The organism is Blautia massiliensis (ex Liu et al. 2021) (genome assembly GCF_052064225.1).
GTDB lineage: Bacteria > Bacillota > Clostridia > Lachnospirales > Lachnospiraceae > Blautia_A > Blautia_A fusiformis.
Window position 1 is genome coordinate 1 of sequence record NZ_JBQHWA010000011.1, and the last position, 105,319, is coordinate 105,319.

90 protein-coding genes, 2 pseudogenes and 1 other annotated feature are annotated in these 105,319 nt (G+C 45.4%); of the genes and pseudogenes, 12 read left to right on the forward strand and 80 right to left on the reverse strand.

Annotation, left to right across the window (positions count from 1 at the left end; genetic code table 11):
- Nucleotides 1-178: 178 nt before the first annotated feature.
- The 22 genes and pseudogenes from ACTNDQ_RS05950 to ACTNDQ_RS06055 form a co-directional block, all read right to left on the reverse strand.
- Complete coding sequence (locus ACTNDQ_RS05950; RefSeq protein WP_441064131.1) at nt 179-1,165, reverse strand: helix-turn-helix transcriptional regulator; 987 nt, start codon at nt 1,163-1,165, stop codon at nt 179-181.
- Nucleotides 1,166-1,340: 175 nt separating this feature from the next.
- Nucleotides 1,341-2,504: an RNA-guided endonuclease InsQ/TnpB family protein gene (locus ACTNDQ_RS05955; protein ID WP_441064133.1), complete on the reverse strand. Its 1,164-nt coding sequence runs from the start codon at nt 2,502-2,504 to the stop codon at nt 1,341-1,343.
- Nucleotides 2,452-3,042: pseudogene (locus ACTNDQ_RS05960) on the reverse strand (IS607 family transposase); the annotation flags it as partial. The pseudogene ACTNDQ_RS05960 and the gene ACTNDQ_RS05955, both read right to left, overlap by 53 nt.
- Nucleotides 3,043-3,103: 61 nt before the next feature.
- Nucleotides 3,104-3,358, reverse strand: a complete 255-nt coding sequence (locus ACTNDQ_RS05965; RefSeq protein ID WP_059086214.1) for a hypothetical protein — start codon at nt 3,356-3,358, stop codon at nt 3,104-3,106.
- Nucleotides 3,359-3,599: 241 nt separating this feature from the next.
- The gene (locus tag ACTNDQ_RS05970; protein WP_288787276.1) at nt 3,600-8,249 is read right to left on the reverse strand and encodes a leucine-rich repeat protein; all 4,650 of its coding nucleotides are present in this window, start codon (nt 8,247-8,249) and stop codon (nt 3,600-3,602) included.
- Nucleotides 8,250-8,530: 281 nt separating this feature from the next.
- Nucleotides 8,531-9,223, reverse strand: a complete 693-nt coding sequence (locus ACTNDQ_RS05975; RefSeq protein WP_288787278.1) for an LrgB family protein — start codon at nt 9,221-9,223, stop codon at nt 8,531-8,533.
- Nucleotides 9,220-9,582 (reverse strand): CidA/LrgA family protein, encoded by a 363-nt coding sequence (locus tag ACTNDQ_RS05980; RefSeq protein ID WP_015525571.1) that lies wholly within the window; start codon nt 9,580-9,582, stop codon nt 9,220-9,222. The genes ACTNDQ_RS05975 and ACTNDQ_RS05980 overlap by 4 nt, the downstream gene beginning before the upstream one ends.
- 272 nt (nt 9,583-9,854) lie before the next feature.
- Nucleotides 9,855-10,322: a metallophosphoesterase family protein gene (locus ACTNDQ_RS05985; protein WP_022427149.1), complete on the reverse strand. Its 468-nt coding sequence runs from the start codon at nt 10,320-10,322 to the stop codon at nt 9,855-9,857.
- A 189-nt stretch (nt 10,323-10,511) separates the two neighbouring features.
- Nucleotides 10,512-11,699: pseudogene (locus ACTNDQ_RS05990) on the reverse strand (endonuclease Q family protein); the annotation flags it as partial.
- 189 nt (nt 11,700-11,888) lie between these two features.
- On the reverse strand, nt 11,889-13,229 hold the full coding sequence (locus ACTNDQ_RS05995; RefSeq protein ID WP_320810681.1) for an MBL fold metallo-hydrolase: 1,341 nt from the start codon (nt 13,227-13,229) through the stop codon (nt 11,889-11,891).
- Between the two features lie 84 nt (nt 13,230-13,313).
- Nucleotides 13,314-13,808 carry a GNAT family N-acetyltransferase gene (locus ACTNDQ_RS06000; protein ID WP_320810682.1) on the reverse strand — a complete coding sequence of 165 codons (495 nt, stop codon included), beginning with the start codon at nt 13,806-13,808 and terminating at the stop codon, nt 13,314-13,316.
- 158 nt (nt 13,809-13,966) lie between these two features.
- Nucleotides 13,967-14,731, reverse strand: coding sequence for an ABC transporter ATP-binding protein (locus ACTNDQ_RS06005; protein WP_118368487.1), 765 nt, complete (start codon nt 14,729-14,731; stop codon nt 13,967-13,969).
- Nucleotides 14,731-15,534 (reverse strand): ABC transporter ATP-binding protein, encoded by an 804-nt coding sequence (locus ACTNDQ_RS06010; protein WP_195656185.1) that lies wholly within the window; start codon nt 15,532-15,534, stop codon nt 14,731-14,733. Before ACTNDQ_RS06010 ends, ACTNDQ_RS06005 begins: the two co-directional genes overlap by 1 nt.
- 1 nt (nt 15,535) lies before the next feature.
- Entirely contained in the window at nt 15,536-17,092 is a 1,557-nt protein-coding gene (locus ACTNDQ_RS06015; RefSeq protein WP_441064139.1) for an ABC transporter substrate-binding protein, read from the reverse strand.
- 46 nt (nt 17,093-17,138) lie between these two features.
- Nucleotides 17,139-18,008, reverse strand: a complete 870-nt coding sequence (gene nikC / locus ACTNDQ_RS06020) for a nickel transporter permease (protein ID WP_320810685.1) — start codon at nt 18,006-18,008, stop codon at nt 17,139-17,141.
- Nucleotides 18,005-18,949, reverse strand: a complete 945-nt coding sequence (gene nikB / locus ACTNDQ_RS06025; RefSeq protein ID WP_178016229.1) for a nickel ABC transporter permease — start codon at nt 18,947-18,949, stop codon at nt 18,005-18,007. Before nikB ends, nikC begins: the two co-directional genes overlap by 4 nt.
- Nucleotides 18,950-19,081: 132 nt before the next feature.
- Nucleotides 19,082-21,031, reverse strand: coding sequence for a dipeptide ABC transporter ATP-binding protein (locus tag ACTNDQ_RS06030; protein ID WP_441064142.1), 1,950 nt, complete (start codon nt 21,029-21,031; stop codon nt 19,082-19,084).
- Between the two features lie 25 nt (nt 21,032-21,056).
- Nucleotides 21,057-22,643, reverse strand: a complete 1,587-nt coding sequence (locus tag ACTNDQ_RS06035; RefSeq protein ID WP_441064143.1) for an ABC transporter substrate-binding protein — start codon at nt 22,641-22,643, stop codon at nt 21,057-21,059.
- A gap of 94 nt (nt 22,644-22,737) precedes the next feature.
- On the reverse strand, nt 22,738-23,655 hold the full coding sequence (locus ACTNDQ_RS06040; protein ID WP_441064145.1) for an ABC transporter permease: 918 nt from the start codon (nt 23,653-23,655) through the stop codon (nt 22,738-22,740).
- Nucleotides 23,649-24,641, reverse strand: a complete 993-nt coding sequence (locus ACTNDQ_RS06045; protein ID WP_320810550.1) for an ABC transporter permease — start codon at nt 24,639-24,641, stop codon at nt 23,649-23,651. The genes ACTNDQ_RS06040 and ACTNDQ_RS06045 overlap by 7 nt, the downstream gene beginning before the upstream one ends.
- 416 nt (nt 24,642-25,057) lie before the next feature.
- Nucleotides 25,058-25,975 (reverse strand): LysR family transcriptional regulator, encoded by a 918-nt coding sequence (locus ACTNDQ_RS06050; protein ID WP_441064148.1) that lies wholly within the window; start codon nt 25,973-25,975, stop codon nt 25,058-25,060.
- A 4-nt stretch (nt 25,976-25,979) separates the two neighbouring features.
- Nucleotides 25,980-28,421 (reverse strand): methyltransferase domain-containing protein, encoded by a 2,442-nt coding sequence (locus ACTNDQ_RS06055; protein ID WP_441064150.1) that lies wholly within the window; start codon nt 28,419-28,421, stop codon nt 25,980-25,982.
- 256 nt (nt 28,422-28,677) lie between these two features.
- Between ACTNDQ_RS06055 and ACTNDQ_RS06060 the strand changes: the two genes are divergently transcribed.
- Both ACTNDQ_RS06060 and ACTNDQ_RS06065 read left to right on the forward strand, forming a co-directional pair.
- Nucleotides 28,678-29,313 (forward strand): endonuclease III domain-containing protein, encoded by a 636-nt coding sequence (locus tag ACTNDQ_RS06060; protein WP_022427162.1) that lies wholly within the window; start codon nt 28,678-28,680, stop codon nt 29,311-29,313.
- Between the two features lie 47 nt (nt 29,314-29,360).
- On the forward strand, nt 29,361-29,894 hold the full coding sequence (locus ACTNDQ_RS06065) for a DUF3877 family protein (protein ID WP_092071731.1): 534 nt from the start codon (nt 29,361-29,363) through the stop codon (nt 29,892-29,894).
- A 143-nt stretch (nt 29,895-30,037) separates the two neighbouring features.
- Here the strand turns inward: ACTNDQ_RS06065 and ACTNDQ_RS06070 are convergent, their stop codons facing one another.
- The 5 genes from ACTNDQ_RS06070 to ACTNDQ_RS06090 all read right to left on the reverse strand — a co-directional run bounded on the left by ACTNDQ_RS06070 (nt 30,038) and on the right by ACTNDQ_RS06090 (nt 35,199).
- Nucleotides 30,038-31,849, reverse strand: a complete 1,812-nt coding sequence (locus tag ACTNDQ_RS06070; RefSeq protein ID WP_278795445.1) for a DUF6320 domain-containing protein — start codon at nt 31,847-31,849, stop codon at nt 30,038-30,040.
- Entirely contained in the window at nt 31,815-33,047 is a 1,233-nt protein-coding gene (locus ACTNDQ_RS06075) for an alpha/beta hydrolase (RefSeq protein ID WP_330383016.1), read from the reverse strand. Before ACTNDQ_RS06075 ends, ACTNDQ_RS06070 begins: the two co-directional genes overlap by 35 nt.
- A gap of 76 nt (nt 33,048-33,123) precedes the next feature.
- Complete coding sequence (locus tag ACTNDQ_RS06080) at nt 33,124-33,930, reverse strand: DNA-3-methyladenine glycosylase family protein (protein WP_279198793.1); 807 nt, start codon at nt 33,928-33,930, stop codon at nt 33,124-33,126.
- Entirely contained in the window at nt 33,927-34,463 is a 537-nt protein-coding gene (locus tag ACTNDQ_RS06085) for a cupin domain-containing protein (protein WP_278795444.1), read from the reverse strand. The genes ACTNDQ_RS06080 and ACTNDQ_RS06085 overlap by 4 nt, the downstream gene beginning before the upstream one ends.
- 292 nt (nt 34,464-34,755) lie before the next feature.
- A complete protein-coding gene (locus ACTNDQ_RS06090; RefSeq protein WP_441064154.1) occupies nt 34,756-35,199 on the reverse strand; it encodes an HD domain-containing protein in 444 nt (147 codons plus the stop codon).
- 304 nt (nt 35,200-35,503) lie between these two features.
- Here ACTNDQ_RS06090 and ACTNDQ_RS06095 point away from each other — a divergent pair, with 304 nt between their 5' ends.
- Nucleotides 35,504-35,782 carry a type II toxin-antitoxin system HicB family antitoxin gene (locus tag ACTNDQ_RS06095; protein ID WP_441064156.1) on the forward strand — a complete coding sequence of 93 codons (279 nt, stop codon included), beginning with the start codon at nt 35,504-35,506 and terminating at the stop codon, nt 35,780-35,782.
- 141 nt (nt 35,783-35,923) lie between these two features.
- Here ACTNDQ_RS06095 and ACTNDQ_RS06100 read toward each other — a convergent pair whose 3' ends face one another.
- The 14 genes from ACTNDQ_RS06100 to ACTNDQ_RS06165 form a co-directional block, all read right to left on the reverse strand.
- Nucleotides 35,924-36,364: a MarR family winged helix-turn-helix transcriptional regulator gene (locus tag ACTNDQ_RS06100; RefSeq protein ID WP_022427168.1), complete on the reverse strand. Its 441-nt coding sequence runs from the start codon at nt 36,362-36,364 to the stop codon at nt 35,924-35,926.
- Between the two features lie 135 nt (nt 36,365-36,499).
- Nucleotides 36,500-38,254 carry an acetyl-CoA carboxylase carboxyltransferase subunit alpha gene (locus ACTNDQ_RS06105; protein WP_441064159.1) on the reverse strand — a complete coding sequence of 585 codons (1,755 nt, stop codon included), beginning with the start codon at nt 38,252-38,254 and terminating at the stop codon, nt 36,500-36,502.
- Nucleotides 38,244-39,608 (reverse strand): acetyl-CoA carboxylase biotin carboxylase subunit, encoded by a 1,365-nt coding sequence (locus ACTNDQ_RS06110; RefSeq protein ID WP_441064161.1) that lies wholly within the window; start codon nt 39,606-39,608, stop codon nt 38,244-38,246. Before ACTNDQ_RS06110 ends, ACTNDQ_RS06105 begins: the two co-directional genes overlap by 11 nt.
- A 9-nt stretch (nt 39,609-39,617) precedes the next feature.
- Entirely contained in the window at nt 39,618-40,046 is a 429-nt protein-coding gene (gene fabZ, locus ACTNDQ_RS06115) for a 3-hydroxyacyl-ACP dehydratase FabZ (protein WP_015525544.1), read from the reverse strand.
- 57 nt (nt 40,047-40,103) lie between these two features.
- A complete protein-coding gene (gene accB / locus ACTNDQ_RS06120; protein ID WP_288787293.1) occupies nt 40,104-40,685 on the reverse strand; it encodes an acetyl-CoA carboxylase biotin carboxyl carrier protein in 582 nt (193 codons plus the stop codon).
- 4 nt (nt 40,686-40,689) lie between these two features.
- Nucleotides 40,690-41,931: a beta-ketoacyl-ACP synthase II gene (fabF, locus tag ACTNDQ_RS06125; protein ID WP_015525541.1), complete on the reverse strand. Its 1,242-nt coding sequence runs from the start codon at nt 41,929-41,931 to the stop codon at nt 40,690-40,692.
- Between the two features lie 32 nt (nt 41,932-41,963).
- Nucleotides 41,964-42,704 (reverse strand): 3-oxoacyl-[acyl-carrier-protein] reductase, encoded by a 741-nt coding sequence (fabG, locus tag ACTNDQ_RS06130; protein WP_015525540.1) that lies wholly within the window; start codon nt 42,702-42,704, stop codon nt 41,964-41,966.
- Between the two features lie 115 nt (nt 42,705-42,819).
- Nucleotides 42,820-43,740, reverse strand: a complete 921-nt coding sequence (gene fabD, locus ACTNDQ_RS06135; protein WP_092071748.1) for an ACP S-malonyltransferase — start codon at nt 43,738-43,740, stop codon at nt 42,820-42,822.
- Nucleotides 43,741-43,743: 3 nt separating this feature from the next.
- Nucleotides 43,744-44,688, reverse strand: coding sequence for an enoyl-[acyl-carrier-protein] reductase FabK (fabK, locus tag ACTNDQ_RS06140; RefSeq protein ID WP_015525538.1), 945 nt, complete (start codon nt 44,686-44,688; stop codon nt 43,744-43,746).
- Between the two features lie 121 nt (nt 44,689-44,809).
- Entirely contained in the window at nt 44,810-45,775 is a 966-nt protein-coding gene (locus ACTNDQ_RS06145; protein ID WP_015525537.1) for a beta-ketoacyl-ACP synthase III, read from the reverse strand.
- Nucleotides 45,776-46,052: 277 nt separating this feature from the next.
- Nucleotides 46,053-46,325, reverse strand: a complete 273-nt coding sequence (locus ACTNDQ_RS06150; RefSeq protein WP_278795438.1) for a DUF1294 domain-containing protein — start codon at nt 46,323-46,325, stop codon at nt 46,053-46,055.
- 56 nt (nt 46,326-46,381) lie between these two features.
- Nucleotides 46,382-46,948: a class I SAM-dependent methyltransferase gene (locus ACTNDQ_RS06155; RefSeq protein WP_015525535.1), complete on the reverse strand. Its 567-nt coding sequence runs from the start codon at nt 46,946-46,948 to the stop codon at nt 46,382-46,384.
- Between the two features lie 23 nt (nt 46,949-46,971).
- On the reverse strand, nt 46,972-47,463 hold the full coding sequence (locus ACTNDQ_RS06160; protein WP_173758492.1) for a GNAT family N-acetyltransferase: 492 nt from the start codon (nt 47,461-47,463) through the stop codon (nt 46,972-46,974).
- 14 nt (nt 47,464-47,477) lie between these two features.
- Nucleotides 47,478-48,116 carry a Crp/Fnr family transcriptional regulator gene (locus tag ACTNDQ_RS06165; protein WP_022427177.1) on the reverse strand — a complete coding sequence of 213 codons (639 nt, stop codon included), beginning with the start codon at nt 48,114-48,116 and terminating at the stop codon, nt 47,478-47,480.
- A 291-nt stretch (nt 48,117-48,407) separates the two neighbouring features.
- On the opposite strand from ACTNDQ_RS06165, the gene ACTNDQ_RS06170 reads away from it, so the two are divergent.
- Nucleotides 48,408-50,201 carry a flavin reductase gene (locus ACTNDQ_RS06170; RefSeq protein WP_288787301.1) on the forward strand — a complete coding sequence of 598 codons (1,794 nt, stop codon included), beginning with the start codon at nt 48,408-48,410 and terminating at the stop codon, nt 50,199-50,201.
- Nucleotides 50,202-50,423: 222 nt separating this feature from the next.
- Here the strand turns inward: ACTNDQ_RS06170 and ACTNDQ_RS06175 are convergent, their stop codons facing one another.
- Complete coding sequence (locus tag ACTNDQ_RS06175; protein ID WP_320810540.1) at nt 50,424-51,554, reverse strand: glycerate kinase family protein; 1,131 nt, start codon at nt 51,552-51,554, stop codon at nt 50,424-50,426.
- Nucleotides 51,555-51,864: 310 nt separating this feature from the next.
- Between ACTNDQ_RS06175 and ACTNDQ_RS06180 the strand changes: the two genes are divergently transcribed.
- On the forward strand, nt 51,865-53,100 hold the full coding sequence (locus tag ACTNDQ_RS06180) for a CdaR family transcriptional regulator (RefSeq protein ID WP_441064167.1): 1,236 nt from the start codon (nt 51,865-51,867) through the stop codon (nt 53,098-53,100).
- 13 nt (nt 53,101-53,113) lie between these two features.
- On the opposite strand, the gene ACTNDQ_RS06185 is transcribed toward ACTNDQ_RS06180, so the two are convergent.
- Complete coding sequence (locus ACTNDQ_RS06185) at nt 53,114-53,386, reverse strand: acylphosphatase (protein ID WP_114001527.1); 273 nt, start codon at nt 53,384-53,386, stop codon at nt 53,114-53,116.
- Between the two features lie 249 nt (nt 53,387-53,635).
- Here ACTNDQ_RS06185 and ACTNDQ_RS06190 point away from each other — a divergent pair, with 249 nt between their 5' ends.
- A complete protein-coding gene (locus ACTNDQ_RS06190) occupies nt 53,636-54,154 on the forward strand; it encodes a nitroreductase family protein (RefSeq protein WP_441064169.1) in 519 nt (172 codons plus the stop codon).
- Nucleotides 54,155-54,336: 182 nt separating this feature from the next.
- On the opposite strand, the gene ACTNDQ_RS06195 is transcribed toward ACTNDQ_RS06190, so the two are convergent.
- Nucleotides 54,337-55,248, reverse strand: a complete 912-nt coding sequence (locus tag ACTNDQ_RS06195; RefSeq protein ID WP_015525527.1) for a LysR family transcriptional regulator — start codon at nt 55,246-55,248, stop codon at nt 54,337-54,339.
- Nucleotides 55,249-55,325: 77 nt separating this feature from the next.
- Nucleotides 55,326-56,279 carry an SH3 domain-containing protein gene (locus tag ACTNDQ_RS06200; protein ID WP_279201177.1) on the reverse strand — a complete coding sequence of 318 codons (954 nt, stop codon included), beginning with the start codon at nt 56,277-56,279 and terminating at the stop codon, nt 55,326-55,328.
- 365 nt (nt 56,280-56,644) lie between these two features.
- Here ACTNDQ_RS06200 and ACTNDQ_RS06205 point away from each other — a divergent pair, with 365 nt between their 5' ends.
- Complete coding sequence (locus ACTNDQ_RS06205; RefSeq protein ID WP_441064172.1) at nt 56,645-57,736, forward strand: DnaJ C-terminal domain-containing protein; 1,092 nt, start codon at nt 56,645-56,647, stop codon at nt 57,734-57,736.
- A 91-nt stretch (nt 57,737-57,827) separates the two neighbouring features.
- Here ACTNDQ_RS06205 and ACTNDQ_RS06210 read toward each other — a convergent pair whose 3' ends face one another.
- From ACTNDQ_RS06210 to ACTNDQ_RS06220, 3 genes are all read right to left on the reverse strand, one after another.
- Nucleotides 57,828-58,919 carry a PTS transporter subunit IIC gene (locus ACTNDQ_RS06210; RefSeq protein WP_015525523.1) on the reverse strand — a complete coding sequence of 364 codons (1,092 nt, stop codon included), beginning with the start codon at nt 58,917-58,919 and terminating at the stop codon, nt 57,828-57,830.
- A gap of 48 nt (nt 58,920-58,967) precedes the next feature.
- Nucleotides 58,968-60,092, reverse strand: a complete 1,125-nt coding sequence (locus ACTNDQ_RS06215; protein WP_320810538.1) for an aldo/keto reductase — start codon at nt 60,090-60,092, stop codon at nt 58,968-58,970.
- Between the two features lie 268 nt (nt 60,093-60,360).
- Nucleotides 60,361-60,996, reverse strand: a complete 636-nt coding sequence (locus tag ACTNDQ_RS06220) for a YczE/YyaS/YitT family protein (protein WP_278795431.1) — start codon at nt 60,994-60,996, stop codon at nt 60,361-60,363.
- A 53-nt stretch (nt 60,997-61,049) separates the two neighbouring features.
- Here ACTNDQ_RS06220 and ACTNDQ_RS06225 point away from each other — a divergent pair, with 53 nt between their 5' ends.
- On the forward strand, nt 61,050-61,919 hold the full coding sequence (locus ACTNDQ_RS06225; RefSeq protein ID WP_278795430.1) for an AraC family transcriptional regulator: 870 nt from the start codon (nt 61,050-61,052) through the stop codon (nt 61,917-61,919).
- Nucleotides 61,920-61,934: 15 nt separating this feature from the next.
- On the opposite strand, the gene ACTNDQ_RS06230 is transcribed toward ACTNDQ_RS06225, so the two are convergent.
- The gene (locus ACTNDQ_RS06230; RefSeq protein ID WP_441064176.1) at nt 61,935-63,566 is read right to left on the reverse strand and encodes a glycoside hydrolase family 36 protein; all 1,632 of its coding nucleotides are present in this window, start codon (nt 63,564-63,566) and stop codon (nt 61,935-61,937) included.
- Between the two features lie 515 nt (nt 63,567-64,081).
- Here ACTNDQ_RS06230 and ACTNDQ_RS06235 point away from each other — a divergent pair.
- Together ACTNDQ_RS06235 and ACTNDQ_RS06240 are read left to right on the forward strand one after the other, a co-directional pair.
- On the forward strand, nt 64,082-64,534 hold the full coding sequence (locus ACTNDQ_RS06235; protein ID WP_015525518.1) for an Hsp20/alpha crystallin family protein: 453 nt from the start codon (nt 64,082-64,084) through the stop codon (nt 64,532-64,534).
- 370 nt (nt 64,535-64,904) lie between these two features.
- Nucleotides 64,905-65,549 carry an orotate phosphoribosyltransferase gene (locus tag ACTNDQ_RS06240; RefSeq protein WP_278795428.1) on the forward strand — a complete coding sequence of 215 codons (645 nt, stop codon included), beginning with the start codon at nt 64,905-64,907 and terminating at the stop codon, nt 65,547-65,549.
- Nucleotides 65,550-65,626: 77 nt separating this feature from the next.
- Here the strand turns inward: ACTNDQ_RS06240 and ACTNDQ_RS06245 are convergent, their stop codons facing one another.
- Entirely contained in the window at nt 65,627-66,628 is a 1,002-nt protein-coding gene (locus ACTNDQ_RS06245) for a hypothetical protein (RefSeq protein ID WP_441064178.1), read from the reverse strand.
- A 525-nt stretch (nt 66,629-67,153) separates the two neighbouring features.
- Between ACTNDQ_RS06245 and ACTNDQ_RS06250 the strand changes: the two genes are divergently transcribed.
- Nucleotides 67,154-68,368 (forward strand): DUF4317 domain-containing protein, encoded by a 1,215-nt coding sequence (locus ACTNDQ_RS06250; RefSeq protein WP_059086232.1) that lies wholly within the window; start codon nt 67,154-67,156, stop codon nt 68,366-68,368.
- 10 nt (nt 68,369-68,378) lie between these two features.
- Nucleotides 68,379-69,176 carry an HAD family hydrolase gene (locus ACTNDQ_RS06255; protein WP_279200624.1) on the forward strand — a complete coding sequence of 266 codons (798 nt, stop codon included), beginning with the start codon at nt 68,379-68,381 and terminating at the stop codon, nt 69,174-69,176.
- A gap of 106 nt (nt 69,177-69,282) precedes the next feature.
- Here the strand turns inward: ACTNDQ_RS06255 and ACTNDQ_RS06260 are convergent, their stop codons facing one another.
- The 30 genes from ACTNDQ_RS06260 to ACTNDQ_RS06405 all read right to left on the reverse strand — a co-directional run.
- Nucleotides 69,283-70,542, reverse strand: a complete 1,260-nt coding sequence (locus tag ACTNDQ_RS06260) for an FKBP-type peptidylprolyl isomerase (RefSeq protein ID WP_441064181.1) — start codon at nt 70,540-70,542, stop codon at nt 69,283-69,285.
- A gap of 213 nt (nt 70,543-70,755) precedes the next feature.
- A complete protein-coding gene (mfd, locus tag ACTNDQ_RS06265) occupies nt 70,756-74,082 on the reverse strand; it encodes a transcription-repair coupling factor (protein ID WP_278795423.1) in 3,327 nt (1,108 codons plus the stop codon).
- Between the two features lie 7 nt (nt 74,083-74,089).
- Nucleotides 74,090-74,668 (reverse strand): aminoacyl-tRNA hydrolase, encoded by a 579-nt coding sequence (pth, locus tag ACTNDQ_RS06270; protein WP_015525511.1) that lies wholly within the window; start codon nt 74,666-74,668, stop codon nt 74,090-74,092.
- Nucleotides 74,669-74,747: 79 nt separating this feature from the next.
- Entirely contained in the window at nt 74,748-75,698 is a 951-nt protein-coding gene (locus ACTNDQ_RS06275; RefSeq protein WP_021651300.1) for a TIGR03943 family putative permease subunit, read from the reverse strand.
- 122 nt (nt 75,699-75,820) lie between these two features.
- A complete protein-coding gene (locus ACTNDQ_RS06280; RefSeq protein ID WP_441064184.1) occupies nt 75,821-77,017 on the reverse strand; it encodes a CobW family GTP-binding protein in 1,197 nt (398 codons plus the stop codon).
- Nucleotides 77,018-77,229: 212 nt separating this feature from the next.
- On the reverse strand, nt 77,230-77,463 hold the full coding sequence (locus ACTNDQ_RS06285) for a polya polymerase (protein WP_118169595.1): 234 nt from the start codon (nt 77,461-77,463) through the stop codon (nt 77,230-77,232).
- Between the two features lie 136 nt (nt 77,464-77,599).
- The gene (locus ACTNDQ_RS06290; RefSeq protein WP_441064186.1) at nt 77,600-78,712 is read right to left on the reverse strand and encodes a DUF3878 family protein; all 1,113 of its coding nucleotides are present in this window, start codon (nt 78,710-78,712) and stop codon (nt 77,600-77,602) included.
- Nucleotides 78,696-79,628 (reverse strand): GTP-binding protein, encoded by a 933-nt coding sequence (locus ACTNDQ_RS06295; RefSeq protein ID WP_278795419.1) that lies wholly within the window; start codon nt 79,626-79,628, stop codon nt 78,696-78,698. The genes ACTNDQ_RS06290 and ACTNDQ_RS06295 overlap by 17 nt, the downstream gene beginning before the upstream one ends.
- Nucleotides 79,629-79,853: 225 nt before the next feature.
- Nucleotides 79,854-82,205, reverse strand: coding sequence for a TRAP transporter large permease subunit (locus tag ACTNDQ_RS06300; protein WP_441064189.1), 2,352 nt, complete (start codon nt 82,203-82,205; stop codon nt 79,854-79,856).
- Nucleotides 82,206-82,709, reverse strand: a complete 504-nt coding sequence (locus ACTNDQ_RS06305) for a TRAP transporter small permease (protein WP_015525504.1) — start codon at nt 82,707-82,709, stop codon at nt 82,206-82,208.
- 85 nt (nt 82,710-82,794) lie between these two features.
- Nucleotides 82,795-83,041, reverse strand: a binding site (T-box leader).
- Between the two features lie 85 nt (nt 83,042-83,126).
- Nucleotides 83,127-84,524 carry an alanine/glycine:cation symporter family protein gene (locus ACTNDQ_RS06310; RefSeq protein WP_441064191.1) on the reverse strand — a complete coding sequence of 466 codons (1,398 nt, stop codon included), beginning with the start codon at nt 84,522-84,524 and terminating at the stop codon, nt 83,127-83,129.
- Between the two features lie 201 nt (nt 84,525-84,725).
- Entirely contained in the window at nt 84,726-85,754 is a 1,029-nt protein-coding gene (locus tag ACTNDQ_RS06315) for an alpha/beta hydrolase (protein WP_279200612.1), read from the reverse strand.
- A 212-nt stretch (nt 85,755-85,966) separates the two neighbouring features.
- Entirely contained in the window at nt 85,967-86,503 is a 537-nt protein-coding gene (locus ACTNDQ_RS06320) for a nitroreductase family protein (protein ID WP_015525501.1), read from the reverse strand.
- A 233-nt stretch (nt 86,504-86,736) separates the two neighbouring features.
- Nucleotides 86,737-87,669: a DMT family transporter gene (locus ACTNDQ_RS06325; protein ID WP_021652647.1), complete on the reverse strand. Its 933-nt coding sequence runs from the start codon at nt 87,667-87,669 to the stop codon at nt 86,737-86,739.
- Between the two features lie 4 nt (nt 87,670-87,673).
- Nucleotides 87,674-88,765 (reverse strand): hypothetical protein, encoded by a 1,092-nt coding sequence (locus tag ACTNDQ_RS06330; protein WP_227574098.1) that lies wholly within the window; start codon nt 88,763-88,765, stop codon nt 87,674-87,676.
- Nucleotides 88,746-89,480 carry a class I SAM-dependent methyltransferase gene (locus ACTNDQ_RS06335; RefSeq protein ID WP_441064195.1) on the reverse strand — a complete coding sequence of 245 codons (735 nt, stop codon included), beginning with the start codon at nt 89,478-89,480 and terminating at the stop codon, nt 88,746-88,748. Before ACTNDQ_RS06335 ends, ACTNDQ_RS06330 begins: the two co-directional genes overlap by 20 nt.
- 168 nt (nt 89,481-89,648) lie before the next feature.
- Nucleotides 89,649-90,326, reverse strand: a complete 678-nt coding sequence (locus tag ACTNDQ_RS06340; protein ID WP_178817922.1) for a hypothetical protein — start codon at nt 90,324-90,326, stop codon at nt 89,649-89,651.
- Complete coding sequence (locus ACTNDQ_RS06345) at nt 90,323-90,766, reverse strand: hypothetical protein (protein WP_173741111.1); 444 nt, start codon at nt 90,764-90,766, stop codon at nt 90,323-90,325. Before ACTNDQ_RS06345 ends, ACTNDQ_RS06340 begins: the two co-directional genes overlap by 4 nt.
- Nucleotides 90,767-90,770: 4 nt before the next feature.
- Nucleotides 90,771-91,193 carry a MarR family winged helix-turn-helix transcriptional regulator gene (locus ACTNDQ_RS06350; RefSeq protein ID WP_015525496.1) on the reverse strand — a complete coding sequence of 141 codons (423 nt, stop codon included), beginning with the start codon at nt 91,191-91,193 and terminating at the stop codon, nt 90,771-90,773.
- A 170-nt stretch (nt 91,194-91,363) separates the two neighbouring features.
- Entirely contained in the window at nt 91,364-93,337 is a 1,974-nt protein-coding gene (locus tag ACTNDQ_RS06355) for a bifunctional metallophosphatase/5'-nucleotidase (protein WP_320810532.1), read from the reverse strand.
- Between the two features lie 37 nt (nt 93,338-93,374).
- On the reverse strand, nt 93,375-93,788 hold the full coding sequence (locus tag ACTNDQ_RS06360; RefSeq protein WP_278795410.1) for an EamA family transporter: 414 nt from the start codon (nt 93,786-93,788) through the stop codon (nt 93,375-93,377).
- Nucleotides 93,789-93,845: 57 nt separating this feature from the next.
- On the reverse strand, nt 93,846-95,060 hold the full coding sequence (locus ACTNDQ_RS06365) for an AI-2E family transporter (protein ID WP_441064198.1): 1,215 nt from the start codon (nt 95,058-95,060) through the stop codon (nt 93,846-93,848).
- A 2-nt stretch (nt 95,061-95,062) separates the two neighbouring features.
- Entirely contained in the window at nt 95,063-97,681 is a 2,619-nt protein-coding gene (locus ACTNDQ_RS06370) for a cation-translocating P-type ATPase (RefSeq protein ID WP_278795408.1), read from the reverse strand.
- Nucleotides 97,682-98,054: 373 nt separating this feature from the next.
- Nucleotides 98,055-99,590: an APC family permease gene (locus ACTNDQ_RS06375; protein WP_118368510.1), complete on the reverse strand. Its 1,536-nt coding sequence runs from the start codon at nt 99,588-99,590 to the stop codon at nt 98,055-98,057.
- A gap of 27 nt (nt 99,591-99,617) precedes the next feature.
- Nucleotides 99,618-99,953 carry a P-II family nitrogen regulator gene (locus tag ACTNDQ_RS06380; RefSeq protein WP_015525489.1) on the reverse strand — a complete coding sequence of 112 codons (336 nt, stop codon included), beginning with the start codon at nt 99,951-99,953 and terminating at the stop codon, nt 99,618-99,620.
- Between the two features lie 113 nt (nt 99,954-100,066).
- A complete protein-coding gene (locus ACTNDQ_RS06385; protein WP_279200598.1) occupies nt 100,067-101,194 on the reverse strand; it encodes an iron-containing alcohol dehydrogenase family protein in 1,128 nt (375 codons plus the stop codon).
- A gap of 18 nt (nt 101,195-101,212) precedes the next feature.
- The gene (locus ACTNDQ_RS06390; protein WP_015525486.1) at nt 101,213-102,550 is read right to left on the reverse strand and encodes an aminotransferase class III-fold pyridoxal phosphate-dependent enzyme; all 1,338 of its coding nucleotides are present in this window, start codon (nt 102,548-102,550) and stop codon (nt 101,213-101,215) included.
- Between the two features lie 241 nt (nt 102,551-102,791).
- A complete protein-coding gene (locus ACTNDQ_RS06395) occupies nt 102,792-103,985 on the reverse strand; it encodes a PucR family transcriptional regulator (protein WP_441064202.1) in 1,194 nt (397 codons plus the stop codon).
- A gap of 44 nt (nt 103,986-104,029) precedes the next feature.
- Entirely contained in the window at nt 104,030-104,740 is a 711-nt protein-coding gene (locus tag ACTNDQ_RS06400; protein WP_270609706.1) for a sulfite exporter TauE/SafE family protein, read from the reverse strand.
- A gap of 208 nt (nt 104,741-104,948) precedes the next feature.
- On the reverse strand, nt 104,949-105,319 hold a 371-nt coding region (locus ACTNDQ_RS06405), incomplete at its 5' end, for a NifB/NifX family molybdenum-iron cluster-binding protein (protein ID WP_441064204.1).

Below are 105,319 nucleotides of genomic sequence, written 5' to 3' on the forward strand. Positions count from 1 at the left end.
ACCAAAGGATTGTATTTATGCCTTTTTTATTGGCTGAAATATTGGATTTTCAAGGTTCAGCACACCTTATTGGTGTGGGAAGTTTGAGTTATATATTATTTCTGTTGAAAACCTGCAGACTCAGGAGTGAATTTTCCTGAATCTTTATTATATACAGATTTTCTTTATCATATATTTATCATTTGTAATTAGAAAGACTTTTCTCAAGAAATTCCCGGTACTTATCGCGAACCTCATCCGGTGACGCGATCACCGCATCCGGGCCAAGACTGGCTATCCAGCCAAAGAACTGGTCACTGATATTTACACGAACCAGTGTTTTGAAATGTTCAGGATCCTTCCTGTGTATCATAATATCTCTGCCAAACCGATCCAGCACCACCCCGACCAAGCGGTTATGTGCTTCCAGACATATGGTTACTTCTCTGCCGCCAAACATCCCGAAGGTCCTGGATGTCAGCTCCCCTATATCATAATTCTCAAAAAATTCTCTGCCGCGTCGCACCTCCTTCCCTATACGGATCTGCTGGAGCTTATCTACCTGATACTGCTTAACCCTTCCACACTTCTCGTCGTAAGTGATCAGATAATACTCCTCATTCTGCCATACAAGTCCCCAGGGACTGACCGAATATCGTTCCCCCTCATTCTCCGGACGCAGCTTCTTCTCCACAGTCCATTCACAATATTGAAAAGAAATCTGCCTGTCCTCAGTTAATGCACGCTGGATCATATCAATACTGTAATACACATTCTCGTTTATAGTCCGGATACGGTTCTCTGCAAATCCCTGTCGCCGCAGCTGTCTGGACTCATAAACACTGGCAAGGCTCTCCAGCTTCCTGATCAGCTGTCGGGATTTCCCATTGGTGATACATCTGGAGGACTGTACTGCATCCACCAGAAGTCTCAGCTCCGGAAGCTCAAATTCCCGACTGGCAAGATAAAAACCGGCCGGGTGCTCCCGACGGTTCAGGATATCCATTCCAAAATTCCGCAGGGTTTCAATATCATCATAGACAGTCTTACGCTCTGCACTGATCCCCAGACTATTCAGATAGGCGATCAGCTCCTTCACGGACATCGGATGCTCTTCGTCCGTCTGCTCCAGAAAAATGCGCATCAGATATAAAATTTTAATCTTCTGGTTAAAGACCCTTGGCATCCTCCTACCGTTACTGAAAACTTATAAAAAGTTATAAACTTCTATGTTTCATTCCTACTTCAACGAGTATGCTTTTGATGATATAAATATCTATCTACTCACAAGTTCTTGTACTCTCCATAGGCGTAAATTCCGGATTAACGTACCCGTACATATTTGCACTAACGTTTTAGTGTTAGCTTGCAACTCTTTCTCCATAAGCCTTGAGATTTATAGATGCCTGAAAATCTCTATCAATGACATTTCCACAATCACATTTATAAATTCTGTCAGATAATTTCAAGTCTTTTTTAATGTTTCCACAGCAACTGTAAAGCTTTGATGATGGATAAAACCAATCAGCCACAATAAGCTGAATCCCTTTATCGCTGCACTTGTATTCAAGCTGCTTTCTAAACTCAAAAAAACCCTGATTCTGAACTGCTTTTGATAAATGTCTATTTTTCATCATTCCACTAACATTCAAATCTTCAATACAAATAAATCTTGGTTTTCGACTTACAATTTCAGATGTAGTCTGATTCAAATAGTTCTTACGGATATTTGTTAATCTGTGATTTCGTTTTAATAAAAGTTTTTCCTTTTTGATTACATTATTTGTTTTGCAGTAACTTTCTCCTTTCTTATTTTTCTCGTAAGAGCGAGAGATACTACACTGTAATCTGCGTTTCTGTTTTTCTAGTTTCTTTACTTTCTGACTTTTATTGATATTCTTATACTTAGCTCCATCAGAGCAAATAGCCAGATCTTTGATTCCTAGATCTATACCAATTCCATCATTATTAAGTTTTTCTATGCAATCAGGAAATTCCACACATACGCTGATCCACCAGTTCAACCCATCAAAAGATATTCTCGGATTCATGTATTTAGCATCTGTAGGAATACGACCATGCTCTGCAAGTCTTACCCAATTTAGTTTTTGTTTATTTCTTTTCCTGCTCGAAGAAAATCCTTCAAACTTAACATGAGTATTACTGAATTGTATCTTAATATTATCCTGATAGAACTTCGGCATTGATCTCTTTTTTGACTTGAATCTTGGGAATTTCTGCAAACCTTTGAAAAAGTTCTTATAAGCAGTGCAGGCATCTTTGATTGCCTGTTTGGTTACATTATTTGAAATACTCAATAACCATGCGTATTCATCAGAATGTCTAAGCTTTGTAAATTCTTTTCTGAGTTCTGCATCTGAAATGAATTTTCCGCCTTTTTCATAGTTTTCTATCTCCCTGGCCAAAGCCCAGTTATAAGCAAATCTTGAAGCACCTGCGTACTGAAACATCTTAGTTTTCTGTACATTGTTGGGTATCAACATTGCTTTTATGGCTTTTACCATCTACTTCCTCCTGTATCAGTTCCCGGATAAGTTTCTTAGCTTTATTCGCTCGTTTTCCTTGTAATTTGCAACTGAATACTGTGATCATCTGAACCAGATCTTCAACAAGTTCCTGCTGTTCGGATTTTTCAGTATTATCAATAATCTCAATCTCACAATTATAAAGCGAAGCGGTATATTCTATCAATTCAAAACCAAATCGCAATAGCCGATCTTTATATAAAACAATAACCTTTTCAACCTGATTTTGAGATATTCGCCTAATTAATTCCTGGAGTCCTTTTTTCTTATAATTAATTCCGGAACCGATATCACTTATTATCTCAAATGGCTGTCCTTTTGCCAGAAGATATGTCTTAACATTATCAATCTGTCGTTCCAGATCATCTTTCTGTTTATGGCTGGAAACGCGACAATATCCAATTGTAATGCGATTTTTAGGCTTTACATTTATTACCTGGTTGAGTTGCTCGTCAGAATAATATCTATAGCCGCTTACTGTAGTATGATGCGGATGAAGTTTTCCATTGGCATCCCAATTTCAACATGTACTTATATGATTTTATAATTTATATTTACTGTTAATAACCTCCGTTCCATTACTTGTCTGTCAGTGATGCTACCACTGCAAAATATAATACCATGAATGACAATACAACAGCAACGATATCTGCTCCGCGGAAATCAAAATTAAACAGCATCGCCCCGCCAAGCATGATCTCCATTGTAAGAAGTGCGCCCAGTACCATTGCCATTCCTGAGGAAAGCTTCTGTCTGCCGCAATGTCCGTTCTCAGCTTCCACATATCTTCCTTCTGCCAATACTGCCTTCCTGCTGCTCTCTGTATTCCACATAAGATCCATCCTCCCTGTCCTATGTTCGTCTCACGATTTATCGAACATATTTTCCAAACATATTTTCTGTATGTTTGCATTATAGCTCATTTTTAGTCCAATAAAACGGTACAAATATGGTTTTTCCGAACATTTGTTTATTTTATACAAAAATATGTTCGTCTTTAAGATCCACAAAAAAAGAATGCTGCCTGCCGGTCACTCCGACAAACAGCATTCTTTTTTTATCCACAGCCGCTATTTATTTCAACACACCACTGTCAGCCAGTCCCCACTTACAGGTCAAAATATAATTCTCATAGGTAAGTGAAGAATCAAACCGGGCAAATTTCGCATTCAGGACATACGGATCTGCCATGGTCTTTGCCACATAGCAACCTGTTTTTTTCAGGCAGCTCAGATATATCTGCATCATCAGTTTATAATCGTTCTCCAGCTGTATATTCTCTGTCCCGGCATTCTTTGCCGCGATCAGCTGTGCTCTCAGTCTGTCCACCTGTAACCGAAGCACCATCGCATTATTTAAAGAGAACCATGCCTTATTGTAGTTTTCCAGCGTCGGGCAGTCCATCATAAACGCTACGGCTTTGCAGATCTTATCTGCCACTCCCACAACTTCCGCAAGATTGACGCTGTTTTCCCACATCGGGGCGAGTGCTTTCTTATCAAAGAGCCAGATTGCATTCTTTTCGACCTGGTCTGCCAGGAAGTCCTTCATAAGTATGGACATCGGCTGGTTCATATACTGTTTCAGCTGCACAACACCATTATACAGGCCGCTGTCTGACGGAAGCTGACTGATCACACGATCTACGAGCTTCTGTCCCACTGCCTGGACATTCAGAAATGTCATCAGGAAATCCACTGCATCGATGGCAATATCCGCTCCGTCAAAAACAGACTGCACATGATCCCATCTCTGCACTGTATCCGGTTTTGTCTGTCCCGGTTTCAGCGGAAGCTCCTTATATCCATTCATGTACTGCAGCATCTTCAGGGCTTCTTCCTCTGTCATCCATCCGGTTCCGCCAAGCTCCTTGGCAGCTTTTTTCATGGTATCTCCGTCTTTAAAGATCTTATCACCGCCGGATTTAAACTTTTTCAGCACTTTATACGCTCTCTGAAGCCCATCCTGGATTCCCCCGCTTAGATCCTCATCTATGGAGTACTCGGCAGTATCCACAACCAGCTCCAGTGCCAGGCTTCTGTACACCTTCTCTTCTGTAAATTTCGGGTCTTCCAGAACTGCTTTGATCAGTGCTGCATGCCCCTGCTGCATCTCAGATTTCAGGGCAGCCCACCATTCATCGCTGAAGGTTCCGCTTGTATGTCCGCTCATAATGGAAAAACAGTCATTCTGCAGATCATTCAGGATCTTGCTGTATCCTTCATTTTTCAGATATTCCGGATACTGTCGTAAAAGCATCTCGGTTGTGATATCCGTAACCTCATAGGCTGTATTGCCGCCACCCGCATTACAGATGATCTGTGCGCCTGTAATTTTCTCATTTCCTGCGGCAAATTTAATACCATTCCATCTCACTTTTGCTCCTGAGAAATAAACTTTCTTCAGACTGTTGCAGTTTTTAAATGCGTTGCTCTCCACAGAACTTAAGAATGTAAAGATCATGATCTCACTGATCTTTGTACAGCCTTCAAACGCATTCTTACGGATCGTTGTCAGCGATTTCGGAAGATAGATCTCTCCGGAAAGCCCGCTGCAGCCTTTCATAAGTTCCGCCTCGATCACCTTAAGTCCATCCGGGAACGCAATTGTCTTAAGGGCACTGCAGCCGTAAAAGGCTCCTTCGCCAATGGATGTGATACCTGTACCAAGACGTACTTCCTGCAGGGATTTGCAGTTTTTGAAGGCATTCTTTCCGATAGATTTCATATATTTGTCCGAAATGGAAACCTTCTTCACTTTCGTGCCTGCAAAAGCAGAGTTCCCGATGGCTTTTACATTAAACTTTCTGGAATCCAGCGTGATCGTATCCGGAACCTTTACTGTTGTCGCTGTTCCGATATATTTCAGAAGTGTGATCTTGCCGTCACTTTCCACCTTATAATTCCATTCTGCCGATGCGGAATTTGCCATTCCTTTTACGAAAATATAAAATTTCTTCGAAGCTGCAGGATATATCTTATTCGCACTGGTTTTTGTAGCTACATTCAACGTAAACACGCCATTTCCGCTTGCAGTAAGACGCATATTCTTATCCAGCCATGCGGAAGTCTTTGCGCTGTTTTCCACAGAACAGGAATAAGCCGCATTACCTTTTACAGAAATCTGCAGTGCCTGACTGAAAATCTCCTTACTTAATACATATACACCTTTTGTCTTATCATATTTCAAAAAGCTCTGCTGCTTCAGCTGGATGCTCTGTGCGCCCTGCTGTATCACATTTACTTTTTTAACTGCTGCTTTATAGTGCTTCGTCTCATCAGCCTTGATGGTGATCACAGCAGCTCCCACCCCAGCCAGTTTCAGTTTGTTTTTATCCTTATTCACAACCTGCACAGCCTTGGAATTGCTGTAAAAGTGAAGCTTTGTGCCATCACTGTTCTTTACGGCTGCATTCAGTGTCACGGTTTTTCCCTTCTGGGAAGGTTTGCAGATCATTCCGCCGGCACTGATGGTCTGTGTGGCTTTTGTGATCGTAAATTTTACGGTCTTCTTTGTTTTTCCAAAAAGACCTTTTCCCTTGACCGTGAGCACTGCGGTTCCAGGCTCTTTGTTTTTTGTACAGGAAACTGTATAATGAGTGCCTTTTTTCAGAGTTGTTCCCTGGAATTTCACAGTTACAGCCGGTATCTGTGCCTTTCCATTCCATGTAAAGCTGGTTCTTGACAAAGTCACCGTTGCTTTGCCAAGATCTGCCTTCGTCCAGTGTGCATAAAGCGTCTGGTTCTTTGTCAGCTTAAACACCTTAGACGCAGTTACCTTACTGCCGCCGGATGCCTTGGTGTACCATCCAAGGAAATAATATCCGCCGCGGGTTGGAGTTGGCAGTGTGCCGTATTTGCTGTTGGTCTTTACCTGTTTTGAGGTGGTTTTCAGAGTTGCGTTCTTTGCATTTTTGTTAAACGTGATCTTGTGGCTCTGGCTCTGATATTTTGTGGTTCCATAGTGGAAACGGATACAATGATCACTATGATAATGTGGGACTCTTGGCCAGGAATAACTACAATCATAATCGCCAAATACTTCTGTATCTTTTGAAATCTTCTCCCACTGTGCTTTGGTGCCTTCATAATAAAAATCCACTTTATCTACTGTTCCAGGATAATAAACGCCGTTGATACTTTCTCCATGCACAGCGCAGCTGCCAAATGGTGACAGTGCATATTTTCCTACTTTCTGAAGATTCTTATACACAACAATCTTTGTACAAGATGATGTATTAAATGCCGATTCTCCCAGTTCTTTAAGATTCCTTGGAAGTATCAGTTCCTTGAACCTGACGCTGCTCAAAGCTCGCTCACCTATTTCTGTAATGTTATCGCCAAATTTAACAGATGTCAGTGACGAACATCCAAAAAAAGCTCTGTCCCTGATCGTTTTCAGTGAATTCGGCAATACGATATTATTCAGTGAGTCGCAGTTTTCAAATGCACATACTCCGATTTCTTTCAGATTATTTCCAAATTTTACAGTTTTCAGGTTTTTACAGGAATAAAAAGCTTCCTGTTCAAGAGTTTCCAGTGAATCCGGTAATGTAACAGCTGTCAGCGAGTCACAGTATTCAAATGTCTGATATCCAATCGTCTGCAAACTTTTCGGCAGGGTAACTTCTTTTAGCTCCTTACACACGCCAAAAGCGCTGTCGTCTATACTTTTTATTCCTTCTGGAATAACAACTTTCGTTAATCCGGTATTATAAAACAAGCCATCCGCAATCCCTGTAAGATTTTTGGAAAGCTGTACCGATTTCAACTTTTCGCAGGACGCAAAAGCACGCGTTGCAATAACCTCAACACTGTCCGGAATCTTTATCTCTTTCAGTGATTCGCATTTCCAGAACGCACGTTCCCAGATTTTTTTCAAAGAACTTGGAAGCTGTACACTCTCAAGATTTTTGCATTTCATAAAATTGAAATTTCCAATCTCTGTGATTCCTTCTTTTATGACTACCTTCCGGATCTGATCATCATAAGCGGCCCATGGCTGTAATTCTTTCAGCTCAAGCCCATCGGAATAGCTCCACATATAGCTTGTAGTTTCTCCACTTCCAGATATCGTTAATGTTCCCTGGGAATCCAGCGTCCATTTTGCTGTATCCGTTATATTGGAACCGTCTTTGTTTATTGCAACTCCTGTTCCCCCTATATCATGTGTCGGTCCGCAATTTCCCGAAGCAACGATCCCCGTCGCACTGCTTTCTCCTGCTGAAACCAGTTCCTCCGCTCCGTCCAGCTGATCATCGGATAATTTCTCCTCTTCCAGCTGATCTGGCTCCTCAGCCTCCGGTGACGCAAGTTCTTCCGTTTCCTCAGAAATCTCTTCAGCCCCATCTGCCGCACCATTCTGATCCTGATCCTGTTCTTCTGATGATTCCCCGGATTCCTCTGTCTTATCTTCCGGTTCTTCCAGTCCCGGTTCTTCCGCAGCCGGTTCTTCTGTTACATCCGAAGTAAAATCATCTCCGGCTCCCGTTCCCATGTCTTCTGAACTATTTTCCGAATTGTTGTCGGAAACAGAAATACCACCGGTTCCCTCTTCTGTCTGATCCTGCTCTTCCGGATCTGCAGTTTCATCCACCGCTTCGCTGTCCCACTGCACGTCCGGCTGCTGGCTGAAATCTTCTGCCAGTACCACAGAAGGCACACTGGTGCCAAGCATTGCCGCGGTCAGGAACAGTGACAATGCACTTGTCATCTTTCTTTTCATATGCACTCCTCCATTATTTTATTGTCATGAGTGTTTATATATATATTCTGCAAAACACTTATAACCTTTTAGGTACAGTATACATGTTATCACATTACTACTGCAACTTATTTCTCACCTTTTTCCCATGACAATAAAAAAAAACGTTGCTGTTCACTTCGTTCTCAGTAACACGCTTCGCGGGATATTACCAACGAACAACAAAAAAAGCCTGCCGTAAACGACAGACTTGTAAAATGTAACACTTTGAAAGGGCAATTGAAATCCTATGATATCTGCTTTTACATCATTCCCGCAAACACAGACGCTCCTACAACCGTAAGCAATCCGGCTACGGCAATGGCAAGGCTGCTCATAGCTCCTTCTACCGGTCCAAGCTCCATGGCTTTGGCTGTTCCGATAGCATGGGCAGATGTTCCAAGTCCAAGACCTCTTGCGATCGGCTCCTCGATCTTTGCGATCTTGTAGACAACCTCTGCGATCATATTTCCCAGAACTCCTGTGATGATGATCACGGCAACGGTGATGGTCACGATACCGCCAAGTTCCTCGGAAACACCCATTCCGATGGCGGTTGTGATAGACTTCGGAAGCATAGTGACATATTCCTGATGATCAAAGCCAAACAATTTCGCCATAAGCAGAATGCTGCAAAGCCCGGCCAGCGTTCCGGAAAAGATCCCGGCAGCCACTGCCTTGAGATTTTTTTTCAGCAGATGGATCTGCTCATAAAGGGGCACTGCCAGACAGACTGTTGCCGGGGTCAGCAGATAGCTGATATATTTTCCACCTTCATTGTAATCCTCATAATCAATATGGAAGATCAAAAGAACACCAATAACACAGATGATCGAGATCAAAAGCGGATTAAAGATCGCCATTTTAAACTTCTTTTTCAGGATCAGACCGATCTCATAGGCGATCAGACTTATCATTGCTCCGAAAAATGCGGAGTTTTTTATGAATTCCATCATTTTTCAGTTCCTCTCTTTCCCATACGGATCACTCCCTGTGTTACTTTTCCTGTTACGACCATTACGATCACCGTGCTGATAAACGTCATGATGAGAACCGGTACACAGATCGGTTTCAGAGTACTCCAGGCTGTGATCAGTCCCGCACCAGCCGGCACAAACATCACCGGCATGATCTCAACCAGAAAATCTGCCGCACCTTTGACCTGATCCAGCTTCAGAATACCTGTGAGCAAAGCCACCAGCATAATGATCAATCCATAGACACTGGCCGGTACCGGAAGCGGAAGAAAGGTTTTCAGTAATTCTCCAATGACGGAAATCAACAGGATGATGCTGAACTGCTGCACATGCTTCATGTTGCATCCCTCCTGATTCATGTAAAGCGCATATTCACATTTTGCTTTACTGCATACTCATGAACGCAGCTGCGTTCACAGTCTGCGCTCAAACGAATTTTCCAAAAGTGGTAAGACCACTTTTGTTTTAAACGTTTTTTAATTATACGCTACAAATCCAAAATTACAAGGATTGTATCCAATAAAATACAAAAAATCCTTTTATGCATCAGCGTATTCCAGTAATCTACAGAAACAAATCTGCATAAAAGGATCCATAAACAGGGTTATGATCATTTCCTGGAATTTTCCGCCAAAATGATTTTTTCCACCTGATATTTTCCATCCTCCACAGTCATCACCGCCATGGTAACCTCCCCGCCGAAACGACTTCTTCCACAGCTTCCCGGATTCAGCCACAGTCTGCCATCGATCATCTTCTCAAAATATTTGTGAGTATGCCCGAAGATGACCACCTGTGTGTCCCCCAGTTCCCACGCAACGTCTTTTTTGTTATGGACCATAAAAAATTTCACGCCGCCAATGGTAAAGCTTAGACTGGTGCGGAGATTTTCCGCCCAGTCTTTATCATTATTTCCACGGACCACATAGAGATTCCCCATGGAACGCAGTACATCCAGGATCTCATCTTTATTGACATCTCCGGCATGAAGAATGTATTTGCAGTCTTTTAAGATTTCCAGTACCTCAGGCCGCAGAAGACCGTGAGTGTCTGATATGATGCCGATTTTTTCTTTCATGATCTCTATCCTGCTCCAATCCTTTATCATTATCGCCTTTTACCTTTTGCAGCTCACGCTATGACCGGCAATACTCTTCACAATACATAAATATCTAACAGCTGCTTCTTTTCACACCATTTCAGAAATTTTCTTAATTGGATCAAGCCGATATTCGCACCCCCGCAGAGGACTTACCTGATTCGCTTAAAACAATTCTATTTTTCCATATTCCCCGTCAGATCCCGGTTTCCGCACCACTTCTCCTGCACGGAGTCGCCGGATGCCTTCCGTCAGAACTTCTCCGCCGGCTTTTCGGATATCTTCCGGCGGAACCTCTCTCAATATGGTAAATTCCGCACCCAGTCTTTCAAGCAGCGCCTCGTACTGTCCCTGAACTTTTTTGCTTGCCGTGGAAAATCCCATGCAGGCGGAGATCACCTCAGGTAGCGGCATCAGGCTTTCATAAGGACGGCCGCTTTCCGGCATGGCCGCTGAACTCTCATCACGGTCAGATAACTGCAGGATCCGGTGATCCACACCCATGGTCAGCTTCTTTCCGCAGACCGGGCAGATACCGTTATACATCTCTGCTTCTTTCGGGCTCAGGCACACGCTGCACTTCCGGTGCCCGTCAAAATGATATTTTCCTTCTTCCGGAAAAAATTCAATCGTCCCTTCAAGCCCCTTTCCTTTCTGCACTGCATCCCGCAATCCCTGATAGGAAAGCTCTATATCCAGAAGATCCGCTTCCCTTCCCAGCTTCGACGGTGAATGTGCATCCGAATGGGACACCAGCTGATAGCCATCCAGCGCCGAGATCTGCCAGTTCATCGCCGGATCTGAAGAAAGTCCTGTCTCCAGGGCATGGATGTAAGGTGTCAGTTCTTCAAAGCATTCTTCTATGGTGTCAAATCCGGACTTCGCTCCAAACAGGGAAAAATGTGGGGTCCAGATATGCGCGGGGATATAGATACCCTCCTCACTGACCTCCAGCATTATTTCCAGAAGATCATGGCAGGGCAACCCCAAAATAGGACGTCCGTCTGAATGGATATTTCCGATCTTTTCCAGCCTTGCGGCAAAAGCATCTGCCTCATCGAATCCCGGAAGCAGGATCAGGCTGTGCACCTTCCTGGTTTTTCCTCCTTTTTTATAGATGGAACTGATCTCACCGGACAGTACAAACCTGGGTGCTTTTCCAGGATAGCGTGCCGCCTCCGGCAAAACATATTCCTCTTTCAGCCGGAACAGTCCCTGTTCCGCAGGGATCAGCTTCGCCTTCAACTCCTGCCGCCAGATGGGATGTGTCATATCTCCGGTTCCAAGGAGTGTGATCCCTTTTTTCCGCGCCCAGAGATCAAGCATCTCCGGCGTGCCATCTTTGCTGGTTGCCATGGAATATCTGGAATGTATATGCAGGTCTGCGATCTGTTTCAAAACTTTTCCTCCTGTATCATCTTTTCCTCTGTCCACATGTACATCCTGTCTTTTTAACAAAAACGCAGACAAAGAAATTACCGTCTTCTTTGTCTGCCTGAATGACCGGATCGTATATAACTCACCAGAAATCCATCTGTAACATGATCAGATATCTTTATAATAAGCCGGTGATATCACATCATACTCCCTGCAGGAGCATCCGTTCTCATAGCTGTCACAGCAGTCACAGTTGGAACAATACATATGCGCGTCATTAATATAAAATAAACCGCCGTACTGCATGGAAGTGCGCTGATTCTTGGATTTCTTCTTGCTGTTGTCGTAGTAGGCTCCGTTGGGGATCATCATATTCTCCGGGGAGAAGCTGCTGAAATCAAAGAAATGGGATTCCGTACCATGATGTGGTACCTTGATACACCAGTAATGCTCATGAAGCGGAATCCTCCCATCATAGTTTTCTGCGATCATCCTCATGTACTGTGGCTGTACATCTCCGGTAAACAGAAGATTCAGCTCTCCGTCGCCGGTATTCTGAAATGCCAGACTGATCTTGTGGCGGAACTGACGCAGAAAATGCCCCTGTTTTTCCGCACTTTCCAGAAGTGCCTGAAATTCTCCGGTTGCCTGTAATTCACGGAATTTCTTTTCCAGCTTTTCCGGTTTGAGGCGACGTGCTCTCTCTTTTTCGGCTTCTTCCGGAGCCTCTGCTGTATCCTCAGCTGCTGCGCCTGTATCTTCCATTATAAGCTCCAGCTTCTCCTGCGTATATCCTTCGTTTTCCCCACCAGGTTCTGTCTGTCCTGTCAAAAAGCGCTCGGATTCCTCTGTATCCTCTTCCACCAAAGATGCCTCAGACAGTGGAGCAGATTTCTGCTCTGCTTCCGGCATCTCCTCTGTCATGGACAGAAACAGCTGACGTACCTCCTCCGCAATGTTCACAAGCTCGGTCATTGCGTTTTCATGATTCTCGATCAGGGAATTAAATACGTCCTCCGTTTCCCGGCTGACTTCCCTGAGATCCGGCCAGAGCGCTGTATATTTTCCCTCAAACTCTGATCCTCTGGATAAAAGGTCGATTTTTACCCTTCTGGCGCAAAGAGCTTCTGCAAGGGCAAAAAGGCTGACACGTCTTCCGGGAAGGCTGGCCTTTTTTGTCACATCCGCAAGGAGCAGAAGCGCCAGTGTGTATTTCATTTCCGGACCGGAAAATACATCCGGAAGATAGATCTTTTCAAATTCGTAGGCATCTCTTCGGTAACGCATCATATAAAGCAATCCGGAAACATGGTCCGGATGAAAATGTGTCAGAAGCAGATTTTTTTTGCGGATAGTGGTAAGGTCTGAGATGATCACATCAAAGACCTCTCTCCGTGGCCGCCCTTCGATCTTGCTGTTGGCTGCCCCGAAATCCACAAGCAGGCTGCTTTTTCTGTCACGGATACAGAAGCAATCCCCGAACCCTACATTGTACATTCGTATTCTCATTTATTTTTCCTCTGGTTTCTTATTCAGCTGACCTTCGTTTCTGCAGCTGACTCTTCTTTTTTCTTCTGTTACTGTCTTCATTTCTCAGAACCAGATCTGCATATCATACCAGGTTGCTCCGCCATGACAAGAATCTGCCACACCCAGCTTCTTCAGTCCGTGGCTTTCATAGAATGGGATCATATGCTCCTTGCAGGTAAGGATCAGAGCTTTTTTTCCGCGCTCTTTCGCAAGCTCCTTGAAATATTCCACAAGCTCTCCGGCGATCCCCTGATGACGGTATTCCGGGATCACATTCAGTCCGAATACCGTCTGGATCTCCCCGTCCTTTCTGTGAAGAGTGATATCATGATAAAATTCATCCGGGAGTACTGGTTTATCTGTGGTTCCTCCGTTGATAAAGCCTACGATCTGCTCATCCTTTACTGCTACAACGAAATTCTCCGGGAATGCTCCCATACGTTTCACAACTTCATCATGACTTGCTGCCTCCGCAGGTGGAAAACAGATTGCCTCGATCTCTGCCAGACGATCCGCCTCACCGGGATCTGCCAGTCTGATCTGTAAATTTTCTGCCATTTTTTGTGATCTCCTCTATATTTATTCCGTTTTCATCCGGTTTCGATTCTTTTTTAATTATATCGGGTGAGGGAAAATGCGTCAACGTGTAACCTGCAAAAAAGCCCTCAGTATTCGCACTACTGAAGGCTTCGTTCTTTTGTTTTTATCTGTCATTATCACAGCACCGACCGGATCAGCTGCTCCGTATACTCTGTCTTCGGATGCTCAATGATCTCTTCCGGTGTCCCTTCCTCTTCCACATGTCCGTCATGCATCACGATCACCCGGTCGCAGAACAGCTGGACAAGGGCCAGGTCATGGCAGATAAAAAGAAAGGACAGCTGGTTTTCTTTTTTTAACTTCTGAAGCAGCTCCATGATCTGTTTCTGCACAGTCACATCCAGGGCGCTGGTTGCTTCATCACAGATCAGCACTCTGGGTTCCACAGCCAGGGCTCTGGCAATAGCCGCTCTCTGGCACTCCCCTCCGCTGACCTGATGGGGATACCGATCTGCATATTCCGGAGTCAGTCCGCAGGTAAGCAGAAGCTTTTCCACACGGTTCCTGGTTTCCTTCTTACTTATCCCCATATTCCGGAGACTTTCCCCGATTCCGTCCCCAAGAGTGCATCTGGGGTCAAAGGATTCTGCCGGTGTCTGAAAAATCATCTGCATTTCCCGGTAGATTTCCCGGAGATTTTTTCCCCTTGCATGTGTGATATCCTTTTCCATGAGAAAAATTTCTCCGGCGGTGGGTTCTGTCAGATGTGTGATCATCTTCGCCACAGTGCTTTTTCCTGAGCCGGATTCACCTACGATTCCTAATACTTCCCCCGTTTTCAGAGAAAAGCTTATGTCTTCTACAGCCGTGAAGGATTTTTTACCGGTGGTGAAGCTTTTTTTCAAATGATGCACTTCCAGAATGTTTTTATTTTCTGTCATCATCTGCCTCCATTTCCGGTACCTGTACGTTTCAGACGAGGTACCGAACTCATAAGCTCTTTTGTATAGGGATCCTCCGGAGCTGTCAGAACCTGAGCTGTTTTTCCGTATTCCCTCACCTTTCCGTTTTTCAGTACCAGAACCTTATCTGCCATTTTTTCCACCACACCGATGTTGTGTGTGACAACGATCATGGCTGTTCCGTATTCCTTACGCATCAGCAGCATTTCCTCAACTACCTGTTTCTGTATGGTTACATCCAGGGCACTGGTAGGCTCATCTGCCAGAAGAAGCGACGGATTCTGCAGCATGGAAATACAGATTCCCACACGCTGATTCATACCGCCGGACAATTCAAATGGGTAGCTTTGCAAAACACGTTCCCCATCCTTGAGGCCAATCTTAGCCATCATCCGGACGGCGCGCTCCGCACACTCTTTACGACTGATCCTTTCATGCTCCCGCATACTCTCATAAATCTGATCGCCCACGGTGCGGATGGGACAAAGGGCTGCTCCTGAATCCTGAAAGACCATGGCGATCTCAGGACCCAGAAGTCTGCGTAATTCTTTTTCCGGCATATCCACCACATTTTTTCCCTTGTACCAGATATCCCCTTCTGTCACCATGCCTTCATTTCCCAGAAGTCCCATGATTGCCTTGATGATGGTACTTTTTCCGCTTCCGGATTCGCCTACCACCCCCAGGATCTCCCCTTTATTCAGTTCCAGATCCACATCATGTACAACCGGTTCTCCGTTGTAACAGATCGTCACATGCTCAAGCTTCAACAATGATCCCATCTTATTTCACTTCCAGATCTGCCGTGATCTCGTAATAATCACATGGGTGAGCAGTCAGCCCTGATACATTTGACTTTGACACAAGTCCCATATTCAAATGAGAAACAAAGAAATACGCATCATCATCCAGAATGGTCTGCTGTGCTTCCACAGCAAGCTTTCCTCTCTCATCTGTATCAAAGGTCTCATGCAGCTTCGCTACGATATCATCAAGATCTGAATTGCTGTATTTGCCATAATTTTTGGCAGCATCAGATACAACTGTACTTGTGAAGAAATATTCCGGATCGCCGGTAGGTGCAGTTGTAAGCGAGCTCACATATACATCAAATTCTCCATTCTTTGCATACGTCGCATGGTCTGCTGTATTGTTGACATCGACCTCAATTCCGATGTCCTTTAAAGTGGACTGTGCATATTCTGCAAGCTTAGGCTGTTCCAGACGGGTTAGATAGGTCAGCCATGTGATGGACAGCTTCTTTCCGTCCTTATCTGCATAGCCATCTCCATCCGTATCTGTCCATCCGGATTCTTCCAGAAGCTTTTTCGCCTCTTCCGTATCATAGGACGGTGCCTTTACTGCATCGTTTCCATAGGAAAAGCTGCTTGGGAAGGCTCCCACTGCCGGAACACCTCGTCCCTCCATGATCACACTGCAGAAGCCGTCCTTATCGATTCCCATCTCAATGGCTTTTCTCACATTCTGATCCTGCATCAGTTCAGACTTCATATTAAACTGTCCGAAGAAGCATCGGCTTGTTGCTACAGAGCTGATCTGATAGTCCGGATTTCCGTCAAAAAGCGCATAGTTATCATACTGAAGTCCATAGGTTCCCTGTATATCGCCTGTCTGTAATGCTGCTGTCAGGGCACTTCCGTCTGAGAAGGATTTTACGATAACGTTGTCTACCTTTACATCTCCGCCCCAGTAATCCTCATTTTTTACCAGCTTAATCTCTGTTGGAGATACCTCTGTTGCAACATAAGGGCCTGTTCCTGCCACATTTGCAGAGCCGCCCTCTCCCTGTACGCCATAATCCATATCAATGATAGCACCATACGGATCACCGAGGTAATTGATCAGTGCCGGACATGGTTCGGAAGTATGGATCGTTACTGTCATTCCATCTGCTTCGATCTTATCGATCTTCATATCGTAAGGTGCACGGTCATGGTTTGCGATCAGATCATCCAGGCATTCCTTTACCGCTTCTCCGTCCATGGTCCTTCCGCTGGAAAATTTCACACCGTCACGAAGGGTGATCTTTACTGTATTATCGTCTGTAAATTCATAGTCTGTAGCAAGCCATGGCTCTATCTCCATGTTGTCATTGTACTTAAACAGTGTTTCTCCCACGCCATAACGAAGACAGCTCCATCCGGAATAATTGTCGTGAGGGTTTAATCCTGCATCTCCCATTTCTTCACTGTATCCAGTGGTTCCGTAAACAAAGGTAGTTCCTTCACTCTTTTCTTTGCTTTTTGCTGCTGCCGAAACTCCTGTCATGCTCATGACCATTGCCGCTGCAAGCACTGCTGCCAGAATCTTTTTCTTCATAATCTCCGCTCTCACTTTCTGTGTTATGCTTATTTATAAGTACCTGTTATCCTCTTCTCCTGTTTCGTTCCTTCGGATCCATATAATCACGGATCGTATCTCCCAGAAGATTAAAGATCATTACTGTAACAAAAATCGCCAGTCCCGGCGCAAGTACCATCCACGGTGAAATCTGCAGCATACTTCTTCCATCGTTGATCATACTTCCCCATTCTGCCATTGGAGGCTTTACCCCAAGCCCGAGAAAGGAAAGTCCTGCCAGCTCCATCATCATGGTTCCGATATCAAGAACTGAGGTAACAAGGATGGGGCCTGCGATATTGGGAAGGATATGTTTGAACAGAAGCTTTCCTGTACTGTTTCCGGAAAGCTTCGCCGCCATAAGATATGCGGAGTCCTTCTGAGTCAGAGTAAGCCCTCTGGCAAGTCTTGCAAACTTCGGCCAGCTGATCACTGCCAGGGCAATGATCGCATTCTGGATACCGCCTCCCAGAACACCTGCTACTGCCAGGGCAAATACCAGTCCCGGAAAAGCCAGGAACAGATCGGATATACGCATCAGAACGGTATCGGCTTTGCCACCCTTCCAGCCACAGAAAATACCAATAGCCGTTCCCACCACAGTGATCACCGCAACCAGGAGCAGCGTTGCATAAATACTGGTCGTACTTCCTATGATCACACGGGAAAGCATATCTCTTCCATAACGGTCTGTCCCGAGCAGATGCTCCGGTCCCGGCGGTTTCTGGGCAAGTGCCAGATCCTGGACATAAGGATCATAAGGGCAGAGATATTTTGCAAATGCCGCTACAAACAGAAGCAATGCTGTAAGCACAAGAAAAAAGACAAGCTTTGCTTTTGTATGATTTTTCCGGATCTTCTGCTTCCGGACTGTGATATTATTTTTTCCACTCATGCTCTGTCACCTCCAAGTCGTACTCTCGGATCCAGATAGTGGTAAATAATATCTGTCACCAGATTTACCAGAACATAAATAACCGCCATCCATGCCACATAAGCCTGGATGATCGGATAGTCACGCATGGTGATCGCATCTACCGCCAGTTTTCCGACACCATCCCACATAAAGATATTTTCCACAATGGCAGTTCCTCCCAGAAGATTGCCGATGGACAGAGCCAGCAGTGTGATGATCGTCAGCATGGAAGCCTTCATTACACTCTTCCAGATGATCACACGACTGCGGATCCCTCTTGCCCGGGCTCCGGTCACATAATCCTTATTCAGTTCTTCCAGAACCGTGGCACGCACCTGTCTGGTATATTTTGCAGCCATGGAGATTGCCAGTGTCAGTGTCGGCAGAATAATACTCTGTCCGAGATCTGTATTTGTGACTACCGGTAAAACGCCCAGCCTGATGGACAGAAAATACATCAGGACCATGGCAGCAAAAAAATTCGGCATGGAATTGCCGATAAAGCTTAAAAATCTTATCAGATAGTCTACCCATTTGTTGTGCTTTACTGCTGACAGGATTCCCAACGGGATCGCAAGAACAATCGTAAGAAGGATCGATGACAGAGTCAGCATCATCGTTGCCGGAAGCTTTGAAATAAAGGTTTCATAGACATCTCTGTGAGACACATAGCTCTCTCCCATATCTCCGGTTGCCATTCCCGCAAACCAGGCAGCATATTGTACAAGGAATGGTTTATCAAGGCCATATTCTGCCTTTGCATTATCAATGACCTCCTGGGATACTGCAGAGCCTGCATTTTCATACATATAAGTTACTGCATCTCCGCCGGCAAGACGCATCATGGCAAAAGAAAGAAAGGTGATCCCGATCAGGACCGGGATCAGCTGCAGCAACCGTTTTATTATATATTTTCCCATATTTTCCTCTCCGCACTTTGTTTCTCAGTATTTCGAATAACAAAAGTTTAACAATACGGCTGTTCTGCCGCAACCCCGGCGGGGGGATTTTACATATTCCATTTTGTCATGCACATGTATTCCATTATGTTCTTATATTCTCACACAGTGACATGCGGATAATTCTTTCCAGCCCTCTCCAAGAGACTGTGGCTCTTCATACTCGATCAGCTTTCGTTTTCTCTCTTCCAGCGGATCCGGGATATGGATTGCAGAAAGCAGGGACTGTGTATAAGGATGCTGCGGATTTTCAAAAAGCTCTTTTGTAGGTGCCATTTCTACCAGCTTTCCGTTTTTCATCACACCGGTTGTATCACTTAAAAAACGTACCATGGACAGATCATGGGCAATAAAAAGAAAAGAAAATCTTTTTTCCTGCTGAAGCTTTTTAAAAAGCATGACGATCTGTGCCTGGATAGAAATGTCCAACGATGCGATTGGTTCATCTGCAATGATAAGACGTGGTTCCATGAGAAGGCTTCTTCCTATGGCAACTCTCTGTCTCTGCCCGCCGGAAAGCTCTCCCGGTTTTTTCGACAGAATGCTTTCATCCAGTCCTGTTTCCTTCAGGATTTCCCGAAGCCTGTTCTCCAGCATTTCTCTGTCACGGATCCTGCGGCTGATCTTTACAGGCTCCAGCATGATCTGCCGTATGCTCATTCGGGGATTCAGTGCAGCGCCTGAATCCTGAAAGATCATCTGGATCTCAGTCTGCATTTTCTTCCGCATTCCGAAAGGATCCTTTTTATCCGGCACTCTTTCTCCCTGATAAAGGATCTCCCCGCCTGTAGGCCGGTAGATTCCTGCAAGCGTTCTGGCTGTTGTGGATTTTCCGCAGCCGGTTTCTCCCACCAGTGCCATGATCTCACCTTCCCGGATACGGAAGGAAGCATCATCCACTGCATGGATCGTATAATCGGAACGGATACGGAAATGCTGCTTCAGATTTCTGGCTTCGATCAGTACAGGCGCCTGTTTCTGTTCTGTTTTCTGTAAAAATGACGCTTCCTTTTTATCCGGTTTCTGTTTACGGCCGTTGTTTTCCTGTAATCTGTCCTTCAAAATGGCGGGCTTTTCTATTTTCGGAGCTCTTTCATCCAGAAGCCATGTGGCTGCATAATGCGTATCACTGACTTTAAACATCGGAGGAGTCTGTTCATAATCGATTGCCAGCGCCTGGGGATTTCGAACGGCAAATGCATCTCCCGGCGGAGGATTCAAAAGAGAGGGCGGCATTCCGGGGATCGGATTCAGCTCCCCTTTTTCACCTGCAAATACAGGCAGTGAAGACAGAAGTCCCCAGGTATAAGGATGCCGGGGATCATAATAAACCTCTTCCGCTGTCCCGATCTCAATGATCTTTCCTGCATACATAACTGCAACTCTGTCTGCGATCCTTGCAACAGCTCCCAGATCATGAGATATGAACACAATACTGATCCCTGTTTTTTCTCTCAGCTCAAGAAGCAGATCCAGAATCTTTGCTTCCACGGTTGCATCCAGTGCTGTAGTCGCCTCATCGGCAAATAATATTTCCGGATCACAGGCCAGTGCAATAGCCAGCACACAACGCTGACGCATTCCTCCGGAAAAAAAATGAGGCTGCAGGCCATAGCGCTGTTCTGCATCCGGAATCCCTACCAGCTTCAGCATTTCCACAGCTCTTTTTTTCGCCTCATCCCTGGATACTTTCTGATTTTTGATAATAGCCTCTGTGATCTGTTTGCCAACAGGGATCGTCGGATTCAGCGTCAGCATAGGATCCTGGAACACCATGCTTACCTTACTTCCGCACAGCTTTTCCATTTTTTTTCTTTTATAGGCTGTGATATTCTCTCCGCAGAGACTGATCTCTCCGCTTTTTACATGTGCATTCGGTGGCAGAAGCTTCATCACGCTACGGCACATAACGGTTTTTCCACATCCGGACTCACCTACGATACAAAGTATCTCTCCTTTTTTTACCGTGAGATCAACATTCCGGACGGCCTGTACCTCGCCGTCCGGTGTGTCAAAGCTTACCGAATAGTTTTTTAATTCCAAAACGGTTTCCTGCATGATCTTTTCCTTATTTTGTAATGGTCCAGTCTTCAATATTCCACATAACACCTACGGAATGATGTCCCAGAACACGTGTGGTATCCAGTCCGTCAAGTCCGGAAACGCCTACATAATCTCCCTGAAGATAAGCAACCAGAAGGATTCCAGGTGCCTTGGCATATGCCTTTTCGAATTCACTATATGCTTCTTTTCTGGCTTCCTCAGTCTCACCGTGACGGCCTTCCTCAAGATATTTATCCACATCTGCATTGGAATAATGCATATTGTTTCCACTTGCATCTGTCACAAAATTTACATATGCCATATCTGGATCAAACTGTGTTGAATAGCCTGCAAGGAATCCATTATATCCTGCATCCCAGTCAAATTTTGTCACCAGTTTTACTTCCATCTCCACGCCAGCCTGTTTCAGCATATCTGACATAACATTGGCAATATCCACACGCTCTTCTTCGTAATCACGTACCTGGATGGTAAAGTGGAATTTCTGTCCGTTTCTCTCATAGGTCCCATCATCACCTTTTTTCCATCCCAGCTCTTCCATCTTCTTTGCAAAGGTATCCAGATCATAGGAGTAGATATTGGCTTCCTTATCTGTTCCGAGAGGGTTTCTCTGGATCGGGCTGTATGCCGGCTCTCCCTGTCCTGCAAGAACACCTGCAATAATTGAATCCTTATCCAGCGCATAATTGAGAACGCCGATGGAATCTCCGTTTTCCTTCCAGAAATCTGTGCTCATATCCATGGCAGCTCCACGGTAATCTGCTGTGGTGAACTCCCAGTAATTATATCCGTCCTTATCCTTGAACTGAGAAGCATAGTTGGAATTCAGCCATGCAAGATCCGCCTCGCCGGACTGGAGCATGGTTGCCTTTGTAGTCTCATCCGATACTGTACGGTATACAACGGTTTCAATATTCGGAACCTTTCCGTAATAATCTTCATTTCGTTTCAGTGTGATCATTCCGCCGGTAGCATCCCAGTCTTCAAATTTATAACGGCCTGTTCCCACCGGATTCTGGTTAAAGGATGTAGTATTCACGTCCTCTCCTTCCAGAAGATGCTCAGGAAGGATTCCCATGGTAAAGTAATCCAGCATGGCAGCATCATACTGATCCAGTGTAAAGATCACAGTCTGATCATCCGGTGCCTCAATACCTGTGATGTCTTGGTAATTGCTGGTGATACTGACTCCCAGGGTTTCATCCTCTGTAAGCTCCTTATAGGTGTATACAACATCCTCTGCATTAAAATCTTCTCCATCATGCCACTTAACACCCTCTCGAAGCTTAAAAGTATAGGTATTGGTATCCTTGTCAAAGGTATAGCTCTCTGCAAGATCCTCTACCGGCTTTCCATTGGCATCATATTTCAGCAGTCCTGAAAAAATAAGATCCGGAAGTTCATCATGGTTATTCAGAAGGGGATTGATCGTACTTTCTGACTCACCTGCATATACCAGAGTTTTGTTTTCTTCTGCCGCAGCTACGGTTACCACACTGCCTGCAATTGCTCCTGTACATGCTGCGGTCACTGCTGCCAATGTTATCGCCGCATATTTTCTGCCATGATTGATTCCTGTTCTCTTTTTCATTCTGTTTTCCTCATCTTTCCTTATTTTCAAACCGGTTATCTACACCTTGGAATGTTTTATCACAGTTTGCGTCCAAATATTTTTTCTGACTGCATCAGAGATTGCTGTAATGATTATTTACCTCACTTCTCACAAAGCTTCCCATACTGGTAATGCACATTAAAGTAATAACCAGAAAAACTCCCGGGATCACGATCACCCACCAGGTATTCATGATCAGTGCTTTATTTGCCAGTGAGAGCATACTTCCCCAGGAGACTACATTTGCCGGAAGCCCGAGGCCAAGAAAACTTAATGTAGATTCCATGGTAATACAGCTGCTTATCGAAGAGATCACCACAAACATAATCGCCGAAACAAAATTCGGTATCAGATGGTGATACATCACATATCCAAAACTTCCTCCGCAGAGTCTTGCATACATCACATAATCACTGTTTCTTATCTGCCGCACTTCACTTCTTACAATACGTGCCAGTGCAAACCACCCGGTAATACCGATGATCACAGATATGCTGATCACATCATTGGCCTGAAGGACCGCAGACAGGATCAGGATCAGCAGAAGGGTCGGAATACTTCCGCATATTTCCGTAAACCGCATCAGAACTGAATCCACCTTTGGACCTGCTGTTCCGCTGATGCATCCGTAAGTAACACCGATCACAGTAATGATCGCAGCTCCCAGAAGCCCGATCACCAGAGAAACCCGTCCGCCATACCAGATCAGTGAATAAATATCTCTTCCAAGCGAATCCGTTCCAAAGATAAATTCCTTTCCCGGCGGTGTATTCAGATTCTGGAGATAAAAACCTGAGGGATCATGATTTGCAACAACATTTGCAAATACACAGCCCAAAACGATCAGAAAAAGCAGGAACATGGAAAATACCGGTTTCCCCTTCAGCTTTTCCTGAAATGTTTTTTTCCGTTTTTCAGATTCATGCTGCTTCCACCCGGCACCAACTACCTGAAAAATCTCAGCTTCTGAAAGCTTCCGGTCAGCTACCATACCCTCACCTCTGAATCCTTCATTCTTGGATCGATCTCTTCATTGACAGTCTGTGCAACAAAGCTGCTTAAAAATACGATAAATCCCGTGATCAGCACATCGATCATCAGCAGGTTATAATCATGATATTTTGCAGATTCCACTGCAAGATTTCCAATTCCCGCATAATTGAAAACAGCTTCCACAGTTACAGTCCCACCAGTTACATGGGGTACCGAAACTGCCATGATACTCACGATCGTCGGCATTACATTTCGAAGACAATGCTTCCACAGGATCTTGCTTTTGGAAAGTCCCTTGGATCTGGCAAGAAGTACATAATCCTTCCGCACCTCATCCAGGAATTTGTTACGTATCATATATGCGTAATACCAGAGATGGCTGAAGATCATTACTACCAGCGGAAGGATCATATGCTTCATACGATTGCCGATACTGTCTGCCATTCCCACATCATAGGCACCGCTGCTTGGGAACCATCCAAGATTTACACTGAAGATCAGGATCAGTACCACACCAAGCCAGAAAGCCGGCACATAATAGGCTGCTGTTCCGATCTTGCAGATCAGCCGGTCGATCCACTGATCCTCATGGAGCGTACAGAATATGGCGATCAGAACTGCCAGTATAAAGATCACAATATAAGCAATTCCTCCCAGCACCAGAGTATTTCCGATCAGCGGTTTGATCACATTCATAACCGGCTGCCTGTATTTCAGCGACAATCCGAAATCACCATGGACTACATTGGTAAACCACCTTACATACTGTACCCCGATCCCCTGATCCAGTCCCAGTCTCGTTCTGGCCGCAGCCACTTCCTCGCTGGTCATCATTTCCAGGGAATCTCCGTAAAAGGACTGCAGGGGATCTCCCGGTGCCAGTCTCGCCAGCCAGAACACCACCACAGACAGCAGAAACATAACCACAGCAAGCAGAAGGATCCGCTTCAGGATCCGGATGACGAGTTTATTTTCTTTGTTCATAATTTTCCTTTCCCACTGCCCTTTACAGTTCAGACAGACATTCGCATTCCGCTCTGCTGCATGCTCATGAACACAAATCGTGGAGCGATTTGTGTTCATATTTCAAAAGCAGTTATGGCATCCAAAATCATAACTGCTTTTGAAAGGGTCGTGTTATTATTCGACAAAACATTTGTATGCACAAATAGGAGTGCGCGGAGGTTATGTGCATCACAGTGTTTTTATATTCAGCACGCGGAGTGTGCTGCTGATATTATTTTATCATTTAACAGCTTTCGGACAACCCCGGTACGGGGATATTGGACAGTCGGTTTTAGCATGGATGTGTATTCCATATAAAAAACGGGACTTTTCTGTATCAGGAACCTGTGTCCCGTGCAGAAAAATCCCGTCTGGTCTTTTGCTTTATTCTTTTATCACTTCCCGGAAATCTGAAGTCTTTCCTTCACGAATCCCAGAAAATCCTTTCCCTGTTCACTGAGCTCTTCACCTCTCCGGCAGATGCACCCGTAAACAAGTTTCTGGCCTTCTCCCGGAAATGTATATTTCACGGAAGAATATCCCGGATCACGGCCGGAAAGATCCGCACCACTGATATTACACAACTCTCCGGACCCAAGAAGACGTTCCACGATATAATCACTGTTTGTTACGACTACGGTCTCTGCCTCCACTGCGGAATGACCGTTTTCCTCTACAAGGTTCCGGTAATTATCCGGGGAAAATTCATCGGGAAATCTCTGGATCAGCCTGAGCTGGGGCATATTAAAATCTCCCTCATCTGCTGTATCTGCTTTCCCTTTCCCTGTATAAATATTTACCTCGGTTTCCGTCAGCAGCTCAAATTCCAGGTAATTCCGGGAAAGAAAATACTGGAACGCCGCCAGCTGATTCTGCATCACATAGGCGAATCCCATATCATCCTGTCTGGATTTCACTCTTTTTATGATCTCATGGGTATCTGCTGCGTAAACCTGATAATGAAGATCATCGCACTTATGTGCTTCATAATACATTACGAAGGTATCCGCAAACCAGGAGCTGGGATGGAAGCATACACACAGACTGCTTTTTGCAAGTGGCTGTGCCTGCATTTCCAGTTCATCTATATTTTCCAGGATCCTCTGCACATGGATATATGCACGCTCTCCTTCCGGTGTCAGCTCTATGCCCTTTGCATGACGGACAAACAGCTGGGTACGCATATCGTCTTCCATGGAACGGATCACCTTGCTTACATTTGACTGCGTGGTAAAAAGCAGTTCTGCAGCCTGGCTGAAGGAGCCTGTTTTGGCACAGGCCGCAAAATATTGTATCTGTTTTATATTCAGCATGATCCTACCTCTGTTTCTTCGCAAAGATCAAAAACATCGGGGTCGGATTGTAAAACTCGTCTTTTTCTGTATAAATACGTTTGCTGATACCAAGGTCAAAGGAAAATTCTTCCACACCTATACGGCTCAGCGTTTCCAGATCCCATGCCGGACGCAGAAAAGAACTGATGGGCAGCTGCCGCTTGATATCCTCGCATTCCTGCATCAGCTCATCCTGGATCTGATGATGGGCATGGTTCTCCGGAAGATCCGCAGTGTCCGCAAAGTCTGCTGCTCCGTAGTTTGCATCCAGATTTATCATCACTCCGCCCGGTTTCAGTACGCGGAACCATTCCTGATAAGCATGCTCCGCGTCCGGAAGTGTCCAGGTAAGGTTTCGTGATACGATCACGTCAAATTCCTCATCCGGAAAATCCGGAGCTTCTGCATCCATCACCATAAACCGGCAGTCTGCTTTTTCTTCCTCCGCCAGCTCCTTTGCATGAGTGATCATATCCGGCGTCAGATCGATCCCGGTTACCTGATGGCCTTCCTTTGCAAGAAGAATGGTAAAAAATCCGGTTCCGCAGCCTACATCCAGGATCCGGAGATTCTTTTTCTCAGGCAGATACTTCTTAAGCTCAGCTATCCAGCGGCCTGCAAGTGCACTGTGAAGCTCTGCTCTTCTCTGTTCCAGAAAGCTGTCGCTGCGCCTGGTCCAGTACTGGGCGATCCTTGTTTTCCGCTCGTCTTTTTCTCTTACGATATTTCCGTAGGTGATCACAGGGCCGCCTTCCACAACCTGAAGGCTTGATACCTGATAAAGGATCACACCATCCATGTCTGCACGACAGATTTCCTGTACATTTCCCTCATAATCACGGATCTCTCCAAGATACTCATCCTGATGAACGATATCGCCTGGTTTCTTCACCGGATACCAGAGACCGTTGACACTGGCGCACTGATAACGCACATCATCCATTTTCAGCGGATAGTACGTACTGTGGGAACGGATTTCGTTATAGGCTCCGATGCTGCAGAGGATATTTCTTACATCTCTTCGCATGGAATCCACTTCCTCCCGTTCCCAGGTTCCCATACAGCCGCGTTCCAGAAGGACCGCCGGAATATGGAAAGTACTTGCCGCATAATTGTAGGCGCCGCCTGTACTCACATTTGACTGTACCATATATGGGACATCAACCTGCTCTGCCATTTTCCGGGAAACTTCCACGATCTCCGGCTTTGCCACGCCTGCAAAATATACATACGGAGTCAGCTCCTCATAATCATCACCGCCGTGAAGATCGATATAATAATCTGCCTTCCGGATCAGGGATTCTGTGATGGCCGCTGCCAGTCGTTCCATTTTTGTGCCATCTTTTCTGCCAGGGAAAACACGGTTCAGATTTTTTCCGTCTTCCCAGCTGATGCTGCCTGCACGCTTCTCAAAGTCTTCCCGGTTCAGCACCTTTACCAGAACCAGCTGGCCCTTTACCTTTTCCGGCTTCAGCCGCTTCGACAGCTCGATCAGAGTCTGGATCCCCACATACTCTCCTGCATGAAGACCTGCTGTGACGAGAACGGTTTTTCCAGGATCTTTTCCACGGATGATGGTTGCCGGAAGGACAAATTCTCCATCTCCGAGCTCAAGAAAGCCTTCTGTTTTTTCTCCTGCCGCAACCGGAAGATTCAGGAAATGATCCGGCTTTACACCAGTTACCATAAACATTGGTGTGGACTGATAATTTAATCTCTCCTCCTCACTCCAGACCGTTTTCCATATTTCTGTGTCTGTGCGGATCCCAAGAAGTCCTGCTTCTCTGAGAGTTTTTACATCCCACTGGGGACGACTGATCTTTGACAGCGGTACCTGGAGGGCGATCCGCTCCATGCGCTCAATATCCGTACAGAGATAGTGATCATCCAGGCTGTTGTTTTCCACATTTTTCCGGTCGTTTTCGTAGGCCTTACGCTGCTCTTCCTCATAAAGATAACCGTACCAGTTGGCATCAAAATTCAGAAGTCTTCCTCCTGCCTTCAGTACACGGACCCACTCTCTGTAAGCAACATCAGGATGCTCCAGATTCCAGGTAAGATTTCGGGAAATGACCACGTCAAAGGTATTATCCTCAAAATCCAGCTTCTGTGCATCCATCCTCAAAAAGCGGATATTCCGGCAAAGGTCTCCTGCATTTTCCTTTGCCTTTTCCAGCATTCCTTCCGTATAATCCACTGCATCTACATGATATCCGGCTTCTGCCAGGATCACAGGAAAAAATCCGGGGCCTGTTCCTATATCCAGGATACGGATCTCTTCCTTGGGTTTGTCCGGAAACTGACTGGTCAGCACCTTAAGCCATGCGTTTTTCTGCGTTCCTGCAAGCTCTTTATGATTCACTTCGGAGTACCCTTCTGTACGGGTGCTCCAGTAAGATTCGATTTCATCGAGAAGTTTTTCCACGTTGATTCCTCCGCACTTTTCTATTCACGTGAGGGAGATCAGGTCCCTCACAGGTCACGTTTAATGTACCAAATTGTCAGGGTATTAACAAGCCCCTGGGGGGGATTCCCAAAATTGCTCTGCTGATAAAATTCCCAAATGCCACACACTGCTTCTGTACTCCTGTCCACCTTGTAATTCTCCGAATGCTGTGGTATCATCCTGGCTGTAGTAATTCAGTAATATAACCGAAATTGAAAGGATGGTTCATATACAAATGACAACACAGGAACTGGCCTATGAAGTTATCAGCCGTTTAAAAAAGGAATATCCGGATGCAGACTGTACACTGGATTATGATGATGCCTGGAAGCTTCTTGTAAGTGTCCGTCTGGCAGCTCAGTGCACCGATGCCCGGGTCAATGTAGTTGTTCAGGATCTCTATGCAAAATACCCGGATGTGGCAGCCCTGGCAGCAGCAGAGCCGGAAGCAATCGAAGCCATTGTACGTCCCTGCGGCCTTGGAAAAAGCAAAGCCCGGGACATCAGCGCCTGTATGCGCATTCTCCACGAACAGTATCACGACAAGGTGCCGGAAGACTTTAACGCACTTCTGAAGCTTCCCGGTGTGGGCCGAAAAAGCGCAAACCTGATCATGGGGGACGTATTCGGCAAGCCCGCCATTGTAACAGATACTCACTGTATCCGCCTTTCCAACCGCATCGGCCTTGTCCATGACATGAAGGATCCGAAAAAGGTGGAAATGGCTCTCTGGAAGATCATCCCTCCGGAAGAAGGCAATGATCTCTGCCACCGTCTTGTCAATCATGGAAGAGAAGTCTGTACAGCGCGGACAAAGCCTTACTGTGACCGCTGCTGTCTCAATGATATCTGCGAAAAAAATGGGATCTGAATGTATGCAGTTCAATAAACCTTCAGACCTCGGAAAGGAAAAACATAATGAATTTCAAAAAACTGGAAAATAATCTCCTGGATATGATCCAGGAACAACAGGTAAAGATCGGATACATGAGCGGAGTTACCCGTTTTTATTATCCGCTGCAGTCTCTGAACCGCCTTCTTGGCACAGAGCTTACGGAAGAAGAAATGCAGCATGCAATGGAAAAATTCTCAGATCATGCCTGTGACCGTCTTGGAAAAGTAACGGCTTCTTCCAAAAACGGGCGTTTCTGCATCACCCTGCCGCCTCAGGCCTCGGACTACGTTCACGAAAACCGGAAGCCGAGTGAATTTCTGGTACACTTTATAGGCACGGTTGCACGTCATGGCTGTACTCTGGATGAAGTGATGGACGTTTTTCATGCTTATTCCGAACATGTACACGTGGAAAAAACAACCGGAACCGGATTTGATTATCTTGTATATTTCGAAGACGGGATCCCGGATGACTACCGGTATTGTCTGTCCCTGGAGGGTGAGCATATGATCTATCATAAGTTCACACCGGAGGACTATGAGGACTTCGGATTCTGATCTCCGAACATCGGGCAAGTTTCCCCCACTGCTTATTACTTTTCGCAACCCTGCAGGAGACTCCCTTGATTTGATCAAAAAACCGCCGGTCTGCAGACAGATCTTCAAAAAATCCTCTGCAGATCGACGGTTGTTTTTATTTTCTATGCACGGAATTTCTTCTGCATCTCCCGCACCATATCTTTCCTCTTAAACAGGAACAGCCATATCAGCATCAGGAAACTGACGCATATGCAGATCAGCGACGGATACAGCACCGTTACCACACCGGCAGCCAACAGGATCACAGGGATCACTCCTCCGAAAGCTCCTGCCTCCAGAAGATAGATCATATATTCCGCCACCTCCAGCTTCTGTACCGCAGTGATCACCCACATGGAGCAGATCACAGCAAGCGCAGCCAGAGGAAGCAGATAATCCACAGACCAGCCACGCCAGCCGGTGAACACATCCCAAAGTACTCCTGCAACAGCTGCGATCACCAGCTGCCACATCTCATTCTTCAGAAGATTCCGCCGCTTCACATAAGCCACTGAAACCATCAGCCAGGTGCAGAACGCCCCTGCAGTCACAAACCAGGCCCAGCCTATATGACCATCCAGCAGATAATCGATCAGATTACATACCACAGCCAGCACAATACACAGAAATGTAAAGCTCTCAAAAAGCTTCATCTGCTGTTTCTGCTCCTCTTTTTGTCCCGGAAGATCATTCTCCCGAATTGTACAGGATACCTGCTCATTTTTCAGTCTCTCCACAAAATTCCGCTCAATATTTCCATTGGGGATCTTGGACGTAAAGCTTAAAACCATCTCATCTCCAAAAGAACAGGAACACAGCTGCAGACTGTCCGTGCTTGCAAAAAGTCCGAATCTCTGAATATATTTCCGATATTCCTCCGGCATCCGGATGATCCCCACATTGGAATAGATCGCCGTGATAGACCTCCCTCCGAGAGTCGTCCCGGCAAGAAGGAACGGGGTTTTGATTTCCAGTGGTACCAGACGCAGGATCGGATTTTTCTCCAGGCTTACCAGATCATTCAGCTTTGCTTCGATTACGTCCTTACTCAGTTCCTTTGCAAACTGCTCCTTTACGGATCTCAGAATATCCTCAAAGGCTGTATCAGGCTGAAAATAGCAACTGATCTCGATCCATCCGAAAAAATTTGCCATAGACCGGGACGGAAAATAATTTCTCAAATTTACCGGGATCATCAGACCAATGGGCTTTTTCGCCTGATTCTGAGGCACTTCTTCATGGATTGCCCAGATAAGAGCTGCCGTAAGAAAAACCGTGATCGACACACCGGCCGCTTTTGCACGGGCGTGGATCTCTTTTACCGGAATACAGACTTCCGTGATACTCATATCCTCCTGCCTGAGCTTCTCGCCTTTTAACTGGAAGGCAGGCTTCTTGGACTCTCTTTTTCTTGGCGCATCGGAGGAATAATACTGAGAAAAGCTGTCCTCCTCCATATCCCTGCCCGTAATGTTTTCATCCGGAAAAAGCTCCGGAAGCTCTGCGGATGGGTGCGTCTCCTGAAGATAATTTTTCACCAGCTCCATCAGAAAATGCATGGCTCCCGTTCCATCCGTCAGCGCATGAAATACCTCGAAATTGATCCTGTTCTTATAATAGCTCACCCGAAAAAGAAGCGTTTTTTTGTCCGGAATATAAAGTCCGCTGCAGGGTGCACCTGCTTCTTTCTTTACCACTGCCGGAATATCACGTCTCTCCAGATAAAACCAGAACAGTCCCTTTCTTAAAACTGCACGGAAAAGAGGATATTTTTCCAGTGTCCTCTCCAGGGCTTCCTGCAGGTTTTCTTCTTTTATCTCTTCTTTCAGTTCACAGTAAAAACGAAATACCCTGGTGTCATTCTTTCCTGTCACCGCCGGGAACGCCAGCGCCGCATTGTCAAGTTTTCTCCACTGTGCATATTCGTTCTTCATGATGCTTTCCTTCTTCCTGTTCCTCTGTTTCCAGAAAACGATTTACATATGCAAAGCTCTCCTGCACATGCAGAAATTTGATCCCCAGTGCAAAATACCCGTGAAACGCACCTGCGATCCTGTGCACTTCCACACGATTTCCCGCTTCCTTCAGTTTTTCACCAAATGCCTCACCTTCATCCCGAAGAGGATCGAACTCAGCGGTAAGTATCAGTGTATCCGGCATATTTCGAAAATTCTTCTCCAGGATCGGCGCAAAATAGGGATTCCTCCTGTCTTCCGGACAACTCTCATAGAATTTCAGATAATCTTCCATCTTCTCCGCTGTGAGAAGATAACCGGTTCCATTTGTTTTTACGGATTCAAAAGGAGAGTCTTCCGTATAACAGTTGTTCAGTGCCGGATAAATAAGGATCTGTTTTTTGGGGAAAAAATCTCCGCGGTCTCTGGCCATCATACATACAGCCGCTGCCAGATTTCCGCCTGCACTATCTCCCATAATAGTGATACGATCCGGATCCGTATTCAGAAGAAAACGATTGGTGTAAAAAGTCTTCGCAGCTGCATAACAATCCATCAGTCCCACCGGGAAACGGTATTCCGGTGCCAGCCTGTATTCAACAGACGCCACGATCTGACCGGTAGACTGTGCCATTCTGGCACAAACCCGCTGATAATTCTCTACACTTTCCGTAACCCAGCCACCGCCATGGAAAAACAGGATCACCGGTGGTTTTTTTCCGGAGGCGGCACCGTTTTCCATGTCCTCTTCTGTTGGAAAAAACAGACGGATCGGCACTTTATAGTCTCCGTTATAAACTTCCGCATCCAGTGTCCTGTAAAAGATCCTCATAGGATCCATCTTCTTAAGATCTGCCAGCTTTCTGGAAGCCTCCACTTCGATCCCACCATAGGAAAGAGCATGGAGCACTGTCCGCACGGCACGTGGCATAGCCGTTTCTCTCCCGGTCGGAATGCCCGGAACTATGACTGGGCGGCTTCTTCTGTTTTCTTTTCTTGTATAGATATATTTTGTTTCTGTTTCATATCTTCCAGGAATGCAGACTTGTTTCACGCAGGTACGCCTGTAGGCAATCCTCTTCAGGATCTCATGATCTGTACGGATGATCACTTCCGTTCCCTTATAGCCCCGGATATAATATCTGTTTTCTTTCTTTTTTATACGTGGTTGTCTCAATCGCAGTAAATATTTTCTGATTACTTTTTCCTCCGTGGATTTTTCCTTTATTTTCACCTATGATAGCATCCGCAGTCTATGAGTACAAGTCATAGTAAAAAATATACTGCTGCATGATCCCACGCATTCCTCTGTATCTGCGGTTGGGAAATCCTCTTTTGTAATGCACGTCCATGACCTGACGGATGTGGGTATCTATGGGAAAAGCATCCATATGATGCAGTGCAAACAGGCAGATACATTCAGCTACCTTTTCTCCCACACCACAGAGCTTCATCAGCTCCTTCTTTGCCTGAGGGTAACGCATATCATAGATTTTTTCCAGGGAGATCTGACCGGATGCAATGCTCCTGGCCGTTACTGCGATATATTTTGCCCGGTATCCCAGGCCACATCCTCTTAACTCCTCTTCCGTTGCCTGACTCAGCGCCTCTACAGTCGGAAAAGCGTAGTATTCCACACCTGCAGATGAATTTTTTCGCTCTCCATACTTCCGGCAGATGGTTTCGATACATTTGCGGATACGCTTGATATTGTTCTGCTGAGATATCAGAAACGTAACGATCATTTCCCAGAGATCCTGTCTTAATATCCGTATCCCGTCTCCTGCCTTTATTGCGGCACCCAGATATTTATCCCGTGGATTAGCAGCATTCATGTAAGCTTCATAATCCGTATCCAGATCAAAATAAAGCACCCAGTAACAGATAAATTCCTCCTGAGAGCAGCAGAAATCCACCACTCCGTCTTTCTGATACATTTCCAGATACTGGTCTCCCGCCACCATGGAAAAATGTCCGTCTCCAAGCTTTCTCATCCGGAAGCACTGTCCGGAATCGCATATTTTATCAAGGCTGAAATGTTCCAGCTCTACTGTGATCATGTCTGTTCCTCTCGTAAATATTTTTCCTTATATAATATTCTGTATTCTCTTGGTGTCATCCGGTACCGTTCCCGGAATACCCGGTTAAAAGTCCTCTGACTTTCAAATCCCGGGATCTGCACATACGCCTGTTCCACTGCAAGATTATCATCCTTCTCCTTGCGGTTTGCCCTGAGACACCGTACCGCATTTACAATATCCGGATGCACCTGCTCCTTTTTTATAACCGGGTCTTCCGGACAGCTGTTCTGAATGATATCCGCAAACTGACCAGTCAATACCGGCTTTGCCCAGAGATAGACTGCTTTGTTTTCTCCCGGAGAGAACACCTGATAGTGATGGATCACATCCGGAAAGATCACTGCAAAATCTCCCTCTTCCATATGATAAAGCTCCTGTCCCATACCAAGCTCCAGAGTTCCCTCTGTGATATAGATAAACTCTATGGAGTTATGAAGATGGGGTGAAGCATGGGCTAAGGTCCGCAGATGAATATGGAGATTCTTCTTTTTTTCTTCGTATACTGGAAACATGGATTTTCTCTCCGCAATATTTGACTACTTTTTCTGTGTTTTTGGCACGTAATATTTCCGAGAGTTTATTATAATGCATTTGTAAGTTAAAGAAAAGAGGAGGAAAATAAAATGAAAAAAATCATAGAATTTATCAAATATGCGATCAAATGCTACGTGGAGATCAATGCAAGAAATCCATATTTCCGCTAAGAAGATCCACAATAATATCTGAGGTCACGGATATTTTGTGTGGACCATGCGCATGAAAAAACTGAATAAAGGTCAATAAATGACTTGTGCGAAAATAGTATCACCTGGCATCATGAAGTATCTCCAAAGCCCGTTTATATCTTCCATGCAGCCGTGATATCTGTTCAGCAGACATATTTTCGCAGTCAGAAAGACGTGTTACATCAGAATTGTGGAGCAGATCAGCCTGCTTCACTTTTTTTGCGATCGGATTCTTCCGGAGCTTCCGGATATAATCGAAATAATTCATATTCTTATCTCTTGTAAGACAACGTAAGGCCTCCACAACCTCTTCCGGAAATTCTCCGGCAAGATCCTCAAATGTGATCTCTGTATCTTCTATCACATCGTGCAGAAGTGCCGTACATACACTGAGTTCATCATCCATCTGCTCCGCTACGTGAAATGGATGAAAGATATAAGGTGTCCCGCTTCGATCTATCTGTCCATGATGTGCCTCGTACGCCACCTTCATAGCTTTTTTCGTCAAAGCTGTATAAATCATAGCTGTGCCTCCCGTCAGGTCTTTCGAACTCCCGTTCATACTCTGTATTACACAGTATAGCATCTATATTTCCTACATACAAGGATAAAAAGTTTTATATATCTATCATTTTTACTTATATACGACAATTTTCTGATTATAGCATCCCCAAAACTCTGCTGTTCTTATTTAGATCTTTCATTGGATCATGAACTCGCTTGCCCTCATTCTGAAATTGGTATATACTTACCTTGGTCAGGTAAAACTATCCATATTCGTAGTATTACACGGATCACTTCATTTTAAAAAGAAAGGAATCTTACCTATGAAATTTATATATCCCGCAGTTTTCCGTCCCACAGAGGACAAAAAATACAATGCTTTTTTCCCGGATCTTACCTGCTGTGAAGCCAACGGTGACACGCTGGATGATGCCATCGAAAATGCCAATGCAGCTGCATACGACTGGATCTACACAGAGCTTATGGAATTTGAGGGAAAGCTTCCTCCGGTTTCCGATGAGAGCGATCTGGAGATTCAGGAGGGAGACGTTGTCCGCAATATCTCTGTAAATATCCGCTTCCAGGATGGCTGGGACGAATAAACTCTCGTATCACAAAAACAAAGGCGACATTTAATATCATTTTCAATAAATGTCCGTGTCGAAAATGCCTGTTATGCAAAAAGCATCCGGATCGGTAATTGTCCTTTATTACCGATCCGGATGCTTTTATTATACATTTCTTCATTGTTCGTGATACTGTCTGAAAAATTTACGCAGTCCGTCCAGTGCTTTTACCAGCACTTCTGTCTCATTCTCATTCAGCTCTGCGATCACCGCTTCTGTCATCTGCCTGTGAAACTCCGCATGATGATGATATGCCATACGTCCCTTATTTGTAAGCTGGATAAATACCACACGCCGGTCCTTCTCACTTCGCTCTCTCTTCACATAGCCTTTTTTTACAAGACTGTTCATAGATGTTGTGAGGGAGCCTACGGTGATCTTAAGCTTGGCTGCAATGGAGGACATGTTCCCCCCTCCAAGACCTACAGCCTCGATAATGTGCATATCATTGTTGGAAATATCTTTATATTTATCTGTGATGATGGCTTCCTCCTCCAGTCGGAGGATCTCATTGAACAGATTCACCAGCACGTCATTTATAACTTCCCGATTGTCCACTCTACCCGCTCCTGTTTCTCCGGAGCAAAAAAGCTTCTCCGGTTCTCTGTTTATGAAGCCATCGTAACATAAATATGGCATTTTTTCCACTGGATTTTTACTTTGCGGGCTACAAAATCACTGCACTTATTACTTCTACATTTTCCGGAAACGTTCATAGCGATGTTCCAGAAGCTTCTCCGGCTCTTCTTCGCCATATTTCTCAAGAAAATCCGCAATTCCGTTTTCCAGATAACCTGCGATATCATTTATGTTCTCACGGCTTACAGGCTCTGCTTCCGGAATCACATGCTCGATCATCCCCATCTGGTAAAGGTCTGCAGCTGTGAGCTTCATCACTGCTGCTGCTTCCTTTGCCTTTTTGCTGTCTTTCCAGAGAATGGAGGCAAAGCCCTCCGGGGACAGGATGGAATAAACGGAATGCTCCAGCATCCATACCTCATCTGCCACCGCCAAGGCAAGGGCACCTCCGCTTCCGCCTTCACCGATCACAACGGAAAGCACCGGCACTGTGAGACCTGCCAGTGTATAGAGATTTTTTGCAATGGCTTCACCCTGTCCACGTTCCTCAGCTTCCAGCCCGCAGAATGCGCCTGGTGTATCTACAAGGCAGATCACCGGACGGTGAAATTTCTCTGCCTGCTGCATCAGGCGCAGGGATTTCCAGTACCCCTCCGGAGATACCATTCCGAAATTCCGGGTAATGTTTTCCTTTGTACCCTCTCCTTTTTCCTGTACAAGGACAGTTACCGGCTGTCCGTGGAAAAATGCCACACCACCGATCACTGCCAGATCATCCCCGCAGTGACGGTCTCCGTGAAATTCCATGAAATCGTCAAAAAGCGCTTCGATGTAATCCTTTCCTGTAGGGCGTGTTTTGGCTCTGGCAAGCTGGACATGTTCCCAGGGAGTGAAATCTCCGGATGGGACGAAGTCCGGCCAGATCCTATTATCTTCCTCAACAGTTTTCATCGATTCCTGATTGTCAGACTTGAACTCATTTTTAATGTCCGTATTATCGGGCTGTGCGTTATTCAGGACTTTATCCTGATGTAATCTCAGAATATCCGCCAATACGATCCTCTGCTCCTCACGCTTTACGATCTTGTCCACAAAGCCGTGTTCCAGAAGAAATTCCGCTCTCTGGAAGCCTTTGGGAAGCTTTTGCCCGATGGTCTGTTCGATCACTCTGGGACCTGCAAAACCGATCAGCGCTTTCGGCTCTGCCAGGATAATATCTCCCAGCATAGCAAAGCTTGCCGTCACGCCGCCTGTTGTCGGGTCTGTGAGGACCGGCACATAAAGAAGTCCGGCATCGCTGTGCTTCCGGATGGCCATACTGGTTTTTGCCATCTGCATCAGGGAAACCAGGCCCTCCTGCATTCTGGCACCGCCAGAACAGATATAGAGGATTACCGGCAGCTTCTCCTCTGTGGCACGTTCAAAAGCCCGCGTGATCTTTTCCCCCACGACTTCTCCCATACTGGACATCATGAAACGGCAGTCACAGACACCAAGTGCCACAGGTGTCCCTTTTATAGTACATTTTCCGGTAACTACAGCCTCATCAAGCCCTGTCTTTTCACGAAGCCCCTGAAGCTTTTCTTCGTAGCCTCTGTACTGAAGGGGATTCTGTTCTTCCATGTGAGCATCCCACTCCACAAAGCTCTTTCTATCTGCGATCATTTTGATCCGACGATAAGCGGGTACATGGAAATAATTTCCGCAGTGGGGACAGATGTATTGATTCTGCTTTACCTCGTCTACAAAAACCGCCGCTTTGCAGGCGTTGCATTTACGCATCAGGTTATCCGGCACCTCCGGAATGTTTTCCTGTTCCTCACCCCGGATATCCCTGACTGTTTTTTTGAACATATGCTTAATTCTCATTGATCTTCACTCCCGCAATGATATGGCTGGCAAGAAATCCAGTGTCAAAGTTTCCGGACTGATAATCCTCATCTTTCAGGATTTCGTACTGATAGTCAATATTTGTATCGATTCCGTCAATGATCACCTCACCAAGAGCACTCTGCATTTTTGCAATGGCTTCTTTCCGGTTACCTGCATGAACGATCAGCTTCGCAAGCATGGAATCATAATAAGGCGGGATCTTACAGCCGTTATACACACAGGTATCCACACGGATCCCGTTTCCCCCCGGAAAATGCGCTCCCTGGATAGTTCCCGGCGAAGGGCGGAAATTTTTCTGAGGATTTTCAGCATTGATCCTGCACTCAATGGCGTGTCCCTGGATCCGGACATCCTCCTGAGCGATCTCAAGAGGCATTCCTGAAGCGATCTTCAGCTGCTCCTTTACAAGATCGATACCTGTTGCCCACTCTGTCACCGGATGCTCCACCTGGATCCTTGTATTCATTTCCATAAACCAGAATTTTCCATCCGGTTCCAGAAGAAATTCAATCGTTCCCGCATTTACGTAACCGGCTGCTTTCGCCGCCGTCACCGCCGCATGACCCATTTTTTCTCTTAATTCCGGAGAAACTGCAGCACTTGGAGATTCCTCGATCATCTTCTGATGATTTCTCTGGATGGAGCAGTCACGCTCTCCCAGATGGATCACATTTCCGAAGCTGTCTGCAAGGATCTGAAACTCAATATGTCTCGGATTTACCACGAAATGTTCAATATACATGGTACCGTCGCCAAAAGCGATCTCAGACTCTTTTCTGGCGGTTGCATAGGCTTCCGGAAATTCCTCCGGTGTGTTTGCCACACGCATGCCTTTTCCGCCGCCGCCAAGAGCTGCCTTGATGATCACCGGATAACCGATCCTCTCAGCTTCCTTAAGACCGGTTTCAATATCCTCCACATCCCCTTCGCTGCCCGGAACTACCGGAACACCAGCTGCGATCATGGTGCTTCTTGCAATTTTTTTGTTGCCCAGCATACGAATGACCTTTGATGAAGGACCCACAAATGTGATCCCGCATTTTTCACAGAGCTCCGCAAATCTGGCATTTTCAGAAAGAAAGCCAAATCCCGGATGAATGGCATCCGCACCGGAAACCATGGTTGCACTGATGATCTGTTCCATATTCAGATAGCTCTGTGCAGATGGTCCCGGTCCGATACAGATTGCTTCGTCCGCCAGCTGTGTGTGAAGGCTTTCCTCATCTGCCTCAGAATAAACCGCCACTGTGGCAATTCCCATTTCTCTGCAGGCACGGATAATACGCACCGCGATCTCGCCTCTGTTGGCGATCAGTAACTTTCGAATCATACAATCACCTTACCCGATCATAAATGTAAGCTCAGCCTCTACGGCAACCTCGCCATCCACAGATGCCACTGCAGAACCAATGCCTACAGGACCCTTTCTGCGGATGATCTTTGTTTCAAGACGGAGCTTGTCTCCCGGAGCTACCTTTCTGCGGAATTTACACTTGTTGATACCTCCGAAATAAGCGGTTTTTCCCTTCATGTCCTCCAGGGAAAGAATGGCTACCGCACCCACCTGTGCCAGCGCTTCTACCATCAGAACACCCGGCATTACCGGCTCCTGGGGAAAATGTCCCCGAAAAAAATCCTCGCGGAAGGTCACACATTTATATCCGACAGCAAATTCACCCGGCTCATAATCTTCAATATAGTCCACAAGCAGAAACGGATGTCTGTGTGGAATGATCTCCTCGATCTGTTTTACATCAAGATGCTTCATTCTCTATCCTCCTGAAACAATAATTTTTCTTATTCTCTGATTCTGATCTGAAGGTACTTATCGGATACGGAAAAGCTTCTGACCGTATTCTACCGGCTGTCCGTTCTCCACATAGATCTCTGCGATCTCGCCGCCAAAATCACTTTCGATCTCATTCATCAGCTTCATAGCTTCCACGATTGCAAGAACCTGGCCTTTTTTTACCTTGTCTCCCACCTGAACATAAGGCGGAAGATCCTGGGACGGTGCAGCATAGAAGGTTCCTACCAGCGGAGATGTTACCAGGCTGCCTGTCTGATCTTCCCCGCTCTGTGGTACGGTTTCCGACTGCTCAGTACATTTCACTCCCTGTGCTTCTGCCACAGTTTTTCCTGTCACTGTCACTGCCATTTCATCTGTTGAAGCCGGTACCACAGGATCTTTGCCCGCCACCGGTGCTGTATTCACTGCCCTGCGGACTTTTCCACCGGTCATTCCTACTGCCGGAATGTTTTCCACAGTTTCTCCTATAACCCCCTGGATGATCTGTGGCTTTCCATGCTCCATACTTAAGGTCAGATCTGCTGTCTCATATGTAAAGGCAGTAAGCTCTGATGCAGATACGTGATCAATCAGTTCAAGGATCTGGTTAAATTCCATAGCTTCAGTCCTCCTCATACTTCTTTACAAGCAATGTTCCGTTGTGTCCTCCAAATCCAAGGGAATTGCTCATTGCATAACGAACTTCCTGTTTTGCCGGAGCGCCGATCATATAGTTCAGATCAAGCTCCTCCTCTGTTTCTGTTGTTCCCACTGTCTGATGGATAAATCCGTCCAGAATGGATTTTACGCATACGATAAACTCAACAGCTCCTGCTGCGCCAAGAAGATGACCCACCATGGATTTTGTAGAATTGATCTTTACATCCTTGGCAGCGTCCTTAAACGCAAGCTTGATAGCTCTTGTTTCAAACAGGTCATTGTGATGTGTTCCGGTTCCGTGTGCATTGATATAATCTACCTGCGCCGGTGCAACACCTGCTTCCTTCATGGCATTTTCCATAGCACGTGCGGCGCCGCTTCCGTCCTCGGCCGGAGATGTGATATGGAAAGCATCTGCAGTTGCACCGTATCCCACAACCTCTGCCAGGATATTGGCATTTCTCTTTTTGGCATGCTCAAGCTCTTCCAGAACAACCACACCTGCACCCTCACCCATAACAAAACCGCCTCTGTCTTTATCAAACGGAATGGATGCACGCAGCGGATCCTCACTTGTGCTCAGTGCAGTAAGGCTTGCAAAGCCTGCGATACCGATAGGGCAGACAGCTCCCTCTGTACCACCGGCAAGCATTACATCTGCATCACCATACTGAATGGCACGGAAAGCATCTCCGATACAATGTGTTCCTGTCGCACATGCCGTTACCACGTTGGTGCATTTTCCTTTTGCGCCGGTAGCGATAGAAACATTTCCGGCTGCCATATTTGTGATCATCTTCGGAACAAGAAGCGGATCCACTCTTGAAGGACCTTTTTCCATAAGCTTCTTCTCATTGGTCTCGGTAGCCTGAAGACTTCCCACACCGGAGCCGATGATAACGCCTACCATGTACGGATCTTCCTCTTCCATCTTAAGCCCGGAATTTTCCACTGCTTCCAGTGCAGCTGCTACCGCATACTGGGAAAAAGGCTCCATTCTTCTTGCAGTTCTCGGATCCATGCGATCCTTTGCCACAAAATCTTTAAGCTCTGCTGCCAGTGTTGCCTTGTATCCGGTCGTATCAAAACGGGTGATCGGTCCGATCCCCACCTTTCCTTCTTTTACTCCGTTCCAGAAGCTTTCCACATCATTTCCGATCGGTGTTACTGCTCCAAGTCCTGTTACTACTACTCGTCTTTTCATCAATCTATCCTCCTGACTCCGGGGAGCCTTCTTTACATTGCCATTCCGCCGTCTACGCGAAGTACCTGTCCTGTGATGTAACGTGCACCGTCTGATGCCAGAAATGCAGCTGCCTTTGCCACGTCTTCTGTTGTTCCCATGCTTCCCATGGGGATAGATGCCGCAATATTTTCTTTTACTTTGTCAGAAAGCACGTCCGTCATGTCTGTTTTGATAAATCCCGGTGCAATGGCGTTGACCGTGATCCCTCTGGATGCCAGCTCCTTTGCAGCGGATTTTGTAAGACCGATGATCCCGGCTTTGGATGCCGCATAATTGGCCTGTCCTGCATTTCCACGAAGGCCTACCACCGATGAAAGGCTGATGATCCGGCCGCTTCTCTGCTTCAGCATCATTCTGGACACATGACGGATGCAGTTGAAGGTTCCTTTCAGATTGATGTCAACAACTCTGGAAAAATCCTCTTCGCTCATTTTCATGAGAAGTCCGTCCTTCGTAACTCCGGCATTATTTACCAGGATATCAACACGTCCGTATTTTTCTGCAACAGCTTTGAAAAAAGCTTCACATGCATCAAAATCTGCCACATTGCACTGCAGGATATCTGCCTGGCCGCCGGCTGCCTCGATCTCTGCTTTTGTTTCCCGGGCTTTTTCTTCTGAGCCGTTATAATTGATCACTACAAGGTTTCCTGCTTTTGCAAGCTCCAGGGCGATGGCTTTCCCGATCCCACGTGCACCGCCTGTTACAACTGCGATTTTTTTCTCTGACATATGAATTCCTTTCTTATGTTATGCGGTCATCCGTGATCCGCATTTGTTACCTGGCATTTCTGTCTGCTGCACTATGCCTGCTTTATTTTTGATTCTTTATCTTTTTTTCCAATATTTATACCAGTTCCTGGCAGACCTTCTCTGCATCTTCTACGGTCTGGATGTTATATACTTTTACATTTCTGTCGATCTTTCTCATAAATCCGGCAAGGGTTCTTCCCGGTCCGATCTCAATAAATGTATCTACTCCCTGACGGATCATATTTTCCACACTCTGCTGCCAGCGCACGGAAGAAGAAATCTGTTTTTCCAGAAGTGCTTTTGTTTCCGCCGGATCTTCCACATACTCTGCGGTCACGTTTGTCACATACGGGATTTTAAGTTCATGAAGTGTGACACCCTCCAGAACCTTTCCCAGTTCTTTTCCTGCAGTGGCAAGCATTGCGGAGTGGAACGGTCCGCTGACATTTAACGGGATCACTCTTCTTCCTCCGGCTGCCTTCAGCTTTTCAGAGGCTTCCGCAACTGCCTCCGCAAGGCCTGTGATCACGATCTGGCCGGGACAGTTGTAGTTTGCAATGCTTACATCTGCAATGTCTGCAAGCACTTCCTCGATCTTCTCTGTCTCCATTCCCATAACTGCTGCCATGCTTCCCTTACCTGCCGGAACTGCCTGCTCCATAAGGATTCCCCTTTTTCTCACGGTAGTAACAGCATCCTTCAGCTCCATGCCGCCGGCAGCTTCAATAGCGCAGTACTCGCCAAGGCTTAATCCTGCAGTTACATCCGGATGAAGTCCCATCTCCTCTACCACCTTCTCCATGGCAAGACAGGTAGTGACCAGTGCAGCCTGTGTATATTCAGTCAGGTCAAGCCTGTCATTTTCTTCAAAGCAAAGTGCTTTCATATCCAGATCCAGCCACTCACCGGCAGAGTCGAAAACATCCTTTGCTGTATCGTATTTCTCATAAAAATCTTTTCCCATTCCGGCCTTCTGTGCACCCTGTCCCGGAAAGATGAATGCTGTTTTTCCCATTTATTATTCCTCCACAAGAAAACTGTTTTTCTTTACAGTCTCTTTTGTCTCTCTGATCAGTCTTGCCATCAGCTCCTTACAGGTCGGTACATCCTTTACCATACCTGCGATCTGTCCGGACATAACGCTTCCGGTTTTTACATCGCCGTCAACAACAGCCTTCCTGAGGCCACCAAGTGTCAGCATTTCCAGTTCTTCAAAGGATGCACCTGCAGCTTCTTTCTCCAGATATTCCTTTGTCATAGGGTTTCTTAAGGTACGGACCGGATGACCTGTGGTACGGCCGGTTACTCTTGTGTCGATATCCCTGGCTTTCAGAAGGAATTGTTTGTAATTCTCATGTACGTGACATTCCTCTGTTGCCACAAATCGGGTTCCCATCTGTACGGCTTCTGCACCTAGCATAAAGGCTGCCGCGATCCCACGACCGTCTGCAATTCCACCTGCTGCAATTACCGGGATCTTTACTGCATCCACGACCTGCGGTACCAGCGCCATAGTGGTTGTCTCACCGATATGTCCGCCGGACTCGGTTCCCTCTGCTACCACTGCATCTGCGCCACAGCGCTCCATTCTTCTTGCAAGAGCTACAGATGCAACAACCGGGATCACCTTTACTCCGGCAGCTTTCCATGCTTCCATGTATTTTTCCGGGCTTCCGGCACCGGTTGTTACTACCTTGATCCCTTCTTCTACTACGATCTTCGCAACCTCATCGGCACTTGGACTCATCAGCATGATGTTTACACCAAAAGTCTTATCTGTCAGTTTTTTCGCCTCACGGATCTGCTCACGCACCCACTCTGCCGGTGCATTTGCCGCTGCGATCAGTCCCAGGCCGCCTGCCTCGGATACTGCTGCCGCAATGTGATGATCTGCCACCCAGGCCATACCGCCTTGGATGATGGGATATTCAATACCAAGTAATTCTGTAACTCTTGTTTTCATCTTTTACCTCCGGAAAATTAAATCAAGCGGATAAAAGCATCCGCGGTTTATTTGGATCAAGCGGATAAAAACATCCGCATTCACTACGTAGCCTTATTTTAACAATTCATTAACAGGGGCTTTAATACTCGATCAGGCTTGCTCCATACGTCAGTCCGCCGCCGAAGCCTGCAAGGACCATTCTGTCACCCCGCTGCAGTTTTCCGCTTTTTTTCATCTCATCCAGGAGGATAAGAAGACTTGCGGAAGAAGTATTGCCGTATCTGTCCATATTCATAGGGAACTTGGAAATGTCTTCGCCCAGCCGCCTTGCTGCGGAACGGATGATCCGCTCATTTGCCTGGTGGAGAAGATAATAACTGATATCTTCACAAGAAACCTGCTCTCGGGAAAGAAGCTCCTTCACAGCCTCCGGTACCTTGCTCACGGCAAAGCTGAACACTTCCTTTCCGTTCATCTGTATGTAGGTTTCCTTTGCCTTCGGATCATTTTCATAACGGATCTGATTTCTGCTCTGTAAGGTAAGTGCACCGCCTTTTTTTCCAATGGAATGGGTTACCTGTGCATAGCTTCCCCCCTCTTCTGCTCTCAGCACGACTGCTCCCGCACCATCCCCGAAAAGAATGCAGGTGCCACGATCTGTCCAGTCCGTTAAACCGGACAGTTTTTCCGCTCCGATCACAAGGGCATTCCTATATATTCCCTGGGCCAGGTATGCCTGCGCAGTGTTCAGTGCCAGAAGAGATCCTGTGCAGGCGCCGTTCAGATCAAAGCAGGTAGCCTTTTCCGCTCCGAGCCGCTCCTGCACCCCACATGCCACACAGGGCATGATCTCTGTTGGAGAAATGGTTGCCACAAGGATCAGATCGATTTCTTCTGCCTTCATTTCTGCGTCTTCCAGAGCTTTTAATGCTGCCCCCGCTGCCATCGTCACAGTATCTTCGTCCTCTTTTGCAATATGTCTCTGTACCACACCGGTTCTTTCCCGAATCCACTGATCACTGGTTTCCACCATCTTTGCCAGATCGTTGTTATCCCACACTCTGTCCGGTGCCCACGAACCGGTTCCACATATTTTACCTGTCATATTTTTCTCCATGATATCTGTCTTAAATCAGTCTGTATAAATCTGTACTGCTGTTCTCTGAATTATCTTTTATCTTAAAATATTTTGATTATCAAATTATATCATCATAAAAGTATTTGTCAAGAAGGAATTTTTGAGCATCCTTTTATGAAAAAAATAACAGCTGCCCCAGGCGTGGAGTATTGGTCTCTCCTCTGTCCTGTGACAGCTGTCTTATTTTTTTCAGACAGGTATTGTATTTATGGTTATTGCATTTATAGTTATTGCCTTCATAGTTTTACTTCATCGCCCACTGTACCAGGCACACCACACCAATCTGCACCAGCAGTATCACCGGTACACCAATTGCAAATCTGGCTTTTCGGGTTTTGTGGTGAAAAAATCTCATGCCAAGGATCGCCCCGACGCTGCCACCGATGACAGCACTTAAGATCAAGGTCTTCTCCGGGATCCGCCATTTATTACGACGGGCTTTCTGCTTGTCAGCTCCAAAAAGCACAAAGGCCAGGATATTGACTGCAAGCAGATAATAATATATGTAATCATTCATGATAGCTCCCTCCGGGCTCTGTGTCCTGTATTTCGGACAGTAACCGATTTATGTCTTCATTGCAGTTTGATGATCAGCACCGGTATGGGCGGATCATTAGGCCGGTTTGCATATTCCGACAGGATCACCAGATATTTATGAGGATCCAGCTGACGGATAAACGCAAGCATCTCATCCCGTTCCTGATATCCTGTATCCCCGCCACTGTAAATGCAAAGTGTCATAAGTCCGCCTTTTTTCAGAAGCTTAAGTCCGCTTTCTACCGCTCTTTTGCTGCTGTCTGCTCTGGTCGCCACCGAATGGTCTCCGCCGGGAAGATATCCCAGATTAAAGGTGATGCAGGACACGGTTTCTTCTTCTGCATAAACATCCATATTCTCATGAGACTCCAGAAGAAGCTGATAATTTTCCGGACAGTTATCTCTTTTCAGTCGCTCCTTCGTATGTTCCAGTGCCTGCTTCTGAATGTCAAAAGCCAGAACCCGTCCCCTTTTTCCTGCAAGCTGGCTTAACAGAGCCGTGTCATTGCCATTTCCCATTGTTGCATCGATACAGATGTCTCCCGGCATGACCTGCTGCCGTATAAAATGCTGCATGTATGCAGTGATCTGAAGATTTTTCATTTAAAAATCCTTTCAAAATTCTCTTACAGTTCATGATAATACGGACAGATATCCTCATAATGTCCATCCTTCATACGGAACCCCTTCGGGATCACGCCAAGCTGGGTAAATCCAAGTCTCTCATAAAGATGTCTTGCAGGAACATTGCAGGCCACAACCGCATTAAACTGCAGGACACCAAAACCATGCTCTTTTCCCCGGGTCAGACAGTCGGATACCAGCTTTTCTCCAATGTGAAGTCCTCTGGAATCTCTGCTTACCGCATAGCTGGCGTTACAGATATGACCGCATCTTCCGATATTATTCGGATGAAGAATGTAAAGTCCGTAAACTTTTCCGCTTTCCGCATCTACTGCTGCAGCTGTATAGGTCTGTTCTGCAAAAAAAGCTTTTCCTGTCTCTTCGTTAAGGCATTCTTCCTGTGGAAAAGCCACACCGTCTTCTACAACCTCATTCCATATCCGGATCAGATCCGGAAGATCTTTTTCTTCGTATTTTCTTACTGTAACATTCATGATGATCTTCTCCTCTATTTAAGCAGCTCCACATTCCGTCCGTTTCTTCGGATCACACCTTCATCCGAAAGATTTTTGATCTCCCGCATCATGGCACTACGGTCCACACTTAAGTACTGGGCCAGTGCGGTATAGGACATGGGCAGCTTGAATTTCCCGGCATTTTTTTCCGCAGCCAGAGAATGCAGATAAGCTATCAGCTTCTTTCTGGTGGAGGATCGTGAAAGCATGTATATCCGATCCGTCTGCTGCCTGGAACGGAGGGCTGTCATCTGCAGAAGATTACTGACCATCTGGCTGTGATGATGACAGGCATTTTCACAGCGCTTGATCACATGCTCATAATCAATAAACAGCACCTTCGTCACGGTAGTGGCACATACATAATAATGCTGGGAATCTGACGGAAGCAGAAACGGTTCGCCAAATACACTGTCCCTATTCAGTTCATCGATGACATACTCATTTCCATCCTCGTCGCAGCAGTAGAGAACTGCTCTTCCCTCCTGGATCAGACCGATCTTTTTCATGGAGCTGGAATATTCCATGATGGTTTCTCCATTCTGAAAAACTTTCTCCCGGACTTTAAAGCAGACACGCATTCTTTCCTGTTCTTCGGGCAAAATGTCCGTAAATAAAGTGATATGCTCCATAAATTTTCCTCCCACCGGCAAAATACTCTTCCGCATATCTGTACTTTCCTCTTTGCATACAAGACTATGTAAGAGGACTCTCAAAGCAAATATCCGCATTTTATTTTGCTGCATGTTTCTGATTTTATACCAGCACGAAAAAAATGTAAAGTCTGGAATTTTTTCCTGTTTTGTTGTATTTGCAACAGTTTTTGCCGTCAATTTCTGTTATATTTTTATCAAAGTTAAGAAACAAACAAATCACTGAAGCATATAAATAAATCCACCATAGAAAGAAAAGAGGAATCGCTCATGAAAATCACAGATACCATCAAATATGTAGGCGTTAATGATCATCAGGTTGACCTTTTTGAGGGCCAGTACAAAGTGCCGAACGGCATGTCCTACAACTCCTATGTGATCCTGGACGAAAAAATTGCGGTTATGGATACGGTAGATGCAAATTTTACTCACGAATGGCTTGATAATATCCAGAAAGTTCTGGGTGACCGGAAACCGGATTATCTGATCGTACAGCATATGGAACCGGATCACGCAGCCAACATCGCAAACTTCCTGAAGGCTTATCCGGACACCATCGTTGTTTCCAACAAAAAAGCCTTCGCCATGATGCAGAACTTCTTTGACCTGGATCTGGAAGGTCATCAGATCATCGTAGATAACGGCGGAACCCTTTCCCTTGGAAAACACGATCTGACTTTTGTATTTGCACCGATGGTTCACTGGCCGGAGGTTATGGTCACTTATGACAGCACAGAAAAGGTTCTTTTTTCCGCAGACGGCTTCGGAAAATTCGGTGCCCTGGATGCAGAGGAACCATGGGACGATGAGGCAAGAAGATACTATATCGGCATCGTTGGAAAATATGGTGTGCAGGTGCAGAACCTTCTGAAAGCAGCCGCAGCTCTGGATATCCAGACCATCTGCCCGCTCCACGGACCGGTTCTTACTGAAGATCTTGGACATTATATCAGCCTCTATGATACCTGGTCTTCCTACACACCGGAGGATGACGGAATCGTGATCGCCTACACTTCTGTATACGGTCATACAAAAATGGCCGTTCAGCAGTTGGCCGATAAATTCCGCAGCAAAGGATGTCCAAACGTTGTTGTCTATGATCTTGCAAGAGACGATATGTCCCAGGCACTGAGCGATGCTTTCCGTTACTCCAAGCTGGTTCTCGCAACCACCACATATAATGCAGGCATCTATCCGTTTATGAACGACTTTATTACCCGACTGACAGAGCACAACTTCCAGAACCGCACGGTAGGACTGATTGAAAACGGAACCTGGGCACCGCTGGCAGCGAAGGTTATGAAAGAAATGCTTTCCAAATGCAAAAAGATCAGCTGGCTGAATACCACAGTTAAGATCATGTCTGCAGTAAACGAAGAAAACCGCAGGCAGATGGAAGCTATGGCTGATGAGCTCTGCCAGGAATACATTGCAAAAAGCGATGATCTTGCCAACAAGAATGATATGACTGCTCTGTTCCGCATCGGTTACGGCCTCTATGTGGTAACCTCCAACGATGGCAAAAAGGACAACGGTCTGATCGTCAATACCGTTACACAGCTTACCGACAACCCATATCGCGTGGCTGTCAACATCAACAAGGCAAACTACTCTCACCACGTGATCCAGCAGACCGGTATCATGAACGTAAACTGCCTGTCCACAGATGCTCCGTTCTCTGTTTTTGAGCAGTTCGGCTTCCAGTCCGGCAGAAGCACCGATAAATTTGCCGGACAGAAAGTAAACTACTCTGACAACGGCCTGGTATTCCTGGACAAATATATCAATGCTTTCATGTCCCTGAAGGTAGAAAACTATGTGGATCTCGGCACTCACGGAATGTTCATCTGCAGCGTCACAGAGGCCCGTGTCATGAGCGATCAGGATACCATGACTTACACCTACTACCAGAAACATGTAAAGCCAAAGCCACAGACCGAAGGCAAAAAAGGCTGGGTATGCAAAGTCTGCGGATACATCTATGAAGGCGATGAACTTCCGGAAGATATCATCTGCCCGCTGTGCAAGCATGGCGCTGTGGATTTTGAGCCGATCGAAGGATAAGACTGAAATCCCCATAAATTGATTTAATCCGGTTACAGCTCCCTTATTTTTACAAATTATAAACCACAAAAAAGACAGGCTTCTGAAGTGGCCTGTCTTTTTTGTATTATCATCCAATGTCTTCGCAGCGTCTTTCACCAAATTTATTCTTACAGCAGATCAGACACTCACGCTCTGTATTTCTGCAGGAATCCTGAAATTTACGGATCATATGCCTTTTATTTATTTCATCAGTCTGATAACCTGCTCTGCAGTATCTGCCAGATTCTGCTTGGCATTCTCATTTTTCATGGCCTCCTCCAGAGTTACCACTCCGCGGAGGATCGGGAAAAAGGCATCGATCCCTGCATCGTTGCAGGCTCTTGCGTCACGCTGTACGGCACCTGCAAAGGCGATCACTTTTTTGCCATATTTCTTTGCAAGCTTTGCAACACCTACCGGCGCTTTTCCCATGGCTGTCTGTCCATCCATACGTCCCTCACCTGTGATCACAAGATCCGCGTCTTTGATGTAGTCCTCAAGTTTTGTCTCATCCAACACGATGTTGATCCCGGATTCCAGGACTGCATCGGTAAAGGTCAGGAATGCAAATCCCATTCCGCCGGCAGCACCTGTTCCCGGATACTTTGCATCTGCTTTCGGAAAACGCTCCTTTGCAAGCTCTGCGTAAGCACCCAGCCACTGATCCATGTCCTGGATCATCTCCGGCGTAGCACCCTTCTGCGGTCCGTAGATGGCACTGCATCCAAGCTCTCCGCAAAGAGGATTTGTGACATCACAGGCAACACGGAATTTACATTCTGCAAGCTCCGGGATCACATAGGCAGCTGTGATCTCTGTGATGTCTTTCAGGCCCCTTGCTCCCGGAAGGACCTGCTTTCCGTCTTTATCCAGAAATGCATAGCCAAGTGCCTGAAGCATTCCCACACCACCGTCATTGGTGGCGCTTCCGCCGATACCCACAATAAATCTGCGGCAGCCTTTTTCGATGGCGTCCTTGATCACCTCACCGACACCGCAGGTTGTGGTATAAAGAGGATTTCTTTTTTCGTCCGGCACCTGCGTGATCCCTGCTGCACCAGCCATTTCGATCACTGCGGTCTTTGTGCTTTCGATGATGCCATACTCACAGATCACCGGCTCGCCAAGAGGCCCCGTAACCTTTACGTGCTCTGTTTTTCCGTTCATTCCTGCGACAAGGGCTTCCACGGTTCCCTCTCCACCGTCTGCCAGTGGTCTTACCTGAACTTCTGCGTCCGCATCCACACGATGGATACCTGCAGCAGCTGCAAAGCCTGCCTCCATGGATGTCATACTGCCCTTAAAAGAATCGATCGCTGTTACTACCTTCATTTTATTTTCCTCCTGTATGATTTTTATGTAAAGCTGATATCCGTACTCTCCGTTCCATTCAAGCTTACTTCTGTTTTAATCATAATAAAATTACGCATGGATGTACATATTATGTATACTATATTTTTTCTTTATTTTTGTATTTTATTGTTACAAATAACATATTCAAATTGAATCCATAAAATATATATGATATACTGATCAAAAGAAAGCACCCGGTAAATCCTATATTCTTATTTCGTTTACCTGCATAAATATAAAATCAGGCCTTCCGTAATATAAATACTATCCGTCTTTCCAGGAGAATTCCATGATCACACACATCAGCCACACCCTTGCCCAGCAGATCGTCAACACGATCAAGGACGTCTGCAGCTACGATATCAATTTTATCAACCCATCCGGCACCATTATCGCCAGCACAAACTCTGCCAGGATCGGAACCTGTCATGAGATCGGACGGAAAGCTGCTGTAACTGGTACTACCATCGAGGTGGCTGAATCTGACAATTTTACAGGAACCCGCCAGGGTATCAACATGCCTCTTTACCATGAAGACTGTCTTCTGGCTGTGATCGGCATCACCGGTTCCCCGGAAAAAGTACGCAAGTATGCCTTTCTGGCACAGCGTATCACCAGCCTTCTGATCCGCGAGCAGGAGCTTGGCCAGTACAGCCGGCACCAGGCGGACAAAAAGCAGTTTATCATCAGTTCTCTTCTCCATGGGGAGACCCAGAATCCGGAATATCTTCTGAAATGCCTGAGAGAATTTCAGATTGATCCGGACACGCCCAAACGACTGATATTGATCCATACGTATCCGGCTGCTTCCAGCAGAAATCCTTCCGTAAAGATCGCCCGCAGGATTCCGGAATCCTCAGAAAGTTCTGCTTCCCTGACAGATCCCGAAAATACACCTCTCTCTCCGGAAGCCTCTCCACCGCCAGAAACTCCGGGCTCAGACTCTGGCATCGGATCTGTTCTTTCGGAACATCAGATCCAAATTTTTTTCAAAACCGCCGGAATCACCCTGCACACCTTCCGCTATCCCGGAGATTATCTTGCTGTTGCAGACAATTCCAATTTTTCTGCTCTTTCCGCAGTGCTTCGTGATTTTACCCAAAAGCATGCAGACACTCTGGCCATTGCAGTTGGAAAGTCTGTACCTCTGTATCAGCTTGGACTTTCCCTGCATACTGCGGAAACTACCCTGAGGAGCCTTCACCAGCCCCTTACCGACAATATCTGTACAGAAAATTATGCAGTTTTTGATGATCTCACTCTGGAAATCATTCTCTCTTCTGTGTCTCGGAAAGACCGCGAAGAATTTTTCGGAAAAACCATTTATCAGCTGTCCCCGGATGAAAAGAATCTTCTGCGAGCTTATTTTTCCCTGGAAATGTCTCTGGCTGATGCCGCAGAGAAGCTTTTTCTCCACAAAAATACTCTTCAATATAAATTAAACCACATTTATAAAAAATGTGGTCTCAATCCCCGAAAATTCCGGGACGCTGTTCTGTTGTATCTGGCACTGGAGCTGGAATGAACCGGCCATTTCACTATCCTCTCACATGAAAGCCAAACTCCTCCTCCAGTGGAATTTCCCTCGCTTCAATCCCCTCGATCTCCACAAAGCTCTGCTGAGAAAGGCGTTCTACCATCTCCCGGATTTCTTCTCTGGTTCCCTGTACTTCCATTTCCACACGATCATCCCAGAGATTCCGTACCCAGCCGGTCAGTCCTATGGACTGTGCAATATAATAGGAGCGGTAACGAAAGCCTACTCCCTGTACTCTTCCTGAAAAATAAAAATGTTTCCGAATCTTTTCCATCTGGCACCTCATATTTTCTGTCTTAACTATTCTGTCTCTGTATCTCCACCCGAAATTCTCCCGCATCCGCCGCAGGAATATCATAACCAGATTATATAATATTTCTTTATAAATTGTAAAGTTATATCCTTCTATCTATTGGAAACTATAATCATCTGCGTTATAATGGTTTTTATCAGAATAAAAAGAAATTTTCTTTCTTTTGCAGAAAATATTTTCAACAAAATTTAACATCAGGAGGTAATGATCATGAATGAAAGCATCAAAAACCTGTTAGAGCGCAGAAGCATCCGCACCTACAAAAAAGAGCTTGTTCCGAAAGAAACTCTGGATACGATCCTGGAAGCAGGAAAATATTCCCCCAGCGGCATGGGACAGCAGAGCACTCTTATGGTAGTGACACAGGATCCGGAGCTGGTTGCAAGGCTTTCCAAAATGAACGCAGCTGTTATGGGCAGCACCTCAGATCCGTTCTACGGCGCCCCAACTGTAATCATTGTATTTTCCGACAGCAAAATGGGCACCTGTGTGGAAAACGGAAGTCTTGTGATGGGAAATCTCATGAATGCCGCACATGCTCTCGGCGTGGACTCCTGCTGGATTCACCGTGCAAGAGAAGTTTTTGACTCCGAGGAAGGAAAAGAGCTGAAGAAGCAGTGGGGTGTTCCGGAGGAATATATCGGCGTGGGCCACTGTGTTCTTGGATACCGTGACTGTGAGTATCCAACAGCCAAACCGCGTAAGGATGGTTTTGTGATCCGTGTGTGATCGGCTTGCAGAATAAAATTTCCACTGCCAAAAACTTTTAATGTAAATAAAAATCTGACAGATTCCTGCATGATACGCATCGCTACGTATCTGAGAATACACAGGGAAACAACCCTCCGGTATCATAAATACCAGAAGCTTTTCTCTTCTTCTCCGGCAGTGATCTGTCAGATTTTTTTCTCTTATTTCAGTGCTTTATCCTTATATCTGGAAATCTCCTCCAGATATTTTTTCCCAAGGGCACTGATGTTAACACCCTTTCTGGCAACATAACCGATCGTCATGATCTCATCGGAATCCAGCTTCACAGCACAATAATCGGAACCATTAAGATCCTCACAGATAATACCGGAGCATAAGGTATATCCATTCAGTCCTACCATCAGGTTCAGCATAGTAGCCCTGTCATCGGCTTTGATCAGCCGTTTGTATTCATAGGTGCTCAAAACCTCCTCAGCAAAATAAAAAGAGTTATTTCCTCCCTGTTCAAAGGACAGACACGGATATTCCTTCAGTTCTTCCAGCGTGATCTTCTCACGCTTCGCCAGAGGATGCCCCTTCCACATATAAACGTAGATCCGACAGTTGAGAAGTTCGTGAAACTCCAGACCATACTCGTGAAACATTTTTGTAAGTACCTTACGGTTAAAATCATTTACGTAGAGGATCCCGATCTCACTCTTGAAATTACGGACATCCTCGATGACCTGATGCGTCTTGGTCTCGTGGACCGCAAATTCGTACTCATCCATGCCGAATTGCTTTACAAGCTCCACAAAGGCATTAACTGCAAAGGTATAATGCTGCATGGAAACACTGAATTTTTTGCGTGACTGTTCCTTGGAAATATATTTGGCTTCCATCAGTTCGTACTGTTCCACCACCTGCCTTGCATACCCCAGAAATTCTTCGCCTGCAGGCGTTACGGCGATTCCTCGGTTCGTTCTTCGGAAGATCTCAACACCGGTTTCTGCTTCCAGCTCCCGGATTGCCGTGGAAAGACTGGGCTGAGAAATATAAAGGCTTTTTGCTGCCTCGTTCATAGATCCGGCTTTTGCAATTGCTATGGTATATCTGAGCTGTGCCAGAGTCATCTTTCTGCCTCCCCGTTTCTTGTTCCGGCTTTCTGTTCCTCTTCAGGCAGATCCGGCAACAAGCATCCTTTATCTTTTTATTTAAGGTAGTTCTTATCTACATATCCTTCTTTTCCAAGCTTCGGAACATATACATACCAGTAAGTACTGTCTTTCTTCTCAATGACTTCTACCGTATCTCCGTTATTCAGCTGGGCGATCTCATTGTCCTTGTCATACGCCTTTGTACTGCGCAGAGCCAGATAGCCGCTTTCCACTTTAACAGTCATGGATGGAGTTGTTGTACCTGAGCCTCCGGTAAGATAGTTCCTGTCAACATAACCGGTCTTATCCAGCTGCGGAACATATACATACCAGTACTGATCGTTGCTGGTGTCCTTCACCTGAACCGTGTCACCGGTATTCAGCTGTCCGATCTCATTGCTTTCATTATAGGCTGCCTTGTTGCGAAGGGCAAGATAACCAGTTTCTACTTTAACTGTCCACAGACCACTGTTGTAAATATACCGGTTATCCACATATCCGGATTTATCAAGCCCCGGAGCATATACGTACCAGTAAGTAGAATCACTGCTGTCCTTTACAAGAACGACATCTCCGGTATTCAGACGTCCGATCTCGTTACTGTCATTGTAAGCTGCGGTACTTCGAAGAGCCAGATAGCCTTTTTTTACCTTTACTGTCCAGGAATCGTTGGAAGCTGTGGCGTTCTCTTCTATCTGGATATAGTTTTTGTCCAGATATCCGGATTTATCCAGTCTTGGCACGTATGCATACCAGTAGGTAGCGTCCTTCCGATTTGTAACTTCCACAAGATCTCCTGTATTCAGCTGTCCGATCTCATTGCCTTTGTCAAAAGCCTTCTCACTCCGGAGAGCCAGGTATCCATCTGTGACTTTGACTTTAAAAGTGGTTCCTGCTGCTGCCTTTGCCTCCCGGATCGTCGCCGGAAAAGCTGCTGCCAGTATAAGTGTCAGAAGTACCAGCCTTTTTACTGCCTTTATATTGGACAGAAGAGTTCTTTTTCTCATATTATACGCCTCCTTTTCTTTTTTGGATCTTTCTCTGATCTGCGGCTCTCTCTGTTTTTTATTTACTGAGCAGACCGCACCGGAATTTATGGTAGTATTATATCATATTTTCAGCTGATAGCTGTAAGAATCACATCTCTTATTGTAGTCCAAAATGTTCTTTTCCGTAATGCAGGTATTGACACTTTTAATCAGCAGTGTTATATTACATATAGAACAGGATAAAAGTAATGCCCCCGGGATTTTTCCCGGGGAATTTTATACGCATACGTTCAATATATGACAGTCCGGGAGATCTGTCCTCTGAGAGGACAGATCGATCATCCGAGACGCTGCAGACTATAATATAAGGGAAGGTGAATACCATGGCAGTAAAAAGAGATTATTACGATGTTCTGGGCATTGACCGGAACGCAGATGAAAAAACAATAAAAAAAGCCTATCGTAAACTGGCTAAAAAATATCATCCGGATACAAACGCCGGTAATGCAGATGCCGCAGATAAATTTAAAGAAGTAAACGAAGCCTACGATGTCTTAAGTGATCCAAAGAAGAAAAAAATGTATGATCAGTTTGGTCATGCCGCATTTGAAGCAGGAGCTGATCCTGGAGCCGGCGCATGTGCCGGTGGATTCGGCGGATTCCAGGGTGGCAGCAATGGCAGCTATCAGGAATTTCATTTTAACGGTGAAAATATGGACGATATTTTTGGTGATATCTTCGGAAATATGTTCCACGGCAGTCACGGCGAAAGCCGCGGTTTCGGCAGCAATGGCACATATGAGCATTTCACTGGTAACGGTGGCGGCTTTCACAGTGGATTTGGCGGAAGTGGCTTTCACAGTGGCAACGGCTTCGGCGGATTCCATCAACAGGATTTTCCGCAAAAAGGCTCTGATGTGAAGGCCAGCATCAACGTTACCTTTGATGAGGCAGCTTTTGGTGCAGATAAAAGGATCTCTCTGTCCGGTCCGGACGGAAGCTCCGGTGCACCGCAGACACTTCAGATTCATATTCCGGCAGGTATTGATACCGGCAAGAGTATCCGTCTGAAAGGAAAAGGCATGCCCGGAACCGGCGGCGGTGAGCCTGGTGACCTCCTTCTGAAGGTTACCGTAGGAACACGTCCTGGCTATGAACGAAAGGGATCGGATGTTTATACCACCATTTCTATTCCTTACACAACCGCTGTTTTCGGCGGTGAAGCCACCGTTCCCACCCTTTACGGAAATGTTATCTGTAAGATCAGGGAAGGTATGCAGTCCGGTTCCAAGATCCGCCTGAGAGGAAAAGGCATTGTTTCCATGAAGAACCCTTCCGTCCGCGGTGATCAGTATGTAACCATTCAGATCCAGGTTCCTCAGGATCTGAATTATTCCGCAAAAGAGAAACTCCATGAATATGCAAGGGCCTGTGGACTGGAACGGAGTAATGCCACCGGATCACATGTAGCATAAAAGTTAAAATAAAAGAGTATCACAAAGCTCATCACTATCAATGAGTTCCTGTGATACTCTTTTTTGATTTTAAAGTAAGATCTGATATAGCTTATGACAGCGTCATATCTCCATCTTTCACCCATCCGAGCTTACGTACAAACATATTGATCAACGGGCAGAGAACTGCCGGGAGAATAAAAGAGATCAGAAAAAGTCCTGCCCAATCCATAGCTGTAACAGCTGTCTTGGTTCCTTCTGCAATATCATTCATCCATCCTGTATACACACCGATCTGACCTACAAAACCGCAGGTACCCATTCCTGAGGATACAGCAGTTCCGTTCATCTGAAGCCTGAACAAACAGGTTGCAATAGGTCCTGTGATAGCAGATGTTACGATCGGAGCAATCCAAATCCTTGGATTTCTGACAATATTACCCATCTGGAGCATGGAAGTTCCAATTCCCTGAGAGACAAGACCACCCCATTTGTTTTCCCTGAAGGACATGACCGCAAAACCTACCATCTGCGCACAGCAGCCCGCTACTGCAGCGCCGCCTGCCAGTCCGGTAAGTCCCAGAGCCGCGCAGATCGCAGCAGAAGAGATTGGCAGCGTCAGTGCGATTCCAACAAATACAGAAACCAGGATGCCCATAAAGAATGGCTGCAGATCTGTTGCCCACATGATCACGCTTCCTACCTTCATAGCAGCTTTTCCAAGGGCAGGTGCCCACCATGCGGAAAGACCTACGCCCACACCGATGGTTACAAGAGGCGTTACAAGGATATCGATCTTTGTTTCCTTTGAAACTGCCTTACCGATCTCAGCTGCAACAATGGCAACAAACAGTACAGCCAGAGGACCGCCTGCTCCGCCAAGTGCGTTGGAGGCAAATCCAACGGTGATCAGCGAAAACAATACCAGCGGCGGACAATGCAAGGCGTAACCGATGGCTACTGCCATGGCAGGGCCGCTCATGGCAGATGCCAGAGAACCTACTGTGTACTGGGTATCATTGACTGTGGCAACTGCCATAGTCAGAAACGGAATGTGAAACTGTGTGCCAATGGTGTTGATGATCGTACCGATCAGCAGGGAACAGAAAAGTCCCTGTGCCATAGCTCCCAGTGCATCGATACCATATCTCTTCAGAGAGATCTCAATATCCTTCCGTTTCAGAAATGCTTTGAATTTTTCCATTTTAAACTCTCTCCTTACCCTGATCCGCTTCCTGCCGGATCAGTTCCTTTATTTGCAAAAAGCCTCGCTTACTTTCTCAAGCTCCTCGCGGATGGAAATATGCTGCGGACATACTTCCTCACACTGTCCGCATTTTACACATTCATCTGCACGCTTTCTGCCATGACTGACTACCAGCCAGTCTTCCTGATGCGCTGCGGCGGCTTTATTTCCGTACAATGTCAGATAATTCATTGCTGTAAAAGAACCGGAAATTCCGATTTCCATCGGACAGACCTTTGCACAGTAGTTACAGGTTGTACATGGGATCAGAGGAATTTTGCTCATAGCCTCTCTTGCCTTATCAAGAGTCTCCTTCTCACTGCCAGTAAGGCCATTGAAATCCTTCATAAAGGAAAGGTTATCCTCCAGCTGTGCAACATTGCTCATTCCGGAAAGTACGGTGATCACGCCTTCCAGATTTGCCGCAAAACGGATCGCCCAGGATGCTGTAGATGCTTCCGGCTCTGCTTCCTTCAGAAGCTTTTCCACTGCTTCCGGCGGAGTTGCAAGCATGCCGCCTTTTACAGGTTCCATGATAATGACCGGTTTTCCATGTTTTCTGGCTACCTCGTAGCAGGCTCTTGACTGGATCGCCGGATTTTCCCAGTCTGCGTAATTGATCTGCAACTGTACAAATTCCATTTCCGGATGTGCAGTGAGAAGTGCATCCAGCTCCTCCGGTGTGGAGTGGAACGAAAATCCTGCATGTCTGATCAGACCGGCTTCCTTCTGTTCACAGATCCAGTCCCATAAACCGTACTCATCAAAATATTTTGTTCTGTGCTCTCCAAGATTGTGAAGAAGATAAAAGTCGAAATATCCTGCCTTTGTTCTCTCCAGAGATGTTTTAAACTGTGCAAGAGCTTCATCTCTTGTCTTACAGTTGATCCAGGCTGCCATCTTGGTGGCTAGCTGATATTTTTCTCTCGGATAACGCTCTACCAGCGCTTCGCGGATAGCATCTTCGCTTCCTGCATAAGCCCATGCTGTATCAAAATATGTAAATCCGGCTTCCATAAATTTATCCACCATGACTTTGGTCTGCTCCACATCGATCACACCTTCTGATTTCTGCGGAAGTCTCATAAGGCCAAAACCAAGTTTTTTGATCTCTTCACCTAAATATGCCATATCTTTCTCCCTTCTTATTACATACCGGAAAATTCCTCATATCATCTGATATATCACCGGATAAGCAATATTTCTGACACAGATATCTCCCGGACCGTTATATTTTTGCCGCAGAAAAACTGCGTTTCTCCTATTATAACGATATTTTTCCTGGCGGTAAACCTTTTTCTTTTACAAGTGTCAAGACAACGCCTGCATTACGTCTGAATTTTTGCAGAAAACAGAAAACAGTTGCCACACGTTTATCACACAACAACTGCCTTTTGTTTTACTGCTTCTGCATCTGTTTATTCTCTTTTCCATAAAGAAACGGCCTTGCCACTGTCCGGTTAAAAAACTCGATCAGTGGTCCCATAAAAAATGCGGTGACAAGGGTTCCGGCTCCTACAACCGCGCCCATGAAAAATCCGGCTGCAGTTGTGATCACATCCGTCCCGATCCTGCACATCCGGAAAGGAATCCGGGTCCTTTTATCCAGAATCAGTGCATAGGCATCATAGGCGGAAACTCCCATATCTGCTGTAAAATACAGCGCCGACGCAAAACACATCATTACAACAGCGATGCACATCAGAATCACTCTTATTCCAAATATCCTCTCCGGCAAATACCTGTCAAAAAGCTGCATTCCTTTTTCCACGATAATTCCCATAAAAAACAGATTCAGCACAGTTCCAAGTCCGATAAAATGCCGGTCCAGAAAAAACACTCCCAGCAGCATCAGTGCATTGATGGCAATATAAACATAACTGTATTTTATTCCTGCTAGATTCCACACACCCATGACAAAACAGGAATTGGGATCTGTCCCAAAATCGGATGCCTTGAAAATGGCCACACTGACACCCGCCAGAAAGATTCCGGCAAATGTCATGAGGATTCTTTTTACTGTTAATGAATTCATCTTTCTTCTTTACACCCCTGATCAAATATTTTAAACTGATATTATCTATAATCATGCATCGAAAGGAGGAAACTCCCATAGAAAACAAACAGGTTCTGAACCGCCAGACCTCATCAAAAGAACTTCATCTTATTTCCTGCGGCTGGGAAAAATGTACACCGGAACAGTCCTACGGCCCTGGTGTCCGGCGATATTACACCATCCATTTTGTGCTGAGCGGACAGGGATATTTCTATATGAACAACCGGAAATATACCTTGAAAGCCGGACAGTGCTTTTTCATTCCTCCTGTGACCAGCTCTCTCTACAAAGCAGAGCCTTCTGATCCCTGGACTTATATCTGGATCTGTTTCAATGGAGAAAATGCTCCCATACTTTGTGAACACTGTCATCTTACTGAAGAAACTCCGGTCCAGCAACTAAATTCGGTTCTTCCCTATCAGGAAACCATTCTTGAAATGATGACTCACCCGCAGCTGACGCCCTCCAGTGAAGCCTATATCCAGAGTGGTCTTTACCGGATCATCGCCATGCTGGAGGAAGAATTTCATGCTTCCTACACGACCATGGAATCCAATGAGAATTTTTACATCACACAGGCTGTTGATTACATCAAAAAAAGTCCGCTACAGAATATCACTGTGACAGATGTTGCTGACTATCTCCATATCAGCCGCAGCCACCTTTACGGACTTTTTAAAAAACATCTTGGAACCACACCCCAAGCATTCCTGACTTCAGCCAAGATCATCAACGCCCGGGAGCTTCTGACCATCACGGATATCCCTGTCTCCAACGTGGCGTTCTCCTGCGGATATCAAAATCCATTTGCCTTTTCCCGTGCCTTCAAAAAAGAAACCGGCATGACGCCACGGGAATACCGGGAAAAATATCATCATGCCGAGGATCTTCTGGATTGCTGAACCACTTTTCCTGATTTACGGAACAACTACCTTGGCATTATAGTATTCCACCGCAGCATCCATGGTCGGACCTTCGTTGTCAAACCAGTCATAAGTGATAGTTTCGCCGTTTTCTCCCCATACCTCCGGGCAGTCGATTTCTTCCCAGTCAAGCGGAACAAAATGCTCTTTCTGTTCTGATGCACGCAGCATGATCTGATGCAGCTCCTCAAATTCCCCCGGATTCAAAACTCCAGGTTTTGCGGATACAAACAGTGGTGTACCGCTCTTTGCAAGAACGTCTGCCCACTGACGATTTTTCTCCCATGGGATCATTCCGAAAATACCGACACAGTCTGCATCAATATGGTAAAACGTATTGTGCTGCGGAAGACGGAATGCCAGCGTATTTACGCCCATTCGTCTGGTACGCTCCCAGATACGTCCGCTGGTATCGTCACCGGTCCGGTTCAGATGCATCAGGCCTGCGCCGAGATGTCCGATGGTATTGCAGCCGATGATCACTGCGTTGTTGCTCCGGGAAGCATCATAAATCTCCTGATAAAGCATTTTTACAATTTCTGCGCTGGTTTTGGTCTGATCATAAAAATGCCATTTCTCCATGGAATTGTCTCTTAAATTCGCCTCAAATCCCCATTTCCCAAAGAGATCAAAGGTAGAAAAATCATGCTTGATCAGCGTGTATCCCCAATCACAGATCCTCTCGATATCTTTACGGATATATTCCAGTGCATCCGGGTGGGACGGATCGAGACAGTCATTATAGGAAATTCTCCACTCATCCGGGATATTCTCATCTTCATTAAGAAGCAGACGGACCCAGATACCCGGGCGGACACCTTTTTTCTTCAGCTTGTCTGCAAGACCTTTCATATCCGGAAATCTGTCATTGCCTTTTGTCCATGGTCCACCGTTGTATTCATCCAGGCGGTGATGCTCCTGCCAGCAGTCATCAATGACCATGAACGGAGGATTTTTTACACCTTCGGTCAGTTTCAGGATATAATCGGTATCACTTAAGATCTCCTCTTCGGAGCTGTCACCGTAAGCATAGTACCAGTTATTGCTTCCATATACCGGAAACTCTGGGAAGATCGGATCTGTACACATTTTTTCACAGAATTTCTGTGCAGTTTCAAAAGTATCTGCTCCTTCTGCTTCCATGCAGACGATCTGTGCGGCACACAGCTTTCTTCCTTTCAGCTGTACTCCTGTATTTCCGCAGCGAACATCCAGAAACAAAGTAATTCCTTTGGTATCCACCTGCCAGCAACACATAGCAGAAGGACGGACCTTTACGCCAAAGCAGAGAACCTTCTCAGAAAGCTTCGCCAGAAAATACCATGGCAGATAACGGTTTCCGCTCATTCCATGCCATTCCGCATCACCATAGGTACGTTCCCAGGCATCTCCCAGAAATCTGGCTGATTTCGGGATCTTATAGTTCCATCTCAGCTTCACACATCTCACTGCATCCTCGGATGTGACAAATATATCCTCATGTTCACCTGCGTCCTGAAATTCCACAGTAGTTGCACCGGCAGCTACTGTCGTCTGCCCTCCCTGGCACACAAGTCTCTCCTCTTCTGTTTCCACTGTTACATAATCCGGTACCCCAAGCTTAAAATCTGCATATTTTTTCTGCATTATTCTCTCCTCCTGTACTTTTTCATTTACATTTTGCTTTACCTACATACTCATGAATACTGTCTTTCTATCGTCTGTTCAACTCAGAAGAATGTACGAAAAATTTTTTTAATACATTTTGTCTATATGCCTTATTATATTGATTTTTTTGGTTTTTTCTATGCTTTAAAGTTATTATAACATTGCAGAATGTTCAATCTGCATAAGCTTTTCAGTCCTTGTCCGATCCGCTTTTTAATATAAGAACGTAAAGGGCTAAAGGCGGAAATTAGTTTTTCATTTTACGGAACACAAATTCTTCACAATTTTTTAGCACTCTCCTCTTGACTTTGCTAGCAACAGGTGTTATATTACATATAGAACAAAGAAGAAGATAAAAAAGAACTTCCAGATGTTCAGAATAAAACCAAACGATCACCACTGCGGAATAACCCGAAGTGGTAACTATATACCGGCAACAGTTGGATTTCTTGATCCACCGGAACGGCTTTTCAATTTGAAAGGAGAAATGACTTATGATGTTCCCGAGTGTATTTGGAGAAAACTTATTTGATGACTGGATGGATGATTTTGGATTCAGAGATAATTTCTTTAGCGGAAAGAACCCTCTTTATGGCAAACATGCAAAAAATATCATGAAAACTGATGTACGTGAAACAGATAAAGGCTATGAGCTGGATGTAGATCTTCCAGGATTTAAGAAAGATGAAGTACAGGTACAGCTGAAGGATGGTTATCTTACCATCTCCGCTGCCAAGGGTCTTGACAAAGACGAGGAAGACAAGAAAGGCAATTATATCCGCCGTGAACGTTATGCCGGCAGCACAAGCAGAAGCTTCTATGTTGGTAATGGTGTAAAAAACGAAGATGTCCATGCAAAATTTGAAAACGGTGTTCTGAGACTTTCTATTCCGAAAAAAGCAGCTGAAGAGATTGAAGCTGATAAATATGTATCTATTGAAGGCTGACATTGACTCACTCTCACAGGGGGAGGATCCATAGGGATTCTCCTCCTCTTTTTTTATACGCAATAATACATATGACACTCTCTTTCCAATTTACTACGTACTCACAAGTACTTTCACTCTATAGTAATGATCCTATTGTCAAAGTTTTCATGATATTGGATATTTTTTAACAAATATGCTTGATTTTTTGAATATTTTTTTATATATTTTACATTATATTATTTCATTTTTTTGAAATTAATGGTATAATATGCACAGCTAATCGGATATTTGCAATCCGCATTCGGTTAAATAAATCTGTTTCGTAATCCTTCAGGATAATTCTCCTGAACAACCACATAAAACACGATCACGACAGGAGGTTTTTATTATGGATCAGGACAACATCATAAAAATTTATGCACGCAATGACAACCGCATACAGCTTAAAATGATTCCGGGACACTTCGTAACATCCCAGTCCCATATCACACACTACCTGGATCTCACTACTATGAAATCCAGATGCGCTGAAGCACAGCGTATTGCATCCGCTCTCGCAGCAAATTACGAAGCATCCATTCCGGTAGACACCATCGTCTGCATGGACGGACTTGAAGTGATCGGTGCTTATCTCGCCGAAGAACTGACCAAAGCCGGCGTCCTTTCCATGAACGCACACCAGACCATCTACGTCATCACCCCCGAGTTCAACAGCACCGGGCAGATGATCTTCCGCGACAACTATGAACCAATGATCAATGGAAAAAACATCCTCATCCTAAATGGTTCCATCACCACCGGATCCACATTGAACCGAGCTATCGAAAGCGTTCTGTACTATGGCGGTAAGATCCGCGGCGTGGCAGCCATCTACAGCAGTGTAGACAGTGTAGCCACACTCCCTGTCCACTCTATCTTTCAGGCCAGAGACATCCCGGACTATCACTCCTACCGCTCTGACAACTGCCCACTGTGCAAAAAACGCCAGAGGATCGATGCTATTGTCAGCAGTTACGGATATTCTGTATTATAAGATTCAGATCAATCAACGAATCAACGAATCCCCCATGGATAGCAAAACCAGTGGGGGATTCTCTTTACCTTTTCTTATTATAATTGATATTCTCTGTACATGGCTTCACGCATTTCTTTATCTGTAACAACCTTCTGAATCTCATTACCACGATCATCAAGTATAAGCCTGTTGATCAGAACACTAAGTCGTTCTTCCCCCTGGGCCATTCCCTGGGCCATTCCCTGAGCCATTCCCTGAGCTATTCCCTGAGCCATTCCCTGAGCCATTCCCTGTTCTCGCCCCAGTGCTTCAGCCTGTTCTTTAGCTTCCGCCATCAGTCTTGCCCTTTTCTCAGATTCCAGTTCCAGAACATGTCCACCCATAATCTCACCTATTCCTTTCCGGACTTTCTCCTCATTTCTGAAAATATGATCAGATATCCGAGTTATCAGTCCAATCAGATCACTGAACAGTTCAGACCTTCCAGATTCAGTGATCTCTACCTCCAGTTTACTCCGGATCACTTCATATTCATTCAGTAATTCCTGAAAAAGTTGTGGATTCTCACTCATCTCATGCCCTCTTTTTTCATATCGCATGATATAAAAAGGAAGCAGCATAAGAAGACTCTTTTCAAATATCTTATCTTTTGTATAATTCTCTACTTTAATGGCAGGCACTCTGTACAAATGACATCCCCCATCCGGAAAAACCACATCCACTTCCAGAAAATCCGGCGTATTCCTACTATTTCTCAGATACAACACACAAGAACGTGGAAACTCCATCCGATACCTCCGTCCCTGCTTTCTGGCAAACTCAACAGCAGTTGCAAAATCATACTCTATCATCCGTACAGCCATTGTCGTGTCATCCGTACTCTGACATTCTATATGATAAATCCTGTTTCCGATCAACAGCCGCGAATCCGTAATAATCTCACCATCCACCCGCTGATACTCATTACGCAGCTGCACAATCTCCACATCAGCCGGGTATGATGTATGAAAAACATCATTGATCAAAGGCACGACCAGAAACGTCATTTTCTCCATCATAGTACGAAAAACATCATCAAAAATCGTATTATCTCTCAAACAATACTCCTTCTGGTATATACAATTATACCATCAACCAAACACTTCAGAAACCCTGTATACAGTTTTTATAAATATTTTTGAAAAAACGCTTCAGACATTGAAGCAAAAAGAAACCAAATAAATGGATAGATCTTATAAGATATACAAATCATACCACACATCCCACCACAACACCACAAAAACCCATCTCCAAATTTCGACACCACCTTCCAGCGTCCAGCAACGCACCGACGCTCACAACCTCCCTGACAAACACATAGAATCTCAAGCTTCCAAACTACAGGCGTCCAGCAATGCGCCGACGCTCACAACCTCCCCTCCAAACCACAAGGAAACTCAGCCTTTCCTCCCAGCCATCCAGCGCAGCGCTGATGGCTCATCCAACTCCCGTCAGACCACTCTATCCCTCCCACCATGACCGCACAGTGTGAGGTTTGCAGCAGAAGTCCGTCCGTGTCATCTTGCCCCAACCAAACACCTGTGCTATAATCAAACTAATTAAAAAACCGAGGTAAACCACACATGAACAAAAAAGAAATCGCAGAAATAAAAAAACAATTCACCCCTGACCGCTGCTCCATCACCCGCATCTGCGGCTGCTACGTAGACGGTGAAAAAAACAAAAAAACCGAACTCAAAGAAGCCTTCTTATCCTTATCAGAGGAAGAAACCTTCAAATACTTCGACATCTTCCGAAAAACCCTCACCGGCACCATCGGAAAAAACCTCATCAACATGGAATTTCCTCTGGATCAGGAAACCGAAGGCGGAACCCAAAACTTCCTCATGAAACTCCGCAAAAGCAAACTCACCGACGACACCCTCACCGAAGCCTTCTACGACAGAATCATAGAAAACTACGACTACGGTGAAAACTACTACATCATCCTCATCCACGCAGTCTACGACATCCCCGGCAAATCCTCCGACGGTGCCGAAATGTTCGACGCTTCCGATGAGATCTACGATCACATCCTCTGCAGTATCTGCCCGGTCAAGCTCTCCAAAGCAGGCCTGCATTACAATGCAGAGACAAACAATATTGAAGACCGTATCCGGGACTGGCTGGTAGAAATGCCTGACTGGGGCTTCCTTTTCCCACAGTTCAACGACCGCAGTACCGATATCCACGGACTTCTCTACTACACCAAAAACGCCGAAAATCTCCGCTCCACCATGATGGAAGAAGTCTTCGGCTGCACCACACCACTATCTGCCGGAACCCAGCGTGACTCCTTCAATGCTCTGGTGGAAGAAACCCTTGGTGATGACTGTGCCTATGACACAGTCCTTGAGATCCACGAAAAGCTTAACGATCTCATCGAATCCCAGAAGGACGAACCGGAACCTGTTGTCCTCACCAAATCCGAAGTCAAACGTCTCTTCGAAGAATGCGGCGTAGAAGACGAAAAGCTCCAGAACTTCGATGAACAGTATGAGCTTGCCGCAGGAGAAAAATCAGCTCTGGTAGCATCCAACATCACCAACACCCGGAAATTCGAGATCAAAACCCCTGACGTGGTGATCCACGTAGCACCGGACCGGGCAGAACTGGTAGAAACCCGCATCATCGATGGTCGAAAATGCCTTGTGATCCCCATGGAAAGTGAAATAGAACTCAACGGCATCCGTGTCAGCACACTGAACTCTGTTGAAGATACATCCGCAGAACCGCTTCCTGTTAATGATATTACTGACATTGATAACAGTAACACCGAAGAAGAAATCCCATTTTAAAGGAGACCTTATGAACGATAAAAAAATCCTGTTCTTCGACATAGACGGCACACTGCTTACGCCTCACCCCTTCAGGGTTCCGGAGAGCACCAGCCGCGCCCTCACAAAAGCCCATGAAAACGGTCATCTTCTTTTCATCAACACCGGCCGCACCAAAGTAATGATGCCCTCTGCACTCTCAGAGCTTCATTTCGATGGCTATATATACGGCTGTGGAACCCACATTTACATGGACAACAAATTGCTTTTTTTCCGCACAGTCCCAAATCTTCTGTGCAAGGAAACCGTAGACCTTCTCCGCAAATGCAAGATCGAGGCAATTTTTGAATCCAACACTGAGATCCTGTATGATGGCGCATCTCCGGCCCAGTCCGAATTCGGAGTCAAAATGCGAAAAGAAATTCCAATGGTCGACATCACGAAATTCAATCGGGAGGATGCCTGCACTTACTCCTATGACAAATTCCTGGTACATATGCTGCCGGATTCCGATGTCGAAAAATTCCGCAGCTTCTGTAATGATCATTACACCTATTTTGATCACGGAGACGGAATCTGGGAAGTCACACAAAAGGGTACCAGCAAAGCCACAGGCATGGAATTTCTCCTGGACCGCCTTTCCATCCCCAAGGAAAACTGCTATGCATTCGGAGACAGTCCCAACGACCTTCCCATGCTGAAAGCTGCCGGAGTCAGCGTTGCTATGGGAAATGCTTACGGAGGCATCGAAAAGCACTGCACATACCAGACAAGCGCAGTCGACAGGGACGGGATTCTTCACGCACTGGAGCATCTCGATCTGATCTGATGATCCATAAAGCAGGCATGAGCATTACAAAAAACGAGCCGTGTACGATAAACCCGTACACGGCTCGTTATCTTTTCTCTTATCATTCCATTGTAAACATTGTATCTTATTTCTCAGCTTCCGGTGTAGCAGCTGCCTCAGATTCTGTACTGTCTGCAGTCTCCTCATCAGCCTTTGCAGAATCTCCCTCTGTCTCCGGTGTCTCGGTCACATCGGTCTGCTCCTCAGCTGCCGGTGTCTCAGTTGCCTCAGCCGCTGCAGAATCTGCTGTCGGTGTCTCAGTTACATCCGGGTCCGGTGTCGGAGTTGGAGTCTGGATCGTAAAGCTGTGATTATCTGTGATCTTGATCTTCTTGATCAGTTTTATCTCTTCTTTGATATCTGCTTTCTTCTTCCAGCCATCTGTTGTATCATTATAGAAATCATCCTTCTTGGTGTTTGTCAGAGACTCTTTCTTACTCTCTGTTGCAGTTTCATCGTTTTTGGAATCCAGTCTCACAACATACCATACGGAATCTGTCTTTATGATCTCCTCGTTCAGTGCACCCTCATCCAGCTTTCTTAAAGCGGTACGAACCTCATCCGGATAAGTAGTTCCGTTGGCAGCACTGTCATCACCTTCCTCATAGGTAGGGCATGTTCCGGTTGTTGCGGTCATATCCTCAGAGATCTCATCTCCAAGAGTATTGAAATCTGCAGCCGGATCCTCTTTAACCTTGTCATAGAACTTCTGAAGATTCTCTTTATTCTTCTTGATATCATCATCGGAAAGATCATCTCCGCTGACCTTTGCACTTGCATAGCTGAAGGACATCTGCTGATATTCTTTCTCATCCAGCTTCACGTCCGCTTTGGCTTCAATGGCATCCTTCATCTTCACATCGTATGTTTCAAGCTCGAGGAAAGTCTTTACCATATCTTCATCAACCGCAAGCTCTGCAATTGTCTCATCAGAATTGGCAGCCATGAAGTTCTTGGCAGCTTCCGCAAGAGCCTTCTGCTCATCATCTGTGATTTCAACATCATACTCGGAAGCGTGTTCTTTCTCCAGACACATCTTTTCAACAGTTTCAACAGAAGTTGTTACCGCATTTTCACCGTAAGTCTCATCGGAATCATCATCCATTTTGGTACTCCAGATAGACATATCGCTTCCGCCGCCAAGATACATCTTGTACATTGCCTCAGCCTGTGCCTGCTGCATACGTGCTGCCAGACTTACAACGCCAAGCGGGATTTCCTGCTTATTGACTGTCACTGCGATCTTTGTACCATCGAGTTTTTTATTTCCGCAGCCTGCCATCATTCCTGCCGCTGTAACGCAGACAAGAGCAGTAACTGCCGCTTTCTTTACTGAATTTCTCATTTCATCCTCCATCTATCCGTCCATAAGAATCACGGTCCGGCTCTTATTCCATAATACTTGATTATAAACGTTTTCACCTTTAAGAGCAAGGAATTTCACGAACTTACACGACATTTCACAAATTATCCACAAGTCTTTCCGGGAAAATATCCGATATCCACAAACCGGATGTTTTTTCCCGTGAATAACCCTAAGCTTAGCTGATTCTTCCCTTTACTCCAGTGGCTCTGCCAGTTTTGCCAACTCCCCCGCAAACTTCATCAGCTCTTCGATCAGTCTTCCCTGTGGTGTCAGGATAAATTTCGGCTCATGATCAGCCTTAAACTGCAAACCTCTCCGGTACTGCGCCATAATAGCCGGGATACCTGCGGGATCCAGCTTGGCCTTTTCATAGAGCGTGATCCGGACATCTTTTCCAAGCTGCTTGATCTCCGTCACATATCCCTGATGGGCAAGAGCCTTCAGCCTTGCAATGGCAAGAAGGTTCAACACAGCTTTTGTCGGCTCGCCAAAACGGTCGATCAGCTCCTCCAGCATATCGTCATATTCCTGCTGGCTTTCAATACCGGCAATACGCTTATAAATATCCAGCTTCTGGAACTCGTTGCCGATATAGGAATCCGGGATAAACGCATCGATGTTGAGATCAATGGTCGTCTCAAAATCATCCATAGTCCGGATTCCCTTTGCCTCCTTGACAGCCTCACTGAGCATCTTGCAGTAAAGGTCATAACCAACTGCGTTCATATGCCCGTGCTGCTGAGCACCAAGAAGATTTCCTGCTCCACGAAGTTCCAGATCCTTCATAGCTATCTTAAAACCGCTTCCAAGGTCTGAATACTCCCGCATGGCGCTAAGCCGTTTCTCCGCGGTCTCCTGGAGCATCTTGTTTTTGGTATACATCAGGAATGCATAAGCAGTCCTGTTGGAACGTCCTACACGCCCACGGAGCTGATAAAGCTGGGAAAGGCCATATCTGTCCGAATCATGGATGATCATAGTGTTTACGTTGGAAATATCCAGTCCTGTCTCAATAATAGTGGTGGAAACCAGTACATCCACATCTCCGTTGATAAAATCATACATTACCTGCTCCAGTTCCCTCTGACTCATCTGTCCATGTGCAAAATCCACTCTGGCCTCCGGCACAAGTCTGGATATCCGAAGGGCTACTTCGGCAATGTCATTGACTCGATTATATACGTAATACACCTGTCCACCCCGGCGAAGCTCCCTGCGGATAGCTTCCCGAACAGTCTCCTCATCGTACTCCATAACGTATGTCTGGATCGGCACACGATCCATCGGCGGCTCTTCCAGAACGCTCATATCACGGATACCGATGAGACTCATATGAAGAGTTCTCGGAATCGGCGTTGCCGTCAGCGTCAGTACATCCACATCTTTTTTCATCTGCTTGATCTTCTCCTTGTGAGTAACACCGAAGCGCTGCTCCTCATCAATGATCAGAAGTCCAAGATTTTTAAATTCCACATCTTTTGAAAGAACTCTGTGGGTGCCGATCACAATATCTACCTGTCCCTTTTTGATCCCTTCGATGGTCTTTTTCTGCTGGGCAGATGTCCGGAAACGGCAGAGAAGCTCCACCTTCACCGGAAATTCTTTCATACGCTGTACAAAGGTATTGTAATGCTGCTGGGCAAGAATGGTAGTAGGGACCAGATAAACCACCTGCCGGCTTTCCTGTACTGCCTTAAACGCAGCTCTTAAAGCAACCTCCGTCTTTCCGTAACCAACGTCACCACACACAAGACGATCCATGATCCTGGTGCTTTCCATATCTCTCTTGGTATCCTCAATGGCTGCCAGCTGATCCTCTGTCTCCTCATAGGGAAACATCTCCTCAAATTCCTTCTGCCATACGGTATCCGGTCCGCAGACATACCCCTCTTTCTCCTGGCGTACTGCATAAAGCTCAACCAGCTCTTTTGCGATATTTTTTACTGCACCCTTAACACGGCTCTTGGTCTTATTCCACTCCTGACCGCCAAGCTTGTTCAGCTTGGGCGTTTTTGCATTTTCGGAGGATCCTGAATATTTCTGCAAAGCATCCAGCTGGGTTGCCAGGATATAGAGATTACTGCCGCCCCGGTATTCGATCTTGATGTAATCCTTCACAACACGGTCAACCTCTACCTTTTCGATTCCACGGTAAATACCCAGTCCGTGCTTTTCATGAACAACAAGATCACCAATGGAAAGCTCTGCAAAATCCTGGATCCTGTTTCCGCTGTACTTTTTCTTTTTTTTGCGCTTTTTCTGCTCTTTGCCGAAAATATCGGTTTCCGTCATCACTGCAAATTTGATCAGCGGATACTGGAAGCCACGTCTTGCGTGACCATAGACCACCATGATCTCCCCGGGGCTAATGATACGATCCATGTCCTGGCTGTAAAAAGCATTCAGTCCTTCCTCTGAAAGATCCTTTGCCAGACGCTCCGCCCTGGTCCTGGAACCGGAGAGCAATGCGATCCGGTATCCCTGACTCTTATACTGAAGGAGATCCTTTACCAGAAGTTCAAAGCTGCTGTTATAAGAATCTACAGACTTCACCGTAAGATCAAATTCCTCATTGATCTTCCATCCGGAACGTCTGGGAGAAAGTGCGGATACAGCCACACAATTCCATCTGTTCAGCTTCTTCTGCAGTTCCTGAAAGCCACATAGCCACTGCTCCGGAAGATTTGCCTCGCCTTTTTCCTCTCTGTGCATACGACTCTGACGGTACTCTTCCTCCACACCCTCGCCGTTTTCTGCCAGGTGGTTCAGTTCATCCAGAAACACCAGTGTTTTTTCTTCCGGAAAATAATCCAGAAAGGATACCATATCTTCTCCGTCCATCTTTTCTGCGGCCGGATAAATCGTAATTTCATCTACATTTTCCAAAGATCTCTGACTTTCCGCATCAAAGCTCCGGATAGAATCCACCTCATCATCCCACAGTTCGATACGCCAGGGATTATCCTCTGTCAGCGGATAGATATCAATGATTCCTCCACGCACAGAAAACTGCCCCGGAAGCTCTACCTGACCAGTGCGTTCATACCCTAGCTCTACCAGCTCTTCCTTCAGCTGATCCAGATCGATCACACTGTCACTTTTAAAATGAAGAAGTCTGCTTCTGATCTTTTCCAGCGGCATCAGGAAATCCATACATCCGTCAATGCTGGTAACAACGGTCACTTCTTCCTGTTCCAGAAGTGCCCGGATCACACGCATCCGCTGCCGGATCAGAAGATTTCCGTGAATATCTGCCTGAAAAAACAGAAGATCCTTTGCCGGATAAAAATATACATTTTTGTCATAGAATCGGTAATCCTCATAGATTTCCTTTGCGTTGCGCTCATCATCCGCAAGGATCAGATGATATGGAAAAAGCCCGGAAAGTCCATACATCAGATGGACCTTCTGGGACTCCATGCATCCGGAAACATTAAGAATTCCGCAGTTTGCGCCACAGCGCTTTTTTATTTCCTCAAACTCTGCAAGACCCTGCAGAGGATGCAAAAATGCTTCCATACAAACCTCAATTCTTAGGCTTTTTCCTGTTATATTTATTCATCGCCGCATCTACGCCCTCGGACAGGATCATCTCCACAGCCTCTGCCGCATCATTGATCCCTTCATCCACAAGCTTGCGGTCACTGTCCGAAAAATGACCCAGCACAAAATCTGCCAGATCCCAGTCTTTCGGTTTTGCACCGACACCAACACGGATGCGGATAAATTTTTCAGTTCCAAGGCGGCGGATGATATCCTTGATCCCGTTATGTCCGCCTGCACTGCCCTTTTTGCGGATACGAAGCTGCCCAGGCTCCAGATCGATATCATCGTAGATCACGATCAGCTCTGTCTCCGGATCGATCTTGAAATAGCCGGACATCTCCTGGATCGGACCGCCGCTTAAATTCATATAGGAAAGCGGTTTCATCAGAATAGCTTTTTCACCGCCGATGATACCTTTTCCATACATGGCATTAAATTTTACGCCACCCTGCGGGATATTATGCTTCTCCACAAGACAGTCAACGGTGTCAAAGCCCATGTTGTGGCGTGTAGCCTCATACTGCTTTCCCGGATTTCCCAAACCTGCAATTAAATACATAAAAACTCCTCAGCTGTAATTTACCTGTTTCAACGCCAGGCCTTCTTATGCCTTAAGACATACAAATGCTCTAATCGTATCAGTTGAAATATACCATCTCATCAGCAAGTGGCTCACAAACTTCCACATGCTCTGCGTAAAGTACGATTCCCTCTCCCTGATATTCCATTCTCTTCTCAAACGCAACCTTCGCAGTAACATCCACCCACTGGCCTTCTGCGATCTTCGGAGCAAAAGCGCTCTTGCAGATGTAACCAAGGAATGTGGTATCATCTGCACAGCATGTCATGGCTGTTCTTCCGGGAACAAAGAATTTGCTTCCCATTCCACGCGGCTTCAGGGCACGTGCTTTAAAGTGAACGGTTTTTCCGACATAGCGGTCCGGATGATCCATGGAATCCACAAACCAGATACCATAATCCTCCGGAAGGATATCGATCACCGGCGCGTCAATATCAAATGGCATCTCATCCTCAAAAAGATCACCAAGCTCGCCCTCTTCATCCTCAAAGATGATCTCCGCACGCTGGTTCACCACCTTGATGCTTCTTCTGTAAGAAGGAAGCGGATCGTTCTCCTGGCAGCGGTTAAAGATAACCATATCCGCATTGCGGACCATGTCCATAAAAAGGGACTTCATATTCGCCATATAGACTTGGAATGTGCTTGCATCCACACAGGTGATATGCTGCTCCACGCCCCAACCTTCCGGTTTTTCCATTTCTTCGAATTTACTTACCAGCCACATGCCATTATACTCAATGATCACCCGCTCCGGCTGATGCAGGATCTCCATTGCCGCAAGTCGTTCCGGTGTAAGCTCTTCCTCACTGTCAATGCTCTCCACAACGGTATTGCACTGTTTCAGTGCTTCCTCATCATATTCTTCCTCACCCTCTTCACAAAGGATCAGCAGTGTTTTTCCATCGATCTGAAAGTAATCCTGCTGCAGGGTAAAGCTCAGGAAAGAGGTCTTGCCGCTTTCCAGAAAACCTGTGATCAGATAAACGGGTACTCTGGTCTCTTCCATAAATCCATCCTATCAGATATTGTACGATTTAATGTACAGTATCTGTTTCCTTTCTGTAACAATCTATATCTGTATTCCGCTTTGGCTTTGCGTCAAAACGGACATTTATTTTATCATATGCTTTATGCGATCCCGAAAAGCTCCTCCAGTGCATGCTCGTCAAGCTTAGAACCGATCACGCACAGACGGCCTGTATATTCCGGTGCACCCTCACGGATCTCAGTTTCTTCCGGAACCATATCAAAATAGATCCATGTTCCGTCTTCTGCCGGAAGCATTCCCTTTGCACGGAGGATGATACCGTATTTATCAGACTCGGAAAGTGCCTCAAGGATCTTCTCAAGTCCCTCACGTGTATATTTTTTAATAGTCTCACGGCCCCAGCTTGTGAAGACCTCATCTGCATGATGATGGTGGTGGTCATGTCCACATCCACACTCTCCGTCGTGGTGATGGTGATGCTCATGCTCTTCATGATCATGGCCGCAGCCGCACTCTCCGTTGTGGTGATGGTGATGCTCATGCTCTTCATGATCATGGCCACAGCCGCACTCTCCGTCATGGTGATGATGCTCATGCTCTTCATGATCATGGCCACAGCCGCACTCTCCGTCGTGGTGATGGTGATGCTCATGCTCTTCATGATCATGGCCACAGCCACACTCTCCGTCGTGGTGATGATGATGCTCATGCTCCTCCTCAAGCATCTCCTGCTCCAGGGATACCGGATGCTCCATAACCTCTACCAGCTTCTTACCGTCAAGATTCTCGATCGGAGTTGTAATGATAGCAGCATCCTTATTCAGGCTGCGGAGAAGCTCCAGGGACTCCTGAACCTTTTTCTCACTTGCAATATCGGTACGGCTCATGATGATAGCACCTGCATACTGGATCTGATTATCAAAGAACTCACCGAAGTTCTTCATATACATTTTGCATTTTTTTGCATCAACAACAGTTGTATAGCTGTTCAGTTTAATGTCAACCTCGTCCTGAACACCCTGTACAGCCTTGATAACATCAGAAAGCTTACCAACTCCTGACGGCTCGATCAGGATCCTGTCCGGATCATATTTGGTAACAACCTCTTTCAGAGAGGTTCCGAAATCTCCTACCAGAGAGCAGCAGATACATCCGGAGTTCATCTCACGGATCTGGATCCCTGCCTCTTTCAGGAAGCCGCCGTCAATACCGATCTCACCGAACTCGTTCTCGATCAGAACTACTTGCTCACCCTGAAATCCGTCCTTCAGAAGCTTTTTGATCAGAGTTGTTTTTCCGGCGCCAAGGAAACCGGAGATAATATCAATTTTAACCATTTTGTATACACTCCTTTTAACGTAGTTTGACCAGGAAGTATTATACCCCCTGGTTGTATCCTGTTATGCTCATGATGACAGAGAAAAAAATACCTGTTTCTGTATCTGCTGTCATTATATCCATTTTACAAAACAGACATTCCTATTCTGCTTTATATTCAGATTAATAGAGGGATGTGAAAAGCTCACATCCCTGAAAATCGTTCTTCCTATCAGCCGTTGATCATAAAGCTCATAAGCTTGTCGATATCCTCTTTCTCTGCTGCAACGATCTCAAGCTCCGGGATCTCACCGCCGGAAAAGATGTTTGCAAGAGATACATACTGGGAAAGCTTGGATTTCAGGTTCAGTCTGTCTCCCTCTCCTGTTACAAGCTCTACTCTGCCCTTGCAGCTGTCAATTACCTCAAAAAATTTATCAATATCTGTAATATGTGTTACTTTCATTTTAAAAATCTCCTTTCTTATTAAAGGGCTGTTCTTAACTCTTTCCGTTAGATTATACCCCAGTGTTTTTAAAAAAGCAATCCCTGCCGGGCAAAAACACTTCACAGATATTCTCTGAGGATCTATATATATTTCGTCATATTTCTTTAATTTCAACGGTACAGTCTTTTCTTCCTTTGTTCCATTTCATGAGATAAACCTTAAATCCCAGAGAATCTCTGGCAATGGTAAACGGTTCTTCCCTGAGTATTTCGGATCCGATGCCCTGCTCGTTCAGCTCTGCCTGCTTTGCCCTGGCTTTTTCCGTAAGAACTCTAAGCTCTTCATCGGCTTCTTTTCCAAAAGAACGATTCCCATATCCGGATGAAGCTTCCCGCAGCTTTTCAGAAAGGCACATCGTTACCTGGATGTGTTTTGTACGGTGAAGCATTCCTGCCAGTTTCCGTGCTACCCATTTAAACGGAAGTTTCCGGTAAATTTCAAGCCACCTGACAAAGGTACGGTCTCCTGCCTGCCTTGCGATCTCTCCCATTACCTCAAATGCCTTTTCCGAGGGAATCCACGGATTTTCCCTGGGAACAATATACTTTTCCGGAACAGCCGGATAACAGCAGTAATTCAATGGCGGAAATTCCACCAGTGCAGAAAGCTTCTCCTCCAGAGCGTTGCAGCTGTCCCCGCCTATATAATCATATTTGTCGCGGAGGATCGCCAGGCGATATTCCAGCTGCCGTAAATATTCATACCCTTCTACCCAGAAATGACCGATCCGGCTGTAATCGTAGAGATATTTTTCCAGAGACAGAGTTTCAAAAAACAAAGTCACCGCCGAATCATCCTGGTGGACCACAAGGATATATTCTCTCCCCTGCCGGCTTAAATCTGCCAGGATCTCGCCCTCGTAATCCGGTTTGTATACACCTGTCATACGGGCATTTCCAAAAACAAGAAAACTTTCTACCGCATCATTCATAAGATACACAAGACGGATTTCGCCGTTTTTTACATAAGAATCCACTCTGTACATATTGTCATCGGACTTTTCCGCAATTGCTTCCGAAAAAGCACTCTCTGAAGCTGCTTTCTGATCCTGCAGATTTTTCTCATCATTCACTGCCACCAGTTCAAACTGATCTTCTCCAAGCAGCTCTGCTAGCTTCTGAAAGGTATCTGGCAGCTCTTCAAATGCCTTCTCTGAGACATATCTCTCCGGTGCTGTTTTTCCTGCAGTATTATTTCCAGTATCCATCAATTACCTCTTTATTCAGTTTCTCCCCAATAACGATCATGATCTCCTGTCCCAGCTTTGCCGGCCGGATGCAGATCTCATGGCGGGTAGCATTCAGCTCCAGCCACTGTCCATCTTCTTTTCTGAGAAAACCTTTTACGCGAAAAACATCTCCGCAGGATGGATCATTCAGGAGCCTTTCTGCAGTTTCATAGAGTTTCTCCTCGCTTTTATGAACGTTCATAAAAAACAGAGAATCAAATCCACCGCCTTCCGCATAGGATTCCTTCACATAAGCTTCTGATACATACCCGCAATTCAGGATCTTTTCCAGGTCTGTGTCTGTGAGCTCATCCCAGTTTCCGGTGAGGATCTCACTGTCCAGACGGCGCCTGCACTGGATCTGGCCAAGTGCACGGTTGAGATGCTCTTTTGTGCTGCTGATCTCTTCCACCGTGGCTTCCTGGCTCCTGCTCAGTAATACATAGCCTGCATCTGCCACCTCGGAAGCCAGCAGATAATCCGCTTCCGCAGAAAGATCCTCTGCCAGCTTCGCATCCACAATGGCGATCACATTTCCGATCTCATACCATTTATCCAACGGTTCCTCATGGAGGGCGTCAAAGAACTCATCCACATCAAAGATTCCGGATGGTTCTACGATGACACGGTCGTAACCGCACATTCCCATGGCGATCAGCTTTGTCTTAAATCGCCGTCTGTGACAGTCCGCATCACAGCCCCCGGAAACCATCTCCAGCTCACAGTTGTCTCCCATCAGATCCTGAAGCAGCATCATATCCACATTCACTGCCCCGAAATCATTTTCCAGGATCCCGATGTTCATGCCTTTTTTCAGAAGATAGGAGGCATATTTTTTTATAAATGTTGTCTTTCCGGATCCGAGAAATCCGGTTATCAGATCGATCTTTATCATATTTCTTCCTTTATCTTATCAACTCTCCGGAGCATACAGTAAAATAAATGCAAATATATGCTTTACTTATGTTCCGGTCATATTTCAATAATCTCCTGCCCGACAAATGCCGGACTGCTATCAGTATATAATCTTTTTTCCGCAAAGAAAAGAGGCGGTCCTGAAAAATCCTCTCAGAACTGCCTCTTTCCGGCTATTTTATCTTTTTATAAACATATATGAAGATTACTTTGTAAACAGATCTACCAGATCCTGACCATCATTATAGCCCTGTTTTTTCAGTTCCTGAACAAACCAGTCATCTACACCGTCTACTGCTTTCTTAAAGGAATCGATATCCATGTCCTTTTTCTCTGTGAAGGTCACACCGTTGCTCTTCTCCCAGCGGCTCATGATCTCCTCGTCGCCGGAACGGTTGATATAACGCTCATACTCAACAGCCTTCTGGCCTGCCTCATCAACAACCTGCTGCTGTTCCGGTGTCAGGCTGTCATAGATATCCTGGTTGATACAGAAGAACAGACAATCATAGATTGCATCCCACATGGAGCAGTACGGCTGTACCTCCTGTACACTGGCTGCGTCGATCGCAGGCAACGGGTTCTCCTCACCCTCTACCGTATTCTGCTGAAGTGCTGTGTATGTCTCAGACCAGTTCATATTTGTGGCATCTGCCCCCCATCTCTTATAGCATTCCATAAGAAGGTTGGAACCGGCCACACGAACCTTCAGGTTCTTCATGTCGTCTACTGTTTTTACTTCATGCTTGCTGTTTGTCAGCTCACGGAAACCGTTCTCTGCGATTCCCATACAATGAAGTCCGTACTCACCAAGGATCTCTTTCAGCTTTTCTCCGGCCTCACCGTCAAATTTTGCATCTGCGTCATCGTAAGAATCATAGATAAACGGCAGGGATACTACATTGAATCTCGGGTCAAATGCAGAGTAGATCAGATTGGAATGCATGGAGATCTGTACCGGGTCTCCGTTCATCAATGCCTGGATTCCCTCGGACTGATTTCCGTTTGTCAGCTGATCCGCTGCGTAAATATTAACCTTGACTTTTCCGCCGGTTGCTTTTTCCATAAGCTCACCAAACTTACGTCCTCCGTCAGCCCAGGTACTTGTTTCAGTTGTAGAGCATGCGAAGTTCCATGTCATCTCCGGCCAGTCAAGATCACTGTAATCCGTGATAGTATTAAAGGAATCACTTCCGTCTCCGGAATCCTTGGAACTCTGGCTTTCTGTGTCAGAAGACTGGTCTCCTGTATAGGAGTCCTCTTTTGCAAGAGCCTTCGGAAGAGCTGTGGAAACAGCCGGAATATAAGTGATGATCAGAAGAACTGCAACGGATGCAGCGATCATCGGCATAACTGCTCTGGAGATCTGCTGAAGAGTAACCTCCAGACCTTTTTTGATCTTGATACTGATGGCAACGAAAAGATTTACACCTACCGGAGGTGTTACCTGTCCGATTGCAAGGTTAACTGTTGCCATAACACCGAATGCTACCACATCATAGCCCAGAGCCTTACATACCGGAAGCATGATCGGTACAAAAATGTACATCGCAGAGTTTGCATCAATGAAGCATCCTGCGATCAGGAAAATGATGTTTACGATCAGAAGGAAGGTAACCTGATTATGTGCAATGCCGGCAAGAAGCTCAGATGCCGCATTTGCAATACCAAACTTGGTACATACAAAAGAGAACAGGGAAGCACTCGCTACGATCAGCATGATTCCACCGGTTGTCTTTGCAGAATCCACAAGAATGTCAAACAGATCTTTTAGCTTAACCTCACGGTAGATCACCATACCAACAAACAGACCGTAAACAACAGATACGGCTGCAGCCTCAGTTGGTGTAAAGATACCGCCGTAAATTCCTCCGAGGATGATAACCGGCATCAGGAATCCCCAGAATGCATCTTTAAATGTATCCCAGCGCTCTTTTGCGGAAGCTTTTTCACGGGATGGCTGAATGTTATGTTTCTTTGCCTCGATCATAACGATGATCACAAGAGCAACACCCATCAGAAGTCCCGGAACGATACCAGCCATAAACATATCTGCAATAGATACACCTGTGATAGAAGCGTATACAACGAATGCGATACTCGGCGGTATGACAATGGCGATGGAACTGGAGGTTGCCATCAATGCCGTGGAAAACGGTGCGGAGAAACCGCCCTGCTCAACCATAGCCGGGATCAGAACTGCTCCAAGTGCCGCAACCGTTGCAGGACCGGAACCGGAGATCGCTCCGAAGAAGCAGGCTACGATAACACATACAATGGCGATACCGCCCTTTTTATGTCCTACGCAGGTATCTACGAAGTTGATCAGTCGTTTGGAAATACCGGCTTTTGCCATAATGTTTCCGGACAGAACAAAGAACGGGATAGCAAGAAGCAGGAATTTACTGATTCCGGAGTACATATTTGTAGCTACGATCGTCAGAGATGTACCGGAATAAAGGATGGCACATACAGATGACAGACCTAAGCAGATCGCAATGGGAAGTCCCAGGATCAGGAAAACAAAGAAGGAGATAAATAAGATTGCACTGATCATTTATTTGTCCTCCTTTTCATCATCTTTTTTCAGGCAGAAGTCCAGGCAGTACTCAATAAAATGAAGGATCATACAGCCTGCTCCGATCGGCACGAAGGACCAGAAGATCCACTCCGGCCAGTTCAGTACGAAAGTTCTCTTGCCGTTTGCCAGCTGTGTAAGAACTTTGTCCATTCCATACTTAAATAAAATTGCGGAAAAAACAATACTCAGGACCGTGATCAGGATCACAGATGGTTTTTCCAGTTTTTTCGGAAGACGGTCCGTAACCAGTGTCAGACTTACCAGTCCTCCTTTTTCACGGCAGGCAAGTGCTGCTGCCAGAAGTGTGATGAGAACAAACACCGCTACAACAAGCTCTTCTGTAAAAGACCATGAGCGATGGATGACCTTACGGGAAAATACATTTCCCACAGTCAGCACAAGGATCAGCAATGTGGAAATGACCAGTACGATTTTTTCTACTGCTGCAAGTGCGTTCATGAGTTTTTTGTACACTTTCATACTCTTTCCCCTTTTGTATATTTTTCCGGTTTCAGATCCTTACCCCGTGGTTTAAAATGTTTTGGATAAAAAAAATCCGTCCCCTTTCAGGGACGGATATAAAATTCCGCAACCACCCTGTTTCTCCATTGAAACAAGCACGATTCTGCAACGTACCGGCATACGCGACTTCTGTAACGGGAAGCACCCGTGAAAACCTACTTACTTGTCTGAAACCTTCGGCTTTCCTTCTCAGGGATGATATTCAAGGCAGTTCCGACGCTGCATCACACCAGTCACAGCTCTCTGAAGACGGTTCCTCTGTCTCTACTGATTCCCTTCATGGAATTTACTTCTGTTATGTGTTAACTCTTTAATGAGTTAAACCAATTCTAACTCTGTTTGTTTTGATAGTCAAGTTTTTTTTCAAAAACTCCTTCAGGCGTTCTTTCCTTCTCCGGCGAAGTACTCCTTCACAAGCTTTACAACCACACCGGAAAGCAGGAATACTGCGATCAGGTTAGGGATCGCCATCAGACCGTTGAAGGTCTCTGCGATACTCCAGAGAAGTCCAAGGTCAACAGTTGCGCCGATGATCGCTACCAGAGAGTACAGTACCATAAAAGGTCTGATAGCTTTTTCCTTAAAAAGGAACTCCGCACATCTGGCTCCGTAAAGTCCCCATCCAATGATAGTGGAAAATGCGAAGCAGCACATGGCAACTGCTGTAAAGATGGAAACCCAGTTTCCGTATGTACTGGTAAAACCGCTGATGGTAAGCTCCGCTCCTGCTGCTGCGCCATAACCAACCGGCACCCCGCTGCAGAGGATGACAAGCGCTGTCAGCGTACAGATCACGATCGTGTCCGTGAATACCTCAAAGATCCCGAAAAATCCCTGTTTTACAGGTTTTCTGGTGTCTGCACAGGCATGTGCGATGGAACCGGTACCAAGACCTGCCTCATTGGAAAAAATACCTCTGGAAACACCTTTTTTCATACTCATGAAAAAGCTTCCTACTACGCCGCCTGTCACAGATGCCGGATTAAATGCCCCTCTGATGATAGCGCTGAAAACACCCGGAACATTTTTCCAGTTGATGATAACTACACCGACGGCAAGAATAATATAAAACAATGCCATAAACGGTACCAGCTTTTCTGTAACCTGGCCGATCCTTTTGATTCCGCCAAGCAGGATCATTGCCACAAGGATCGCAAGGATGATCCCCATAACAAGGTTTACCGTAGAAGTATTGTCTGCAGCGATCACATTGTAATTGATCAGTGCAGAATCAATAGCTGTTGTAATGGTATTAACCTGGGTTGCATTTCCGGTTCCGAAAACAGTAAGCACACCGAAAGCGGAAAACAGATATGCCAGCCAGTGCCAGTGTTTTTTTAGACCATTCTTAATGTAATACATTGGTCCTCCAACCAGATCTCCGTTGGCATTGGTTTCGCGGAAATGTACCGCAAGTGTTACTTCTGAAAACTTTGTACACATTCCAAGAAGTGCGGAAATCCACATCCAGAATACGGCTCCCGGTCCTCCGATGGCAATAGCACCTGCCACACCTGCAATATTTCCCGTTCCCACGGTAGCAGCTAACGCCGTACAAACAGCCTGAAACGGTGTCAGACTTCCATCGGAAGCTTCTCTTTTCCGAAGCATACGTCCGATAGTGACCCTGATGGCATAGGGAAATTTCCGAATCTGGAGAAAATTCGTGCGGATACTTAAATAAAGACCTGCACCAATAATACAGATCATCGCAGGAACGCCCCAGATAAAATTGTTTACGGCAGCATTCACTGATTCAATAACAGATAACATTCTATAATCCTTCCCTTATTTAATTTTGTCTTTTTGGATTGTACGTTTGTCTGTACAAAAAGACGATTCGTTAGATTATATCACATTTTTTGTCGAATGTATAAGAGAAAAGCTTTATAATTTTACTATGATAAAGAAAGGAAGTGAATAAAAGCTGCCAATCCTGTTGTTAAATATGTGATACACCTGTAGTAAAAATACTTATCTGTGATCAATATCATTTTCCGTATCGTCCAGGAATGTAAATATATATCCCCAGTATTTCTCCAGGATCTTACCTCTGCTTCCATAGATCTCATGCTTTGTTCCGATCATATGGATATAATCACAGCTTGTTTTTCCCTGGCGATTGATCTTTCCGGCAAAATTTTTCAGGGCACGGACAGACACCAGATCTTCAGTCTGAGCCTGGATGAGCAGCATTGGTGCCGTATATTTTTTCCATCCGTAGAGACGCAGATACCAGCTCATTTCCGCAGAAGCCCAGAGCCAGCCGTAGGATGGAGACCAGGTCTGGAGCTCCTTATGTTCTGCACGGAGATTTTTGTATCGCTCGTATCTTGGTTTTGATGTTGCGGAGCTTGTCTCAAAAGAACCGCTGTCATCGTAAGGCTTTCGGCCAGCTACATATTCCTCATCTTTTCCGAAAATGCATTTCTCCAGAGCTATGCCGGTGGCTGCCGGCCACGGAACATTATCTGTAAGAGGACGGATCATCGGAGAAGAAAGGATCACCTTGTGAAACCAGTCCGGCTCCCAGGCCGCAGCAATACCACCGATGGCACCACCCATGGAATGTGCATACAAGTTAAGTGACAGATCCGGATGTGCTTTCTTTATGTAGCGGCATGCTTTCAGAAAATCGCGGATATATCTTCTCCATGTATCGATGTGGACCAGAGACGGGTCTGCGGTAAGACGATAGCTGCGGCCATGGCCGCAATGCTCCGGAATATATACATGATAGCCTTCCTTAAGAAAATAATAGGCCACTTCATCATATTTTACTGCTGATTCTGTGAATCCGTGGCTGATGACTACCACACCTTTAGGCATATCAATATCAGACAGATACTGCAGCATATGGATCTTGCCTGTGATCCGTTTGCTTTCGTTACGAAACGGATAATCCGCACCCGGTACATAAAGTTCCCTTCTGTGAGACAGAAGATATGGCGTTACGATATTTTTCATGGTTTCTTCGTATTCATTTTCATGTATGATCTGCATATTGGTTAAAAACCTCCCTTGCTTTTACTGTATTGCTTTTTTGCTTCTCCCGAACTCTGCTTTTCAAAACCCTTCCATGTTGTCACAGCTGTTTTCTTACAGGATAACAGAATCCACTCCTCCAGGCAATCCTTTTCAGACCATTTTGCTCTTTAATTTCCATTAAAAAATGCCCGGACATTTTGATATGTACCGGGCATTTCTTCTATTATTTAATAAAATCTCACAATATCTTCCACATCTTTACGTTTCGGTCTTGCAGGCTCTTCGGCTGCTTTTCCGATGGCGATCACTGCCATTACCGTTTCTGTTTCCGGAATGGAAAGGATCTCACGTAGCTTGTCTCCGGCACGAAGTCCCATGATCAGGGTTCCATATCCAAGCTCCTTTGCCTTCAGGATCAGATTCTCGTTCTGAAGTCCCAGATCATAGCAGCCCCAGCCGTTTCCAAGCTCATTATCCGGTGTTCCGTCTTTCTGAAATCCGGCATGGTTATGTACAAAGGTTGTAACGATCAGGGAGGCATTCTCTGCTTTTGCCTGGTTCATTTCCGGCAGACATTCTCTGCTGACCTTCTCCACCATCTCTTCGGACATTACACAGTAATATCTTCCGGTCTGAGAGTTTTTCCAGCTGGGTGCTTCCTGAGCGGCCCGGATCACTGCAAGAAGATCTTCTTTTGTGATCCTGCTCTCCGGGCTGTATTTACGGATGGTCCTTCTCTCTTCGATCAGTTTCTGAAATTCCATATTTTTCCTCCTTATCTGTCCGGTGCAGGATATGCTTCCGGATCCTGCAGTTATTCCGGCATGGATTTTTATGTTCACACTTTTTATGGAGCTATTTTAACACAATGCCGTATTGAAATCAATTTTCAGAACTCCGGCATCGTTACTGTTCATTCTGCGACCGTTACTGTTCACTCCGTTCTCAGCAACACGCTTCAAAAAATATTGCCTGAGAACAATAACTGCAATACCACTTATGAAGATTTTTTTTGATTTACCACATAAATTCCCACACAGACAAGAAACAGTGCGATGAGGCTTCCCATATTAAATGCCTGACGTACCTCTCCCAGAACCAGTGCAGACAGGATCACACTGAACAAAGGATTTACAAAGCCAAAGATCGCTACCCTGGATACATCATTCCAGGCAAGCAGCACTGACCACAGTGTATAGGCCACCGCAGACACCATTGCCAGATAAAAGATGATCCCGATACCGGCGGCATTTACCACTCCGAAATGTCCTCCCATCCCTTTTCCGATCAGGAACAGAATGATCCCGCCCATGGTAAACTGCGTTCCGCTGAGTACCACCGGAGATACCTTTCTGGAAAAAATATTGATCAGCACCGTGGACATTCCGTAAGAAAACTGCGCGATCAGAATAAATCCTTCTCCTGTAAGCCTAAAACCTGCATCCAGAGAATTTCCCATGAGATTGATCACGACCACGCCGGCAAAACCGAGGATACAGCCGAGCATCTTTCGCCCGGTCATTTTTTCCTTGTGAAAAACAAGGCAGGACAGCAGGATCGCAATAAAATTCCCAAGACCTGTGATAATAGCGCCTTTTACACCGGAGGTATGTGCCACACCTATATAAAAGAAGAAATACTGACATACCGTCTGAGCCATACATACCGGCACCGCATATTTCAGAACAGTTCGATCCGGAAGCAGAACCTTGCGCTCACGCAAAGATGCAAAGATCAGTACAAGGATTCCTGCCAGTGCAAAACGCACACCTGCAAAAACGATCTGACTTGCTGTATCTGCAGAATCCATCTGCATCAGACGGTATCCTGTCTTGATCAGCGGGATCGCACTCCCCCAGAGAAGACAGCAGACGCAGGCAAGCGCTGCCACCACCCAGGTTTTTTTTAATATTGTTTTTGTTTGTTCCATTTGTTTATTCTCTCTTTCTCAAAACTTCTTCCATCTGACTGATCACAGCTTTTATTTCATTTATTGCACTGATACTTACGTCCCGGAAATCAAGCTTTTTCCCCTTTCCGTATAATTCCGCCTCATAAGCGCTGGCTTTCTCTTCATCTTTATCCTTGTATCGGGCTTTTCCGATCAGCCAGGCACTGGAATCCGCACAGTCCGGATATTCCGTATTTCCCCGGATCAGAAAATCCTCTGAAGCTTCCGTCAATGCTGTTTTCAGTTTTTCTGCTTTATCCAGAAATTCTTCCGTTGTCTGCGGATAATGTTCTTTTATATAGAGGAGATTTTTATGAATACAGGTGGCACTTTTTTCCATTAGTTTCCGTTCTTCCGGATCTTTGAAATTATCATATTCCCCAGGCCGGACTTCCCATCCGCGGATGGATTTGCTTAATTCCATCAGCCAGTATACATGACGGGAAATATCGTCCGGAAACATAAAATACGTAGAAAATTCATGATCGATCATAGGTGCAAGACTTATGATCCCGCCATCTTTATCACAGAGAAATGCTACATTTTCATAATGATAATTCTGGTCTCCCTTCAGGACAGAGATCAGTACCTGCATGGCAAGCTGTTCCGCCATTTCCTGATGCTCCTGCAAAAAATCAGCTTCAAAAATATCTCTATAATCATAAAACATCTGGCAATAGTTTACATAATTATCTATATCTACCTTTTCATCCGGATATTTCCTGAAAAACTCCAGAAGATTCAAAAGGGATTCTCCTTCTTTATAGGCCATGGGTACTGCCGTTCCGTAGTCAAGATATTTTTCATTTACTGCCTCATACCCTTCACAGATGGCCAGTTCATACCTGGGCGCAGGCATAAAATATTCATTAATGATCGTTGACCAGAACACCTCTGCATAAGCATATAGTGGCGTGGAAAATGGTTTGGATTTCGTCAGTGGCTTGAAAATCATATTTCCAGGAAATATGGGGAAATGTTTTTCCCCGCTTACCACGCCTACAGCTTCAGACTTAAGATTTCCGATTCGATTTTTGTATTGATAGTGTCTGACTTTATAATACATAGCAGTCATATCGTATTGCCTTCCCCTTCAATGTATAAGACGGCTCCCGGCCGGCAAGACATTCACTTTTCAGCGGGCGCTTGACGATGATCTTATCCGGATTTGCTCTGATAGCTGCATCAAAAAGATCCTTTTCCCCGGAACACGGTGGTTCCAGCTTCTGGATCAATTGAAGTTTCTTGTTGATCAGGCTGGATTTCTGTCTTGCCGGAAACATGGGATCCAGATAGATCACATCTACAGGATCAAGAAGCTTTGACATACCTTCTACACTGTTTCCCTCGATCACCTTCATACGACCGGCAATATCTTTCAGATCCATATTTTTCTTGGCACGGCGAATGGCATCTTTAAGAAGGGCTGCGATCACCGGATTCTGCTCGTACAGCGTCACCTCATAGCCCTGGGCTGCCAGAAGAAAGGCATCCTCACCCATTCCTGCCGTAGCATCGATGGCCTTCCTTCCCTCCTTATCTGACTTCACCGCCTTCACCAGCATCTCATGCTGAAGTCTGCCTCTGGTAACTCTGTGAAGCATCGTCTCCACAAAATCCCCCTGATAGGTCATCCCGAAACCGGACAGCGAAACGCCCCTGGAATCAAACCGCACCGTCAGAAAATCTCCCGGCTTATCCTGAAGCTGCGCTCCGGTCCTCCTGCAAAAGGCTTCCGCCATATCTCTCTGTCCGCCCTTTCCAAGACAGACTGCGATTTTATCATTCATTTCCTGATTCTCTCTTTCATGACTCTTTTTCATAAGCTCTTTCATTCTACAATTTTACAAAAGAAATTGCAATTCATCTCAAAAAAAGGTGTCCGCAGACGTACCAAAATACGCTGCGGACATCCAATGTCTGATCCATAGTCAGGCGGTTACTTAATGCTTGCTGTCCTAAAACAGAAGCTGAAGTCCCATTGCAATGATCCACATATATGCACAGGTCTTTGGGATCATCAGTAATCCGACCTTGGGCTTTGTTTTGCTGAATAAGGTTACCGGAAGATAGCATCCAAAGGAAATGATGATCGCAGCAACCATTCTTGTCATGTGATACCCATTCGCATTTCCGGAGATCGCATACAGAATGATCACACCGATACCGGTAACTGCAAAAACTGCATTTCTCAGGATGGATAATTTCATATTTCCATCATCTGTACACCAGTTATTCTGAGGAAGGAAGCATACCACGATCCTGATGATCGCAGAGATCCAGATCATTGCTTCCACTGCTGCCGGTGCATTCAGCTCCGGGAAGGTAAGCTTCCATACATACAGTAAAATAATATAAAATACAGTCATCGTGATCGAAGATACCTGTAATCCGATTCCCAGCTGTTTCCTGATCCTCTCGCTGCTTCCATGGACAGCTCTGATGATCCTTGGCACCAGATGGAAAGCATCTCCGCCACAAAGTGTCAATGTCAGTACTCCGTAAAGGATAAACAAAGGATTACCCTTCGAAAATACAAAGAAAAGAATTCCTGCGATCAGATCGAATATCAAATATCCTGCGTCAAATATTGCCTCCATTATGTCCGGCATGTTTTTCTTACTATTTTCTCTCATGCTTCCTGCTCCTTTACGATCAATTGTTTATAACAAAAATAATTTCTGGTAAATACCACCCCCGCCAGGGCCAGTGCACAGCCAAGACCGGAATAGAAAAAAGCAACGAAGATATCAGGGAATATTCCCGCTGCCCTGAAACCAATTCCTCCGCTCATCATACATGTCATGATCAGATATGCTTTCAGATCAAAAAAATGCCAGAACGGACGGTGGCTCTCATATCCCAGGATCCTTTTTGTATGCTTTTTGCTCATCTTATAAAACATCATGCCAAACATAAAAAATACAACGACCGAAAACAGATACAGATACCACTTCCGATCGATCACCCGGTATGATAATATCCCAAGTCTGGCAACATTAAATCCGGCAATCAGCCATACAATACCCGCGATCAGCAAAAGAGTCCTTTTCTTTACATGAAATCTCTTTTTCATCATCTCACCTCATATATTTATCCGCATTTTCGCAGATCTTATGAAACACCTCTTTACAAATACGCTTCTCTTCCACTGTCAGGCCGTCCAAAGCGATTTTTGCAAATTCCTTCTGTGCTTTTATTCCATCTTCAATGATCCGATCTGCCTTATTTAATAAAACGATCTCGATATGCTTCTTATTATCCGCACTCTGGATCCTTTCGATCAGACCTCTGCTCTCCAGATTTTTCAGAGAAGAGGACACGTGGGATTTCGTCGACTTACGGACCTTAACGATCTCAGCCGCAGTATTATGCTGTGGATTGTTGTGTAAAAACATAAGGATATCATATTCCATATGCGTCAGCTGATATTTCTCACATACACTCCCTGTGACTTTTTCATAACAGCTTGTTATCGTTTTATGCTGATCCCAGAAAAACATAGCCTTCCTCCATATCTTTTCGTTCTATTTAGAACGATCGTATAGCATTGTTCTCTATTTGTCAACTATAAAATATCTTCTTTCACCATTTATATATCTGCCACAAATAAAAGCTGCCGCTTTGCGATCTATCAACCGCTAAAGCGACAGCTTTCTTCTCAGCCGTATATTTATTTTGAATTTCTCTTTCCTTTTCTGACTTTGATCCTGCGGATCATCCTTCGGATCAGAAATACCACAAGCACAATGATCACGATAAAGATCAGACAAATACCTGCGATCATTGCCGAAAACTTATTCGGCTGCTTCACCAGATCAATGATATTTCTGCTGTCCTCCACAACCTTACGTCCATGTGTCGTCTCATAATATTCCGGCACATTGGCAATTCCGTCGCCGTCTGTATCCTCAAAGGACTGCATATATCTTGCGATCGCATCCCAGGCCTTTAATTCCCTGTCATCCTCCATGATCGCCTGATCTTCCAGATTTTCAATAGGATTCCCATCCCTGTCCTTCGGTTCAAGAGACAGCAGTCCATAGGACATTTTCATCACTGAACCAAGCATCTGACCGGTATACAGATCTGTCACGACATGATACAGCTTATCATCCTGGATCTCGATCCGCTCTCCGTCTGCCCTGGTGAGATAACAATCTGTCACCTTATTCAGGATCATCCGATGTGGATTGTATGCAAAATTCAATCCACTGCAATATAACCTTGCCGTTGTCATAAAATCCGATACAGAAGCGTCCACCTCCGCTGCCAGCTTCAGCTCTTTTCCGGTCAGGTATGCACTGATCAGCGGATATCCGGCAACACCGTCCTTTCCGATCCCCAGTGAAAAGGAATTAAAAACATCCTCTACTGTGATATCGCCCTTTGTGTATGTATCCCGCACGGTTCCGCTTGGAACAACGGCTACATCAACCGGATCACCATCATAATACTCGGAATTTTCCACTGCATATATGTATGCATCGGACATGATATCACCAAGATTCAACTCTTCATGCTTCGTGCCCATTTCTTCCAGACTGTTGAATTCAACATCATTTTCAGCAAGAACCTCTTTCCTTGTATAGCCGAAATCGGCAAGATAATTCTTATCTACCGTATCCATCAGGGCATCGATCTGTTCCTGTGTCGCCTGGTCCGGTTTTACATCCTCAGAAACAGGGATCAGCTCATAGGATGTCAGCTCCCACCGTCCGTCCTGCTTCTGTGTCATGGAAAGTGATCCCAGATTTCTTCCGTATTCGCCGCAGGATACGATATATGTGTTCCCATGCTGAATTGCCTCTTTCAGCTCTGAGTGCGTATGTCCGCTGATGATCAAGTCGATATCCGGCACCTCTTTTGCAAGGATCTCATCCTCCGATTTGTTCTCATCCTCCCAGGTTCCTCCATGGGACACACAAGCGATCATATCCACTTTTTCATTTTTTCGGATCTCTTCTACCGTCTGTTTTACGGCCTCAACCGGATCCTTGAACTTTAATTCACAGGTCGGTGCACATTCCAGGGCATCCTTACCGAACACACCGACTACCGCAGCCTTTACATCTCCTTTTTGAACTACTACATAATCCTTCACACCGTAGGCTTCAAATGCCGACCGGATCTGCTTCTGACCATCGCTTAATCCATCCTGCTCCATGCTGTCCCAGTCCACGTTGCACACTACCAGTGCCGGCACTGTCTCACCGGAAGCCTTCGCAGCCTCCAGCATATTTGCCAGTCCCTTTGAACGATAATCATATTCATGATTCCCCAGAGTCGTCACATCATACCCCAGATATCCCAGCATCCGAAGCTCTGCCGCCTCCGTATCGTATACGGTCTGAATCAGGGTTCCCATGGAAAAATCGCCGCCATCCAGCACCAGGGTGTCCGGATCTTCCTGCTTCTTTTCATCGATCAGGGTTTTGATCCTTGCAAATCCGCCAACTTCTTTTTGCTCTCCATCTACGATGGTTGAAAAGCTGTTCAAATGCGAATGTGTATCATGGCTGAACAAAACATCGATCTGTTTTGCCTCGGCTGCTTCCACCGGAACATTCCATGCAAGAGGAAGCAGCAATGCAGCAATAAGCATGATCGCCAGCAGCCTTGCTGAAATTTTCTTTCGTGTTTTCATAACACTCTCCTTTTGTATATAGTTTTCTTATGCATTTTTACAAAACCATCAATAATGTTCCCACACCGATCAAAATACATCCCATCATCGATCTTGCTGTGAATTTCTCATGCAAAAAAACAAATGCCAGTACCAGTGTGATCACAACACTCAGCTTGTCTATCGGCACAACCTTGGATGCATCGCCTATCTGCAGGGCACGATAATAGCATAACCACGAAGCACCCGTTGCCAGACCTGAAAGGATCAGAAACAGCCAGCTTTTTTTGCTGATCGCTGCGATCCCGCCCTGGGTATTTGTGAGGAAAACCATTCCCCAAGCCATAACCAGCACCACTATCGTTCGAATCGCTGTTGCAAGATTCGAATTAACACCGGCAATACCTATCTTGGTCAGTATGGAGGTCAGCGCCGCAAATACAGCAGACAGCAAGGCAAACACAAACCACATAGTAACTCCCCCTTAAATATAAGATTTTCTTAACTATCCCAATACAAGTCCATCATATCATTTCCCCTCTGATATGTCACTATTTACAATTTTCTCCGCCGTATATTCCTCTATTTCTGTCTTTGTCACCTGTTTGATATGCTTTTTTTTCAGGCGCAGATATACGAATTCCCGAAAGAGAGTATAGAACACGGAAAGCAGCGGAATGAAAACAAGCATACCTACAATTCCCATAAGGTTTCCGCCGATCGTAACTGCTGCAAGAACCCAGATCGACGGAAGTCCTACGGATTCACCCACAACATGAGGATAGATCAGATTTCCCTCTATCTGCTGCAGCACCAGAAATACTATAATAAATAAAATTGCCTGTTTCGGATTTACCATAAAGATCAAAAAGCTTCCCACCGCACACCCGATGAAGGCCCCGAAAATCGGAATCAATGCGGTAAACGCAATCAAAACTCCGATCAAAAGTGCATATGGCATCCTCAAAATACTCAGTATCACAACAAACATACAGCCGAGGATCACAGCTTCCAGACACTGACCTGCAAGAAAATTTGCAAATGTCCGATAAGTCAGAGAACAGACTTTAAGAAAAGCATCTGCCTTTTGCTTTGGGAGAAAGGCAAAAAATACTTTTCGGATCTGCACATGCAGCTTCTCCTTCTGAAAAAGAACATAGCAGGCAAATGAAAAAGCAATAAAAAAGGCTGCCAATCCACTGACTATGGAACCCACTGCTGACATTGTGGTATTCATCATATTTCCTGCACCGTTTCCAAGAAGGCTTATCCCCCACTTAATCGCCTGATCCGGATTAAACTGTACCTGTTCTACCAGCTTCATGATTTCCTGATTATTATGAGAGAATTCCCGGATCCAGCTTTGCATCTGCGGAATAAAATCAGCGATACTCATCATCAAAGTTCCCATTGTCCGCGTAAGCTGCGGGATCACACCAAACATCACCAGTACGATCACGCCAACCGCAAATACGATCGTAAGGAACAGACTTATCGGTCTTGCCAGTTTTGCACCTATCTTATTTTCTTTTTTTACCCTTCCAAAAATTTTCTTTTCCAAAAAGCTCATTGGCACGTTGGTCACAAATGCGATCGCTCCGCCAAGTACAAAAGGAAATGCGATCCCCCATATTGCTTTCAGCACATCGAGCACCACATCAAACTTCCACAGGGCGACCACAAGAAATACTGTAAACACAATAAGCTCCCGAATTTTTTTTACAGATATTTTACTTATATCCACTATCATTCTCCTCTTTTTCCTAATTTCATGCGTATCCATTTAAGCAGCTGAATGATCGGAAGACTTGCAAACGCATACAGATATACACAGCCAAGCTGCATCAGATCCAACGTCTCTACTTTAAACAGGAGATGAAATCCCGGAACCGTCAGTACAACGGTAATGAGTACTGCCCCTAGTACAAATGCTCCCTGAAGCCATTTATTATTAAAGAAACGTTTTGTAAAGATAACCGGATGATCCGATTTGCAGTTGAATCCATGGAACAAACGTGCCAGACAAAGTGTTCCGAAGGCATAAGTACTGCCAAGCAGTGCACCATTCTGATGATATCCTGTCAAAAATCCGATCATCGTCATCATACCGATCACCAGTCCTTCCAGACCGATTTTACCAAGAAAATCCTTTGTCAGTATTGACTCGTCTGCTGATCTTGGTTTCTCATTCATCACCTCACTGCTGTGCGGCTCCACGCCTAATGCGATCGCCGGAAGGCTGTCTGTCAAAAGATTGATAAACAGCAGATGTACCGGTGCAAAAGGAACAGGAAGTCCTGCAAGGGATGCACAAAGAACTGCCAGGATCGCACCAAAGTTTCCTGACAGAAGAAACTGGATCGCATACTTGATATTCTGATATAAATTTCGTCCGTTTTCCACTGCTTTTACAATTGTTGCAAAATTATCATCTGTAAGCACCATTGCTGCGGCATCCTTTGCGACCTCGGTTCCGGTCACTCCCATTGCAACACCAATATCTGCCTGCTTCAATGCCGGAGCATCATTCACACCGTCTCCGGTCATTGCCACGATCATCCCCTTCTCCTGCCATGCACGGACAATACGGATCTTGTGCTCCGGTGACACTCTTGCATACACAGAAATATTCGGGACAAATTCCTTCAGCTGCTCATCACTCATATTTTCAATATCAGCACCCTCACAGGCCTCCGACAGATCATGTAGGATCCCGATCCTTTTTGCGATTGCCGCTGCTGTGATCTTATGATCTCCCGTGATCATGACCGGCCGAATCCCCGCTTTTATACATTCTGCAACTGCAGCCTTTGATTCTTCCCTCGGCGGATCCATCATAGCGATCAGGCCAAGAAATACCAGATGGTTCTCATCTTCTGTCGTCAATACATGCTTCTCCGGAATTTCACGATAGGTAAATGCCAGTACCCGTAACCCTTCCATTGAAAATTCCTGATTCTGGCGCCGGATCTTTTCTTTATCTGCTTCTGTGATTTCCCGAACTCCGTCCTTTGTCCAGATCCTGTCTGTCAGCTCCAGAAGCCGGTCAACCGCACCTTTTACGATCATCCGGTTCTCATCATCAATTCTGTGAAGTGTTGACATCATCTTACGGTCACTGTCAAAGGGAAGCTCTCCTTCCCTTGGATAAAGTTTTCTTACACCAGCAGCCTCGATTCCGTACCGGCTGCCCAGATTGATCAATGCCGTTTCCGTCGGATCTCCGATCTCCACTCCATTTTCATTTGTTGAATCATTACATAAAATGCTGTAGTCCAAAAGACATCTCTGCGCCGGATCTGCTACATCAATTGCATCTGCTGTGATTCTTTTTCCATCAATATAATAATCTTCTACTGTCATTTTATTCTGTGTGAGTGTTCCGGTCTTATCCGAACAGATAACAGATACGCTTCCAAGACCTTCCACAGCCTGAAGCTTACGAATGATCGCGTGCTCCTTTGCCATCTTCTGTGTTCCGAAAGAAAGGACGATCGTCACGATGGAGCTTAAAGCTTCCGGAATCGCTGCGACTGCAAGTGCTACTGCAAACATAAATGCACTGCTGATCTTCTCACCGCGGAATACACTGATTGCAAACAGAATTCCGCAAAATATCAGGATCAGAATGGAAAGCTTCTTTCCAAAATCATCCAGATTCGCCTGAAGTGGCGTCTGTTTTTCCGAAGTCGATTTCAGAAGTCCCGCAATCTTTCCAACCTCTGTCTGCATTCCTACATTCGTTACAACCGCTCTGCCACGCCCATATGTGACAAAGCTTCCGGAAAACAGCATATTTGTCCGATCACCAAGCGGTGCTTCCTCCAAAATAATGTCCATACTCTTTTCAACCGCAAGACTTTCTCCGGTAAGGGCACTTTCATCGACCTTAAGGCTTGCATTTTCAATCAATCTTCCATCGGCCGGGATCATATCACCTGCTTCAAGAAGGATCACATCTCCTACAACCAGTTCTCTTGCCGGGAGCTGTACCGCCACACCATCACGTAATACCTTTGCCTCCGGTCCGGAAAGCTTCTTTAAGCTCTGCAGGGACTGCTCAGCCTTTACTGTCTGCACAGTTCCCAAAATCGCATTGATCGTAATAACGATCACGATAACTGCTGCACTTTCCACATCTCCAAGCATACCGGATATCACTGCCGATGCGATCAGGATCAGCACCAGAAAATCCTTATACTGTTCAAAGAAGATCTGCAAAATACTTTTTTTCTTTCCTTCTGCAAGCTCATTCCATCCGCACTTCTCTCTGGACCGTCTGACCTGTTCATCGGTAAGCCCTGATTCCCTGCTTTCCACACGCTCGAGAACTTCTTCTGCTGTCTGCTGATAAATTTCTTTCATTACCTTTGCCTCCTTTTTTGCAAATATTCACCAACTGTAATTTTTTTATGCAATAAAGGATTTTTTTGATAAAAGGATATAAAAAAAGAAACCCTTATTGCACAACAAAAAATGCAATAAAAGTCTCACCATTTCCCTGCAGCGCCGGATGTTTCCACCGTACTGACGACACTGCAAACGCAGATTTCCAAACGTAGGTTACTCCCCTTTATCAGTTTTAATAGTATAACAGGATCGGCACCTCTGTCAAGATACTTTATAAATCACACCTTGCAAATATGATACTCCGGCAACAGAAAAACTCCCATTTTTTGAATGGAAGTTTTTCTGTTACCCTGAAAGTATTATAGGCCTGCAGCCGTTTTATTACCTTTTAAGATTTATTACTCTGATCAGCCACAATATTACCCTGCACAACTCTTCCCTGGTCTTTTCCTTTTCTCAGTCCTCGAACTACCTGTACATTTCCAAGAATCAGATAATCCATTTCCCTCTTAGTGACTTTCGCAAAATTTTTCTTTGAAACAAAATAGAAGGTAACTCCCATCAACACCCACACAATCAGTGCTGCAAAGGACTGTGGAGCCATGAATGCTGGAGAACCGGGCACGATCAGAAGCAGTAATATTACAACAGAGATCACGCAGCCGCCCATTGCTACTGCCGGATGGATTTTATTTGTATCTGTATCATCGCCATATTTTTTCAGAAGAATATAAGCACCTGCACAGGTAAAGAAATATCCGAACGCAGTACCTACGGAACACATATCTACAACCCAGCCGATCACTTCTCTGCCGAAAAATGGGCAGATACAGCAGATGATCATGGTAAACCCAACACATATGGATGGAGTTTTATGCTCCGGATGAACCTTTTCAAAAGCTGACGGAAGCATTTTTGCTCTTGCCATACCAAATAAAAGACGGCTGGATGTCATAAAGAATCCGTTCATACCGGTAAAAATCCCCATGCACACTGCCAGTGCCACAAAGCACACACCAACTTTTCCCATTGCAAGATCAAGAACTGCACCTGTATGCCATTTTACAAGAGTTCCATTCGCATCTGTCATAGTCAGAACCTGCTGCCAGGGAACAACACAATCTGTCACCAGTGCCATTGCACCATAGATCAAAGCACCTACGATCAATGCTGAAATGATCAGCATTTTGCACTTCTGTGGTGGAAAATCATATTCTTCTGCCGCCTGTGGAATACAGTCAAATCCTACATAAAGGAACGGAGCCAATGCCAGGATAGATACAAAACCGCTTCCAAGAGACTTGCCTTCGGCTCCGTATGCCGGCTGCAAGTTTGAAGCATCAAAATGTCCTGTTGCGATCACACCAATGACTGATACAACAACCGCTGCACACATGATAAGGACCATCGCAAGCTGAAGATTTCCTACAGATTTCGCACCTTTGTAATTCATGATCCCGAAAAGTATGATAAAGAACAGGGATAATCCGACTTCACCCATATATACATCATATCCTGCAATTGTATACAGGTAACCTCTGTTAAAGACTCCAGGAAAAATATAGGATGCCAATACCGGAAGTGCCGTTGCATTCAAAGCTACAATAGACAGATATCCAAGCGACAGCATCCATCCGCATATGTACGAAGCAGTTCTTCCAAAGCCTTTATATGCATAGGCAAATTCACCACCCGCTACCGGGAATTTTGCGATCATATAAGAATAGCTGTAGCCTACCACGATCATTAAAAGACCGCCTGCCAGAAATCCCAGAAACAGCGGAAGCGGTCCACCTGCACGTTCTGTCCAGAGACCACCCTGTATAAAACATCCCCATCCAATGATGGAACCGACTGCAACTGCCCAGATCGAACCAGGTCCCATGGATTTTTTTAATTTTGTTCTTTTATTTCTTTCACCCATATATATCCTCCTGCTTCATCAATCATATCATTCATCATCATCTTCTCTGGTTTCTTCACTGATCGTATATGCCTCACTGATATCGGAAACAAAAATTTTTCCATCACCATAATGTCCATACTGCCCACTCTTTGCACTGTTAATGATAATATCTACAACCTCATCTTTTTCTTTGTCCCCAACAGTAATATACAGCATGTTTTTTGCCATTTCCTGATAAAGGACATCCCCTACCTGAATTCCTTTTTCCTTACCTCTTCCTGAAATTGCCCATTTTGAAAAAGCAAAATATCCTTCCTGCTCCAGTGCTTTGATGACATCCATGACTTTTTCAGGTCTTACGATTGCTGTGATCAGTTTCATAATCCTTCATCTCCCATCCATAAATACAAAAAGAGCCCAGATACCAAAGTATCCGGACTCCATCGTCTCTCTCTATATTATCATTATTTTTTTCAATATTCAATCAAAATCTTTCACTTTCCGGCCAGATATCGATACATCTCATCCAGCATCTCGTCTGTGATCTCTACCGGATTGTTATAAAGGTTCGGGTGTCTGCTGATGCGAACCAGCTCCGCAATCTGATCATCATCAAGCTCCAGATCCTTCAGATCACACCGCAATCCCATTTTTTTCTTTAATTCAAGAACTGCATCCGCCATCTCTTCTGCATCTTTGAATCCAATCCTTCTGGCAAATTCCTCTACACGTTCACCACCTTCGCCTTTTGCATTGATTCTTATAAAATAATCCAGGGTCAGGCCACACGCCTCGCCATGCGGGATGTGATAAATATTGGTCAATGGAAATGAACACGCATGGGACGAAGTGGTTTTCGGTAAAGTAAACGCCAATCCTGCGATCAAAGATGCTTCGCACATTTTCTCCCTTGCTTCATCATCATCGGGCTTCCTGTATGCTCTGTAAACATATTTGAATACCAGTTCTGCTGCATGCATCGCAAGTACATCACAGATCGGCTGATGACCTTTGCTCCAATAGCCTTCGATCGCATGGGAAAGAACATCAATTCCTGTTCCTGCCGTAACCTGCGGTGGCATTGTATAAGTAAGTTCAGGATCAATGATAGCTGCTGCCGGATAAAATCCCTCTGATACGATCGGCGCTTTTTTTCCATTTGCATGATCCGAAAGAACTGATACACAGGTCACTTCACTTCCTGTTCCTGCAGTCGTAGGAACTGCGATCAGTGGAAGATGTTTCTCCGGCATTGCTACTCCGGTTCCATGATACTTACGGATGGAATCCGGAGTCAGAGCTACACTGGCAGCTGCTTTGGCACAATCCATGGGACTGCCTCCACCCAGTGCTACCACAAATCCGATATTTTTCTGCCGGATCACTTCCGCACAGGCATCTACCTCTGCAACGTCCGGGTTTGGAGAAACATCTCCAAAAGAAGCAACGATCATTCCTTCTGACTCTTTTATGACCTTTTCGGCAAGACCGCTTTTAAAGAAAAACGGTCCTGCCACCAGAAGGCCTCTTTCGCAGCCAAGCTCTCTGGCTATTTCTTTAATTTCTTTTACTCTGCCTTTGCCGAAATGAATTTTTACCGGCTGTAGATAATCCCAGTTCATAGACTACCTCCTGCTTTATCAGTCACAAAATTTTTCATCGACCATTGTAAGCACTTCATCAAGGATCGGGAGATACTCTTCCAGCTCCTCTTTCGTGATGATCAGTGGCGGACAGATTTCAATAAAGTTCTCACGTCCGAAGGTTGCAAAGCCACGTTTCTTTAATTCTGCAAATATCCACGGCATTACCGGTCCGGGTACGCCGTATTCCTGCATCGGTTCTCTGGTTTCTTTATTCTTGACTACTTCAAGTGCACCGAACAAGCCGATACATCTTGCTTCACCAATACATTTATGCTTCTTTACCATCTCATCCATAAACGGAGCAACGATCTCGTGCATCTCAGCTACATGGCCCTCGATGTCGTGTTCTTTATAATATTTCATTGCTGCTACACCAGCCGCACATGCAAGTGTATGTCCACTGTAAGTAAGTCCGCACTGAAGAACATTTTCCTCAAAATACTCCGCAACCTTTTTACTTACAATACATCCGCCCAGCTGTACATAACCACAGGTAACACCTTTTGCAAATGTAATGATATCCGGTTTCATGTCGAAATTCATAAATGCAAACATTTTTCCTGTACGGTAAAATCCTGCCATAACCTCATCACAGATCAGAAGGATTCCATATTTGTCACAAAGTGCACGAACACCTTCCATATATCCGTCTGGAGGAAGAATGACACCGTTTGCACCTACTATAGACTCCATCAGGATTGCTGCCACATTTCCAGGGCCTTCATATCTGAGCTGCAGATCCAGCGCATCCAGATATTTTTTCGTTACCTCTGCATCATCAACTCCTTTTGTATATCCGTCACGATACATCTGAGGGTTCATAAAGTGTACGAACCCATTTGCACCACCGATCTCTGCTGCATATCTTCTCCAGTCACCGGAAGCATTGGATGCTCCAAGTGTAGCTCCATGATAGCTTCTGTAGCAGGAAAAGATCTTGGTTCTTCCGGTTACCATACGTGCCATTTTTATAGCATTCTCATTGGATTCTGCTCCACCATTTGTGAAGAAAACTCTCTTGTATGTATCTGCTCCTGCTGCTTCTACAAGCATTTTTGCCAGCATGCTCTTAGGCTCGGATGCATATGCCGGTGCCATGAAGCACATCTTATCAGCCTGTTCCTTGATCGCTTCAACGATCTCCGGAAGCTCATGTCCGAGGTTGGAACACACCAGAAGTGAAGCCATATCTGCATATTTTTTTCCATCATAATCGTAAAAATAAATTCCCTCAGCTCTTTCTACCGGTAAAGTATCTGCTCCTGATCTTGCCCATGACTGCATCACATAATCTTTGTGCATCTGTGCTACTTCTTTTCCTGTTAAACTCATAATAACTTCCTCCTCTTTATCTGTAATTCAGTTTTAAATATTGTTCATTTTTGCGGTAAACAAACTTATTATTTGTTGTAGAATAAGAAAAGCGCCCGGCCCACATTCATTTGTGAACCAGACGCCTTTGTCTTATCTGAGTCATATATTACTCTCGACACTGGCTGTCTGCAATAGACATCTATCCAATTATTTTTGTGCTGCAGCACAATCGTTATTATTCTGCTGCCGCATTTTCCTTTTATATTTCATTCATCTGATATAACAGGAAACCCAGCCTCAGCTGAAAACGCACATCAAAATCAGAAAGATTTTTTCCAAGTATCTCAGCGGCCTTTCCAAGCTTATAATTAATTGTATTTCGATGTACGATCAATTCCTGTGACGCACTTTTGACACTGCAGTCGTTAGCCAGGTAGCACTGAAGTACTCTGACCAGATCTGAGTGGTTCATCTCATCATATTCATACAATGGAGCTACTGTATCTGCCAGATATTCTTTTATTGCTTCCTTATCTGTAAGTGTGAGCAGTACCCTGTAAATCCCAAGATCTTTGTAAAAAATAATCTTTCCGCCATCTGTGCTTTGCTCGCCCGGAACCTGACAGACACATAATAGATCAGACATTTTTTCCGCAAACTGATAGCTCTTATAAATCTGCCTGATCCCGGAAATCTGCTTACTTACACTTACAAAAATCTGTTCCTTCTGACATACCATCCTGCATAGTATCTGAAAAATCCTCTCCGTAGTTTTTCTGCATGCTTCATCAGAATAATCACACAAAACCAGAAGGATCTGCTTATCCTGGGCACAACACAAAATCCCATTATAATTACAGCGGATATGACTGCTCAGTTTAGATAAAATCTGCTCTAGCCTTGTTCCTGTTACACGATCATTGTCTTCCAGAACACACACATTCACAACCGTATATGCACTGTCTGTAAAATACCCTTTTCTCATCAGTGCCGAAACATACAGTTCTTCCTGGGACGGACATAAAAAGGCATTGTTCAGTGCCGTCGCAACCTCAATTGCGTTCTGCTGCTCTTTTGTTATTGCAAAACATATGATCCGCATGATTTCAGCCATTCGAACCCTCCACGGTACTTCAAATACCGGGAATCCCTTTTCATTTGCAAAATCAATAACATCCTGTCCGATCTCACTGATATAAGGCCCTGTATTGATCACGATTCCACTGGCTTTGTTTCGCCATACTTCCTTTACCAGACGAAGAAGAGTCAGATTTTCATTCAATCCTAATCCAGTTGTAAAAGTAAGCTCCTGTCCCTGCAGAAATGCAGAAATCGTGTCGCTGTCTACCATATGAGTCCATGACACTTCATGATCCAGTCCTGTCTCACCTGCTACCAGCTTCATCTCCAGATGCTGTACCTGTTTTATGATCTCACGCAATGTTACTGCCATATTTATACACCTTTCTCCACCGCAGCTTCCTGTGATCAACTGCATCAGACGATCAAAGATACTCCAGATATCAGAAGCAGTATATAAGTCAGATTCAGAAATACCTTCTGAGATACTTTACATACCAGCTTTTTACCTAACCATGTAGCTATAAGTAATGGCAAGATACTGATACAGATCAGTCGAATATCTGCCGTTCCAACCAGGCCGCTCCTGAACTGGGTAACCATCAGAAAAAAATTCAGCACCACCCATACAGGGGCCACTGTCGCACGAAATTCTTCTTTTTCTTTCAGTACCTGTGTTGCATAGATCACAAGTAAAGCCCCTCCTGATACAAACATACCATGAATTATCCCTGCCAGGATCAGAACTATCCACAAAATGAAATCCGGAAGTTTTTTCTCTGTATGGATGCACAGATTCTTTAATGCAACTACGACGATTATGATTCCATATATTGTCAGAAGAATATTTTCAGATTTCACGATCCGGCAGATCTGTATCCCTGCAAACATTCCAACCAACATGACCGCAGACATCTTAAGCAATTCTTTCCAGTTTATATGTCGATATCCGGTCACTGCGATCATCAGTCCGGACAGCCAGGCCATAACATTCAGGACCACCTTTGCATGATCCAGCCCAAGCAAATAAACGGAAGGCGGCATCGCCAATACCGTACCGGCAAACCCTGTGATAGCCTGAATAACATTAGAAACAAACAATACAAGCAAAAATAACAATTCTTTCATAAAGCATTCTTCCTTTTCTGTATTATCTGTTTACCGCACACTCTTTATCACTGCTGATAAAATAAAAAGACGCTTTGCAATAATGACTGCAAAACGTCTTTGTTTTTCTACACTCTCGATTTTAGCACGCTAAAAAGCAAAAGTCAACAGTTGCCTTTCTCCATTACCTTGACACATTCTTTTGTATTATTATTTTTTGCTATTTTTCTTAATGACAGCTATGGCTTCCACATCCATGCTCGCCACATGTATGTCCTTCCCCGTGGCTGTGCTCATGATGAGAACACTTAACATCCGGATTATAATCGAGTGTTTCATTGATAAACGCTTCTACTGCTTCATCCGCATCTCCGGAAACTCCTCCGAAAAGCTTAATGCCGGCTGCCGCTAACGCTGTCTGTGCGCCGCCTCCGATTCCGCCACAGATCAAAATATCTGCATTCAATGCTTTAAGAACTCCTGCCAATGCGCCATGTCCGCTTCCATTGGTATCTACTACTTCTGAATGTACTACTTTTCCTTCCTCTACATCGTAAATCTTAAATGTCTCTGTGTGTCCAAAGTGCTGGAAAATCTGTC

What these genes read in the sequence shown, in the direction of transcription:
- ACTNDQ_RS06080 (WP_279198793.1), bottom strand. Translation starts at nt 33,930, where the DNA reads ATGATCACAGTAGAGCTGGAACATTTCAGCCTTGATAAAATATGCGAT.
- ACTNDQ_RS06160 (WP_173758492.1), bottom strand. Translation starts at nt 47,463, where the DNA reads ATGAATGTTACAGTAAGAAAATACGAAGAAAAAGATCTTCCGGATCTG.
- ACTNDQ_RS06295 (WP_278795419.1), bottom strand. Translation starts at nt 79,628, where the DNA reads ATGATAAAGATCGATCTGATAACCGGATTTCTCGGATCCGGAAAGACA.
- ACTNDQ_RS06380 (WP_015525489.1), bottom strand. Translation starts at nt 99,953, where the DNA reads ATGAAACTGATCACAGCAATCGTAAGACCTGAAAAAGTCATGGATGTC.
- ACTNDQ_RS06095 (WP_441064156.1), top strand. Translation starts at nt 35,504, where the DNA reads ATGAAATTTATATATCCCGCAGTTTTCCGTCCCACAGAGGACAAAAAA.
- ACTNDQ_RS06015 (WP_441064139.1), bottom strand. Translation starts at nt 17,092, where the DNA reads ATGAAGAAAAAGATTCTGGCAGCAGTGCTTGCAGCGGCAATGGTCATG.
- ACTNDQ_RS06225 (WP_278795430.1), top strand. Translation starts at nt 61,050, where the DNA reads ATGCATCGAAAGGAGGAAACTCCCATAGAAAACAAACAGGTTCTGAAC.
- ACTNDQ_RS06335 (WP_441064195.1), bottom strand. Translation starts at nt 89,480, where the DNA reads ATGAATGATAAAATCGCAGTCTGTCTTGGAAAGGGCGGACAGAGAGAT.
- fabD (WP_092071748.1), bottom strand. Translation starts at nt 43,740, where the DNA reads ATGGGAAAAACAGCATTCATCTTTCCGGGACAGGGTGCACAGAAGGCC.
- ACTNDQ_RS06385 (WP_279200598.1), bottom strand. Translation starts at nt 101,194, where the DNA reads ATGAACTGGGATTATCTACAGCCGGTAAAAATTCATTTCGGCAAAGGC.
- ACTNDQ_RS06350 (WP_015525496.1), bottom strand. Translation starts at nt 91,193, where the DNA reads ATGTTTTTCTGGGATCAGCATAAAACGATAACAAGCTGTTATGAAAAA.
- ACTNDQ_RS06290 (WP_441064186.1), bottom strand. Translation starts at nt 78,712, where the DNA reads ATGGATACTGGAAATAATACTGCAGGAAAAACAGCACCGGAGAGATAT.
- ACTNDQ_RS06235 (WP_015525518.1), top strand. Translation starts at nt 64,082, where the DNA reads ATGATGTTCCCGAGTGTATTTGGAGAAAACTTATTTGATGACTGGATG.
- ACTNDQ_RS06285 (WP_118169595.1), bottom strand. Translation starts at nt 77,463, where the DNA reads ATGAAAGTAACACATATTACAGATATTGATAAATTTTTTGAGGTAATT.
- ACTNDQ_RS06195 (WP_015525527.1), bottom strand. Translation starts at nt 55,248, where the DNA reads ATGACTCTGGCACAGCTCAGATATACCATAGCAATTGCAAAAGCCGGA.
- fabG (WP_015525540.1), bottom strand. Translation starts at nt 42,704, where the DNA reads ATGTCAGAGAAAAAAATCGCAGTTGTAACAGGCGGTGCACGTGGGATC.
- ACTNDQ_RS06400 (WP_270609706.1), bottom strand. Translation starts at nt 104,740, where the DNA reads ATGAAAGAATTGTTATTTTTGCTTGTATTGTTTGTTTCTAATGTTATT.
- fabZ (WP_015525544.1), bottom strand. Translation starts at nt 40,046, where the DNA reads ATGAAGCATCTTGATGTAAAACAGATCGAGGAGATCATTCCACACAGA.
- mfd (WP_278795423.1), bottom strand. Translation starts at nt 74,082, where the DNA reads ATGGAAGCATTTTTGCATCCTCTGCAGGGTCTTGCAGAGTTTGAGGAA.
- ACTNDQ_RS06230 (WP_441064176.1), bottom strand. Translation starts at nt 63,566, where the DNA reads ATGCAGAAAAAATATGCAGATTTTAAGCTTGGGGTACCGGATTATGTA.
- ACTNDQ_RS06305 (WP_015525504.1), bottom strand. Translation starts at nt 82,709, where the DNA reads ATGAAAGTGTACAAAAAACTCATGAACGCACTTGCAGCAGTAGAAAAA.
- ACTNDQ_RS06200 (WP_279201177.1), bottom strand. Translation starts at nt 56,279, where the DNA reads ATGAGAAAAAGAACTCTTCTGTCCAATATAAAGGCAGTAAAAAGGCTG.
- ACTNDQ_RS06155 (WP_015525535.1), bottom strand. Translation starts at nt 46,948, where the DNA reads ATGAAAAATCTTCAGATCACTGCATACATGCAGCATTTTATACGGCAG.
- ACTNDQ_RS06255 (WP_279200624.1), top strand. Translation starts at nt 68,379, where the DNA reads ATGAACGATAAAAAAATCCTGTTCTTCGACATAGACGGCACACTGCTT.
- ACTNDQ_RS06345 (WP_173741111.1), bottom strand. Translation starts at nt 90,766, where the DNA reads ATGAAAAAGAGATTTCATGTAAAGAAAAGGACTCTTTTGCTGATCGCG.
- ACTNDQ_RS06085 (WP_278795444.1), bottom strand. Translation starts at nt 34,463, where the DNA reads ATGTTTCCAGTATACGAAGAAAAAAAGAAGAATCTCCATATTCATCTG.
- ACTNDQ_RS06150 (WP_278795438.1), bottom strand. Translation starts at nt 46,325, where the DNA reads ATGAATGATTACATATATTATTATCTGCTTGCAGTCAATATCCTGGCC.
- ACTNDQ_RS05950 (WP_441064131.1), bottom strand. Translation starts at nt 1,165, where the DNA reads ATGCCAAGGGTCTTTAACCAGAAGATTAAAATTTTATATCTGATGCGC.
- ACTNDQ_RS06375 (WP_118368510.1), bottom strand. Translation starts at nt 99,590, where the DNA reads ATGGGTGAAAGAAATAAAAGAACAAAATTAAAAAAATCCATGGGACCT.
- ACTNDQ_RS05985 (WP_022427149.1), bottom strand. Translation starts at nt 10,322, where the DNA reads ATGAAAGAAAAAATCGGCATCATATCAGACACTCACGGTCTTCTGCGG.
- ACTNDQ_RS06310 (WP_441064191.1), bottom strand. Translation starts at nt 84,524, where the DNA reads ATGTTATCTGTTATTGAATCAGTGAATGCTGCCGTAAACAATTTTATC.
- ACTNDQ_RS06370 (WP_278795408.1), bottom strand. Translation starts at nt 97,681, where the DNA reads ATGAAAGAAATTTATCAGCAGACAGCAGAAGAAGTTCTCGAGCGTGTG.
- ACTNDQ_RS06065 (WP_092071731.1), top strand. Translation starts at nt 29,361, where the DNA reads ATGAATTTCAAAAAACTGGAAAATAATCTCCTGGATATGATCCAGGAA.
- ACTNDQ_RS06275 (WP_021651300.1), bottom strand. Translation starts at nt 75,698, where the DNA reads ATGGAAGAGACCAGAGTACCCGTTTATCTGATCACAGGTTTTCTGGAA.
- ACTNDQ_RS06145 (WP_015525537.1), bottom strand. Translation starts at nt 45,775, where the DNA reads ATGACAGGTAAAATATGTGGAACCGGTTCGTGGGCACCGGACAGAGTG.
- ACTNDQ_RS06180 (WP_441064167.1), top strand. Translation starts at nt 51,865, where the DNA reads ATGATCACACACATCAGCCACACCCTTGCCCAGCAGATCGTCAACACG.
- accB (WP_288787293.1), bottom strand. Translation starts at nt 40,685, where the DNA reads ATGGAATTTAACCAGATCCTTGAACTGATTGATCACGTATCTGCATCA.
- ACTNDQ_RS06040 (WP_441064145.1), bottom strand. Translation starts at nt 23,655, where the DNA reads ATGGTAGCTGACCGGAAGCTTTCAGAAGCTGAGATTTTTCAGGTAGTT.
- ACTNDQ_RS06215 (WP_320810538.1), bottom strand. Translation starts at nt 60,092, where the DNA reads ATGGCATATTTAGGTGAAGAGATCAAAAAACTTGGTTTTGGCCTTATG.
- ACTNDQ_RS06005 (WP_118368487.1), bottom strand. Translation starts at nt 14,731, where the DNA reads ATGACAGAAAATAAAAACATTCTGGAAGTGCATCATTTGAAAAAAAGC.
- ACTNDQ_RS06205 (WP_441064172.1), top strand. Translation starts at nt 56,645, where the DNA reads ATGGCAGTAAAAAGAGATTATTACGATGTTCTGGGCATTGACCGGAAC.
- ACTNDQ_RS06110 (WP_441064161.1), bottom strand. Translation starts at nt 39,608, where the DNA reads ATGATTCGAAAGTTACTGATCGCCAACAGAGGCGAGATCGCGGTGCGT.
- ACTNDQ_RS06390 (WP_015525486.1), bottom strand. Translation starts at nt 102,550, where the DNA reads ATGAGTTTAACAGGAAAAGAAGTAGCACAGATGCACAAAGATTATGTG.
- ACTNDQ_RS06300 (WP_441064189.1), bottom strand. Translation starts at nt 82,205, where the DNA reads ATGATCAGTGCAATCTTATTTATCTCCTTCTTTGTTTTCCTGATCCTG.
- ACTNDQ_RS06280 (WP_441064184.1), bottom strand. Translation starts at nt 77,017, where the DNA reads ATGGTTAAAATTGATATTATCTCCGGTTTCCTTGGCGCCGGAAAAACA.
- ACTNDQ_RS05955 (WP_441064133.1), bottom strand. Translation starts at nt 2,504, where the DNA reads ATGGTAAAAGCCATAAAAGCAATGTTGATACCCAACAATGTACAGAAA.
- ACTNDQ_RS06330 (WP_227574098.1), bottom strand. Translation starts at nt 88,765, where the DNA reads ATGACTGCTATGTATTATAAAGTCAGACACTATCAATACAAAAATCGA.
- ACTNDQ_RS06035 (WP_441064143.1), bottom strand. Translation starts at nt 22,643, where the DNA reads ATGAAAAAGAGAACAGGAATCAATCATGGCAGAAAATATGCGGCGATA.
- nikB (WP_178016229.1), bottom strand. Translation starts at nt 18,949, where the DNA reads ATGGGAAAATATATAATAAAACGGTTGCTGCAGCTGATCCCGGTCCTG.
- ACTNDQ_RS06070 (WP_278795445.1), bottom strand. Translation starts at nt 31,849, where the DNA reads ATGAAGAACGAATATGCACAGTGGAGAAAACTTGACAATGCGGCGCTG.
- ACTNDQ_RS05980 (WP_015525571.1), bottom strand. Translation starts at nt 9,582, where the DNA reads ATGAAGCATGTGCAGCAGTTCAGCATCATCCTGTTGATTTCCGTCATT.
- ACTNDQ_RS06165 (WP_022427177.1), bottom strand. Translation starts at nt 48,116, where the DNA reads ATGGAGCATATCACTTTATTTACGGACATTTTGCCCGAAGAACAGGAA.
- ACTNDQ_RS06220 (WP_278795431.1), bottom strand. Translation starts at nt 60,996, where the DNA reads ATGAATTCATTAACAGTAAAAAGAATCCTCATGACATTTGCCGGAATC.
- ACTNDQ_RS06010 (WP_195656185.1), bottom strand. Translation starts at nt 15,534, where the DNA reads ATGGGATCATTGTTGAAGCTTGAGCATGTGACGATCTGTTACAACGGA.
- fabK (WP_015525538.1), bottom strand. Translation starts at nt 44,688, where the DNA reads ATGAAAACAAGAGTTACAGAATTACTTGGTATTGAATATCCCATCATC.
- ACTNDQ_RS06000 (WP_320810682.1), bottom strand. Translation starts at nt 13,808, where the DNA reads ATGGCAGAAAATTTACAGATCAGACTGGCAGATCCCGGTGAGGCGGAT.
- ACTNDQ_RS06210 (WP_015525523.1), bottom strand. Translation starts at nt 58,919, where the DNA reads ATGGAAAAATTCAAAGCATTTCTGAAACGGAAGGATATTGAGATCTCT.
- ACTNDQ_RS06260 (WP_441064181.1), bottom strand. Translation starts at nt 70,542, where the DNA reads ATGAGAAATTCAGTAAAGAAAGCGGCAGTTACTGCTCTTGTCTGCGTT.
- ACTNDQ_RS06240 (WP_278795428.1), top strand. Translation starts at nt 64,905, where the DNA reads ATGGATCAGGACAACATCATAAAAATTTATGCACGCAATGACAACCGC.
- ACTNDQ_RS06050 (WP_441064148.1), bottom strand. Translation starts at nt 25,975, where the DNA reads ATGCTGAATATAAAACAGATACAATATTTTGCGGCCTGTGCCAAAACA.
- ACTNDQ_RS06060 (WP_022427162.1), top strand. Translation starts at nt 28,678, where the DNA reads ATGACAACACAGGAACTGGCCTATGAAGTTATCAGCCGTTTAAAAAAG.
- ACTNDQ_RS06190 (WP_441064169.1), top strand. Translation starts at nt 53,636, where the DNA reads ATGAATGAAAGCATCAAAAACCTGTTAGAGCGCAGAAGCATCCGCACC.
- ACTNDQ_RS05965 (WP_059086214.1), bottom strand. Translation starts at nt 3,358, where the DNA reads ATGTGGAATACAGAGAGCAGCAGGAAGGCAGTATTGGCAGAAGGAAGA.
- ACTNDQ_RS06250 (WP_059086232.1), top strand. Translation starts at nt 67,154, where the DNA reads ATGAACAAAAAAGAAATCGCAGAAATAAAAAAACAATTCACCCCTGAC.
- nikC (WP_320810685.1), bottom strand. Translation starts at nt 18,008, where the DNA reads ATGAGTGGAAAAAATAATATCACAGTCCGGAAGCAGAAGATCCGGAAA.
- ACTNDQ_RS06185 (WP_114001527.1), bottom strand. Translation starts at nt 53,386, where the DNA reads ATGGAAAAGATTCGGAAACATTTTTATTTTTCAGGAAGAGTACAGGGA.
- ACTNDQ_RS06045 (WP_320810550.1), bottom strand. Translation starts at nt 24,641, where the DNA reads ATGAACAAAGAAAATAAACTCGTCATCCGGATCCTGAAGCGGATCCTT.
- fabF (WP_015525541.1), bottom strand. Translation starts at nt 41,931, where the DNA reads ATGAAAAGACGAGTAGTAGTAACAGGACTTGGAGCAGTAACACCGATC.
- ACTNDQ_RS06325 (WP_021652647.1), bottom strand. Translation starts at nt 87,669, where the DNA reads ATGGAACAAACAAAAACAATATTAAAAAAAACCTGGGTGGTGGCAGCG.
- ACTNDQ_RS06360 (WP_278795410.1), bottom strand. Translation starts at nt 93,788, where the DNA reads ATGTGGTTTGTGTTTGCCTTGCTGTCTGCTGTATTTGCGGCGCTGACC.
- ACTNDQ_RS06355 (WP_320810532.1), bottom strand. Translation starts at nt 93,337, where the DNA reads ATGAAAACACGAAAGAAAATTTCAGCAAGGCTGCTGGCGATCATGCTT.
- ACTNDQ_RS06170 (WP_288787301.1), top strand. Translation starts at nt 48,408, where the DNA reads ATGAAAATCACAGATACCATCAAATATGTAGGCGTTAATGATCATCAG.
- ACTNDQ_RS06175 (WP_320810540.1), bottom strand. Translation starts at nt 51,554, where the DNA reads ATGAAGGTAGTAACAGCGATCGATTCTTTTAAGGGCAGTATGACATCC.
- ACTNDQ_RS06105 (WP_441064159.1), bottom strand. Translation starts at nt 38,254, where the DNA reads ATGAGAATTAAGCATATGTTCAAAAAAACAGTCAGGGATATCCGGGGT.
- ACTNDQ_RS05970 (WP_288787276.1), bottom strand. Translation starts at nt 8,249, where the DNA reads ATGAAAAGAAAGATGACAAGTGCATTGTCACTGTTCCTGACCGCGGCA.
- ACTNDQ_RS06315 (WP_279200612.1), bottom strand. Translation starts at nt 85,754, where the DNA reads ATGCAGATCATACATGAAAATGAATACGAAGAAACCATGAAAAATATC.
- ACTNDQ_RS06340 (WP_178817922.1), bottom strand. Translation starts at nt 90,326, where the DNA reads ATGAGAGAAAATAGTAAGAAAAACATGCCGGACATAATGGAGGCAATA.
- ACTNDQ_RS05975 (WP_288787278.1), bottom strand. Translation starts at nt 9,223, where the DNA reads ATGATGGAATTCATAAAAAACTCCGCATTTTTCGGAGCAATGATAAGT.
- pth (WP_015525511.1), bottom strand. Translation starts at nt 74,668, where the DNA reads ATGTATTTAATTGCAGGTTTGGGAAATCCGGGAAAGCAGTATGAGGCT.
- ACTNDQ_RS06395 (WP_441064202.1), bottom strand. Translation starts at nt 103,985, where the DNA reads ATGGCAGTAACATTGCGTGAGATCATAAAACAGGTACAGCATCTGGAG.
- ACTNDQ_RS05995 (WP_320810681.1), bottom strand. Translation starts at nt 13,229, where the DNA reads ATGAGAATACGAATGTACAATGTAGGGTTCGGGGATTGCTTCTGTATC.
- ACTNDQ_RS06320 (WP_015525501.1), bottom strand. Translation starts at nt 86,503, where the DNA reads ATGGAATTTCAGAAACTGATCGAAGAGAGAAGGACCATCCGTAAATAC.
- ACTNDQ_RS06090 (WP_441064154.1), bottom strand. Translation starts at nt 35,199, where the DNA reads ATGATTTATACAGCTTTGACGAAAAAAGCTATGAAGGTGGCGTACGAG.